The following is a 113,936-nucleotide window of genomic DNA, read 5'->3' as shown; positions in this document are numbered from 1 at the left end:
GCAGACGTTTCGACTGGCTGTGGCACGCAAGCGAAGGCCTTGGTTTGAGGGGCTTTGGGCCAATGCCGGTGAGCCTTTGGCATTCGCAGATTCGGCTAAAAAATCCTAATGAACAATCTCGGATAAAGGCATATTTCTTATAAATTTTCTGAATCCATGCGTCTTTTGAGCGGATGCATCGTCTTCACTGTTATGAGCACCATCACCGCATCCCACAACCCCTGGCGCAAACGCCAGCCCATCCTGTTCCTGATCCTGGCCGCCTTGGTCTGGCTTGGGCTTTACAACACGCTGGTCCCCGCGTCTGAAGCCTTGGTGGCAGCCATGCCGGTCGACCGCGCCAGCCATTTGGGCGGTGCGCTGCAGTTTTTCTTTTATGACACGCCCAAGGTGCTGATGCTGCTGACTGCCGTGGTGTTTGTCATGGGCATGGTCAACAGTTATTTCACCCCTGAGCGCACCCGCGCCCTGCTGGCCGGGCGCAGTGAGGGCGCCGCCAACGTGATGGCCGCCAGTTTGGGCATCGTGACGCCGTTTTGCTCCTGCTCTGCGGTGCCGCTGTTCATTGGTTTTGTGCAAGCTGGCGTGCCGCTGGGCGTGACGTTTTCGTTTTTGATCTCGGCGCCCATGGTCAATGAGGTGGCGCTCACCTTGCTGTTTGGCATGTTTGGCTGGAAAGTGGCGCTGCTGTATTTGGGCCTGGGGTTGACGGTGGCCATCGTGGCGGGCTGGGTCATTGGCCGCTTGCGCATGGAGGCTTATCTGGAAGACTGGGTGCGTGACATGCCCAAAATGTCGGCTGACTTTGAAGCTGCTGACCAGACACTGGGCGACCGCATTGACGGTGGTTTTGCCGCGGTGAAAGAAATAGTGGGCAAGGTCTGGCCCTACATTTTGGGCGGCATTGCGCTGGGCGCGCTGATTCACGGCTACGTTCCCGAAGATTTCATGGCCAGTTTCATGGGAAAAGACGCCTGGTGGAGCGTGCCGCTGGCGGTGCTGATGGGTGTACCGATGTACACCAACGCGGCAGGCGTGATTCCGATCGTGCAAGCCCTGCTGGCCAAGGGTGCGGCGCTGGGCACGGTGTTGGCGTTCATGATGAGCGTGATTGCGCTGTCACTGCCTGAGATGATTATTCTGCGCAAAGTGCTCAAAATGCGGCTGATTGCCACGTTTGTGGCGGTGGTGGCCAGCGGCATTTTGCTGGTGGGCTTTGTGTTCAACGCGGTGCTGTAACCGCAAGCTTTCGCAATGAAATTATTTTTATAACCAGGAGACCCCATGACAAAACGCTTGTTCACCCTTACCGCCACCTTGGCCGCCAGCCTGATCGCCCTGCCCACCTGGGCTGTTGAGGTCACATTCAAACCCGTGGCTGACGGCGTGTACGCCTACATTGGCGACATTGAGGGTCGCAGTTATGACAACGAAGGCCTGAACGCCAACATTGGCTTGGTCGTCACCCCGGCTGGTGCGGTGCTGATTGACAGTGGCTCCAGCTACCAAGTGGCGGCCAAAATCGACGCGGCTGCGAAAAAAGTCACCACCCAGCCCATCAAATGGGTCATCAACACCGGCGGGCAAGACCACCGCTGGCTGGGCAATGGCTACTTCAAAGCCCAAGGCATCGAGACCATTGCCCACATCGATGCCCAAGCAGACATGACGGCGCGCTCAGGCATGCACATGGAGGGCCTGAAAGTGCTGAAAGAGCGCCTGGACGGCACCAGCCCCACCCTGCCCACACGCTTTGTCACAGGGCCAGACACCCGCCTGGAACTGGGCGGCACGGTGATCGAGCTGAAACACCAGCACGGTGGCCACACGCCGGGCGACACCTTGGTCTGGCTGCCGCAAAAAAACCTGATGTTCACGGGTGATGTGGTGTACGTGGACCGCACACTGGGGCTGATTGACGTGAGTTCAGGCAAAACCTGGCTGGAATCATTTGCCGTGATTGACGCGCTCAAGCCCGCCGTCATCGTGCCCGGACACGGTAAGGTCACCAACTTGGCCACGGCCCAGGCGCACACCCGCGACCTGCTGCTGGCCTTGCGCGCCCACATGAAAAAGGCCATTGATGACGGTGTGGACATCAGCGCCGCTGTCAAAAGCTTTGACGGCAAACCGTTTGCCCACCTGAAGCATGCCGATGTGTGGATTCCACAACTGGCCAACCAGACGTATCTGGAGATGGAGCGCGAATAATTTAAGCAAAATCAGGCTCTAGCCCTTATGGTTAAAGCGCAAGAAGCTATCATTTTTTTAGGAGATCCTCATGGACATCAAAGTACTCGGCACGGGTTGTGCCAACTGCAAAAACACCATCGCGTTGATTGGCGACGTGGCCAAAGCCAAAGGCGTTAACGTGACACTGAGCAAGGTTGAAGAGCTTCGCGACATCATGGCTTATGGCGTGATGAGCACACCCGGCGTGGTGATCAACGGTAAAGTAGTGCATGCGGGTGGTGTACCCAGCCGCGACAAAATCGAGGGCTGGCTAGCCAGCGCCTAAAGCCGCATCCATTTACCCGCCCCATCAGGGGCACAGCAAAGACCGCATGGCCCACGACCACGACCACACACCCGCCAACTTCAACCGCGCCTTTGCCATCGGTATCGTGCTCAACCTGGCCTTTGTCGGCATTGAGGCGTTTTATGGCTGGCAAGTCAACTCGCTGGCCCTGCTGGCCGATGCCGTGCACAACTTGAGCGACGTGGCTGGCCTGGTGTTGGCCTGGGGTGGCGCACTGGCAGTCAAGCTGGTACCCAACGCGCGCCATACCTACGGCTGGAAGCGCGCCACTATTCTGGCGGCATTCGCCAACGCCTTGCTGCTTCTGGTGGCCATGGGTGGCCTGGCCTGGGAGGCTGTGGGGCGGCTGATATCAGATAAGGTGTCGTTGCAGGAACAAGGCGTCACCATCATGGTGGTGGCCGGCATTGGCATTGCGGTCAACACCGCCACAGCGCTGCTTTTCATGCGTGGCCGCAACAGCGACCTGAACATTCGCGGCGCCTTCCTGCACATGGCGGCCGACGCACTGGTGTCAGCCGGTGTGGTGATTGCCGGCGCCTTGACGCTCTGGCAGGGCTGGACCTGGCTTGACCCAGTGGTGAGCTTAGGCATTGCCGCCGTGATTTTGTGGGGCACCTGGGATTTGTTCAAACAGTCTTTGCACCTGCTGTTTGACGGTGTTCCGGAAAGCATTGACCCGGTGGCCGTGCAACACTATCTGGCCTCACTGCCGGGTGTGGTGCAGGTGCATGACCTGCACATCTGGGCCATGGGAACCTCACAGGTGGCGCTCACCGCGCAACTGGTGATGCCGCAGGGCAACGCTGAAGATGCCTTTCTTGCACAGGCCACCGAGCAGCTTCATGACCGCTTTGAGATCACCCATGTGACCCTGCAAGTGGTCAAGGCGCCGTTCACCGTCAGCTGTGTGCCAACGTACGGCAAGGCGATGCCGAGTGAGGCAGAATCCACGCATGTTCACTGCGAACAACCCAGCCACAAAGGCCATCACCACGCTCATTAACCGCGACACATGACTTGTGGACAGTTTTTGCACCCTGACAAGCCTTTATGAACCCAAGTCCTACCACTGAGCCGTCCCTGACCACTGCCGAATCGCTCAACCGCGACTGCTTTTGTCGCACACTGAACATGGAGCGCCTGCGCGAGCAGCTGGAAAGCGACCCCAGCTTGAAGGGGATGATGGAAAACATCTTCCAATCGCGGCCCAATTTGTTTTCATCCACCGTGGTGTTTGTGTCGCACGACGTACAGCGTCAAATTGAGGCCACCGTGCTGGCCATCGAGCGTGTGGCGGCCTTGCCCGGTTACCAGGCTCAAGCCTTGTCAAGGGCGGATGCCAGCGCACAGCACAACTTTGGCCCGCTGGGGGTCTGTATGGGCTACGACTTTCACCTCAGTGCCCAGGGCCCGCAACTCATTGAAATCAACACCAATGCAGGTGGCTTGCTGCTGAACGTGGCGCTGGCACGGGCGCAAGACGCCTGTTGTAAGGAGTTGGACTGGGCGTTTCCGTCCAACGCGCGACGCGACACCCTGAAAAAAAGTGTGTTCGACATGTTCGCCGCCGAGTGGCAATTGCAGCGCGGGGCTGCGCCCTGGCGCTCGGTGGTGATCGTCGACCATGCGCCGCTTGAGCAATACCTGGCCCCGGAGTTCGAGTTGTTTCGCCAGTTGTTTGCCCAGCGCGGCGTCACCGCCGCCATTGCCGACCCGTCAGAACTGTCATGGCAAAACGGCAAGTTATGGCATCAGGGCGCACCGGTGGACATGGTCTACAACCGCCTGACCGACTTTTACCTGACTGAGACCCCTCACCTGGCGCTGCGCCAAGCGCATGAGGCCAACGCCGTGGTGCTCACGCCGCACCCGCGCGCCCACGCGCTGCTGGCTGACAAGCGCAACCTGATTGCGCTGAGCCAAAATGAGCTGCTGCTGGCCTGGGGCGCCAACGCTGCCGATCGCAAATTGCTCGCTGCCAGCGTGCCCGCCACCCGCTTGGTGACGGCCGAGCGTGCTGATGAGCTTTGGGCGCAGCGCCGCCAATTGTTTTTCAAGCCGGTGGCCGGTTTTGGTGCCAAGGCGGCCTACCGGGGCGACAAGCTTACCAAACGCGTTTGGAGCGAGATTCTGGAGGGCGACTTTGTCGCCCAGGCCTTGGTGCCACCCAGCGGCCGAAAAATTGAAGTCGATGGCGTGCAGACCGACCTGAAATTTGACATCCGCGCCTACACCTATGCCGGCCAGGTGCAACTGCTGGCAGCTCGCATGTACGCCGGGCAAACCACCAACTTTCGCACCCAAGGGGGCGGTTTTGCACCGGTGATTGTGGTGCCTTTGCCCGCTTCAGCACATGCTGAAGGAGCGCACTGATGTGCGGCATTTGCGGTGAATTGCGCTTTGATGGCGCGGCACCTGACATCGCGGCCATCTCGCGCATGTCAGACAAGCTGGCGCGTCGAGGCCCCGACCACGCGGGTATTTACCAGGATGGCCCGCTGGCGTTTGGGCATCGGCGGTTGTCCATCATTGACTTGTCTGCCCACGCGAACCAGCCCATGGTGGACGCCGCGCTGCAGCTCACGCTGGTTTTCAACGGTACCATTTACAACTATCGTGAGTTGCGCACTGAGCTGCAAACCAAGGGTTACCAGTTTTTCTCGGAAGGCGACAGCGAGGTCATCCTCAAAAGTTACCACGCCTGGGGCGAGCAATGCGTGACCCGCTTCAAGGGCATGTTTGCTTTTGCCATCTGGGACCAGCACCGCAAGCAGTTGTTTCTGGCGCGTGACCGTTTTGGCATCAAGCCGCTGTACCTCACGCAAGACAGCCACCGCCTGCGTTTTGCCTCCAGCCTGCCGGCATTGCTGGCCGGTGGAGGCGTGGACACCACCATCGACGCCGTGGCGCTACACCACCACTTCACCCTGCACACCGTGGTGCCAGCACCACGCACCGTGCTCAAGGGCGTGCGCAAACTCCTCCCTGCATCGACCATGCGGCTGGACCCGGACGGCAGCATCAGTGAACAGGTTTACTGGACACTGGACGCCACGCGACCAGACACACCTTTGTCTGAAGCCGAGTGGCTGGCCGCCACCCGCGAGCGACTGGCAGAAAGCGTCAAGCGCCGCCTGCTGGCCGCTGACGTGCCGGTGGGCGTGCTGCTGTCTGGTGGGCTTGATTCCAGCCTGCTGGTCGGTTTGCTGGCAGATCAGGTCAAAGACCTGCGCACCTTCTCGATCGGTTTTGAAGACCTGGGCGGCGGCGCAGAAAAGGCCGACGAGTTTGAATTTTCTGACCAAGTCGCCCAGCACTTTCACACCCGGCACCGCCAGTTCAGCATTCCCAACCATGAGGTGATGCAACGCCTGCCCGAAGCCGTGGCACAAATGACCGAGCCGATGGTCAGCCACGACGTGATTGCGTTCTATTTGCTGGCCGAGCGCGTCTCCAAAGACGTCAAGGTGGTCATGTCCGGCCAAGGTGCCGACGAGGTGTTTGGCGGCTACTTTTGGTACCCCAAGATGGATGCCGCCACCGGCACACCACTGGAGCGCTTCAGCCAGCATTACTTTGACCGCGACCATGCCGAATATCTGCAGATGATCACGCCGACCTTTCAGGTCGGCGACGTAACCTCAGAGTTGATTGCGAGCGAACTCGCCAAGCCGCAAGCCGACACCTTTCTGGACCAAGTCTGGCGGCTCGATGCCACCACGCTGATCGTCGACGACCCGGTCAAACGCGTCGACAACATGCCGATGGCCTGGGGGCTGGAGGTGCGCACCCCGTTTCTGGACCATGAACTGGTGGAGTTGGCGGCGCACATGCCACCCGAGCTCAAGCTGAAAGAAGGTGGCAAGTTTCCACTCAAGGCCATCTCACGCGGGTTGATTCCGGATTCCGTCATTGACCGCCCCAAGGGCTACTTTCCGGTGCCGGCGCTGAAATACGTGCGCGGCCCTTTCCTGGAGATGATGCGGGGTATTTTGATGTCGGATGCCTGCATCGGCCGCGGCCTGTACCAGCGCAGCTATGTGGACAAACTGCTGGCCAACCCGGAGGCGCCCGAGCACTTCACCCGCATCAATGGCAGCAAGCTGTGGCATCTGGCGCTGCTGGAGTGGTGGCTCCAGGTGCATGTAGACGGCATATCGCCCAATTAATTGGCATAAGTTCCGGTTTGTCCCGCAGCGTCAAGCTTTGCACAACGTGTTGCCCTTAGAATTCTTAACCATAAGAGCAAAAATACGCCGGCAGCGTTGGGTCGGAATTGTTTGACATTCCTCGCCATCCATCGGCAATGAAATAGATGCACCTAGCGGGCACGCGTTGGTGCATAGCCGCTCGCTCATGCCAGATACTGAAAACTCCCTGTTGATTCGACTGTCGATGGCGATGCTCATCGTCAGTGCAGGCGTGGCCTTCATTGCGCTGCCCTTTGTCACGCCAGATCTTGCCATAACGCTTGCGGGCGCGTTGTTGCTGGTTGCCGTTCTGCTGGTGGTCTTTTTTCGCCATATTTATCAAAGCCGCTTGCGTGAGTTGCGCGCCCTCAGTAGCAGCCTTGCCGAGCGAACCCAGGCGCTCGAATTGCGCACGGGCGAGCTCAAACGGGCACAAGTTGTGGCCAACATTGGTAGCTGGGTGTCAAACCTTGCAGCCAACAAAATCACCATGTCACTGCAGACCTGCCACATTCTGGGGCTGGAGCCCTGTCAGCCCGTTACTCATGAGGAGTACCTGGCAATGGTGCACCCGGACGACCGCGCTGGCGTCAAACACGCTTGGCAACTGGCCCTGAACCGGCAGGATTTTGACGACGAGCATCGGCTGATGGTGCACAACCGGGTCCGCTGGATTCGGCAAATTGCGGAGCTTGACTTTGACGACTCAAACCACGCCGTGAGTGCCGTCGGCACCACGCAGGACATCACCGAACTCAAGTTGACGCAACTGGCCCTGAAGGCCAGTGAGGAGCGCTACCGAACCCTGATTGAGTGGTCTCCCGAGGCTATTCTGGTGCATCGGGCCGGCAAAATTCTTTACGTCAACCCGGCGGCCATCCGGCTTTTTGGCGCATCTTATGCGCAAATATTGCTCGATACCCCCACCGCTGCGCTGATTCACCCAGCTGCGCTGGCCGAGCAGTTAGACCGCATGAAGAGCCTCTACAACCATGAAACGATTCAGCCCATGGTGGAATCGCAGTTTTTACGCCTTGACGGCAGCGTGATCGACGTGGAAGTTCAGGGCACCGCCATTGACTACGACGATGAGCTGGCCATTCATGTGGTCGTACACGACATCACGCAACGCAAGAAAATGGAAAGCCAGGTGCGCCGGTTGGCTTTTTATGACGCCCTGACACAGCTGCCCAACCGTCGCCTGCTGACCGAGCGCCTGAACCACGCCCTGGCGACATGCCGTCGCAGCGGCAATTTTGGCGCTGTGATGTTTCTGGACCTGGACAATTTCAAACCACTGAATGACCACTTTGGGCACTCCATGGGCGACCTGCTTTTGGTGGAAGCCGCCCGCAGACTCAAAGCCTGCATGCGAGAAATGGACACTGTGGCGCGCTTTGGCGGAGACGAATTTGTGGTGGTGGTTGAGGAGCTTGCTGCCGAACGCAGTAACGCCGAGCGCCTGGCGCTTCAACTGGCAGAAAAAGTGCGCACGGCGCTGTCCGAGCCTTACGTCCTGAAGAAACCCAACGCCGCGGGGCTAACCCAGAGCGTCACCCACCGCTGCACCACCAGCATTGGCGTGGCCATGATCGCGCGCAACGAGGACTCACCTGACGACTTGGTCAAGTGGGCAGATGCCGCCATGTACCAGGCCAAAAACAGTGGCCGCAACCGCGCCAAGTTTTTCAGCGAACGAAACCCACTCACTGCGCAATTCAGCGAATAACTGGCCGATCTGCTTTCTTTACCAGCCTGAGGTGCGCCAGCAAAAGTGCCTTACAGCGCCCTGCTAAGGCGTGCAATACCTTCTTCAATTTTGCTCACATCGGCAGTGGCAAAACTCAGGCGTAGCGTGGCAGGGTCGGGGTCATGGGCATAAAACGGTGCGCCGGGCACAAAGGCCACGCCTTGGTCAATGGCGCGCTTGGCGAATTCAGCCGCGTTGGCCAGCTGACCCCCGTTGCCAGTGAGCCGAGCCCAAAAGAACATCCCGCCTTGCGGCTGATTAAATTCAATCGCATCGCCCAAGGCCCGGCGCAGGGCATCAGCCATGACCCGCGCCCGCTCGGCGTAGGTGCTGCGCACCACAGCCAGCGCGTCGTTCAAGCGATTTTGCGTGAGGTAATGGGCGCAAATGGCCTGGGTGAGGTTGCTGGTGTGGGCGTCGCTGAACTGCTTGCACATGGTGGCTTTGGCCAACAACTCGGGCGGTGCAATCATCCAGCCCACGCGCAGGCCTGGGCTCAAAATTTTGCTGAAACTGCCGCAATGCGCCAGCCAGTCGCGGCTACCGGGCACACCATCGCTCAAGGCCAGCAGGCTGGGCGGCGGTGGCGCATCAAAATACAGCTCGCCATAGGGGTCATCTTCCACCACCAGTGTTTGGGTACGCACGGCAATGTCCAGAATGCGCTTGCGCCGCTCCAGGCTCAGCGTGGCGCCGCTGGGGTTGCCAAAGGTGGGAATCAGATAGACCAGCTTCGGGCGGTGTTCTTCAATCAAGGCCTCAAGCTTGTCCACGTCTACGCCGTTGGCATCAATCGGCGCGCCAATGATGTGCGCACCATACAGCCGAAAACATTGGATGGTGGCCAAAAACGTGGGTGCTTCCACAATCACCTTGTCGCCTGGTGAGATCATGGTTTTTCCGATCAAATCAAGCGCTTGCTGGCTGCCCGTGGTGACGATCAGGCCGTCAGCCGCCACACTCGCCCCCTTGTTGGCCATAAAGGTGCTGATGCCCTCGCGCAGCGGCTGGTAGCCTTCGGTGGCGCCGTATTGCAAAACCGGGCCGGGATTGTTGGCCAACACGGCCGCGCTGGCCTGCGCAATGCCCTGAACATCAAACAGTGCTGGGTCAGGAAAGCCCCCCGCAAAACTGATGATGCCGGGCTTGCCCAGCAACTTGAACAGCTCACGGATGGCAGAGGTTTCTACGTTTTGAAGGCGTTGGGCAAATTGCATGTATCGACTCGCGGGTTGCAGCTAAAAAAAACAGGTTGGATGAGCAAACCAAGGCTTCTACTTGGCCGTGACCCACCTGTAAATGAGTTAAATTGTGACCGATTGCACAAACACCTCAAACAGGAATGCCAGATGTCCAGCCTTGACTCATTTTTTGCCACTGTCAAATTGCCAACCATGTCAGAGGTAGCGCATGAGCTCATCAAGACACTCAACGACGAAGAGGTTTCCATCAAGGAAGTGCGCGACATCATTGCCAAAGACCCTGCCCTCACCGCCAAGCTTTTGCGTCTGGCCAACAGCGCCCAGTTTGGACTGCCACGTGGCGTCAATTCACTTGACGACGCCATTCACATGGTCGGTATGGCCAAGGTGCGTACCTTGTCAGTGGGGGCTTGCATGAATGACTCTTTTCCCGCCTTGCCGGGGTTGAACCAACACGAGTTCTGGAAGACCAGCATGGCCTGCGCCGGTTATTCGCAATGGTTGGCCAGCGCACTGAGCATGGACACCCAACAAGCCTGGTTGACCGGCATGATGCTGCGCCTGGGCGAGTTGCTGATTGGGCAGGCTGACCCCAAAGCGCTCGCCGAGATCGAGGCGCTGCCCCATTCGCCGGGCGGTCGCTGGGAACGGGAAAAGCGCCTGATTGGTTTTTCTGAAGGCCAGATCACTGCCGAATTGGCACGCCGCTGGAACTTTCCCGTGCAAATGGTCCAAGCGCTTGAGCGCAGCTATGACCCGCTGGTCGAACAAGCCTATTCCCGTCTGGGTGCCGTCATCAATCTGGCGGGCACCTTGGCCGATGTGCCCAACGCAACGGCAGACGCCATCGACAATTTGCCGCTGGATGTGATTTCCAGGCTGGAACTTGATGGGTCGCGGCTAAAGGCCACACTGCCAGCGGCCGACTCTTTTGTCAGCATGGCCTGAAACCCATGACGCGCGCCGACATTGAGGCCTTTTTTGCCACGCTGGCAGCCGCCAACCCACACCCAAAAACCGAGCTCGAATACACCAATGTGTTTGAGCTGCTGTGTGCCGTGCTGCTGTCTGCGCAGGCCACCGATGTCAGTGTGAACAAAGCCACCCGCCAGTTGTTTTTGGTGGCCAACACGCCACAAAAAATGCTTGATTTGGGGTTGGACGCTCTGGAGGCCCACATCAAAACCATTGGCCTGTACCACAGCAAAGCGCGCCACTTGCTAGCCACCTGCAAGATTTTGATCGAACAATTTGATGGCGAAGTGCCTCGCACCCGTGAAGCCCTGCAAACCCTCCCCGGTGTTGGCCGCAAGACCGCCAACGTGGTGCTGAACGTGGCTTTTGGCGAGCCCACCATGGCCGTTGACACCCACATCTTCCGCGTGGCCAACCGCACCGGCCTGGCCCCTGGCAAGACACCGCTTGAGGTGGAGCAAAAGCTGCTCAAGCGCATCCCGGCGCGCTACCTGGTGCATGCCCACCACTGGCTGATCTTGCATGGCCGTTACATTTGTCAGGCGCGCACCCCTTTGTGCTGGCAGTGTGCCGTCGCATCGCACTGTGATTTCCAACCTAAAACCAACAAAAAATCATCATGAACGAGCCTGCGCGCACACCCTTCACCAACATGTCTGAATTTCTGCGGTCTGTGAAATGGCCTGTGATGCCTGAAGTGGGAAAAGCGCTGGTCAGCACCCTCAACAACGAAGACGCGGACACGTTCACGGTGTGCCGCATCATCGGCAAAGACCCGGCCCTCACGGCCACCCTGCTGCGCATGGCCAACAGCGCCATGTTTGGCTTGTCGGGCACAGTAGACACGCTTGAGCGGGCGGTTAACGTGGTGGGCATGTCGCAGGTACGTGCCCGTGCCTTGTCGATTTGCATTGTGCAAAGCTGTGCGCTGCCAGTGGGCATTGACCGCATGGAATTTTGGCGCTACTGCATGCTGTGCGCCGGTTATGCGCAGTGGCTGGCCGATCTGTGCGAGGTCGATGACCAGGAAGCCTGGCTCTGCGGCATGATGCTGCGCCTGGGTGAAGTCAACCTGGGACAAGCGCGGCCTTTTGCCTTGCCGCAGATCGAAGCCAAACCCATTCTGCCGGGCGAACGCTGGGTGCGCCAGCGCCAGCTGATAGGTTTTGACGAAGGCGAAATCACCGCTGAACTGGCTAAAAACTGGGATTTTCCTGAGGCCCTGGTCACCGGTTTGCGCCACACCGCTCAGCCCTTGAACCCCAAAGATTTTCGCAAACTGGCGGTGGTGCTGCACCTGGCCGGCCGCTTGGCCGAAAGCGGCCCCATTACCCCAAAAATCATCGACGACTTGCCGGTGATCCTGCTGCAAATGCTGCAACTTGACCCACAGACCTTGTTCATCGACGCCCCGGATGCCGACGCTCTGGCTGACGTGTCAATGTTTTCAAACTGAACCCCCTTAACGTGCCGCAACGGCCATCAACTCGCAGCTGTCGTCGGCTTGATGCACCACACCTCACCAAAAGCAGGTGCATCGGCCGGCCACTGCTTGGCATCACACACCACCCGGACGCCCTTCGAGATCAGGCTTGCGGCACGAATCACCCCGGCGTGGGTGACCCAGACCTGCAGTTTTTCAGTACCAGCAGACAAGGCCTCATCCCACACCAGCGCCACCCGCGCCATGAATTCGGCCACGCTCTCCACCCCGCCAAAACGGTGCTGCCAGAAGTCAGCCGTCCAATTGTCATAGGCCTGCGCGCTGATGCTGTCCCAGCGTTTGCCTTCAAATTCGCCAAAGTTCATCTCGGCCAAGCGAGCATCGGTTTTATAAGACAAATCGGGTCGTAGCTCATACAGGGTATGCGCGAGTAGCTCACATCTTTGTAGTGGCGACGAGACCACCATGGCGTTTTTAGGCAAACATTCAGCCAAAGCCTGAGCCGCAACACGGGTCGCATCCGGGTCTGCAGCCACGTCCAACGCGCCGTAACAAATGCCGGGCGCGATCAGGGGTTGCGCATGGCGCACCAGCCAAATCACAGGCTCAAGGCCAAGCCGAGGTAAAAGGCCAGTTCGCACACCTGTTGTGTGGCCCCCAGGCAGTCACCGGTAAAGCCGCCCAGGCGTTGCCAGAACCAGCGCGTCATCACCCCCCAAGCCACCAGCGAGGCCAACAAGGCGTTGAGCAAGGCGTGCAGCAAGCCATCATCAGACAAATTGACAGCTATAAAATTAGTAGCTGTTTGCGCATACAAAACAAGGGCTAGAGTTAATAAAAGCCAAACAATCCCAGTCAGCAACGCTTTTTTACTGATCTGATCAGCCAAGGGCTTGGACTTGGAGCCTGCCGCGTCGCCCACATGCGGCAGCAGCCCAATGGTGAGCAGCGGCCAGGTGCGCGATGCCACATGCGCGGTGAACAGTGCCAGCACCATCAGCGGCCCACTCACGTCACCCAGCAGCGCCAGCAGTGCCACCTTGCACAGCAACGCCAACACGATGGCAATGGCACCAAAAGCGCCCACGCGCGAGTCTTTCATGATGGTCAGGGCGCGGTCGCGCTCGTGGCTGCCGCCCAAGCCATCCACCACATCGGCCAGGCCGTCTTCATGAAATGCGCCTGTGATCAGCACCCCCAGCGCCGTGCCCAGCGCAGCGGCCACCAGCGTAGCTGAGGCGGTCGGTGGTAGTGCCATCATCAGCAGTGCCGTGAATCCCGCCACAAGCAAACCCACCAGCACACCTACGCCTGGAAAGTGCCCGGCACTGGCCCGCAGCATGGCAGGGCTGTACCCAACCCAATCGGCCAGACGCCCAGTGACGGGGATGCGGGTGAAAAACTGCAGGCTCAGCAGGTAGTGGCGGATAAATTGGGTCATGGTGAAGTCGGTGGTGACTCGAAAGCGTGAATTGTCGGCCAGCACAAGTTGGCTTTTGGCTTTGAAATAGACCGTGAGCCACACCGCCCAGGGTTGTGGGAGACGGTCAAACTTTCGCTGCTTCTGCTTTTTCAGACACGCCCGCCGACTCAAAACTGGCCATGTCTCGCAGCATGGCGCATGCCGCCGTTAGCAGCGGCCAAGCCAGCGCACCGCCTGAGCCTTCACCCAATCGCAGACCCAAGTCGAGCAGCGCTTGCACGCCAAGATGCTGCAACATGAACTCGTGCCCGCGCTCACCCGAGCGGTGCGCAAACACGCAACGCTGCAACACCAGCGGCTGCAATGCGTGCGCTACCAGTACAGCAGACGAAGCGATGAAACCGTCCACAACAATGACACGGCGCTCATGCGCGGCCTGCATCACCGCGCCCATCATGGTGGCAATCTCAAAGCCTCCCAGCGCAGCCAAGGCATCCAGCGGCGCCTTTGCGTCCGGATGGCGCGCCAGCACCTCGCGTAACACAGCGGTTTTCCGCTGCACCGCGGGGGCATCCAAACCCGTGCCGGCACCAGTGCAGACCTCAATGTCCAGCCCGGCCAGGCGTGACAGCAGCAAGGACGCTGCCGAGGTGTTGCCAATGCCCATCTCGCCCAGCAACAGCGCGTTGCCTGGCAAGGTCTTGACCAAACTCATGCCATTTTGAATCGCCTGCTGGCATTGCGCGGCGGTCATGGCGGGCTGTTCGCTTGAATCGGCAGTGCCATGTTCACCGCCAGCCACCTTGCACACCTGCAAGCCTGGGCGCTGGCTGCCTGCAGGCAAGCCGACCAAAAAGTCGTGGTTGACGCCACAGTCCACCACCGTGAGCGCAATGCCATTCAGGCGAGAAAACACGCTGACCGCCGCACCACCGGCCAAAAAGTTTTCCACCATCTGCCAACTCACATCTTGCGGAAAGGCCGACACGCCGCGCGCCACCAAGCCGTGGTCACCCGCAAAAACCACCATCTGCGGGTCTTGCAACACGGGCCTGTCGGTGCCCAGAATTTCGCCAATTTGCAGCGCCAAAGATTCCAGCCGCCCCAGTGAGCCCAGCGGCTTGGTCTTGTTGTTCAGCTTGTGTTGCAGCGCCTGGGTGAAGGCTGCGCTACGAAGGTTGGTGAGTTGAGGCAAAAAAGTGTTCATGGGACTCCTTGTGAATGGCGTTGGATCGACGGGTTTGTTATGAAAAAATGAGCTGCTTACGCTTGTTCTATAAGACCTAGAGCCTGATTTACGTATTATTTTTTGCCATAGACTGAGGCTGGGTCAGCAAGGCATCAAGCGCGCCGGGCTCGAAGTGGGTTTCAATGAAGTCGGCCAAGCGATCAAACACCGTCTCCAGCGTGGGCACCGGGCCGCTTAAGCGTGCGCCAAACAGGGCTTGCAGCGCTGCCGAGTCTTCAAACAGGCCGTGCAGGTAAATACCCAGCACATTGCCAGAGGCGTTTTGCCAGCACAGGCCATCGGGCAACACAGCGCGTGCGACGTCGCCCGCCTTGGCCATCGCGGGGTGTTGCGCAGTTTGGCCCGTGTGAATTTCGTAGCCACTGACTGGCACACCAGCCAGCAAAGTCCAGGGGTTTTCAGACTTGACCATGTCTGCCGCAAACCGCGCTTGGGTGTGGCGCACGGTTTTGTCCGTCTCAAACACCGTCACCAGTGGCAACAAGCCCAAGCCTGGGGCGTTGCCTTCAATGTCGCTCGGGTCAATCAGCGCCTCGCCCAGCATTTGCAGGCCACCACACACGCCCAGCACTGCGCCGCCCTGCCCTGCGTGGCGCGCCACCGCCGCATCCAGACCCTGCGCGCGCAGCCAGGCCAGGTCGGCCGTGGTGGCTTTGGAGCCGGGCAGAATGACCCAGTCCGTGGGCTTGAGCCCAGCCAACTCTGACGGGGAACGCACCCACATCAAGCGCACGCCAGGGATGTTTTTCAGAGGCTGGAACTCATCCAGGTTGCTGATGCGCGGGTAGGCAACCACCGCCACTGTGAGCGTGACCACGCCTTTGGCGGTGCTTCGGTCATCAAAAACCCCGTCCTCTTCCGGCAAACCGTGCTGCCACCACATGGGCAAGGTGGCCACCGTGGGAATGCCGGTGAGGTCTTGCAGCATCTGCGGTGCCGGGGCCAGCAGACTGGCGTCACCGCGAAACTTATTTAAAACAAAGCCTTTGATCAACACGCGCTCGTTTTCTGGCAGAAGCGCCCAGGTGCCATACAGGTGGGCAAATGCGCCGCCACGGTCGATGTCGGTCACCAGCAGGCAGGCAGCGTTGCAGTGCAAGGCCACGCGCATGTTGACGATGTCGCAGCTGTGCAGGTTGATCTCGGCCGGGGAGCCCGCGCCCTCAATCACCACCACGTCGTTCTCAGCCCTGAGCTGGTCCAGCGCCACAGCAATTTGCGGCCAGACATGGTTGCTGCGCTCACGCCAGGGCATGGCGGTGAGTTCGGCGCTGACCTGGCCCATCAGCACCACTTGGCTGTGCGTGTCTGCCTCGGGCTTCAAGAGCAGGGGGTTCATGCGAACCTCTGGAATCGCCTTGGCGGCCAGCGCCTGGAAGTACTGGGCTGATCCGATTTCGCCTTGCCCGCTGTCGCTGGCGACCGCCCCGCCGCCGGGCCACTCCAAGGGGGCAACAACTCTGGCGTTGTTGCTCATGTTTTGAGCTTTGAACGGCGCAACCTTCAGGCCTTGGCGCGCGTAATGGCGACACAGCGCGGTGGTCAGCCAGCTTTTGCCGGCACCACTGGTGGTGCCCAGAACCATGATGCAACGGGCCGTCATGGGCAAACCTTCAAGGCGCTTAAAACTATTAAATTTATAGCTACTTGCGCTTTTTTTATATGGGCTAGAGGCTTATTTTCTTTAAATTTCATGTGGACTCAGATTCAGATTTGCTTGCCAAGAAACTCGGTGGCGTTGGTGGCAATGCCGCCAACACCGCGCGCACCCAGTCAAACCCAATGCGCTCCTGTTCCAGGCGCACAGCGCTTTCTGGCGCTTTGTTGGTCGGTAAATTGGCATGCAACCGCTTGCAGCGCAACTCATCAAACAGCGCGGACTCAACAGCATCCAGGCGCGGCAGGTCATGTTGCACGGGCTGCGGCTCATTGCCCCACTGGCTTTGGTGGGCGCACAAGGTAGCACGATCCATCAGCAGCGATTGCGCTGACGGAAACCGGGCACGCAACTGGTCCAGGATGGCAAAGCCATGCGTGTCAATATCGCCCCAGTAATACAAGCTGCACCGATGCAGCCAATGGGCATCGGCCAGCACCTCAAAACCATAGCCTGCACCAAAGATCACCAGGCTGTCCGGCAGCGACGGAAATGCCAGAAAGTTGACCTCGTTTTCGGTGATAAAGACCCGGCTGACCGGTAGCTGCAAACGGGCAAAGTCGGCCTGCGTCAGGGCGATGTCCTGGTCCGCCCCAGCGGTCAGCAAGCCTTGCAGCATTGACTGGCTTTGGGATCTTGGCTGGCCTTGGCGCACTGACAAACCTTGGGTCGGCCGTCGGCCGGGTTGCTGTGGGGCGAGCAGCGAAGCGTCCAGCAAGCGAAAGCGGATGCGCAGCGGCTTATCCTTAAAGCCGTAGCGTCTGCAAAACTGGCTAACCCCGCTGGTGCTGGCATCAATGGCCTGCTCGGGCAAGGCCAGGTCCAGCAGTTCAGACAGAACACCCCGGTTGGCCTCGATGAATTTGCTGTCGACGCCGGGCAAATCGACTTGACGCAGGTAAATGCCGGGGCACGGGTGGGCTTGCAACCAGGAGACAACATTGAGCAAACGCGGCCAAGCATCGGCCAAGTCCAGCGCGTTCAAGGTGCGCTTTTCCAGCCACGGCAGCAAAACCGGGTGCTGCGCACGGGTCAACTGCACCACGCTGGCAAAGCGCCTGGCGTCTTTTTGCTTGCCGATCAACGCCAGCAGGTCCTCGAGGGTGTCGAGCCAGACCTCATCCGGCACGGCGTTGCTGCCCAACACGCGATGGCGAAACTCGCGCATGACGATGCGCCAGCGCGGCGCACTGTCCGCAGGCGCATTGCAGCCCAGCGCCTTCATCCAGGCCCGCACGTCGTCAAAACGCTCGGTCAGTTCGGTCGAACTCGGCCCGATAAGCCGCAAGCGCCGGGGCGGCACCTGTGCGCCCCGCACGCAAGGGCGCAGCAAGTCGCCTTTGTCCCAGAGTTTTTGAACTTGGGCGCGCAGGTCGGCGGGAGTGGTCCAGGTCATACGGACAAATCGCTGAAGCACGGCGTCAAATTTGATAGCCCAAGTCTACGGCTGTTCGTCGCACGCCATTCACAAACATCTGAAAGCTGCTTGACATGTTTCCGGCTTCACGCAAACAGGGTGCCATAGCCCGTGCCCCGCTGCCCTTTTGGAAAGTGGGCTCCAAGCGGCTCAGTTCAACAGACGGTTTTTGCCAGTCGTCTGGTACTGCGAAACGCTTGCGCAATGCCGGTGTATCCAATTTCGGGTTATCAAAGGCCTGTGCCGAGGCTTGTAGATCACCCACGTACCAGCTTTCCAATTCTTGACAGACAAGGCGGATCAAAGTGTCCGGTCGGCCATTCGCTTCGCAAATAGCCTTGAACCTCGCTTTGAGCTTGATGCAATCGGCATTATCGTTATCACGCACGATAACAAACCGGTCACCGGGAATGCGCCATGCGCTGAGTTTGCGGGGAATGCTGCGGTCCAAGTCGCTTTTGCCATCATGCTTGATGCACTGAAAATGCTCGCCCTCGACCCAACCGGGCAACAGTCGGGGCAACAGCCCATCAAGCAAAATTTTCATGGAGGGTTCTTCGAGCATGAAAATAACGCGACCATTCATCGATTCAAACCCTCAAACAGTCCCTGCTTCCACAGGTAACCCGGCAGGTCACCCGCCTCGAAGAGCGAACGCAGGTTTTCAGAGTCGCTTGCCTGAGTCGCCGTGGTGAAGCCCGCGACTTTACGCAGACAGTAAATTTCATTGAGCGTCAGTGCATTTAGAAAGTCAGGAGAATGGGTCGAAATGAACACTTGCCCGCCGCGCCGGGCATAGTCACGGAACTCTTCAGCCAATTCGGGCAATAGCTCGGGGTAAAGCTGGTTTTCGGGTTCTTCCACGGCCAGCAACGGGTAAGGCTTGGGGTCGTTGAGCAACACAAGGTAGGCAAACATCTTGATGGTGCCGTCCGAAACGTGGCGTGCGATGAAGGGGTCTTTGAAGCTGCCGTCCTGAAAACGGAGCACAAGACGGCCATCAATAGTCTGCTCGGGCTGAACCAAGCTGATCCCGGGCACGCGACGTTTCATGGATTCAAGCACACGGTTAAAGCGATCTTGATGGTTTTCGTAGAGAAAATTAGCCACCAGCGGTAGGTTGTCGCCACGGGTGGAAAGATGCTCGGCAAAGCCGTCTTCCTGGCTCGGACGTGCTTCGGACACATGAAAGTCGGAGATGTGCCAGTTCTCAATCATCAACCGGAAGGCGCTTGCAGCCTTGAACCGCTCAAACTGACCTAGGCCCTTGATGGCAAGGATATCGGGGGCATCAAGCTCCTGATCTTCTCGTCTCAAAGCCTCTTCGGCCTTGGAGAAATCTTCCTCATTGGTGATGGAGTAACCTTTTCCATAGGTGAAGTCCAAAAAATGGTACGGCTTGCCATTGGCGCCGCGCTTATAGCGCAAGATTTCACGGGCCACGACAGCGCGCCCCGTCTTGTCGGGTTCAATTTTCAGGACATAGGTCACCAGACGTTCATAGCCCGTGATTTCCAGCCGAAATTGCAGCGTGAGTTCAATCGGCTCGTCTGTAAACCCCCTGCTCGCCAGTTCCTTGTAGCCACCCCGTTTGGCAACAGCCTTACCCACATTCATCTCCAAAGCGTCCTTGAGAAAGGAAAACACATCGAATAATGTGGACTTGCCCGTGCCGTTGGCGCCGACCAGCACACACAGGCGCGGGATGTTCTCCAGCTTGGTGTCGCGGAACAGTCGGTAGTTTTTGACTTCTATGGATTCAATCTGCATATACAAACCTCAGGGCGATGGCCCGGTGATGGATGATCGAAGCGATGCGCTTCCAAGGGCGAGTGTGATGTACGCGGCAAGTAGTTTCCATTTCACCTCGCATTCTTTTCAGAAGATGCCGCCTTGGACTTCTCCTCCCGATATTCTTCAATACTCAAATTGCGCAGCCGCGAATCCCTTCCCTCGGCGTTGTGCACAAAGCCAACGCTGGAGACAAAGGGCTCGATGATGTGGATTTTTTGCAGCGGGGTGACAATGAGCAGCTGCAGGTTGAGTTTCTCAAACAGCTGCAATCCGTATTGCGCCGACTCATCTGAGCCACGGCCAAAGGCCTCGTCAATCACCACAAACCTGAAGCTTTTTGAACGTGTTTCGCCCCAGGCCAGGCCAAACTGATAGGCTAGGCTGGCTGCCAGAATGGTGTAGGCCAGCTTCTCCTTTTGCCCGCCGGATTTGCCGCCCGAGTCCGAGTAATGCTCATGCTCGCGCTTGTCCTCGCGCCAGCGCTCGCTGGCAGCAAACACAAACCAGTTGCGCACATCGGTCACCTTGGCGGTCCAGCGGCGGTCTTGGTCGGTTTGGCCATCGCGGCCGCGCAAGCGTTCAATGATGTGTTTGACCTGCAAAAACTTGGCCTCGGAATACTGGCTGTCTTGGCCACTGCCAGCAGAATCTCCACTCAGGGCCCCGTCCAGGCAAGTGCGCAGCTCGGTCTGAAAATCACGCACTTCGGCATCGGTGGCGGTTTGAAACTCCAACGTGATGAAGCGGCCGGGGTTGTAGTCGATCTGCGTCAACGACTTGTTGATGCGCTCAATGCGCTCCTTGATGGTTTCGCGCTCTTTACTCAGCTGCGAGCTGAAATTGGCCACCTCACGGATCGTATTCTCGTTGAGCGAGCGTTTGAAGTCGGCCTCAAAACGCGGCAAATCGTCGGCCACCAGACGCTGCAGCAGGCTGCGGTATTCACCCGCAGAGCCCACCGACACATCGACCTCTTGCGTCTCGACGGGAAAGCGGTTGCTGAAAGATCGCATGGCATCAATGACCTTCTCCAGCACGTACTTGGCGCGGCCATCTTCGGCATCGATGGCGCTTTGCAGGGCATCGCGCATCTCGCGTTCGCGGCTGTCGCAGGATTCGACTGTGAGTGGGGTAGCGCCTTTCGCCTCGCCTTTCGCCTCGCCTTTCGCATCTTTTTTTGCCTCGCCCTGCATCTCTTGCTGAAAGGCTTCCAGGCGCTGTACCTGCTGTGCAAACCCTTCTGGCGCCTGTGCCATCAAGCCATCGGCCTCGCGGCGCAAGGTTTGCGCATCGGTAATTTTTTGCTCAGTTTTGGAACGCTTGTCACGCTGTTCAATGAGTTGGTCTTCGGTTTTCTTCAACTCGTCTTCCAACGCTTTGAGTTGCTGCATCAACGCGGCCAATACGTCAGAGGCGGCCTCCAACGCAGCCCGCTCGTCTGTCAGGCGCGATATTTCGCGGGCGTTGGCGGGCCAGTCCAGGTCGCTAAAGTCCTGAAACTCGACCAGCTTGGCCAGGGTCTCCAGGCGCTGGCGAATGGTGGCTTGCTCTTGCTGCACGTCGCCTATTTTTTTGCCAAGCTCCCCAAGGCGCGCCTCCAGCACGCGCAGCTTGCCCTCTAACACACCCAGCTTGGCGGCGTTGCTCCAGCCCAGCACATAGCGGCTGCGGTCGTCCAGGCGGTGGCGGTCGTCTTTCTCGTGGCGCTCGCCGCCCGCCTTGATTTGTCCGGCGCGGGTAATGGCGCGGGGCTCGGCACGGAACTGCTCTTGCGTGGTGCAGCATGCGATGTCAAAACGGCGTGCCACCTCATGCTCCAGCCAGCTGTAGCACATTGAGTCCGGCTTGACGGCAATCTTTTTCGCCAGCGACTGCGCGTGCAATGGCGGCCGTTCCAGACGGCCGCCTTCGCGCACCCGAAAGTACACCAGCCGCCCTTTTAGGTGCGTGTCGTCCACCCACTGCGCCACCCGGGCGTAATGCGCATCTGGAACCAGCAAGGACAGCGCAAAGCTGTGCAGCACGCGCTCGGCAGCGCCCTCCCAGTCGCGCGCATCGTCATGCACTTGCAGCAGCTCGCCGGCAAACGGCATGCTGTCTTCAAGCAGGCCCAGCGCCTGGCACAACGCGGCGCGCATGGCAATTTGCTGCGCATCGATGTTGCTGCGCCGTGCGCGCAGGCTCTTGACTTCGTCTGCCAGGCCTTTGTGCTCAAAGCGCCCCTGGGCCAGATCAACACCGCGCTCGGTTAGTTCGTTTTGCAGCGCTACCTCGCGCTCGGCGTCCATCGCGCGGCGCTGGGCACAGCCTTGCTGCTGGGTTTGAAGCTCTTCGCGGTTGGCCACCTGTAAAAGGCCCAGGCTCAAACGCAGCTCGTCGTAACGCTGGGCGTTTTTCTGGCGTTTGTACAGCTCGGTTTGCTGGCGTCGGATGTCGGCCTCAATTTGCGCAATGCGGTCACCGCCGCTCTGGGCAATAGTCAGGCGCAAGTCGCGCTCTTTGGCTTGGCAGCCCTGCTTGTGGGTTTGCAGGCGCTCGACCTTGGCCGACTCGTTGGCCAGATTAACGCCCAGGTTTTCCAGCCGCTGATCCAGCAGAACCTGTTTACGGCTGGCAAACCAGGGTTTGAGGGACTCGCGGCACAGGCGCAACTCAGCCACGCTGGCCACCAAGGCGGCATGTTTGTCGCAGTTAGCCACCAAGGGCGTGAGCAAGTCGACCTGCTCCTTGGCCCTGAGCACGGCGGCGTGGGCGCGGCTCAGGTCGTCAAAATGCGCCAGCAGCCCGGCAATGCGCGGGGCCACGTCAAAGGGCTCCAGCATGTGGTGGCGCACAAAGTCGGTCAGGTTGCCCACCGATTTCATCGAAACCGTTTGGTGAAACAGGTCCAGCGCCTGCTCGCCCATGTTGCCAAAGCGGCGGCGAAAGTGCGCGCTGTAAGGCGGAAAACTGTCAAACAAGCTCACACCACTTTTACGCAGGCGCGCGCGCAGGGCCGGCACGGCAGTGCCAAAGTCAGAAAAGTCTGCCTTGAGCGACAGCGCCCTATCGGCCACCGCGTAAAACCGCTCGGGCTGGCCAAACGTGTCTTTCATCCAAAACACCTGGGCCAGCGTGACCGTTTGGTCAAACCCCGTGTTGTGGAACACGCCCAAAATCACCGAATAGTCGCTGGCGCTGCGCAGCGCCACGGGTTTGGCGTTGCCACTGGTTTCATTGCGCTCAGATTTGTAATGCCCCAGCACATAAGAGCGCAGCGAGCGCTCCCGCGCGTCGGCACCGGCGGCCTTGTTGTAGGCCACGCGGTTGGCAGGCACCAGCAGTGTGGTGATTGCATCCACCAGCGTCGATTTGCCCGAACCGATGTCACCGGTCAGCAGCCCATTGCGGCCATCCAACGCCAGCGTCCACACCCGCTTATCGAACGTGCCCCAATTGAAGACTTCCAGGCTCGTGATGCGAAAACCGGCCAGAGTGCGAACAGCACCAAGATCAAGCGATGGCCCACTTGCAAATAGGTCTGGTGTCGCGGTGTCGTCACTCATCATCTGGCTCCAGGGTGAGGGGCGCCACCAGTTGCGCCTGGTAAGCGGTCAGGCGCTCATCAAAATCGGCCAGCCATTGGGCATCCACAAAGGCCTTGAGGATGCGGCGCACTTCATACACCGGTTCTTGCGAGGCACGGCTTGATGCACTGTCTGCCTGGGCTTTCAGGCGGCGCACAAAGCCCAACTCAATCACCTTATTGAGTTGGGTCTCGATCTGGTCGATCAGGCGCGATTCGTTGGAACCTGCGGGCAAAAAGACGCGCACCAGTTCCACCACCGCACTGCGCGTCAAGATCAGCCGGGTGTCGCCACCGCTGGCATCAAATTCGGCCAGCTTTTTACGCAACAGAGCCAACAGCAAACTCACAGAGAAGCTCAAGGGTTGGCGGCGCACCAGGCGCGGCAGCTTCGGGCTTGTGTCGTCACTTTGCGGCTGCGAGCGCAAAAAGGCGTAGCCCTCGGCCTCGTCCACCACCAGCTCCAGCGCTAACACTGCCACGTAATCGCGCACTCTGGGCAACAACTGCAACAGGGCAGCCCATTGGGCAGCGTCATCTTCGCGGTACAGCACGCCTTTTAATAAGGGCACAACCAGGCTGGTCAGGTCGGGTTGCATCACCGTAGCCTTAGCTGCAACGGCGTCGGACGCGGGCTCCTGCATGTTTATATCGAGGTCTTGCATGCTCAACTCCTGACAAAAATAACGCGCGGCAAGGTGGCGCGGCGCAGGGTGGGTTCGGTCAAAGCGGGCGGCGGGGTCTGCATTGAGGGCGCAGTTTGCGGGATTTGTGCGGCCTGCGTGGTTTCTGCCATTTGCAGATGGTCTGGCACCTGCCACATGACGGTGTCCTGCGTGGTCTCATCCACCACCGAGTTTGCTGATTCGCTTGCCAGTTGCAGATAGGCCACCAACTCACCGAGGCCTTGTTCCAGTGGCCGGGTATGCAGCAGTTCCGCCAGCGTGACCTGCGCGCGGGTCTGCAACGACTTGCGGATGTGCCCGGCGAGCGCCGCCTTGTCTACCCGCACCTGAGAAAACAGGGCGTTGGCATCCACATCTTGATCGCCCGCCTGTAGGGCCACGCTGGTGAGTGCGGTTTGCAGCGGCGGCTGGTACAGCGGGCGCTCCAGCGGCAAATCGACACCCGCGCCAATCTCATCGATCTGCATGAAATCGGGGGTGCGCAAGGCAGCCGGTGCGGTGTCGCGTAGCGCCAAGGCCTTGCCCTCGATGCCGCGCAAGATGTCCATGATGCGGCGGTTTTCCAGCCAGGCCTTGTCGTCCAGAAAGCGGCGCAACTGTTGCGAGAGCTGCGCCACGGTCCGCTGGGCATATTCACCTGCCTCCAACCAGTCGTAATGCACACGTTTCAAGCGTACATCGGGCGCCAATGCCGACACTGGCGGCAAGTCCAGCACGCGGGCCAGCAATTCAGTGAATTCTTCCTGGCGCGACTGCGACATCAAAAAATCCCAAAATGCCCGAAAGCTCTTGCCCTGGTCAGACTCGGCAATGGCATCACGCTCGCCCATAATCTCTTGCAGCAGGGTGCCCTTGGCGCCATCCCACAAGGCAATGCGTTCGCGCACGGTGCGGTCGAGCGCGCGAAAGTTGTGCTCTACCTCCCGAAAATCTGCCAGCAGCTCACGCGCCAGGCCGGTAAATTGCTGAAAGCGGTCTTTGAGCGCGGTGTCGTCCAGCAAGGCCATGTTGCCATCCACCACGCGAGCGATTTCCGCGTCAATGGCATCGCGCTGCTTGTGAAGCTCGGCCAGGCGGGTTTGTGGGTTGGTCTCGGCACCAAAACTCATTTGCTTGAGCAGACCAAACAGCGTGAGCAGGCGTGATTCGGTGCCAACAAAGGACCGGTCCGACAAGCTGCCCAGCCAGGCCAGGGCGCGCTCGGTGGGCGGGGTCAGGTCGAAATGCGGCTCGTCCGAGCCAGCCGGGTAAAACTTACGCAGCCAGCCTTTGTCATTGGCGGCCCAGTCGTTCAAATACTCTTGCGCTGATTTAGGGAACGCCTTGGCGCCCTTACTTTCCCCCAATAACTCGCGCAGACCATACAGCGTGTCTTCGAGCGCCTCGGCCAAGTTGGACTGCGCCATCACCCGCACATTCGGCACCACAAACACACGGTGCAAAAAACTTGCCACTAGCGGCGCCGAGTCCGCCGCGAGCAAACGCCAGGCCGGATGCTGGCGGCGCTGCATGTCGAGGGTGGTGTAGTCGAGGTTCATTTTTATAGGGCACTTGTGCTTGTCAGCGGTTTGCGCGTATCAACCGCGCCAGCAGGCCATCAAGCACCATCATTGCGGCTCGCTTGCAGGTGGCGTGGCGATCTCCTTCAGTTTCAAGCATCAATAGTAGCGCCATGTAATGCCATTTATCGTGCCTTAAAGGCTTCAATCGCCTTGCAAGGCTTGCGCCAAAGCGTCCTGGGCCTGCGGTGGCAAAACGCCAACGCGCACATGCCCTGGCAGTCCAAACGAGGCACAGTCGCGCAGCTTGATGCCGTGGTCCGCGCGCAAGGCGGTCAGGTCTAGGGGCTTAGGCGGTTTGGCACAAAAAAAGTTGGCCTCGCTGGGCTGAACCGTCCATTCCAAACTTTCCAACATCATCACTTGGCGGGCCTTCCAGCCGCGTAGCACGGGCACACAAACAGCCAGCCACGCCTGCACTGCCGGGCTGGCCCAAGCCTGCAGCATGGCCACACCGTGCGCGCCCACGGGCCAGGACGGGGCGAGCTGATTCAGTTCTAAAACTGTTGCGTCTATTTGCCCTTGAACGCTTACATTCATTGCGCAAGGCGCTATCACATAGGCAGCACGCACTCCGGTCAGGCCGAGCGCTTTGTTGGGGGTAAAAAGCTGCCAAAGCTGGTTGCGCTGCGCCGCGCTCAAACTGCTCACACCGCTCAGGCGCAGTGGGGCATAGGCGCAGTCGAGCACGCAGATTGGCAAACCATGCGGCACACTGATTGGCACACACGCCGCCATGCTGTCCGGCCCGCTGACCTCGGACGATGGCCCATCAGGCCACTCGGCAGATGTGCTGGGCTTGGTGGCCGACAGCCAAGCGGGCCACTCAACGTGGGCTTGCCCCAAGGGGCTGGACGGCTCGCAGGCCCAGACCAGAGCGGCTTCTGCGCTTAGCGCCACCCGTGGCAAACCCCAGGCCTGCGCAGCCTGGGCATAGTCACCGTAGGCATGGGGTGGCAGTTGCACCGCTGGCCGCAGGAGCGGGTCAGGCCAATGCAACGCGCCGCTGCCTTCTGCCCTGCCCACACCACGCGCCACGCAAGCGGTGATGCGAAAGATGAATTCGCTGGCACTGCCTGCCAGCACAATGCGCCCGGCGTCCACCTGGTGGAACGCGGCCAATTGCGCACGCAGCTCGGTGTAACTGGCATCCGGGTAGTGGCTGGCATCGGCTTGCTGCACCGCCAACAAGGCTTGCGGGCATGGGCCACAGGCGTTGCTGTTGGTTGAAAAGTCATGCTGCGGCACGCCCAAAGCGTCTGTTCCTCCATGAATACGTGGCTGGGTCATGCTTGTCCAGCGCCAAAATATGCTATCACATAGATAGCTACTAGCGCAATTATTACAAGGGTTACAAGCACTTTTGATGCATATTCTGTAGCACGCTGCGTGTCTGCCCGCTGAGGCGCACTACCCGCAGGGTTCAGCGTGTAAACACCCGGCTTGCCCAGGCGAATGTTCAGTGCCAGCGCCATCGCCGCCATCGGCCAGCCACTGTTGGGTGACGGGGTTTTGCGGGCTTCGCGGCGCAACTGGCACGCACTGAATCGCGGCCCCCATCCCAATCGGCCCTTATTGTCCGATGAGGTCACAGCCAAATGGGCATTGGCATCCGAGCGGACAGACCGCACCGCAAGGCTCACCCACCACAGCAGCAAGCCGGTAAGCCGCGCAGGTAGCCAGCTCAGCACGTCATCGGCACGCGCCGCCCATTTGCCGGCCCATTCCCAGTTGTGGCCCTTGTAAACGCCCTTGTAGCCCCACATGGCATCGGCCGTGTTGGCAAAACGGTACAGCGCCGCGCCAGGCAGACCGAGCAAAACGAACCAAAAAATGGGGGCCACCACCGAGTCATTCAGGTTTTCGGCAAGCGACTCGATGGCGCTTTCACGCACCTGCGCTTGTGTCAGCGCGGTGGTGTCACGGCTCACCAGCCAGCTCAGGCGCGCGCGGCCCGCAGTCAACGATTCGTCCAGCGCGGCATCGACCGCCAGCACCTCGTGTTTCAACATCGCCCAGGCCAGCAGTGGTTTGAGCAGCAGCGCCAGCATCACGGCGCCAAGCAATTGCCCGGCCAGCCGCCATGGCGCGCTGAGATTGCCCGCAGTCATGCTGGTCTCGTAGATGTTGGGTGCTGCGATGATGGCTGCGGTCATGTTGGCAGGGCTGCTACTGACCGCGCTGACCCAATTGACCAGCGCTTCTGGCAGCCTCAACACGGCGGCTTCAAGTTGCCACGCCGCTACAGTTAACAGAGCTGCTCCCGCAATCCAATAAAGGGCTGCAAGCCAAAATGCCTTGTAATCTTTGGGGCACGCTGCCACATCGCCCGTAGCCGGGGCAAGCGGCTGCCAAGCCACGCGCTGCACCCTGCGCCCTGCCCAGCCCAGGTAGTTGCCCATCCATACCACCGGGTGCAGGCGCGCAGGCGGCTCACCCCACAGGTGATCGATGAGCAGCGCGCCCACCAAAGCGGTCATAAAAAGCCAGCCGGAATAATGAAAGTACATCGTCATTTAAAGGCCTACCGCACTGCGGCAACCCATGCTCCCGGCGTCATGGGTTGCCACGCTTTACTTGCAATGCCGATGTTGCTTGCCGCGCTGCACCCGAAATGACAAGGTTCTTTCACGTTAATCTTCAATGCCCCGCTGCGCCGGAATCCCGGCTTTGAACGCGTGTTTGACCATCTGCATCTCGGTCACGGTATCGGCCAACTCAATGATCTCTGCCGGGCAACGCCTGCCGGTCAGCACCACATGCACGTGGCTGGGGCGCGCTTTCAATGTGGTCAACACGTCGTCAATCGGCATCCACCCGTAGATCAACGGGTAAGTGATTTCGTCTAGCGTCACCATGAAGTAGTCGCCGCTCAGAATGGCAGCCCGGGCTTTTTGCCAGCCATCTCGGGCCAACTGGGCCGAGTGCTCCAGGTCCTGGCTTTTCCAACTGAAGCCGTCGCCCAGCCCTTCAATGGGAATGCCGATCTGCTCGAACATGCGGTGCTCGCCAAAACGCGCCGTGGGCACTTTCATGAACTGGAAAATCTTGACCTTCTTGCCACGACCATGTGCACGCAGCGCCAGTCCAAACGCGGCCGTGCTCTTGCCTTTGCCGTCACCGGTGTTGACGATGACGATGCCGCGGCGCTCTCCCTCGGGCTTGTCATAAGGTTTGTCGGTGGGAGGGGTTTCGATGTGCATGGTGTTCAGAATTCAATTGAAATTAATTTGGCAACGCGACCCACTGGCCGGCCAAGGGGTGGATGGTGATGCGGTGGTCAAACACGGCTTGCAGTGCGCGGTGGGTGGCGGGGTCGCTGCTGGCCCCTTGGTGGGTGATGCGGCCAGCAGCCATGATGAGCATGTCGTCCGAGTGCAAGGCCATCGAAATCTCATGCAGCACACTCACCACGGTGACACCGGCTTCCAGCAGGCAACGCACCATGCCTAGCCAGTCGGCCTGGTGCGGTGGGTCCAGATTGGCCAGGGGTTCGTCCATCAGCAGCACCTGCGCCTGCACGGCCAGAGCGCGCGCCAACAGCACACGCTGGCGCTCACCGCCTGACAGCTGCCCCAAAGCGCGCATGCGCCAGTCCCACGCGCCGGTGGTTTTCAGGGCCATTTCCACCGCCTTGCGATCTGCTTCGCTGGGAGCGGCCAGCCAGGCCTGGTGCGGCAAGCGGCCCAGCATGACCACGTCCCACACCGCCAAATCATCCGCCGCCGATTCGTTTTGCCCCAGCCAGGCCAATTGGCGCGCCCGCAGCTTGGGTGCAATGGTGCTCAGCGGCTGGCCCAGTAGCTCAACCCGCCCCTGGTGCGGCAGCAAGCCGGCCAACACTTTCAGCAGCGTGGACTTGCCCGCGCCATTGGGGCCGACGATGCTGGTCCAACGCCCGGCAGGCAAGGCCAGCGACACATCGTGCAATATCTCGGAATTTCCGAGTCTGGCCCTTATGGAATGTGCACTAACAGCTATTGAAGTCATAGCGACAACCCACTGCCACGCGTGCCGCGGTGCATCAGCCACAGCAGATAGCCGCCACCCAACACGGCGGTGAGCACGCCCACTGGCAATTCTTGCGGCGCAATCAGCCAGCGCGCCAGCGTGTCGGCGGCCATCAACAACACGCCGCCCATCAGGCTCGACAGCAGCAGCAAGCGCCCATGTGTGGTTTTGACCACCGAGCGCACCAAGTGCGGCGCGGCCAAGCCCACAAAGGCGATCAACCCGGTTTGCGCCACCGCCGCACCGGTGGCCAGCGCCAGCACCGCCACCAGTGCCAAGCGCATCGATGCCAGCGGCAAGCCCAAGCTGTGCGCCGTGGCTTCGCCCAAACTCAGTGCATCAAGCAACCGCGCAAGGAGCGAACCCGCCACGCTGGCCAGCAGCCACACGCCCGCCATCACCGCGCAGGCTGTCCAGCCGACAAACGCGGTCGAGCCCAGCATGAACGCCTGCATGGCCTGCAAAGATTCTGGTGTCCACAGCAGCACCAAATGCGTCATGGCACCCAGCACCACACCCACCACCACACCTGCCAGCAGCAGACGCAAGGTGTGTTGCACGCCCCTGGAGAGCGCCAGTGTGAGCAACACCGCCAGCACTGCGCCGCCAAACGCCGCCCCAGTGAGGCCCAGGCGCGTCAGCCACCCGGTGCCAAAGACGGAAAAAGCCAAGCCGTCACTCATCATGCCGCCGACATTGCCAGCGCCCAACATGCCCCCAGCCCCACCCATGGCAGCCAGCGCCAAGGCCACACCCAGCGACGCACCCGAGGCACTGCCCAGCAAAAACGGGTCGGCCAGCGGATTGCGGAAAAGCCCCTGTGCCAGCGCACCCGCCAGCCCCAGCAAAGCGCCCGCAGCCCAGGCACCGAGCGTCCGGGGCAAACGGATGTCCCAGACAATTTGCTGCGCCATGGCGGTTTGGTCTGGGTCTATCAAGGGATTGAGCAGCGGTTGCAGCAGGTTTTCAAAACCGGCGCTGCCTACACAAATGCCTAGCGCCGTCAATGCCAAGGCCAGAGCCAGCAACACCCAGGCCAGTGAGGTGGCGCGACGCAGGTTCATGCGTTACTGCCCCTTGCTATCATCATTTGCAGCCCACATCCCAGCTTTCGCCCAGTCACGGAAAGTTGCAGTGCCCGGTCGTTCATCGCGCTAACCCTGCCTTGTCAATCAGGCACTTTGCCATCAGCCGTGCACCCTCGGCCATGCGCGGGCCGGGTCTCACCAGCACGTCGGACTGCGCCGTGGTGAACACGCACACACGTTGCTCACGCACGGCGCGCATGCCCGCCCAGCCGGGACGCTGGCCCATGCTGTCCAAGCTGCGCTGGCCGATCATGATCAGGTCCGGGTTGGCGCGCACGATGAATTCGGGGTTGAGCTTGGGGAACGGCCCCAAGTTGGCCGGAATGATGTTTTTGACGCCCAGGCGGGTCAGCGTTTCGCCAATGAAGGACACCTCGCCCGCGCCGTAGGGGCCGGGGTTGACCTCAAAGTAGACCCTGGTGTTGCTGGAGTTTTTGGGCAATGACTGCGCCGCTGCCTGCGTGGCCGCGTCGATCACCCGCCAGACGCGCGCGGCGTCCGGCACACCCAGCGCCTGCCCCACTTTTTCCAGCACACGCTTCACGTCTGCATGGGTTTTGGGCTCCAAAGCCAGCACTTTCACACCCAGCGACTGCAAACGGTCACCCACACGCGAGGACGTGGCCATCAGCACCAGATCGGGTTTGAGGGCCACGATAGCCTCGATATTGGGGTCCAGCCCGCCACCCACTTGCGGCAATTTCTTCACGCTGTCGGGAAAGTTGGAATACCTGTCCACCCCAACCAGCCGCGCGCACTGGCCCAGTTCACACACAGTTTCGGTCAGTGACGGCAGCAGGCTGACGATGCGCATGGGTGGTTGGGCGAAGCTGACGGTGACGCCGCGGTCGTCGGTGACTTCGACGGCGTGGGCAGCACCGCCGCAGATCAGGACACCAGCAACCAGGATTCGGCGCAAACGCGCCATCGCCGCAGCGCCGGCGGGGCGTGCCCCAAGGATTGCCGTGCAGCGCTCGACATGACGGACCATGGTATGTGTCACGTCGCATCCTTCAAAGTTAATGGCAAACCCGCCGCCATCAGCGTCACTCGCTGGCAAACCTGCGCCACGCTTTGGTTCAGTAGGCCCAGCGCATCAACAAAGGCGCGCACCTCGCGCCCCATCGGGATGACGCCCAGGCCAATCTCGTTGCCGACCAGCACCACGGGGCCAGAGGCATTTTTGATTGCTTCCAAAAAAATAGCTGCTTGCGCTTTATCCATAAGGGCTAGAGGCTCATTTTTCATAAATTTTTCGACAGAAGCGTCCACGCCTTCAAGTAGGCTTGGAGAGTCAACTGCGTCAGCCAGCGGCGCGTTAGCGGGCATCAGCCAGTTGGTGAGCCACAGGGTCAGGCAATCGACCACGATCAGGGTGTCCGGGCGGCTGTGCGCGGTAATGGCCTGCGCCAGGTGCAACGGCTCTTCTACCGTGACCATGCCTGGCACACGTTCGGCCCGATCCAACTGATGCCGCGCAATGCGCTGGCGCATCTCATCGTCCCAGGCTTGCGCGGTGGCGATCAGCACCGCCCGGTGCTGCGGCGACTGCGCCAACCACTGCTGCGCCAATGCTTCTGCCCGGCGTGATTTGCCGCTTTTCTGGCCGCCCAAAATGAGTTCGCTACGGGCCATGGCCTGTTGGTTCATGTGCGCCCCCGCTCGTTGCTTGAAGCGTTGGTGGCATCGATCACGGGCAGTGCGCCAAACTGACGCGCCCAATCCATGACGATGCGGTGCAATTGCGCCACACCATCTGTCAATGCTGCCGGGCCGGGTTGCAGAATGTCGGCGGACTTGATCTCGAAGATTTGCCCGGTTTTGACGGCCGCGACCTCACCCCAGCCAGGCCGCGCCGCTACCGACTCAGGCCGAAATTTTTTACCGCACCACGAGCCAATGATGATGTCAGGGTTGCGCCGCACAATTTCTTGTGGATCGGCAATGATGCGGTGCTTGCCCAGGCTTTGCACCGCCAACTCGGGAAAGATGTCGTCCCCGCCCGCGATGCCAATCAAGTCTGAAACCCAGCGGATGGCACTGATGGGCGGCGTGTCCCATTCTTCAAAGTAGATTTTGGGTCTACGCGTTAAATTGGCCGCCAGCGTTTGAATAGCTTGCATGGACTGCTGCATTTGTTGCAGCAATACCAAACCTTGCTCACCCTGCCCCACCATCGCTGCCACTTGGTACAAAACACTGAATATCTCAGCCACGCTGCGCTGGTTGAACACCGTGACCTGCACCCCAGCGCGAATCAGGCTGCTTGCAATGTCAGCCTGCATGTCAGAAAAGCCCAGCACGCAGTCAGGCTCTAACGCCAGAATTTTGTCGATCTTGGCGCTGGTGAAGGCACTCACCCGAGGCTTTTCGTCACGCGCTCGGCGCGGCCGCACGGTGTAACCCGAAATGCCCACAATGCGGTGTTCCTGCCCCAGCAAGTAAAGCCACTCGGTGGTTTCCTCGGTGAGGCAGACGATGCGCTGCGGGCCAGGGGCGAAGCTGAATGCGTGATCAGCGGCCATGGTCGGTGTCCTAGAAACTCACCCGCATGGCGGCGGTCACAGCCCGCCCGGCTTCTGGATAGATGCCGTTGGTGACCCCGACTGCGCAACTGAAGGCCTGGGTGTAGTACTTGGCGTCGAGCAAGTTGCTAAATCCCAGCGACAACTCCACATTGCGACGCTGGTAGGCATAACGTGCGTCGACCGTGGCGTAGCTTGGCACGGTACAGGCGTTGTTGAAGTCGACGTTTTGTGAGGACACCCAGACCACCCCGGCATTGACCGAGTGAGTTGGCGCGGGCCGCCAATCGGCACGCACCGAAAGCGTCGTACCCGCCACCAGCGGCACAGTCAGGCCGTTATGGGCGCCTTGGGTGAACTTGGCTTCTCGCACGCCCAGGTTAAGCTGAACGCCCACAGTTTTACTCAAGTCATGTTGGGCTTCAAGCTCCAGGCCCTGGCGCAATGTGGGGTCAAAGTTGACATTAGCGCCAAACCCGTTCCACGAATTGGCATTGGCCACAGTGGGGTCGTAGCCCAACTCGTTGGCTAAGCTGCTGCGGTAGATGCGCAATTCAACCCGGCCACCGGTGTATTTCCAACGGCTGCCCAACTCGAGGTCGCGCGAGGTCTGTGGCTGGAGCACTGCACCCGGGAGGGTGAAACCCAGCTCGTCCATATTGGCCAGGCGAAAGCTGTTGCCCACACGGCCAAACACCGACCAGGCGCTGGAGATCGGTTGCGTCAAGCCCAGTTCCCAGGCGGCTTGATCCTGGTCAGTGCCTGCCGTAAACGTGTCGGTTTGTTTGATGTTCTCAGACCGATACCCCGCTGACAGGCGCGTGCCAGATGCATAAGTGACCTCGTCCTGAACATAAAAGGCGCTGCTTTTTTGCTGCGACACCGACCCATACGCACCGGGCGTGGTGCGCTTCCAGTCTGCCTGATCGTGCCCCAGCGTCAACGCATTGCGCGTTTGCCCCAGCGTTAACCCATGTTTGGCGCGAACCGCTAGTGTGCTGGCATCAATGTCATAACGGTAGGTCGATACACCCTTGTTAAGACTGTCAAGGCTCTTCGTTCTCTGACCCGCGTCCAGGCCCAATTGCCAGGCACCCAATTCGGCATTGGCAAACAAAGTGTCGCGGGTGTTCTCGATGCTGCCCGTTTTGTTGGCATTGGCGGCTGTGGTCTGGCTCGGGTTAGTCTCGTACTGCACAGCAGTCAGCGAGCCCGGCAAACCGGTGTCCAACGTGTCATTGGCGTGGCTGGCGCCCACACGCAGCCAATCGTTGCTCCATTGCGCCTGAACAGACTGGCCGTCAACCGTCGACTTGAAGTTGTCGCGGTGGTTGTCCGTCTGGCGCTTGTTGCCAGCCACATCCAACGAGAAGCCACCAGAGGCCAAGGTTGCGTTGGCGCGTAGCTCGTTTAGCCCATAGCTGCCGGTTGCCGCATAAAGGTCGACCGAGTTCTGGCGCGCGACACCGCGACCCGCCTTGGTGGTGATCACAATCACACCTCCGGTAGCCCCGGCGCCATACAACACCGAGCCACTGCCCCGCATCACTTCAATGCGCTCAACCGTATTGATCGCAATTCCCGCCAGACGGGTGCCGCTCAGGTCAGCCTCATTCACCTTGATGCCATCGACGATGACCACCTGGTTGCTGCCCGCCGTCGTGCCAAAGCCGCGCAAATCCAGTCCGTAATCACCACCGCCATAAAAGTCCGCACGGCCCGGCACGCCCAGTAACTTGACCACGGCTTCATTTACGGTGGACACACCAGCACGTGCAATGTCGTCCTTGGTGATCACGCTGACACCAAACGGCAGGCTTGCGGCGTCAGAGTCAAAACGTGTGGCACTTACAACCACCTCCTTGAGGGTGGCACTCTGCCCTTGCGCCAAAACCGGAAATGCGGCGAAAACGGCCAGCACAGACGCGCCAAAACGCACGGGAGCGCGACCGCGCTTGTAAGTAACAAAAGTTTTCATGAGTAGAAATGAACCATCAAAAGCCCTCACCGTCGTCCCCGACAGTGCATGAGCGTCACGGTTGTGCGTTTTCAGGCGCACAGCCACCGTGTTGGCCGGTATCCGGGCTGGTGGAATCAACCTCCATCGCCTTCCCAAGCGCGTGTTCAAAAACGCTCAGTGGCTGTGATGGAAGCGGCACCTTGCGGTGCGTCCACTTACCGTTGCGGGGGCAGCGCAGGTTAGGTTTGACATGAATGCCGCGCCCTCCTGCTTCCCGTTGAACTGCGGCATGCGAACCACACCGCGAGCACCAACGGAGCAGATTCTAGCCGGGCCAGCTTTGCCAAACCCTACAATGCAGGGCTATGTCGGAACTCACCCAAATCGACCAAATCTCCGAGCGCGTTGAGCGCTTGCTGGTGCGCTATGAAGAACTCACGCGCACCAATGCCCTGCTCCACCAGCAAATTGACACCCTCACACAAGAGCGAGATTCGCTCAAAAGCCGCCTGAGCGCGGCGCGTGCGCGGGTTGATGCACTGCTGGAGCGACTGCCAGAAATGGCCGCCGCCAGCCAATCCAGCGCCAGTTCACAGGGGCCAACATGAAGCAACTTGACGTACAAATCATGGGCCAGAGCTACCTGCTTGGCTGCCCCGATGGTGGCGACGCGCGCCTGCTCGATGCCGTGGAAAAAGTGGACACCGCCATGTGCAAAATTCGGGAAGCTGGCAAAGTGCGCGCACGAGACCGCATTGCGGTGCTGGCGGCCTTGAATCTGGCCTTTGACCTGGCCGACCACACGGCCCAACAAGGCGAACCCAGTGCCGGTGCCCCGGTGGCCTCTGGCGAAGCGACACAACGGCTCAGCGCCTTGCTGGCCCGCCTGGACGATGCGCTCGCCCGCGACGAACAACTGATTTAAGCAGCGTTGCCGCTGACAGAGTGGCAGACCACTAAGACAGCTGCACTACGCTCGCGGTAACGAACTGTTGGCGTTACTGCACCGCGGCACTTGTCGGCGGCAACTCGTCGGGCTGGCGAAAAATCTGGGCGACGTCCACTGTGTCAAAGCGGTATTGTGTGCCACAAAAATCGCAACCCACTTCCACCTGGCCCAGCTCTTGCAAGATGCTGTGCGCTTCATCGGCGCCCAGGCCCTTGATCATTCTGGTGACCCGATCGCGGTTGCAGGTGCATGAAAAATGCGGGCCTGCCTCACCCTGCAACGGCTCAAAACGCAGCAGTGACTCGTCCCAGAAGAGCCGGTGCAAAATCGTTTCCACATCCAGCGTCAACAATTCTTCGCGCTTCAGGCTTGAGGCCAGCACGGCAATGCGGTTGTAGTGCTCGTTGATGCCAATCTGGTCTTCGTCGGCGCTGTGCGTGTTGCCTGCCAGGTTGCCCGTGCCAGACATGGGCAAGCGCTGAATCAGCAGGCCAGCGGCCACCTTGTCGTCAGCAGCCAGCACCAGCGTGGTGTCAAGCTGCTCACTTTGCAGCATGTAGTGCTGCAGCACATCGCTGAATTTTTCCAGCTTTTCTTTGTCGTCGCCAAACAGCGGCACCACGCCTTGGTACGGCTGCTGGCCGGGCTGGCGGTCCTGCGGATCAAGCGTGATGGCGCAGCGGCCTTCATTGCCCACGTTCACCATCTGGCTCAGCGTGGCATCTGCAGACACTTCACCATTCACGGTGGCCGTGGCCCGCACGGCAAAGTCGCTTTGCACCTCCACCACGGCGAGCTTGACCGGGCCGTCTCCAAACACCTGCAAGATCAGCGACCCATTGAACTTGATGTTGGACTGCATCAGTACCGCAGCGGCCGTCATCTCACCCAACAGCGCCTGCACTGGCAGCGGGTAAGCGCCATGTGTGGTGTTGCTGGCGCGGCGACGCAATATTTCTACCCAAGCGTCCGTCAAACGCACCACGGCGCCGCGCACGGGCAGGCCTTCAAAGATAAATTTATGGATTTCAGACACGTGGTGTTTCCGGATTAAATTGAACTGGCCCGACCATCAGGCAATTTTGTGCAAGCTGGTCTTGAAGCGCTTGGCGTTGGCCACGTAATGGTCGGCACTGGTGCGCAGGCCTTGCAACTGCTCAGGTGACAACGGCATCACCACCCGCGCCGGGCTGCCAAGAATCATGCAGCCATCGGGAAACTCTTTGCCTTCGGTGACCAGGGCGCCGGCGCCTACCAGGCAGCCTTTGCCAATTTTGGCGCCGTTGAGCACGATCGCGCCAATACCGATCAGGCTGTCGTCGCCCACCGTGCAGCCGTGCAATATCGCGTTGTGGCCCACCGTGACGCCTGAGCCAATCGTCAAAGGCATACCCACATCAGAGTGCAACACGCTCAAATCCTGAATGTTGGTGCGCGCGCCCACACGTATTGGCGAGGTGTCGCCGCGCACCACCACGCCAAACCAAATGCCCACCTCGTCCCCAAGCACCACGTCTCCCATCACCTCAGCGCTGCCAGCCACCCAGGCGGTATCTGCGATCTGCGGCGACACGCCATCCACTTCATAAATTGCCATTGCTGTCCTTCTGTGTCAAGTTACCTAGAATTGTAGGGAACCTCCAAACCCCATGAAACCCACGCCACCAAGCCCACACAACAGCCCGACCGATCCTCATCCATCAAGCTCGTTGCGTGCTGAGGCATTGCGATTGCTGCTGATCGACTCTACCCAGGACAAAGCCTCGCAAGTGCGCGCGCTAGGTGCCACCCCATGGCATCTGGACGTGCTTGAGGCCTTACCGGAACCGCCCAATTTGCCGGGTCGGCCGCAGCGGCCGCTGCTGGTACAACCCTCACAACTCAAAGCCCGGGCAGTGGGCACACTGGAAGGCCGCGCCGTCCTGATTCATGCCCTGACACACATCGAGGCCAACGCCATCAACCTGGCGCTCGACGTGCTGTGGCGTTTTGCTGGCATGCCCGCCGCCTTTTACCAAGACTGGTGGCAGGTGGCCCAGGAGGAAGCCCTGCACTTTGAGCTGCTGCAGGCGCACCTCAACGGCATGGGTTTTGCCTATGGCGACTTCCCGGCCCATGACGGCCTGTGGGACATGGCCGAGCGCACCAAAGGCGACGTGTTGGCGCGCCTGGCCTTGGTGCCGCGCACACTGGAAGCGCGTGGCCTGGATGCCACCCCGGCGGTGCGCAACCGGCTGATCTCGGTGCGTGACACGGCCGCAGCCAGCATTCTCGACATTATTCTGCGCGACGAAATTGGCCACGTGGCCATTGGGAACTGCTGGTACCGCTACCTGTGCGAGCAACAAGGCCTGGAGCCGGTTGCCACATATGCCGACCTGGCAAAGCGTTACCAGGCACCTGTGCTCAAAGGCCCGTTTAATATCGATGCCCGACGTGCCGCCGGATTCACCGAAGCTGAACTAGCTGCCTTGGCCCCGGCCCAGACCAGCCACGTGTAATTAACACCCAAGAAGCCCATGAGCAAACCACCTGAATCCACAGTCCACGCGGCGGCACCCGAACTTGGCGTGATGGCCATTGCGAGGCAGCCCATCCTGGACGTCAAACGCAGCATTTTTGGCTACGAGCTGTTTGACCGATCGCAAAACAGCCTACCCTACAGCGCGGCCAGTGATGCGGCGCTGTTATTCAACCTGCTGTCAAACGCTGACAGCGAGGTACTTAACGGGCGTGTCGTGATCTTCATCAATTGCACGCACCAGACCCTGACCGGCGGGCATCTGACACTGATTCAGCCCGAACATGTGGTGCTGGAAGTGCCACCCATGCTTGACCATCAGGCAGACCCTGAAGACATTGACACCTACCGTCAGACGCTGGCCGATGTACAAAAGCGTGGATTTCGGCTGGCCTTCACTGAAACCGTGCTGGCACCGGCCTATGCCAATTGGCTGTCATTTGCATCCTTCATCAAGCTTGACTTGACCCGAGTGAACCCGCAACAACTCGCGGCAATCGTCGCGCACGCCAAAAAGGTCACGTCAGCGCAATTGGTGGCAGAAAAAGTTGAAACGGCCGAGCAGTTTGAGCTAACCAAGAGTCTGGGCTTCAACCTGTTTCAGGGCTACTGGTTTGCCAAGCCGGTACTGATTCACGGCCAGGCCATTCGGCCCACGCAGGCCGCAGTCATTCAATTGATCAACTTGGTGCGCAAACAAGCCAGCACGGCCGAAATTGAAGACATCTTCAAGCGCGACGCCACCCTGTCTTACAACTTGCTGCGTTTCATCAACTCGGCGGGGTTTGGACTGAGCTGTGAGGTCACCTCGTTTCGCCATGCGGTGATGTTGTTGGGGTTGAAAAAGCTGTTTCGCTGGGCCGCGCTGCTGATGACCACATCGCAGGCGTCGGGGGGGTCGCCAGCGGTTGGTCATGCGGCCATCGTGCGCGGGCGCCTGATGGAGTTGCTAGCGGCTGAACTGTTACCCCAGGAAGAATGTGACAACGCTTTTGTGGTGGGTATTTTTTCACTGCTCGACACCATGGTCGGGTTGCCTCTGAAACAAGTGCTCGACAGCATTTCGCTGCCGCAAACCGTGACCGATGCGCTCTTGAACGGCACCGGGCTGCTCGCCCCTTTCCTGAAGCTCACTCTGGCCTGCGAAAACGTCGACGATGTGGCCTTTGCCGAACACACCAACGCCCTGCAACTGACTGACCACCAGGTCAACTGGGCACACCTGCAGGCACTGGCTTGGTCTGAAAGCCTGACGACGGCTGAGTAGCCGCAGGCGCCAGCTTCAGCCCCTGGGGTGATGCTGGGCGTGCAAGGTTTTCAGGCGCTCACGCGCCACATGGGTGTAGATGGTAGTTGTAGAAATGTCCACATGCCCGAGCAGCATCTGCACCGCGCGCAGATCGGCACCGTGGTTCAGCAAATGTGTGGCAAAGGCGTGGCGCAAGGTGTGCGGTGACATGGGCGCGGTGATGCCGGCCAGTAGCGCATATTTTTTCACCAGCATCCAGAACATCACCCGGCTCATGGCCGTGCCCGGCGTACTGCCGCGGTGGGTGACAAAGAGCGCGTCGCTCTGGTGCCCGGCCAGCAGCTCGGTTCTGGGCTGTGCCAGGTAGCGCTTGAGCCACAGGCTGGCCACCTCGCCAAACGGGACCAGACGCTCTTTGTTTCCCTTGCCAAACACGCGCAACACGTTGTCAGACAGGCTGACGTTGAGCACTTTCAGGCCCACCAGCTCGCTCACGCGCAAGCCACTGGCATACATCAGTTCCAGCATGGTGCGGTCGCGCACGCCCAACGCTTCATTGGTGTCCGGTGCGTTCAGCAGGGCTTCTACCTGCGGCTCGGTCAGCGTTTTTGGCATGCGCAGCGGCTGTTTGGCAGCCTGCAACTTGAGCGTTGGATCAACCAACACCAGGCGCTCGCGTAAGCCCCAGCGAAAAAACCGTTTAAACACCGTCAGGCGGCGGTTGGCGGTGGTGGCTTTGGTGGTGGCATGCGCTTGGGCAAAAAAGCCGTTGAGTTCAAGCTCGGTGACAGCCAGTAAGCTGTGGCCTTGTGTGGCCAACCAGGCGCAAAACAGCGTCAGGTCTCGCCGGTAGGCTGAGAGCGTGTTTTTGGACAAGCCTTCTTCGAGCCACAGGGCGTCAATGAAGGTGTCAATCACCGGGTCGTGCAAAGGTGTGGGTACTGCCATGTCTTGAGTTTAGTGGGCGCGCACATCGGCATTGCGAGCAAAGCGTGGCAGTCTACGCAACCCTGAGTCATGGATGGCTTCACTTGCGTCGCCGTGGCGTGTGGTGTTCATGCACGGTGCAGTGAAGCCCGTCGTGCCGCCTGCTATTCTCACCGCGTGAACTTTGCTCAACTCCTCTTCCCCGACTTCTCGCTGATTTTGCTTGGCTACCTGATCTGCCGCTTCACACCTTTGAGGCGCCCGGTGTGGACGCAGGTGGAGCAACTGGTTTACTTTCTATTCTTCCCGGTGCTGCTTTTTCACTCTATCCTGAAAAGCCCGCTGGACATCGGCGCAGCGGGCAACATGGTGGCTGCTGGCTGGGCACTGGGCTTAAGCGGCATTGCCCTGGCGTATTCGGTGCCTTACTGGCCCGGCCTTAAAAACCATGTGACGGCACGCCAGCACGCCGCCAGCGCACAAATCGGCTTCAGGTTCAACTCATTCATCGGGCTGGCGCTGGCAGATCGGCTGGCCGGGCCAGAGGGCCTGCTGGTGATTGCGCTGCTGATTGGCGTGAGCGTGCCGCTAATGAACATAGGCGCCGTGTGGCCGATGGCGCGCCACGGTGAGCGCGGGTTTTTGGGCGAACTGGTGCGCAATCCACTCATCATCGGCACTGCCGGTGGGCTGGCCGCCAACCTGGCTGGCTTGTCGATCCCAGCCTGGTTGGAGCCCACGGTGTCGCGCATTGGCGGTGCGTCCCTCACGTTGGGGCTGATGGCCGCCGGTGCCGGCATGCAGCTCAGCGCGCTCAACCACGCCAAGTTGCTGGGTGTGGTGGTGCTGCTGATTCGGCATTTGCTGATGCCGCTGCTGGCCTTGGGTTGGTGTGTTGTGTTTGGTCTGAATAGTGTGCAGTCCACTGTTTTGCTGCTGTTTTCTGCGCTGCCAACGGCGTCGAGTTGTTATGTGCTGGCGGCGCGGATGGGATACGACGGGGCTTATGTGGCGGCGTTGGTGACGGTGTCGACCGTGCTGGGGATGGTGAGCTTGCCGCTGGCGCTGGGGCTGCTTCGGGGGTTTTTATAGGTTTTAAGACCCTAGATCTTATGATTAATGCGTAGGTAGCTACATTATTTATAGCTTTTTGTAGGTTTTGTTGGGGCTAAGGTTGAATTTTTTATCGTTGCCCCCCCCTCACCCCCAACCCCTCTCCACCCCCGCCGGGGCGGAAAGGGGGGCCAACAGCCATATTTGGGCGTGTGTTTTTACAGACCGAGTTCTATTCGATGGGCAACGCAGTATTGCCGTTGCCGCTCGGTTATTTGCGTCGGGCAAATAGTTGAGCGCTGGCAAGCGGTCTACCAGCGCGGGTATTCGCGTGTCCCGCACCGCTCAATTAGCACAGACATCCGTGGGCCACAAGCCGCCCACAGTTGGCAGATGCCGTGTACGTCTTCAATAAAAAAACATGGCCAAATACGGTTGTTAAGCCCCCCTTTCGCCCGGCGGGGCGAGAGGGGTTGGGGGTGAGTGGGGGATCAACGATAAAAATCTCAACCTTAGCCCCGTAAATACTACAAATAAAATAGCTAACAGCGCTTATTCAAAAAGGTCTGCAGCCTGAAAACACTAACATTTTTCAGCCAAAGCCAAAGCCAAAGCCCAAGCCACATGCTCACGCACCACCTCACTGGGGTGATCCACCCGGCTGCGCAACGCAGCCAACACCTGGGCCACATCGACCTCGCCGGCAGCGGCAATGGCCCCGGCACGGTTCACATCACCATCGCCACGCAACCGCAGCGCATTCCCCATCGCCACTGCAATGTTGCGCAACCAGCGCTCATGCCCAATGCGCCGAATCGGGCTGCCCTCGGTCAGGCGTAAAAACTCGTCTTCAGTCCAGGCAAACAAGGTGACTAGTTGGCTGCCCGCCAAGCCCGCGCGCGCATCAAAGTCGGGCAAGCTGCTGACTTTGGCGAACTTATTCCAGGGACAAACCAGCTGGCAATCGTCACAGCCATAAATTCGATTGCCCAGCAATGGGCGCATTTCAAGCGGGATTGGCCCGGCGTGCTCAATCGTCAGGTATGAAATACAGCGACGGGCGTCCAACCGGTGCGGGGCAATGATGGCCTGCGTCGGACAAATGTCGATGCAGGCACTGCAACTGCCGCAATGCTCGCTGACAGGCACAGACACGGGCAGCGCCATGTCGACAAAAATCTCACCCAGAAAAAACATCGAGCCCGCCTCACGGCTCAGCAGCAGCGTGTGTTTGCCGCGCCAACCCTGACCGCTGCGGCTGGCCAGCTCGGCTTCCAGCACCGGTGCTGAATCAGTGAACACGCGGTAACCCAACGGACCCAGCTCGGCCGCGATCTGGTCGCTGAGTTTTTGCAGGCGGCTGCGCATCACCTTGTGGTAGTCCCGGCCCCGAGCGTAAACCGACACAATGCCTTCAGACGGGTGCTGGAGCCGATCAAATTCAATGGCCTGCCAACCCAGTGGCGTGTTGGCAGGCAAATAGTCCATGCGCGCGGTGATCACGCTCACTGTGCCGGGCACCAGTTCGGCCGGGCGGGCACGCTTCAAGCCGTGTGCGGCCATGTAATGCATGTCGCCATGAAAACCTGCCGCCAGCCACGCCGATAATCCGGTCTCTGCAGAACTCAAATCGACCCCCGTCACACCAATTTGTGAAAATCCAAGCTCCTGCCCCCATGCCTGAATTCTGGAGACCCATTGACTGCCGCTGATTTGACTGGTGCTGTTCACCTGCCCATTGTAAAAACCCTGCACTGGCCGGACGAAGCCGCCACAGCGCGCTTTGCGCTTGCCTTGGCCGCGCAGCCGCAAGTGCGCTTGGCCTATATCGAACTTCAAGGCGATCTGGGCGCCGGCAAGACCACGCTGGTACGCCACTTGCTGCGCGCACTTGGGGTGCAAGGGCGCATCAAAAGCCCGACCTACGCCGTAGTTGAGCCCTATGAGTTGCATGATCTCAACATCTGGCATTTTGACTTTTACCGTTTCTCCGACCCGCGCGAGTGGATTGAGGCCGGCTTTCGCGACATCTTTGCCAGCCCCGGCCTCAAACTGGCCGAGTGGCCAGAAAACGTCGCTGGCTGCGTGCCAAAGGCTGATCTGGTGGTGCAACTGGGCGTAACTGAAGATGAGTCCCGCCAAGTTACCCTGACCGCCCACACCGCTGTGGGCGCTGCGCTGCTGAGCGGCTTGGGTATCACCAGCGAGCACAACGCACCATGAAACGCCGCCAGCTGCTGCAATCGGGCGCCGTCGTGCTGCTGCTGGGTATGCAACACCTGGCGCGTGGTGCAACAATTTTGGCGGTGCGGGTGTGGCCAGCACCTGACTACTCACGCGTCACGATCGAATCCGACACGCTGCTTAGCTTCAGTCAGACCTTCATACCCAACCCGCCGCGTTTGGCGGTGGATGTGCGCGGCATTGACCTGAACCCGGCCTTGAAGGAACTGGTGGCCAAGGTAGGTGCCGGTGACCCGACCATCAACGGCATTCGCGTCGGGCAGTTTGGCCCCAGCGTGGTGCGCCTAGTGGTGGACCTGAAACAAATGGTGACACCACAGGTGTTTAACCTGTCCCCGGTGGCCGCTTACCAGCACCGGCTGGTGTTTGACCTGTACCCGACCCAGGTGGCCGACCCACTGGAAGCCCTGATTGCCGAGCGGCTGAAAGAAGCATCGGGCGCACCGACCAGCGCACTGGCACTCGACCCGCTGGGCGAGTTGATGGCCCAAAGGGCAAGGCCCACGTCCCCGGCAGCACCTGCTCCAGTCGCAGGCACAATGCATTCAAACACTACACCTTTAATAGCTGATAGCGCAACATCGACGAGGTCTAGAGGTCAAAAAGACTTAAAAAAACCACTGCCACAAAGCATGAGCGTGCCCTCCCCTGCGGCCACTGACCGGCTCATCATCATTGCGCTGGACGCTGGCCACGGTGGCGAAGACCCGGGCGCCATTGGCCCGGGCGGAACGCGTGAAAAAGACGTGGTGCTGCGGCTGGCGCACCGCATGCGCGAACGCATCAATGCGGCTTCAGTCAACGGCAACGCCATGCGGGCTTTTTTAACGCGTGATGCTGACTTCTTTGTACCCTTGCACATCCGCGTGGCCAAAGCGCGCAGGGTGCAGGCCGACCTGTTCATCAGCCTTCACGCCGATGCGTTTTTTACCCCGAACCCGCAAGGTGCCAGCGTGTTTGTCCTGAGCCAGGGCGGCGCGTCCAGCACCGCAGCGCGCTGGATGGCAGCCAAAGAAAACAAGGCCGACCAAGTCGGCGGGCTGAACGTCAAGGCCAAAGACATGCAGGTCAAACGCGCCCTGCTCGACATGAGCACCACCGCACAAATCAAGGACAGCCTGCTGTTGGGCGGTGCCATGTTGGGCGAGATTGGCCGGGTTGGCAAGCTGCACAAGCCGCGCGTTGAGCAAGCCGGGTTTGCCGTGCTGAAAGCCCCCGACATTCCCAGCGTGCTGGTCGAAGCCGCCTTCATTAGCAACCCCGATGAAGAAGCCAAACTCAACAGCGACGCCTACCAGGACCAACTGGCCGATGCACTGATGCGCGGCATTGAGCGCTATTTCTCCAGGAACCCACCGCTGGCACGGAATCGCACGGTGTGACCTGCCACCGACCCTGTCTGTAAGAATTTCAGGTCTCGGCTCGACCGATTCAATTTAAACCGCCCTCCCGGAGTTCCCCGCATGAAATTCACCGCTCTTACGCCGCTTGCTGTGCTCACCCTGAGCCTAGCCTTGCCGCACGTGGCCCACGCCGATTGGTCACAAATTCAGACCGAGGCCAAAGGGCAAACCGTGTACTTCAACGCCTGGGGCGGCGGTGAAGCCATCAACGCCTACATCGCCTGGGCTACCAAAGAAGTGAAGGCACGTTACGGTGTCGAGGTGAAACATGTGAAAGTGACCGATGCCGCAGACGTGGTCAAACGCGTGCAAACCGAACTGGCGGCGGGCCGCAAGACAGACGGCTCGGTTGACCTGATGTGGGTCAACGGCGAGAACTTCCGCAACCTGAAAACCAACAATCTGCTGTTTGGCCCCTGGGCCGAGAGCCTGCCCAACTGGGGCCTGGTTGACCTGAACAAGCCGGTGCGCAGCGATTTTTCCATCCCCACCCAAGGCTTTGAAGCACCCTGGGGCACGGCGCAACTCACCTTCATTGCCGACCGCGCCAAAACACCCACGCCACCACGCTCGGCGGCTGAGTGGCTGAGCTTTGCCCAAGCCAACCCGGGCCGGGTCAGTTACCCCAAGCCGCCCGACTTTCATGGCACCACGTTTGTCAAGCAACTGCTGCTGGATCTGAGCCCTGAGCGTGCCGCACTGCAACAACCCGTGAACCCGCAAGCATTTGCCACAGCAACCCAGCCGCTGTGGGCCTATCTGGACAAGCTGCACCCCAACCTGTGGCGCGACGGCAAAACCTTTCCGTCCAGCGCGGCTGAAATGCACCGCATGCTGGCTGATGGCGAATTAAAGCTGTCCCTCACCTTCAACCCCAACGAAGCCGCCAACCTGATCGCCAGCAAACAGCTGCCCGCCAGCGCCTACAGCTTTGGGTTTACCAATGGCACCATCGGCAACGTGCATTTCATCGCCATACCGGTTAATGCCAAGGCCAAAGCCGGGGCGCAGGTGTTTGCCAACTTTCTCTTGTCAACCGAGGCCCAGGCGCACAAGGCCGACACCCGCGTGTGGGGCGATGGCACGGTGTTGGACGTGACCAAAATTCCGGTGGCCCTGCAAACAGCCATGCGCGCCAAGCCGCCAGGCGCCTTGACCGAACCCGTGCCCACGCTGGCCGAGCCCCACGCCAGCTGGGTCGAGTCGCTGGAAGCCGAATGGCTCAAACGCTACGGCGCGCGTTGATGTGTGATGCCTGCGTGACATGCCTGCTGATTTTGGCGTAGACCGCAGCGCACGTCGGGTGTCCGACGCTGCGGATGTCCCCCAGCTTGGGGCTGGCCCGAGCCTCCTCCTTGATTTGGCAAAACCCCAAGTCCACGCTTCGGCAGACACCCGACGCACGCTGCTCGCCGCTTTGCCGGTTTTGTTGATCTTTGGCCCGGTGTTACCCGGCTTGGTGTGGGCCATGGCACCCACACTGGACACCGCCGTCTGGCTGGCGCTTTGGCAAAACGCCGAATGGCCCCAGGCCTTGCGCGCCACCCTGGTGTCATCCCTGTTGGGCAGCGGGCTGGCGTTTGCGCTGGCTGTTGCCTTGGTCACCCTGCACTACCCTGGCGCTATGTGGCTGAGATTGCAGCGGCGTTTGCCACTGCTGCTGGCCGTGCCACACGCCGCCTTTGCCGTGGGCTTGTTTTTTTTGATAGCGCCTTCCGGTTGGTTGGCAAGGGCTACAGCCCAGTTTCTTCAATGGACATCACCGCCGGACTGGGTCACCGTGCAAGACCCATACGGGTTGAGCCTGGCGCTGGCGCTGGCCATCAAAGAAAGCTGGTTTTTACTCTGGGTGTTGGCGGCGCTGCTGGGCGAACAACAGTTACGTCGTCGAATGGTGGCGGCGCGCGCGCTGGGCTACGGCAGGCTGCAAGTCTGGCGGCTGATTTTGTGGCCGCAACTGCTGCCGCGACTGGCCTGGCCGCTGGTGGCAGTGCTGGCCTATGGCTTGTCGGTGGTTGACATGGCCATCATCCTGGGACCCAACACACCACCCACGCTGGCCGTACTGATCTGGCGCTGGCTGAGCAACCCAGACCCCGCTTTTCAAGCCATGGGCAGCGCTGCATCCGTGGTTTTGTTGCTGATTCTGTTGCTGGTAGCCGCTGCGGTGCACAGCTTTTGGCAATGGCGGCAAGCCCACCGGGCTTACCCCAGCGGCATGCGCCACCCAACGCGTGCCCTGCGCTGGCTTAACCTGCACACACCGCTGTATGCCACGGGCTATTTGGTGGTGGCGGTGCTGCTGGTCTGGTCGTTTGCCGAAACCTGGTTTTTTCCGGCCCTGTGGCCTGACAGCCTGTCTTGGCATAGTTGGCTGAGCGCCGACTGGGCACCGTTCTGGACCACGCTGTGGCTGGCCAGCGCGGCCAGCTTGTTGTGCCTGCCTGCCGCGCTGGTCTGGCTCGAATGGGGCCCCCGGCAACTCAACGCCGCGCTTTACCTGCCACTGATCATCCCCAGCCTGCCCCTGGTGGCGGGCCAATATGCATCGCTGCTGCACCTGAACCTGGACGGCACCGTGGCAGGTCTGGTGTGGAGCCATTTGTTGTGGGTGCTGCCCTACATGGTGCTGACCCTGGTGGGCGCTTATCGGGCGTTTGATGCCCGCCTACTAACCAGTGCCCGCGCTTTAGGCTGCAGCCGCTCTCAATCTTGCCTGCGCGTGAAATGGCCGCTGCTGTTGCGGCCCATTCTGGCCACGCTGGCCGTGGGTTTTACGGTAAGTGTGGCGCAGTATTTACCCACATTGTTTGCTGGCGGTGGCCGGTTTGTCACCGTCACCACCGAAGCCGTGGCCTTGAGCGCTGGCGGCAACCGGCGCGTGCTGGCGGTGCAAGCCCTGCTGCAAATTGCCTTGCCCTTGGCCGCTTTTGGCCTGGCAGCCCTGTTGCCCTATTGGGCAGGCCAACACCGAAAAGGATGGCGCTGACATGCTGCACATCAAGCATTTGACCCTGACACGTGGCCCCCACCCGCTGCTGACAGACCTGAACCTGTCGGTGCAAGCCGGTGAAATCGTCACCCTAGCGGGCGTGTCCGGCTCGGGCAAATCGACGCTGTTGAACTGGATGATTGGCGACCTTGACCCCGCGTTTACCGCCACCGGCGAGCTGTGGCTGAACGAACAACGCCTTGATGGCCTGCCAATTGAGCAGCGCCGCCTGGGCCTGCTGTTTCAGGACGACCTGCTGTTTGCCCATCTAAGCGTGGGGCAAAACCTGGCCTTTGCGCTGCCCTCAGCATTCTCAAAAAAGCAGGAGCGCCGCGGCCACATCGAGCAAACGCTCTCCGACATGGGTTTGGCCGGTTTTCATGACCGCGACCCGGCCACGCTGTCAGGCGGCCAGCGCGCGCGCGTCAGCCTGATGCGCACACTGCTGTCCCAACCCCAGGCGCTGCTGCTGGACGAGCCATTTTCCAAGCTCGACGCGGCGTTGCGCACCCAGTTTCGCGCCCTGGTGTTTGAGCAAATTGAGCGTCAACGCATTCCCACCCTGCTGGTCACACACGACCCGGCCGATGTGCCGCCAGGCGGGCGAGTAATTGAGATAAGCGATTGGCAAGACAACCCTGTTTGATCCTGGGCAGGTGATGGGCTTGCGACGCTGAATGCCGACTCCGCATGCGCCACCGAGGACTGGCAAGACCCTAAGCTGACACCCAACTTTTCAAAATGATCGCTCTCATGCCGTCATTCAGCGGCGGTTAAACAGCGGTTCACAAACGCCTCAAACGCTTCCAGTGGGAGTGGTCGACTGAACAGGTAACCCTGATAATCATGACACCCCATCTCCGCTAGTACATCGCGCTGACCAACAGTCTCCACCCCCTCCGCAATAACCGCTAGGTTCATGCTTTCTGCCAGTGCAATAACCATCTTGGCAATGGCCGCGTCATTGGGGTCAACCAGAATGTCGCGTACAAATCCCTGATCGATCTTGAGTTGATCCAGCGGCAAGCGTTTAAGGTAGACCAGGGACGAATAGCCGGTGCCAAAATCATCGAGCGAAAAACCTACCCCGTTGGTCTTGAGGGCAGTCATTTTTCCAATGATGGCCTCCACATCGTTTACCAGCATACTTTCAGTGAGTTCGAGCTTGAGTCGCTCAGGTCTGGCACCAGTGCGTTGAATAGTTTCAAGCACCTGCTCGACAAAGTCATTCTGGTGCAACTGGCGCGCACTGACATTGACCGCCACCTTGAGATAGGCGAAAGCTGGATGGTCGGCCCAAATTGCCAATTGGGTGCAGGCCGTTTCCAGTACCCAGTGACCAATTGGCAGAATTAATCCGGTATCTTCGGCCATAGGAATAAATTCGGCCGGTGACACCATGCCACGTACAGGATGTTTCCACCGAAGCAACACCTCTGCGCCCGTCAGTTGTCCGGCGCCAGTCACCTGTGCCTGGTAATACAGAACAAACTGTTCTTTCAGAATGGCTTCTCGCATATCTGCTTCGAGCATGGCGCGTGTTGTCACCACGGCTTGCATCTTGGGGTCGAAAAAGCGCAGGGTGTTGCGCCCTGCAGCTTTGGACTGGTACATGGCCAACTCGGCCTGCGTTAACAATTCATCAACGGCCACCTTCTGATTTCCAAACAAGGTGACCCCGATACTTGGTGTGCTGACATGCGAATAATTGGCCAGTTGGTAAGGCTGGTTGAGCGCAGCAAGGATTTTCTCGCCCACCATTTTTGCTTGGGCTGCCGCGTCCTGCGGGTTTTCGTTTAGATCTTCCAAAATCATCAGGAATTCATCACCGCCGGGGCGCGCCACGGTATCACCTTCGCGGATGCAACTGATTAATCGCTGGGTCACCTGCTGCAGTAACAAATCGCCAATGTCATGGCCAAGGGTGTCGTTGATGGTTTTGAAATTATCCAGATCAATCAACAACAAAGCGCCGTTTCTTTGCGTGCGGCTACTCGAAGCCAATGCATGTTGCAGGCGGTCCAGTAGGAGGCGACGGTTTGGCAGCTTGGTCAATGCATCGTAGAAGGCAAGTGTGTAGATCTTGTCCTCAGCAGCCTTTCGGTCGGTGATGTCAGATTTCACTGCCACATAGTGAGTCATCAAGCCGTCGTTCTGACGGATCGGCGAGATGACCGCCAATTCGGTAAATTGGCTACCGTCCTTGCGCTTGTTATTGAACTCGCCGCTCCAGGATTGGCCTTCGGTCACGGCCTTCCACAAGGCAGCATAGGTCTCCTTGGGGGTGTTACCTGATTGCAGAACGCGTGGATTCTGGCCGATCGCCTCTTCCCGGCTGTACCCGGTATTTCGGACAAAGGCTTCATTGACGTATTCGATCTTCGCCTCAAGGTTGGTGATAACAATACTTTCCGAACTTTGTTCCACAGCCTGCGACAGCTTTCGCAGTTGGACTTCGGCAGCTTTGCGCTCGGTGATGTCTTCGTAAATACCGAGTACGCCGATCACATCGTTGGTTTCATTGTGGAGGGGCACTTTGGACGTGCGCAGCCAGATTTGCTCCCCACTGCTTCGTGTCTGCGGCTCTTCAAAGCCGAGTTTGGGAAGATCGGCTTGCATGACCTGGTGGTCGTCAGCACGATAAAACTCGGCTTGCTCGCGCCAAGCCATTTGGTAGTCGTCTTTGCCGATCACGTTTTTTGGGGTGCCTTTTCCGGCATCAGAAGCAAAAAGCGTGTTGCAACCCAGATAGCGTTGTTCGAGGTCTTTCCAAAAAACGCGCACGGGAATCGCGTCAATCACGGTCTGTAGCAAGTTCTTGGATTCATACAGCCGCTGATAAGGCGTCCTGATGCTGTCGATAAAAATGCTGTTGTAAATAAAGCCATAGGCAATGACTTTATACATATGACCGAGTAGATTGAATACATCGGTGACGTCGGCATAGAGGGTGAAAAAGATCTCACTTAACGCCATCACGCTAACGGCGGCAAACAAGCCTGTCACGTCATAAGGCTGGGGCAGGCGCATTTGCTGCAGGAACCTTAAGGCAGCAATGATGTAGATGGCACAAAGAATGTATTCGCTGTTGACCTTGAAGGCGGTCAATCCGCGTCCGGGGATAAAGGTCGAGGGTGTCCAATCCGGTTGCAGCAAGCCGATCCAGCCCACAGTGGCCACCAGCAACAGCATTCCAGCCAGCACCACCCAGCGTGTAAGGGCGGATCGCGTCTGCCGCCATGGCAAAAACGCGATAGCCAGCAAGCCCAACGCACAAAGTGCTCGCGCCGCAAGCCAAAAATCAATCGCTTTTTCTGTCCCACTGGGCGTCACAAAATCGGGCATACCCGGGTACGACAGCGCGTGCAGCAGATCGAGTATTGCCACGCCGCCAAAGGTGCAGGCAAGCAACATGAAGTTGCTCGGACGCTCCTTATCGTAGGCGCCCCATCCCACTGCAAACACCAGAACGGCTATAACGATGGCGATGAATTCGAGCAGGGTATGAAGAGGGGCGTAGTTGGCTATTCCCTTGGCCGAAAAAAGTGGTGGGGCCAACCAGACAAAGATCTGAATTGCCGCTAAAACCAACAATATCCAGAAGATCGGCCGTAGTGCGATTCGATATTTTTGATAAAGCAGCACCACGTTGTCCTCATTGAAGTCGGGAAAATATGAAAATCTTGCACTCTGTATGCGATATTAATCCCGCGATCAGCAAGCTTATCCTGTTTCCAGTCGGTTTTTTCCGAGCAAGTCGGAGGAGATTTGAACGGGCAGTTCATTGGTGACAAGTCAGTGGTGGCGTTTTTGAATCGTGGGACACATACTGGCCCGCTTCATTCCAGCCTCGGTTGGCGCTTTCGCACTCATGGGACGGGGTGTGGACGTGCGGTACTGAAGCGTTTGCGTATGGATTGGGGCAAAGTGGTTAAAGATCGCGCTTATGACGATTCGCCCGCGCCGGGGAACAGGGTCGTGATTTTGCGGTGGTCGCAAGCGAAGTGCGTTCATTGGCCGGCCGGTCGGCTGAAGCAGCCAAAGAGATCAAAGTCTTGATCAACACCAGTGTGGAACGTGTGGAGCAGGGCACTGTGTTGGCGGATCAGGCTGGAGCCACCATGAATGAAGTCGTGAGCAGTATCCAGCGCCTGACCGACATTGTTGGAGAAATCACGGCCGCCAGTCGTGAACAGGCCTCTGAGGTGTCGCAGGTCGGTGATGCCATCACCAGCATCGACCAGACCACCCAGCAAAATGCCGCACTGGTGGAGGAAATGGCGGCAGCCGCCAGCAGCTTGAAGAGTCAATCGCAGGATTTGGTGCAGACGGTGGTGGTGTTCAATCTGGGAGGCATTAACAGTCAACACAGTGCCGCCCTGCGCCCCAGCGCAGTTCGCGCCCCGGCAGCCATGGACAAAGCCTACAAGAGCCCGGAGCGGCGCACGCTGGGCGAAATTCGAGATTCCTAGGTAATGATTTCATTGGCATTGAAGGACGCAATGACTGAGATCCCGTCCGCTGCGAGAGACGAAGTCCGGACTGAGGTGGATCGCTATTTGTACCGACTTCGTGAGGCCAAGCGGAGAAGTTTTGATTGAGCAAAAGCAGCCGAGCTGTGATTCGATTCGCACTTTGACTTCCACATTGCGGGTATTCGCGGGTGACGGGTAACACTGCACTGCTGACAACCAGTCACTGTCATAGGCATCAAAACCACCCAATCAAAACTCAACGAGTGATGAAGAAAAGCATCGACTGATTGGTCTGCAAACTACATCAACGGCTGATGCTTCAATGCCACGGCATACACAAGCTGGCGTGCTTGCGAGTTTGCGCAATTCGCACCGCGTTGGGCTCATCCGTGCTGGCGATCCAGTCCAGCGCTTGCTGCTCACTTCGGCCAAATTGCATGTGACGCGCCAGTAGCCGGGCTTGGCGCAACTCATCGGGCACCTCCAGAAACCAGGAATCGTCCACCACCTCACGTACCTGACACCATGGGGCATCGTCCATCAACAGGTAATTGCCCTCGATGATGACCAGCGGCGTGCTGGCCCGCACCGCAATGGCACCGGCAATGGCTTCTTCAATGTCACGTCGGAACTCAGGGGCGTACACCGCGCCATCACCCGGCTTTTGGTGCTTGATGCGTTGCAGCAGGTTGACAAACCCAGCGGAATCAAAGGTGTCTGGCGCACCTTTTCGGCTGCGCCGACCCAGGCGCTCAAGCTCGCTGTTAGCCAGATGAAAGCCGTCCATGGGCACCACTTGAACCGCGTCTCCATAGTGCGCCAGCAGCGCCTGGGCCAGAGTCGATTTGCCGGCACCCGGCTGCGCGACGATGGCAAGTATTTGGCGTGTGCCGCTTGAAAGCAAGTGCGCGACTCGCTGTTGACATAGGGCGGGAGGCGTCAGAAGAGCAGCTTGGGTCATGGTGTCAGTGAAATAGGGGGTTGCGCATCGCCTTGCGGCAACACACGTCCGATGATGGCGGCGTGGTCATAGCCCAAGCCCTGCAAGGCGGCCAGGCACGCCTTGGCGTTTTCAGCGGGCACACTGGCGAGCAGGCCGCCGGCTGTTTGCGGGTCAAAAATCAGCGGGTAACGCGGGTGACTGACGAACGCATCCTGGTTGCGCAACGCCCGCCGCAGGCGCACATTGGCCGCTTGCAATGAGCTCACTATGCCCGCCGCCACAGTGTCCTGCGCACCGTCCAGCAAAGGCAAGGCCGACAACACAATCTCTGCATCCACGCCCGACGGTTGGGTCATTTCCACCAGATGGCCGAGCAGGCCAAAGCCGGTCACATCGGTGCAGGCGGTGGCACCAAATTCACGCAGGCACTGGGCACCCTGGCGGTTGGACTGCAGCATGGACTGCAGTGCGGCATCAATCCAGCGGCCCTTGGCAGCCACTTGCGCGTGCGCAGCAAACAACGTGCCGGTGCCAAGGGGCTTGGTCAATACCAGCACATCGCCCGGCTGCATGCCACCCTTGCGCGTGACGTTGACCAAACATTCGTCAATCAGCCCGTTCACAGCAAAACCCAGCGCCAGCTCACTGCCCTCGCCGGTGTGGCCGCCCACCAGCGCGCAGCCCGCCTCGTTGAGCACCGCCACAGCGCCGCTCATCATTTGAAACAGCAGGTCCTCCACTTTGGTTTCCATCCCGGGCGGCAACGTGGCGATGGCGGTGGCGGTTTGCGGCTGCGCGCCCATGGCAAAAATATCGCCCAAAGCATGGTTGGCCGCGACTTTGCCAAACAGGTAGGGGTCGTCAATAAAGGCGCGGAAAAAGTCCACCGAATGCACCAGCGCCTGGCCCGGCGGCACGCGCACCACAGCGGCGTCGTCCGGGTCATGCAGGCCAATCAGCACATCGCCGCGTGGCACCACGGGCAGCTGGCTCAGCGCCCGTGACAGCACCGTGGCCCCCACTTTGGCGCCGCAGCCGCCACAGCGCATGGCCACGGCCGAAATGGCTTGCAAGGCTTCGTCCGGCTTCAGGGCCAGCAGCATCTGGGAGCTGCCGGGCGTGGCAGCGACCTTGGCCGGCATGGCCGGAAATTCGGAGAAATTGCGCATGAAACGCTGGTCAATCCAGTCTTTCCAGCGCCACACCCAATCGCCCCAAAAACCCAGGGCACCACGCGAGGCCACGGCGTAGCGGTTACCGGTGCTGATCAAGGCCAGCCAGCGCGATTGCGGACGGTAGGTTTGCAGCGCACGCCCCTGCACACTCAGGCGCAAGTTGTCTGCCAGCGGCCGGCCCATGCGCACGGCGAACACACCGGCTTTTTCCAGCGGGTAGTTTTGCATGTCGGCGATGTCACCTGCGGCAAAGATGGCCGGGTCAGTGAGTGTTTGCAGCTGGTTATTCACCTGTACAAACCCGCCTTCGTTCAAGGCCAAGCCGGTCCCTTGCAACCACGCAGCACCGCACGCTTGCGTGACCCACATGACCTCATCAGCCTCAAGCGCCAGGCCGTTGGCGCAGAGCAGCTGCGCCGCCTCAACTCGGGTCACCTCAGCGTTAATGTGCACCTGCACACCACGCTCGGCCAGCACGCTGACAAACTTTTGGCGCACCCGGGCGTTGTGCGTCGGCATGATGCTGTCGGCCGCACTGAGCAGGTGAAACTGCAGCAGTTCAGGATCACGCCCGCGCGATGTCAGCTCTTGACGCAAGCGGTATTGCATGGACAAAAGCAGCTCCACACCACCCGCCCCGGCCCCCACCACGGCAATGCGCAACAGGCCTTCTCTGTGCTGCTGAACCCGTGCCAGCAGCGCCAGCCAACGCTGGTTGAAACGGGTGATGGGTTTCACCGGTGTGGCAAATTCATTGGCGCCGGGCACGCTCAGGCGCGGGGTCGATCCAATGTTGATCGACAAACAGTCATAGGCCACCGGCGGGCGGTTGCGACACAACACTTTTTGCGCTACCCGGTCAATGCCCACCACCTCGTCGTGGTACAACCGGGCGCCGGCAAACACGGCCAGACGCGCCAGGTCAATGTGCACGTCGTCATAGCTGTAGTGGCCCGACACATAGCCGGGCAGCATGCCCGAATACGGGGTGTGGACATCGGTGCAGATGACCGTCAGGCGCACACCCGGCTCGGGCTGCATGCCAAAACGCTTGAGCACGACCACATGGCTGTGGCCACCGCCAATCAGCACAATGTCTCTGGCGATGGGTTGGTTGGGGTGTTGCATCAGAAATGGTTCCGTTTCCAGTCATGGTAGCGGCGCGCCCAAGCCAACAGCTTGTGCGGCTGGTGCGCCCGCTTCCACTCGCCCGCGGCGTATTTGCTGGCCTCTGACAGCGTGGGGTAGGTGTGGATGGTGCCCAGGATTTTGCTCAGGCCCAGGCCGTGTTTCATGGCCAGCACGTACTCGGCCAGCAGGTCGGCAGCGTGGGTGCCCACAAGTGTCACGCCCAGAATGCGGTCTTTGCCAGGCACCGTCAGCACCTTGACGAAGCCACGGGTTTGGCTGTTCGGCCCTTCATCACAGATTTGCCGATCCAGGTCGTCGATGTCATACCGGGTCACTTCAAACGCCACGCTTTGCGCCAGGGCCTCTTGCTCATTCAAGCCCACGCGGGCCACCTCGGGGTCAGTAAAAGTGGCCCATGGGATGACCGAATAGTCGGCCTTGAATTTTTTGAAGTCACCAAACAGTGCGTTCACCGCCGCGTACCAGGCCTGATGGGCGGCGGTGTGGGTGAACTGAAACGGCCCGGCCACGTCACCCACGGCATAAATGTTGGGGTAGATGGTTTGCAGGTAGTCGTTGATCTCAACCGTGCGCTGGGTCGGGATGCCAAGTTCTTCAAGCCCGTAACCATCAAGACGCGCCACCCGGCCCACGGCGCATAACAACTGGTCAAATTCAATGCGCAGCTCAATGCCCTGATGCACCACCACCAGCACACCGCCAGGCAAACTTGCCGCGCTGGTCGCCTCGACGCGCAAAGCCTTGTGGCCGGTCAGCACCGTCACCCCGTCTGCTCGCAGGGCGTCCGCCACCAGCGCGGACACCTCCACGTCTTCGCGCAGCATCAGTCGCGGCGCCATCTCGACCTGAGTCACCTGCGAGCCCAGACGGGCAAAACTTTGCGCCAGCTCGCAGCCTATCGGCCCGCCGCCCAGCACCACCAAGCGTTTTGGTGCGTCATCGAGCGTGGCAAAGACGTCCCACAAGGTGTCGCTGGTGACATAAGCCACGTCACTCAAACCCGGCAGCGGCGGCACCAACGGGCGTGCGCCGGCTGCAATGACGATGTTGCGGGTGGTCAGCAGCCGCTTGCCGCCATCGTTCAACGCAATCTCGACCGTCCAGGGGTTGATGATTTTGGCGTGGCCTTGCAGCACCTCCACGCCCAGGCTGGTGTAACGCTCAATGCTGTCATGCGGCGCAATGGAGGCAACAACCGCCTGGACACGCGCCATCACTTTTTTAAATAAAACTGGCTTGTAGCCCTTATCTTTATTGCGTGAGCAGCTATTTAACCCATAGCGTTCTGCATGTGCCATCTGGTGTGACAAGCGGGCGCTTTTGATCAGGGCCTTGCTCGGCACACAACCATAATTCAAGCAGTCGCCGCCCATCTTGTGCGCTTCAACCAGCGTCACCTTCGCTTTGACGGCCGCCGCAATGTAGGCCGACACCAAGCCGCCTGCGCCCGCACCAATCACCACCAGATTGCGCTCGAACGTCTTGGGCCGCACCGCCTTCCAGCGGGCATAAACCTGGCGCTTTTTGACGGCGTCCACGCCCTTGCGCGCCAGCAGCGGAAACACGCCCAGCAGCGCCAGCGAACCAATCAGGGTTGGGCTCAAAATGCCTTGCAACGACGTGATCTGTGACAGTTGCGTGCCCGCATTCACAAACACCGCCGTGCCCGCCAGCATGCCCAGCTGGCTCACCGCATAAAACACCCAAGCGCGCATCTTGGTCAGGCCCATCACCAGGTTGATGACAAAAAACGGCACCAATGGCACCAGGCGTAAGGTGAACAGGTAAAACGCACCGTCTTTCTCGATGCCCTGATTGATGTCGGCCAGGCGTTTGGCAAACCTGGCCTCGATGCTGTCGCGCAGTACAAAACGTGCGGTTAAAAATGCCAGCGTAGCCCCCAGGCTGGAGGCAAACGACACGATCAGCAGGCCCCAGCCCAGACCAAAAATCGCCCCGCCCGCCAGGGTGATGATGGTCGCCCCTGGAAAAGACAGCGCCGTGGCCAGCACATACACGCCGAAATACACCGCAGCCACGGTGAAAGGCTGGCGGGCGTACAGGTCCAAGAAATCCGACTGACTCTGCTTGAGGTAGTCCAGGCTCAGGTAACTACCCAGGTCCAGCGCCACAAAAGCCGCGATGGCGGCGGCAAAAAGCCCCAGGAGCGCAAATTTTTTGATGTTCATAGAAGAAAAGTATGGTCGCCGTTTTGTCTGAAAAGGCGCCCTTTTCTTACATCCAGATGGTCGCTATGACCCCCCATCAAGCGCTTTTTTTGCGAGCCCGCCAAGCCCCTGCCAGCACCATCAGACCGGGGATCAGAATCATCGCCCAGATGATTTTGTCCAGGTTCGCCTTGACCCAGGGAATACTGCCAAAAAAGTAACCTGCGGTGCAAATACCCAGCACCCAGAGCAGTGCACCCGCCACGTTGTATAGCGTGAACTTGAGGCGCGACATCTCCGCCACGCCTGCCACAAACGGCGCGAAGGTGCGCAAAAAAGGCATAAAACGTGCTGCCATGATGGTGATGCCACCGTATTTTTCATAAAACATGTGCGCACTGTCAAAGGCCGCTTTATTGAACCAGCGGGAGTTTTCCCACTTGAACACCTTGGGCCCGAAATAGCGGCCAATGCTGTAGTTGCACTGGTCGCCCAAAATGGCCGCCACGATCAGCAAGCTGCACGCCACCGGGTAACTCATCAGCCCGACACCGCACATGGCACCCACCACGAACAGCAAAGAGTCGCCCGGCAAAAAAGGCATGACAACCACGCCGGTCTCGACAAAAATGATCAAAAACAGCAGCGCGTAAGCCCACGCGCCATAGGTTTGCACAAACACCTCAAGGTGTTTGTCCACGTGCAAGATGAAGTCGAGAAGAAAAGTAATGAGTTCCATGGGTTGGGATTATCCCCGGCGCGAGGGATCGAACCCAGGCAGGCATAAGCCAGTCGCAAAGTCAAACATTAAAAATTAATTACAGAATGTGAAGTCCGCTTGATTTACATCAACCAATCGAATGATCAAAACCAAGGGTTTACCCTGATTCGCATTAAAGTCGAATCTTCTTTGAAGGAGTTGGACATGGACATTTTTCTGCAACTGACGGTCATCCTGATCTGTCTTTTTTACGGTGCCCGCAAAGGCGGTGTGGCTCTCGGGCTGCTGGGCGGCATTGGCATCGTCATCATGACCTTTGTGTTTGGTCTGAAACCCGGCAAACCGCCGGTGGACGTGATGCTGACCATCATCGCGGTGGTGGCGGCATCGGCCACGCTGCAAGCCTCGGGCGGGTTAGAGGTGATGCTCAAAGGGGCCGAGAAACTACTGCGCCGCAACCCCAAATACGTCTCCATCCTGGCCCCTTTCACCACCTGCGCACTGACCATCATGTGCGGCACCGGCCATGTGGTCTACACCATGCTGCCGATCATTTACGACATCGCCATCAAGAATGGCATCCGGCCCGAGCGGCCCATGGCAGCGTCATCGATTGCCAGCCAGATGGGCATTCTGGCCAGCCCGGTGTCGGTGGCCGTGGTGTCACTGGTGGCGTTTCTGGCCAAAGCGCCGGTGGACGGCCACGTGATTGATTTCATCGGCGTGCTGTCAATCACCATCCCATCGACACTGGCTGGTGTGCTGATGATTGGCATTTTCAGCTGGTTCCGCGGCAAAGAACTCGACCAGGACCCAGAGTTTCAAAAACGCATTGCCGACCCCGAACAACGCAAAGTCATCTACGGCGAAAGCGCCACACTGATGGGCAAAACCCTCACCAGCAGCCAATGGACGGCCATGTGGATCTTTCTGGGCGCGATTGCGTTGGTAGCCTTCCTCGGCGCCTTCCCCAGCCTGCGCCCCGTATTTGAAGGCAAGCCGCTGTCCATGGTGCTGAGCATTCAGATGTTCATGTTGCTGGCCGGTGCGCTGATCATTTTGTTCACCAAGACTGACCCGTCCACCATTGGAAAAACCGAGGTGTTTCGCGCCGGCATGATCGCCGTGGTCGCGGTGTTTGGTATCGCCTGGATGGCCGACACGGTGTTTGAAGCGCACTTGCCCGAACTCAAGGCTGCTTTGACAGAACTGGTCAAGACCCAACCCTGGACTTATGCCATTGCCCTGCTGCTGGTATCCAAGCTGGTGAATTCCCAAGCCGCTGCCATCAGCGCCATGGTTCCCGTGGGTCTGGCCATTGGCGTGCCACCGGGCTATGTGGTGGCGTTTGCCGCAGCCTCTTATGGTTACTACATCCTGCCAACCTACCCCAGTGACCTGGCCGCCATCCAGTTTGACCGCTCGGGCACCACCCACATTGGCAAATACGTGATCAATCACAGCTTTATCCTGCCGGGGCTGATTGGGGTCAGCACCTCTTGTCTGATTGGCTTCTTGCTGGCGGACGCCTACGGGTTGATCTGATCTGTGGCGTCGTTGGTGGCCCTGGCCAAAACCGACACAAACAACCTGTCCTCGACCATGGAAGCGCTGTTGGCCGAGTTCGTGGCCCAACAAGCGCGAGCCCAGCGTGATCGATAGCCACTGGCCAACACTTTCATGGCCAACTGGACTTGGGGATAGAACCGCCCTGCCCGCCGAGCCTCGCGCCCGCTTAATCAATACGCATCGGTATAATTTTTTCCCATTTACGCGGTCGATTTTGATCACCCTATGAACGACCCACAGCCCCTCCGCCGCCCTATCCGTGAACTGCCCGATGAGCTGATCAGCCAGATCGCTGCGGGCGAAGTGGTCGAGCGCCCCGCCTCGGTGGTGCGCGAGTTGGTCGATAACGCGCTTGATGCCGGAGCCACCCAGGTCACCGTGCGCTTGGCCGCAGGCGGTGTGCGCCTGATCAGCGTGGAAGACGATGGTGGCGGCATCTTGCCCGAAGAACTGCCGATTGCCCTGAAGCGCCACGCCACCAGCAAGATTGGCAGCCTGGCCGACCTGGAGTCCGTGGGCACCATGGGTTTTCGGGGTGAAGCGCTGGCTGCTATTAATTCGATTGCTGACTGCGCAATATTGTCGAGGGTTGCAAGTCAAAATCATGCTTTTCTTCTTGAAGGACAAACCGGTGAGATCAAGCCCGTGGCGCGAAGCATGGGCACCACGGTTGAGGTCAAAGAACTTTTTTTCTCAACACCTGCGCGGCGCAAGTTCCTCAAAACCGACGCCACCGAGCTGGCGCACTGCGTCGAAGCCGTGCGGCGGCACGCCCTGGCCCGCCCCGACGTGGGGTTTGCCATCTGGCATGAGGGCAAGTTGGTGGTGCAATGGCGGCGCTGCGGCGAAGCCGGCAGCCTTCCCGCGCTGGAGCAGCGTCTGGCAGATGTGCTGGGCAGCGACTTTGTAGCGCGATCGGTGTGGGTCGATTTCTCCAGCAGTGCCACACCGGGGCGCCCGGACTACGCGCCGATCATCAAGGTCTGGGGCCGCGCCGGCATTCCAGATGCCGCCCGGGCGCGCGCCGACCAGCAGTTTTGCTACGTGAACGGCCGCTTTGTGCGTGACAAGGTCATCACCCATGCTGCCCGCAGCGCCTATGAGGATGTGCTGCACGGCCAGCGCCAGCCCATCTATGCGCTGTATGTGGCGATTGACCCGACGCGGGTTGACGTGAACGTGCACCCGACCAAGATCGAGGTGCGCTTTCGCGACAGCCGTGAAGTGCATCAGGCGGTGCGCCGTGCCGTGGAAAGCGCCCTGGCCGCACCGCGCGCAGGCCAGGTGGCAGCAGACGCCACTGAACTGGCCACCACGTCGCCCGTGCGACCCGGCCAGGCCACCGATGTGACTCAGGCACTGCCGCCTGACACTTATATGCAAAATCGGCCTCTAGCCCCCGTTAAATATGCGCAGGCAGCTATGCATTTTGAAACACCCATAGGCCACCGTGTCAGTGACCTGAGGGCGCTGTGGTCGACAAACTCTACTGCTTCAGAGACGTCAGGCGGTCCAACCAATTCAAACAATCAAACATGGCCCAACAGTGCCAGCCTGCGCGACGCACCCCAACGCGGCAATTACGAATTCGGTACAGATCAAACGCAGCGCGGGGCAAGCGCCGCTGCAACGCCTGATCAAAGCAACGCAGCAGCCACGCCCCTGCCCACCGGCAACTGGCCGCTGGGCCGCGCGCTGGCGCAGCTCAAGGGCGTCTACATTCTGGCTGAAAACGCGCAGGGCCTGGTGATTGTGGACATGCACGCGGCGCATGAGCGCATTGTTTATGAGCGCCTGAAAACGCAGTGGGCTGCAGCCCCGCACCTGAGCAGCCAGCCGCTGTTGATTCCGTCCACTTTTGCCGCCACCCCACTGGAAGTTGCCACCGCCGAAGCCCAAGCCGACACGCTGCAATTGCTTGGGCTGGACATCACGCCGTTTTCAGACAAAACCCTGGCGGTGCGATCGGTGCCCACCTCGTTGGCGCAGGGCGATGCCGTTGAGTTGGCGCGTAGTGTGTTGGCAGAACTTGCCCAACACGAGGCCAGCACGGTCATCCAGCGCGCCCACAACGAGCTGCTGGGCACCATGGCCTGCCATGGCGCAGTGCGTGCCAACCGCCATTTGACGCTGGAAGAAATGAACGCCCTACTACGCCAGATGGAAGCCACCGAGCGCTCTGACCAGTGCAACCACGGCCGCCCCACTTGGCGCCAGATTAGCCTGCGCGAGCTGGACGCTCTGTTCATGCGCGGGCGCTGAACAGCCCCACCGCCTCACGGCGCCAGGCGCGAAGGCCAATTGCATTTTCTGGAATGAATCAACCTGCGTGAGTCGCGCCCCAAAAAAAACCGGCCAGAAGGCCGGTTTTTTCAACTGAGGTGCAGATTTCAGTAACGGTTGTTGCCGCCACCGTAACCACCACCGCCGCCGCCTTCGCGACGAGCGCCACCACCAAAACCACCGGTACGTGGTTCCATTGGGCGGGCTTCATTGACCACCATGTCGCGGCCGTCAACTGCCTTGCCGTTCATGCCGCCGATGGCCGCTTGGGCTTCTGCGTCACTTGACATTTCCACGAAGCCGAAGCCTTTGGAGCGGCCGCTGTCGCGGTCCATCATGACCTTGGCAGACGACACGGTGCCAAATTCAGAAAAGCTTTCGTTCAGAGATTGGTCATCCACTGAGTAGGAGAGGTTGCCGCAGTAAAGTTTCTTACCCATTTTGGGATCTTTCAATAAAGCGTGCGCAGTTTCAATGAACCACGCGACGCGGGGGGAATGACGGTCCGGGTTAAAAAACCATCAATGGAACTGACGCTTGGCCATAGCCAGGCATACAGCAGAACTGGGGGGCCAAGAACCAAACACGAATCGGATTCTTGGGTTGGGTCAGAAAGGGGTAGGTTCAGACCGGAGGTAAAGCTCGCCGCTAGAGGGAGTTGACAACCGGCAGGGCCAGAACAAACGGCCAAAAAGGTGTGGAGGCGGCGTGTGAGGTGCCGCAGACCATGTCAGACTACAGCTGCTGCAAAGGTAAGCAAATTGCAACAACACGTATATTTTACGCTTGATAAAGAATCCCCTCTGGTGACCGGACTGCTTGCACGGCAGCCCGCATCTGCGCCCCGCCCCCCTGACAAACTTGCCTTCGCATTCCACCTAAAATCCTACGCTCAACCCCGCACCCAAAAGCGCAATACGCTGTCACTTTGATAAGCCCTCTCCAACACCTTTTTCACCACCCCGCCGCACGCTACCGTCTGGTCACCGAGTTGCGTGGCCTATGGCGCCTGGCCTGGCCAATTCTGGTGGGGCAACTGGCCACGGTGGGCATGGCCGTGGTCGATGTGGCCATGGCTGGACACGCCTCGGCACAAGACTTGGCCGGAGTGTCGCTGGGGGTGTCGATCTGGAACATGCTGATGCTCACCCTGATTGGCGTGGTCATGGCCATCAACCCGGTCGTGTCGCATCTGGTGGGCGCAGGCGAGTTGCGTCAAGTGCCCCACATCGTGCGTCAGGCGTTGTGGAAAGCTCTGGCGCTCGGCCTGATCGGCTGCGTGCTGGCCAACCTGGCCGCGCTGCTGTTTGATCACATGACACTCGAGCCCAGAGTGCATGAGCTGGCCAAAGACTTTGTCTGGATCACCAGCCTGGCCCTGCCCCTGTTTGCCTGCTACCGTGTACTGTACGGCTACAGCACCAGCCTGAACCAGACCAAGCCCCTGATGGTGATTGCGCTGCTGTCTTTACTGCTCAATATCGTGGTCAACTGGCTGCTGGTGTTTGGCAACCTAGGCTTTCCAAGACTGGGCGGCGCGGGCTGCGCCTGGGCCACGCTGTCAACCGTTGCCTTCAACCTGATCGCCCTGGTGTGGTGGATGCACCGCTCACCGGTCTACCGAGCCACTTGGCCTTTTTCACATTTCGAAGCGCCCCACTGGCCCCAAATTCGCAGCCTGCTGAAACTCGGGCTTCCCATTGGCATCACTTATTTTGCCGAGACCAGCGCCTTCAGCCTGATTGCCCTGTTGATTGCCAAATTTGGCAGCACACAAATGGCGGCGCATCAGATTGCGCTGAACTTCACGTCGCTGGCGTTCATGGTGCCACTTAGTCTGGGGCTGGCGTTGCTAACGCGCGTGGGCCAGTCGCTCGGCGCGGGCGACCCGGTGCTGGCGCGTTATCAGGCCTGGGTGGGCGTGGGGGTTGGCTTGGGATTTGCCGTGTTATCGGCCGCGCTGATGGCGCTCTTCAGCCAGGAAATTGCCAGGGCTTACACCAGCGATCCGGCCGTGATTGCCTTGACGGTGCAACTGCTGTTTCTGGCGGCCGTCTTCCAGCTCTCGGATGCCACACAGGTGGTCAGCGCTTGCGCCATTCGCGGCTACAAAGTCACGCGTTCACCCATGGTGATTCAGCTGACCGCTTTCTGGGTGTTCTCGCTGCCTGTGGGTTATTGCCTGGGGCTTGCACCCAGTTGGATGCCTTGGGCGCCAGCGCAACCCATGGCCGCACAGGGCTTTTGGGTTGCGTTGGTGTTGGGCCTGACGATTGCCGCGCTGGGCTTGGCCGCACTGCTGCGGCAAGTGGCGCGAAACCGGTTACCTGGCAACCATCCCGCCCACCGATAAATCAGTCCAACTCAGTGCAGGGGCACGCCAGTCTTTGCCTGCAACTCTTCCATGGTGACGCCAGGTGCGCGCGCCACCACCTTAAGCCCGTGCGGCGTGATGTCCATCACGGCCAGGTCGGTGATGATGCGGTCAACCACACCCACGCCGGTCAAGGGCAAGGTGCAGCTGGGCAAAATCTTCAGGTCAATCGTTCCGTCTTTTTTCTTGGCCACGTGCTCCATCAGCACCACCACACTTTTCACGCCACCGACCAGATCCATGGCGCCGCCCATGCCCTTGACCATCTTGCCTGGAATCATCCAGTTGGCCAGATCGCCTTTTTCGCTGACCTGCATGGCCCCCAAAATGCTCAGGTTGATCTTGCCGCCCCGAATCATGGCAAAACTGTCGTGGCTGCCAAAAATGCTGGAGCCAGGGATGGTGGTCACGGTTTGTTTGCCCGCGTTGATCAGGTCAGCGTCCACCTCGTCTTCCGTGGGAAACGGGCCAATGCCGAGCATGCCGTTTTCGCTTTGCAGCCAGACCTCAATGTCGGGGCTCACAAAGTTGGCCACCAGCGTGGGCAGACCAATGCCTAAGTTCACATAAAAACCGTCTTGCAATTCTTTGGCGGCCAAAGCGGCCATTTCGTCGTGTGTCCAAGCCATGATCAAACTCCTGTCTTAACGGTTTTTTCGGTGAGGGTGCGTTTTTCAATGCGTTTTTCAGGCGTGGCATTGAGTACGATGCGATTCACATAGATGCCAGGCAAATGCACACTGTCTGGGTCAAACGTGCCGGTTTCCACAATCTCTTCAACTTCCACGACCGTGATTTTGCCGGCCATGGCCACCGCCGGGTTGAAGTTGCGCGCCGTGCGACGAAACAGCAAATTGCCGCTTTTGTCGGCCTTCCAGGCTTTCACCAGCGACACCTCAGGCACCAGCGCGTGCTCCAGGATGTAGACATGGCCGTCAAACACGCGGTTTTCCTTGCCCTCAGCCACCAGCGTACCCACACCTGTGCGCACATAAAACGCCGGAATGCCGGCGCCACCAGCCCGCAGTTTTTCGGCCAACGTGCCTTGCGGTGTGAACTCCAGCTGCAATTCACCCGCCAGGTATTGGCGCTCAAACTCCTTGTTTTCACCTACATAGCTTGAAATCATCTTGCTGATCTGGCGCGTTTCCAGCAGCTTGCCCAGGCCAAAACCGTCCACGCCAGCGTTGTTGCTAATGACCGTGAGGTCTTTGACACCTGTGTCGCGCAGCGCATCAATCAGTGCCTCCGGAATCCCGCACAGGCCAAAGCCGCCAACCGCCAGCAACTGGCCGTCTTCGACAATGCCATCCAGCGCAGCGGCGGCAGAAGGGTAAATTTTGTTCACGTGGAAATCTCCATAAAAAAACTAAAAACCTTGCGGGACAGACCAAAGTCACGCGCAGCGAACCAGCGCGGTCCATCAACCAGCCAAATGGACGATACTACTTATTCCCATACGTAGTTTTCCGTAAGGTACAAACCCTAACCCAGCGTAACGACACCCATGGAAATAGATTACCGCCTGGCCTTCGAGATGGCACCCGTTGGGCTGGCCTTATCAAGCAACCGCACCATGCGCGACTGTAATCGCCACCTGTGCGAGATGTTTGGCGCCAGCCCTGAGCAGCTCATCGACCAGTCTTTTCAAGTGCTGTACCCCAGCGCAGATGAGTTCGAACGCACCGGAGAACGCATCACACCGATCCTGAACCGCCACGGCACCTATGCCGATGACCGCATCATGAAGCGGCTGGACGGCCGCTTCAAGGGCGAAACCTTCTGGTGCCACGTGACCGGCCGCGCCATGAACCAGGCCGCGCCGCACGAGGCAGGCATCTGGACCTTCGAAGACCTGAGCGCAAACCGCCCAGTGAAAGCCGAGCTGACTGCGCGCGAGCGTGAGGTGGCGGCGCTGCTGATGGACGGCCTGACCAGCAAGGAAATTGGCCGGGCTCTGGTCATTAGCCACCGCACCGTCGAAATTTACCGCGCGCGGCTGATGCGCAAATACAAGGCGTCCAACACTGGCGATCTGGTACACAAATTAATGGCTGGATGAGCCAAACTGGCGGTGGCAGCGACGCAGCCAGGGTCGTTTCATGACAAAGATCAAATTCCAGGGCCTTGCGGCGAACGACAATCCAGACTCATTTTTTACCTGCAAGGAGCACACCATGGTCACCGCCAAAAAAGTCAGTACACCCAAAGCCGTCGCCGTCGCCCCTGTGGCCGCCACAAAACCAGTGGTTGCAAAAAAATCCGCCGTGAAAAAAACGGTCAGCCCGGCTGCGTTAGTTACACCCGCCCCAGTTACCGCGGTGTCAGAAAAGCCCATGGATAAGCCCAAGGCCAAAGCCGTAAAAACAACAAAAGCAAGCCAAACCACGCCGCAAACGGCGGCAAAGGCAGCCCTTAGCGCAGAGCAGCGCAACAACTATGTTGAAGTTGCCGCTTTCTACATTGCCGAACGCCGTGGATTTGCACCCGGCAACCCGGCAGATGACTGGCTTGCAGCCGAGCAGGAAGTTGACCGCTTGCTGGCCAGCGGTCAATTCAACGCCTGAAACACACCCTCTTCAATGCCCGCTCAGTTGCCCGCAGCCGAGGCGATGGCTTCCTGTGGCGTTTCATAAATGTGAGCAGATAAGCCTCGTTTTTCAAGGGCTTCACCCAGTTTTAGGCGCATGAATGCACTCGTGGTGTAACGTGACACGTTGGTGTAAAACTGGTCAGTGAGCTGCCTGACCATGGCCGAGTAATCGTCCACCACGGCCTCGTCTATCTGGAAGTCGTCGTAGTTCACCACCACCGCAATTTTGTGCCCAATGGGGCGGCACAAGGTTTCGGTGGCGTGGCGAATGTCTTCCACGTCTTTTTTGCTGCGCACACACAGGCCCTGGAAGTTGTAAAAGGCAATGCCTTTGGCGGCCTCGTACTGCATGCGATCCACCAGGCTGATCGACAGCAACAAGTCTTTGAGCTGCATGGGTTCGGGCAAAAACAGGCGCGCATCCATCAACTTCGGGTTGTTGATGATAGGCTTGAAAGCCATGTGCGCCAAAATGTCGCGGTCAATGTCAATGCCCGGCGCCACTTCGATCAGTTCCAGGCCTTGCGGTGTCAGCGCAAAGACGCAGCGCTCCGTTACATACAGCACGTTTTGCCCGTTGCGCGCGGCATACGGGCCGCTGAAGGTGACTTGCTCAATTTTGTTGACGAATTTTTTAGCCCGCCCCTCCTGCAGAATTTTCAGTGCACCGTTTTCCACCGCAATTTTCAAACCGCCCGCGGTAAAGGTGCCGACAAACACCACAGTGCGGCTGTTTTGGGTAATGTTGATGAAACCTCCGGCGCCGGCCAGTTTGGGGCCAAAGCGGCTCACGTTAATGCTGCCCAAGGGGTCGCATTCGGCTAGCCCCAGGCACGCTAAATCCAGCCCGCCGCCATCGTAAAAATCAAACTGCTGGTTCATGTCAATGACCGCATCGGGGTTGGTTGCCGCACCAAAATTCATGCCTGAGGCGGGCATGCCGCCAATCAAGCCGGGCTCGGCCGTGAGCGTCATGTATTTCAGGATTTTTTCCTCGTTGGCCACAGCCGCCACGCCCTCAGGCATGCCAATGCCCAGGTTCACCACAGAATTTGGCAGCAGCTCAAACGCCGCGCGGCGCGCGATCACTTTGCGTTCATCCAGCGGCATGGGCTCCAGGGCATCCAGCGGCACGCGCACCTCGGCTGAAAAAGCCGGGTTGTAGGCGCCGCCCAGATTTTGCGGATGATTCTCAGGCTGCGCCACCACCACGCAGTCCACCAAAATTCCGGGCACTTTGACACGGCGCGGGTTCAAGGTGCCGCGCTCGGCAATCCGCTCTACCTGAGCAATCACCAGACCGCCACTGTTGCGGGTGGCCGTGGCAATGGCCAGCGTGTCTTGTGTGAGGGTTTCGCGCTCCATGGTGAGGTTGCCTTCGGCATCGGCTGTGGTAGCGCGGATGAAGCACACCGAAATCGGCAGGGTTTTGTAATACAGCAGCTCCTGGCCACCAAGCTTAATCACTTCAACGATGTTTTCGGTGGTTTTGCTGCCTATCTTGCCGCCCTCAAGGCGCGGATCAACAAAGGTCCCCAGGCCCACCTTGGAGGCGGTGCCTGGCAGGCCGCAGGCAATGTCGCGGTACATGTGCGAGATCACGCCCAAGGGCAGGTTGTATGCCTCAATCTTGCTTTGCATCGCCAATTGGCCCACTTTCGGCACCAACCCGTAGTGGCCGCCAATCACCCGCTTGAGCATGCCCTCGTGGCCCAAATGGTTGACACCACCGCCTGCCCCGTCACCGGGGCCACCGCCAAACAGCAGGGTCAGGTCTTTTGGCGAACCGGTTTCCAGAAAGCGCTGCTCCAGCGCCAGGATCAGTTCCACGGGCACGCCGTTGCTGCCAAATCCCGAGCAACACAAGGTATCGCCATCACGCAAAATGGCAATGGCCTCCGCGGCTGACACAACTTTCTTACGCATAAAAACTCCTTGTTTGTAAACCTGTTGAATGCCTGAAACCCAGGCACATGACTGACATGACTTAACTGACGATGGCCCGCATCCATTCGGGCAGGTCAATCGCCTTCTGCTTCGGAAAATCAACCCAGATGGTGGTCGCCCCGCCAGCGGCGTAAATCACGCCAGACTGGTCAGTCATTTCCATGGTGCCCCAGGTCTCAAACGTGGTGCGGCCAGGGTCGCTGGCGTACATCTTGACCAGCACATCGCCCGGGTATTCCAGTTGCTTGTAGAAGTTGCAGAACGCATTCACGATCACCGGGCCCTCTCCCAGCGGGTTGGGCATGCAGCCCGCCGCACGCATCCAGTCAATGCGGCAGGTCTCCAGGTAACGAAAGTAGGTGGTGTTGTTGACGTGCCCCATGGCGTCCATGTCGCCCCAGCGGATGGGAATCACCACCTCATAGACAAGTTTTTTTTGTTCTGGAATGTCAAATTTCATGTGGATCTCTTTCGTTTTAAACGGCTCGAACCGACTTCTTCAGGCCAGCGCCAGTGCGCCGGCGTTGCAGCAAATACTTCCATAACCAACAAGGCAGCACCATGGCGCGTGAATATGGAACGACGCGCTACCAGCGCCGCGCCAGACATCGGCTGATCTGAAGCCGCCTGCCACGACCTGATCACATGGCGGCGCAACGGCCCCTGCGGTTTCAGTTGAGCAAAGGCCAACGGCTGCCGGGTGATACCCGATCGCCGAAACAACACATCCGCCAAAGGCCGGCTGCCCAGACCGCGCACTGATCGCCAAGCCCCCACCGAGTCGCTGTGATTTGTAACGCTACGCGCAAACACCATCGGTTTGCTGTCGACATACAGGAGCACTTCGCGCACATAACCGGTACGCAGGGCACTTTGGCCCAAGGCCCGGGCTTCATCAAGTGTTAGTGGCTGGCGACCTTGACGCAGCACCCGCACGCTGAAATGCTCACCCGTTGCCGCCAGCCGAGCACTAAGCGAGCCGGTGGCCTGCAGCCAGCGCCGCAAGCCGCCAAGTGCCGGAATGGTGGTGCGCCAGACCATCACCGATGTGCCCTGATGGACGCAAATATGCCCAGCGTGAAAAGCACCGCCGCCAACCACTGCACCACGGCAGGCCAGGCACCGTCCCATACAAATGAGTAAAACAAGGCAAACAAGGTCTCGCTCACAATCAGTTGACCGCACAAACTAACGCTCAAGCGCTGGCTGGCCACGTTCCACAAGATGCTGGCCAACCACGCCGATCCAACACCTGTCGCTATGCAAACTGTAGCTAGTTGCGCTTTATTATCAAGGGCTAGAAGCTCATTTGAATCAGAACCTGCAACCAACCACAAAAGCAATGCACCCACACCGGTGGCGACACCAATCCAGTTGGCCCACTCGGTGGCGCTGACCTCAGGGTGGCGTTTCAGCCAGGCCGCGTTGACCAGGGCGAACACCGTCCAGCACAGCATGGCGACCAGCGCCAACAACACCCCTAGCCAAAACTGCCCACCACCAGCAGGCAACCGGGCCGCATGGCTGAGCGACGACTGCATCATCAACGCCAACCCGCCCAGGGTCAGCAACAGTCCGGGCAACAAACCAGCCCACTTCAAGTGCATGGGTTTGCCCAGCAACATGACCCAGATTGGAATGGTGCCAATGATCAGCGTGGGCACTTCAGTGCCGGAAAATACCACCGCTTGCGCCAGCAGCAGGTAATAGCCCGTGGCGCCCAACAGGCTCATGCCCAAAGCAGTGGTGGCTTGACGGGGCGTAGGCCAGGTGTGCTTGCGCCAAGTCAGCAACATGGCGAGCACCGCCATGCCCCCGAAACTGATGAACCGTCCCGCGGTCAAGTCAACCGAAGTCAGCCCTGGTGTCATGCGTGGCACCACAAACACCAGTCCCCACAAGGCACCCGCAGCCAAACCCGCCAGGATTCCGGTCAGCATGCGGTGTTAAACGCCGAACCCATCGTCAGCAGAAATCACGGCACCGTTGATGAAATGGCTTTGGTCTGAACATAACATCAGCAACAGCGCATCAAGGTCTTGTGGCTGGCCGATGCGTTTGCGCGGCAGCATTTGGATGAGCTTTTGGCCCTGCTCGGTTTGCCAATGAGCATGGTTGATTTCGGTGTCGATGTAGCCCGGGCACATGGCGTTCACATTGATGCCAAACTTGCCCCACTCAAGCGCCATGGCCTTGGTCATCTGGATGACTGCCGCCTTGCTCATGCAGTACACGCCAATTTTTGGCAGCACCTTCAGGCCCGCCATGCTCGCCACGTTGACGATGCGCCCACCGGTAAAGCTGCCTGGCGCAGAACCTTGCGCACGGGCCAGCATGCGCTTACCGACCTCTTGCGCAACAAAAAATGCACCTTTCACGTTGGCATCAAACACATAGTCAAAGTCTTCGCTGGTCACGTCCTGAATGCGCTGCGTGGTGCTGACGCCTGAGTTGTTAACCAAAATGTCAATCGAGCCGACCTCGGTCTCAGCGTGCGCCACGGCCGACCGGATGGAATCCTGGTCAGTTACGTCCAACTCAATCACGTGTGCGTCGCCGCCCTCGCCGTCAATCTGCGCCCGTAATTCCTTGAGTTTTTCTACCCGGCGACTAGCCAGCACCACAGCGGCACCCGCAGCCGACAAGGTCCGGGCAAACTGGGCGCCCAAACCGCCAGAGGCGCCGGTGATGAAAGCCACCCGGCCAGATAGGTCAATGCTGTATGTCATGTTCAGGTCTCCAGTAACAATAGAACGATCGTTCTATTATGAGCAATCTCTTGTCTAAAATCTGGGTTTGTCGAAGACAATTCACTGCAGTTTTAGCCAACGTCACCCTGGGTTCCAAGTTTAATCAGTTGAGGGCAGCGCAAGCTCATCCGCCAGCAATTTGATTGCACGGGACGGTCTGAAATACCCCGCCATTTTTTATATAGAAAAGAAAGAGTCGCACCATGACGCCACAAGAAATATTGACCCAGCACGGCCCGCGAGAATCGATGGACTACGACGTGGTTGTGGTCGGCGGCGGCCCCGCCGGCCTGTCCGCTGCCATTCGCCTGAAACAACTCGCTGCCGAAAAAAACAAGGAAATTTCGGTCGTAGTGCTTGAAAAAGGCTCCGAGCCCGGTGCCCACATCCTCTCCGGTGCAGTGCTTGACCCCAAATCCCTCACCGAACTGTTTCCCAACTGGAAAACCATGGGTGCCCCGCTGAACCAGCCGGTAACCGATGAAGCCATGATGTTTCTGAGCGAGAGCACCGGCTACCGCACCCCCAACATGTTCTTGCCCGAATGCAGCCAGAACCACGGCAACTACATCATCAGCCTGGGCGCCTTGACCAAATGGCTGGGCGAACAAGCTGAAACGCTGGGCGTAGAAATCTTCCCCGGCTTTGCCGCTGCGGAAGTGCTGTACGACGAACAAGGTGCAGTCATTGGTGTCGCCACCGGCAACATGGGTGTCGAAAAGAATGGCGAACCCGGCCCCAACTTCCAAATCGGCATGGAGTTGCTGGGCAAATACACCGTGTTTGCCGAAGGCTCACGCGGGCACCTGGGCAAACAAGTCATTGAAAAATACAAGCTCGACGAAGGTTGCGACCCGCAAAGCTACGCCATCGGCATCAAGGAACTGTGGGAGGCCGAACCCAGCCGCCACCAGCCTGGCCTGGTGGTGCACACTGCTGGCTGGCCGATGGAAAACGACACCTACGGAGGCTCGTTTCTGTACCACATGGATGACAACAAGATTGCCCTGGGCTTCATCACTGGCCTGAACTACAGCAACACCTACCTGAGCCCGTTTGAAGAATTCCAGCGCTGGAAAACCCACCCCAACATCCGCTGGTACCTGGAAAATGACCAAGGCGAGGTCACCGGCAAACGCCTGGCTTATGGCGCGCGTGCCATCACCGCCGGTGGTTTGTTGTCATTGCCGAAAACCGTGTTCCCCGGTGGTGCGCTGGTGGGGTGTGATGCCGGCTTTTTGAACGTAAGCCGCATCAAGGGCAGCCACGCCGCCATCAAGTCCGGCATGTTGGCCGCTGAGGCCGCATTTGACGCGGTAGCTGCTGGCCGTGCGCAGGATGAACTCTCCGCCTACCCAGAAGCCTTTGAGGCCAGCTGGCTCTACACCGAACTCAACAAATCGCGCAACTTCAAGGCCTGGTTCAAACACGGCCTGACGGTGGGCACGCTGATGAATGGACTGGAGCAGTTTGGCCTCAAAGGCAACATGCCCTGGACCATTCGCCGCGACAAGCCCGACCACGCTTACCTGAAACCCGCCTCGCAATGCCAACCCATCGATTACCCCAAACCCGATGGCAAGCTGACCTTTGACCGCTTGAGCAGTGTCTTCATCAGCAGCGCCAACCATGAAGAAAACCAGCCTTCGCACTTGACTTTGAGAGAGGCCTCTGTGCCGGTCAATGTCAACCTGGCCAAGTATGCTGGCCCTGAGGCGCGTTATTGCCCGGCTGGTGTTTATGAGTTTGTCAAGAACGATGACAACACCGACCGGTTGCAGATCAATGCCGCGAATTGTGTGCACTGCAAGACCTGTGACATCAAGGACCCGACGCAGAACATCGTGTGGGTCACGCCCGAAGGCGGTGGGGGACCTAATTATTCGGGCATGTAAGCCCTCAGCAGCAACCCACCAAGCCCGCCCTCAAACGCCCCAGACCACATCTTTGCCTGCTGCAGCGCTGTGCCGCAGCAGGTCAATGAATGGGGCGGCGCGTTGGCGCAGCATGACGCTGTCGCCTTCGATCTCAACACCCTGAGGTGGGCTGCTGGCGCGCAGTGATTGCACGGCTTCGTGTGCAACCACCGCCGCTTCTAGCGCAGCGATGGCAGCAGGAATTTGCGCCACCGTGATGATGCCCTGCGGGGACGCTTCTTTGCCGATGATGGCGAGCATCTGTTCCGCGTTGAATTTCATCATGATGACGTCTCCGGCAGCTTGTGATTTGAACTTGTAGATCATGATGTGATGCTCCTTAAAAGCAGGGAATGAGTTGCGGTTAACGATATGGCAGCAGGATACCCCGCGCTTGTGGCACAGGTGAATGACATAAATCAGTCAAACCAAACAAATCAGGGAGAACCTCACATTAGGTGCGTTGACAATTTCAGTCTGTTCGGCGAGCAACATAGCGCTTTGCAGCGCCTGCTCAGCGACTGCGGGTGGCGTAGGCCGTCGTCGCCGTCGAAATCTCAATTCTCAGGCAAGCGCCCTTGTTGATATTGACTGCCTCCAGACGACCATTCAGGTAGCTTTCGACAATCATCTTTGACATATACAGGCCGATGCCCGTCCCTTTGCCTTCGTCCTTGGTGCTGAAATAGGGCTCGAAAACCTTGTCCAGAATCCCCGCCGCAATACCACCACCGTTGTCCTCGACCTCAATACACACAAGATCTTCCTGGCGGTTTGCGCGCATCTGAATGTGGGGTGCAATTTGCCGGGTTTCGATCACTGCGTCGCGTGCATTACTGACGAGATTGAGCAAAACCTGCGACAGTTCACCGGCAATGCCAAAAAGCCGGATGCCTTGCTCGCACTCAATCGTGAGCTTGATGCCGCTGTTCTTGAACGTTGCCTCCATGATGTCACTCACGGCCGACATCGATTTGCGTAAATCAAACCATTCTTGGTGCTTGCTGGGCTTGAAGAAGTTGCGGAACTCGTCAATGGTCGAGGACATGCGTTCCATCAATCGTTCCGCTTTTTCGTCCAGCCGGGTCATGGACTCCTCGGTCAGACGCCCTCCCCGGTGCTGTATGCGGATATTCTGAAAAACGAGACCCAGCGCGTTCAGCGGCTGGCGCCACTGATGGGCAATAGCGCCAATCATCTCACCCATGGCGGCCAAGCGCGACTGTTGAATCAGCAGCATCTCCTGCCTTTTTCCCTTTGCAATCTCTTCGCGCACGCGTTGGTCGAGTGTGCGGTTCAGCTCATCGAGTTCACGGGTGCGCTCGGTCACCCGCAGTTCCAACGCCTCGTTGTAGTGGCGCATCAACTCGCGATTTTGCAACAGCGCCTCGGCCATCAGATTAAAGGTATCAGCGAGTTGGCCAATTTCGTCGTCCCTGCCAATTTTGACCTTGACATCAAGCTCACCCTTGCCCAGACGCGCAGCCGCTGCACTGATGAGGTTTATGGGGCTAACCAGCCAGCGGGCAAAGAAAAACCCAAGAATCAGGTTGATCAACAGAGCAAAGACGGAAATTCCGGCCAACTGGCGGTACATCTCGCTGATGTTGGCTTCATACTCACGGGTTTCGAAGTTGATCTGGATGACCCCCCATTTCACTCCGCTGAACTGGATCGGCATCGTGAAACGGTAATGGGGCGATCCATCCGGATCGGTCACCAGTTGCGCAGACTCCACTGACACCCCGGCGAGCGCCATTTTGTCGTCTTGGTCCGTGCTCCAACCCTGCCCAGTGATGTGTATCGAACTGCCACGAGCGGGCACGATCCAGACCGACTCAATGCTTTTGTTGTTGGCTAACACCTGCAAAATGTGTTCAACCACAAAGCCATAGTCATTGGTCAGCATGGCGTCTGAGCAAGCCTGGATCACGGAGCGCGACACGGTGGCCGCCTGCGAATACAAGACCTTGAGCAAAGAGTCTTTTTGCAGCGGAATGATCAGCAAGCCATAGAGCACTGTCATTGCCAACAACAAGCCACCAAACACACCGAACACGCGCAGAAAAATACGGTTGCTCAATTTCGGCCACAACGCCCCATCAGCAAGCATTATTTTTCTCGGTCAATCAAGGCCGCCGATGCCAGCCTGGCCAACAATACTGTGCAAGGCTTCACCGCACAGCCTTCTTGACTGGCTTGGCTGCGGCATTGAGGGTGTTGTAGGTCTGCAGCAATTCGTAATAAGGTTTGAGGTCTTGAACCCGCGTGCGTTCCATCACATCCGAGTGGTAGATCTGAAACATCTGACGAACACGCGGCGAATCACTAAGACTCAGGCTGCTGGCAGTCATCTGCTCGCGGTGCTGCGGACTGACCCGTGATGAAAACAGCGAAATATAAGGTGAACGGGTCTTGAATGTGAAACGATCCAGCACTTCCAGACGTTGACCGATTTGCGGATTCAGCGCCAGCGAAATTTCATAGGTGTTGCGATAGACCAGCGCGGCATCAGCGTTGCCAAAGAACAGGCTGTGCACTTGCTTAGGGGTCGTCGCCTCCCGGGTCACCGAACCAAGTTGACTCAAGTCACCTCGTTGCCCGGCTTGCATCAGCAAGATCGGCAGGTACACGTTGGTGAGTTCGTCGCCCTCCAGCAAGGACAAACGCTTACCCGTCAGATCAGCCGGCGTGTGAATCCCGGCATCGCGGCGAACCAGTAGCATAAGGTCATCAGGCTTGGCCTTGTAGCCCGAAAATCCGTCGGCCAGGTCCTCTGCGCGAAAGCTCTGTGCCAGTCCCATCGCCGTGGCCACAACAAAGTTGATTTTTCCACTGTCCAGATCACGCCGCATATCGGCCAGCCGCTCATACATCTGGACCGGTTTGGAGGTCAGTTTGACGTCCTTCACGAGTTCTTCGATCCAGAATCGCATGGAGATTTCCACATCTTTTCGTGGCACATCGCGAATCACCGGCAAATAAAAGCCCATGGAAAAGGCTGGCAGATCCTCTGCCGCCCTCGCCCCCAGGCTCATCAGCAACAGGGCCAGCATCAACCCCTGCAAAAATGACAAGTGCCGCAACATGGTTACGGCCTCGCCTTTTGGGCTGCCTTGCCGACCTGAAAGTCCAGGTCAGTCAGCGCGTCACGCAGATCATGGTGCGCCCGGTAGAGGCTGGCTGTGGCAAAGCTCTCCAACAGTTGCGCCTCGATCACGTCCTTGGTCTCCACCATTTCCTCCTGGTAGGCACGCACATTGAGTTTGCGGTTTTCTTCCGCAAAGCCTTGTGCCTTGGCGCTGTCATCGACCTGGGTCAGCGAACGCTGGATGCGCATCACATCGTCTTTGATCTGAAGTGCCAGGCCCTCGTCAAGCAACCCGCGCTGGGCTTCGAGTTTGGCTTTGCCAGCCAGCGCCTCATTGACATTGGCGCGGGTCAAGCCACCATCAAAGAGGCTCCATTTGAGTCCCACGCCAATTGTCCAGCCAGTGCGATTGGCATCATTGAATAGGCCACTCTTGTAGCCATTCCAGACTTGGTAGATCGATGCGTCCAGACCAACCATGGGCAGGTAGGCACTTTTGGCATCGGCAATTTTGTGCTGCATGACCTCAATGGCGAGTTCCAGGCGCTGCTTGTCAGGGTTAAAGGTCATGGCGTCGCTGATCAGACTCTCCAGCTGGCCGTCAAAACCCGGCGCGGCCAGCGCCGGTGCCAGGCTCAACTGGCTGTTGGGCGGCAAACCCATGGCATTGGCCAGTGCGTCCCTGGTGAGAGTGCTGCCATAGTTGGCCTCCTGCACCGTGGAGCGGACCAGCGCGGTGGTCGTCTTGCTGCGCAGGAAGTCGGTCTTTTTGACCTTGAGTGAGGCATTTTGGTAAAGCTGCCCGGTCAGCTCATCAAGGACCTGAAAACGCGCCAGCGTGTCACTGGCCAACTGGGCCATTTGCTGCGCAAACTGGGCGCCGTGGTAATACTTGGTGACGTCACGCACCACTTCGAGCTCGGTCTTGCGGCTGTCCTGGCGAGCCAGTTCCACGCCTTTTTGCGCCATGGCCGTGACGGCCTCTTTTTTGCCTCCGGTGTAGATCGGGTAACTCAGATTGACGGCCGCCTTGGTGACATCGCGGTCGAACATTTTGACCTCAACGTTCATGGGGATCGTTTGGCCCGGGATGGTGGCGCCTCCTTGGGCAAAGGCCATGCCAAATTGTTGTTGCGTGGCCGGTGGCAACCCCGCAATCACCGGACCCAGCACACCGCCCAGGGCGCTGCTGATGTCCATGGCTGGCGTTTGAATGGCCCCCGCGAAAGTGAACGTACGGTCCTGGTCAGCCCGTTGAAACCCTGCCTCCAAATTAACATGCGGGCGAAATGCAGCCATCGCCTGCTGGTACTGGGCCACGGCCATATCCAGACTGGCTTGCGACACCCGCAAGGCGCGGTGGTTTTGCAGCGCCAACTTGGTGGCTTGCTCCAAGGTCAATTGATCAAGTCGTTCGACCGCGCTGGCAGACGCCGTTACTGAAAGACAGCAAATAAGCGCCAGGTATTTCATTAAAAACCTCCAGTGATTCGATTAAAAAGGGTGGCTATTGCGCAGGCACCTGATGGTGTCCCAGTGGGTCACGAGCAAATCAACCAGCGTGGGGTCAAACTGCAAACCGCGTTGTGCACCAAAGTAATCGAGCACCCGCGGTTCTGCCCAAGCCGGCTTGTAGACGCGCTGCGCGAACAGCGCATCCAGCGTATCGGCAATCGCCACGATCCGAGCGGCAATGCTGATTTGCTCACCAACCAAGCCATTGGGGTACCCGGTGCCGTCCCATCGTTCGTGGTGTTGCAACGCAATGGTGGCGGCAAGCCTGATCAAAGGGCGGTTGACCTTACCCAAAATAGATTGACCAATAAGGGTGTGGTGCTTCATTTCTTCGTACTCATGCGCCTCATACTTACCCGGCTTGTTCAGGATCGCATCGCGGATACCCACCTTGCCAACATCATGCATGGGGGCTGCCGTTTCGATCATGTCCGCCATGTCTGGATCCAGTCCTGCTTTCAATGCAAGGAAGCGGGAGACGATGGCAACGCGCTTGACATGTTGCCCGGTCTCTTCGCTGCGACTCTCAATCACATCGCCCATCATGTAGAGCAACTCCCGCTGCGTCTCCACAATGTCTTGACTTAGCCGCAAAAACTCGGTGATGTCGTGGCAGATCAAAATGATGGATTCAATCTCACCAGACAGACTGTGCACCGCCACACAGCCAACACTGAATTGCATTTCCCGGCCATCGCGCCCTCGAAAACGCACAATGCGATTGGTATTGCCAACCGAGTCTGCATGCGCGATGTCATCAAGACAGTCACCCCTGGAGATGTTGGTGGCTATCTGGCAGAGTGATTTGCCTTTGAGCTCCAGGGCAGAATACCCAAGCAAACGTTCAAACTGCCTGTTTATGCTGATGATGGCCATGCGGGCATCTGTCACACAAACGCAGGCCCCCAGCTCCAATGCGTGCTTGTATTCCGCCAGAAAGTGGCGCTGCTCAAGCAGTGAAAAGTTGCTGCTGTCAAGTGCGGCGGCAAGTTTCGCGTGGTCCTCGTAGATGCCCGTGATGTCCACATCCAGGCAAATGATCTCGACAACTTCAGCGTTCTCATTGAGGATCGGCACCAAGCTGCTTTCGACCACATACGGCTTGCCCTGGCAGCTCCGGTTGCGAACGATACCCGTCCATTTCCGGCCGGCCCGTGCCACATCCCACCCCTCACCGCGCAATTGATTGTGGCGCAGCACCGCAAGGTCCCGGCCGATCAGGTCGCTCGATGTGAAGCCGCTGATGTCACACAGCTTGTCATTGACGTAGGTGATCAAACCGGTGTTATCAAGTTTGCAGATGATGGCACTTTGGTCTACCAGGTGCTTGTATTGCTCAAGCAGGATGCGGTTGCGCTCACGCTCCTTCAAGGTCAGCTGCACCTGGGCTGTATGGGCCAGTTTGGCGAGCATCCGTTTGACGTTGACCGGCTTCGGTATGTACTGGTCAATGCCCAACTCGATCGCCCGAAACAAATACTCCGCGTCATTGAAGGCACTGATCAAAATGATGGGTTGATCCAGCGCCAGCCGTCTGATTTCAGCACTCAAGGCCAGCCCGCTCATGCGAGGCATCTGGATGTCGGTGATGACGAGGTCCGGGCGTTTGTCCTTGAACAAGTCAAGCCCGGCTTGACCGTCAGCCGCCAAATGAAGTGTGCCAACCCAGGGCTCGAGCATCATCGCCAGTTCTTCACGAGTTTCAGCGTCATCCTCAACATAAAGCAGGCTCAGCTGCTTCAGCGCCTCAAAGCCTTGGGTGTCCATGGTGGGTCATTCCTGGTGATTGGTTAGTTGAATTTTTCAGGCAAAGCAAAATCGATTCTTGCAGGATGCGATCACCTGTGCCATGCCCGAGCTGATCGTTCACCTGCTTGCAACCATCGAGGTCAATGAACAATATTGAGGGCAAAGTAATGCTGCCTTGCCCTTCGAGCGCGGTCACCTCATCCATGCGAGCCAGAAGCAAATTGCGGTTGGCGAGCCCGGTCAGCGCATCGGTATCGGCGAGCCAGCGCAGTCGGTGCTCGCGCAAAATGAGATGGGTAATGTCGGACAGGCAGAAGACTTTCAGGGCGCGCAGTTCTGATTCGTCGCCCTGGATCTGCTGGGCCTGCAGCCAAAACGCCTGTGTCTGCCCGGCAGACTGGGCGCACATGCACTTCGCCTTGCCAGGCACCGTCGGCTGCAAGCTTTTGCAGCACCCAAGCGGTGGCAATGTTCAGGCGCAGTGCGGCGAAAACCTCACCGAGGGAGCGATTCCGCAACGCCTGGTTGTCGAGATTCGCCAGCAGTGAAGTTGCATCATTGGTGTAAACCACTTGGCGACGGGCATCGGTGATGATGACCGGGTAGGGCAAATGGTCGAGCAGCCGTTGCGTGTGGTGACCAACATTGCGCTCAATTTGCAGGTGGTTGGGTACGTGCCAGTAGATTTCATCCGCATCAGGTGCGATGGGCAAGATGCTCAGCGCCCCAAGCTGTAAATAGTCGCTGTGCTTGTCGCCCTCAGCATGACCGTCATCCATGCAAAGAATGAAAGGGACAGGGAGCACGAACGCGTGTTTGAGCGTCAGGCACAGCGCCATTGCATCGATACCTGGCAGCCTTGCATCGACCAACGCCAGCGCATACCGCCGGACAGACGCAGCTTGCAGGACCTGAACGCTGCCTTGAACACAGACAACGGTCATGCCGTCTGCCTCTGGACGGCGCCGAAGGGCATTCAACTGTTCTGGTTCAAGAACCGCCGCAATCAGCACCCAGGGTGCAAGTCCGCCGACTGCGTGAATCGCAGGCTCAAACGCATCCAAAACGCCACCGTGCACCTGGTCAATCACCGTTTGCAGCGAGCGACCCCGCCCTCCTCCAAGGGCCACTATTGTTTCTTTGAAAAGCATAGTATTTAACGGTCAATAAACCATCATCACCCTTGCAGATTTTTGCTATTCGTTTTGTCAAGCCCATGCTAGTGGAAGCCGTAGACTTCAGCTGTAGGGAGATATCAACTATCTGCGTAGTCAAATAGCAACAATTTGGGTGATTGCTTTCCGCCTGTAGAATTCCCACCGTTCAGGAGAGAGCCAGCCCGTTGAGGCAGCCGCCGAAGGCGCAGAGTTGCTGATTGCAGCAGTTTGAACGCTCAGGCAAAAGGACTGACAACCGTCATGAAGTCGCACGATTTTTTGACGATTCCTCACTGGAGAGAGGTCACTGCTGGCGCCATGCGTCAAGTGCTGATCCACCGAAGGAGCAACCCAAGGCCGGCGCACATGCTGCTGGCTTGGCGAATCTCTCAGGTAAAGTGGACAGAGGGGGCAACACCTGGCTTTGACACCGGTCAGGCCATGGAATTTGATTTGCCCCCCAACTCTATTGGAGTCCCGATGTCCACGCCTGACAACCTTCTTACCGTTCCCCTGAACGACCTGCACATTGCCATGGGCGCCCGCATGGTGCCCTTTGCGGGTTACAGCATGCCGGTGCAATACCCAATGGGCCTGATGGCCGAGCACAAACACACACGCGCAGTCGCTGGTTTGTTTGACGTGTCGCACATGGGCCAATTGCGCCTGGTTGGGCCCGATGCCGCGGCAGCTTTGGAAAGTCTGATTCCGGTCGATGTGATTGACCTGGCTGTTGGCAAACAGCGCTACGGCCTGCTGCTCAACGATGAGGGCGGCATCATTGACGATCTGATGTTCTTCAAACAAAGCGCAAATGAGTTGTTTGTCATTGTCAACGGCGCTTGCAAGGCCGGCGACATGGCGCACATTCAGGCCAAAATTGGCGCGCGTTGCCAGGTCATTCCAATGCCCGAATACGCCCTGCTGGCGCTGCAAGGCCCACAAGCCGTGACCGCGTTGTCGCGCTTGGCGCCCGGCGTGGAAAAGCTGGTGTTCATGACCGGGGGCAACTTTTCCGTCAGCACCGGCACAGAAAAGATCGATGTGTTTCTGACCCGCAGTGGCTACACCGGCGAGGATGGGTTTGAGATCTCTGTTCACCAGTCGCAAGCCCTGACCTTGGCCACTGCCCTGCTGGCGCAACCCGAGGTGAAACCGATTGGCCTGGGGGCACGCAATTCGTTGCGCCTTGAAGCCGGCCTGCCACTTTATGGCAACGACATTGATGCCAGCACCACACCGGTTGAGGCGGGTTTGCAGTGGGCCATACAAAAAGTGCGCCGAACCGGTGGTGCCCGTGCAGGCAGCTTTCCTGGCGCTACAAAAATTCTAGCACAACTCGCAGGCGATACAGGGGCTACAGGCCGAAAACGTGTAGGACTTAAAGCGCTTGAGCGAATTCCTGTGCGCGAGCACACCGAGCTGCAGGATTTGAATGGCCTGCCCATTGGCGAGGTCACCAGCGGCTTGCTTGGCCCCACCATTGACCAGCCCATTGCCATGGGTTATGTGCCCCCCGCATTTGCCACGTTGGGCTCACACGTTAACGCCATCGTGCGTGGCAAGCCAGTCAAAATGGAAGTGGTGGCCATGCCGTTTGTGCCCACCAACTATTTCCGTGGTTAAGCCCTTTTTATTACTTCTCTCCCTTATTAAAGAACCCATCATGACGATCAAATACACCCCCGACCACGAATGGCTCAACGTTGACGGCGACATCGCCACCGTTGGTATTACCCACCACGCACAAGATGCCCTGGGAGACGTGGTGTTTGTTGATCTGCCAGAAATCGGCAAAAGCTACGCCGCCAAAGACGCTGCAGCCGTGGTCGAATCGGTCAAGGCCGCCGCCGACGTTTACATGCCCGCCAATGGCGAGGTATTGGAGGTAAACGAAGCGCTGCGCGCCGACCCATCGCTGGCCAACACCGACCCGCTGGGCGCAGGCTGGTTCTTCAAGATCAAGCTGAGCAACCCGGCCGAGCTCGATGCCTTCATGGACGAGACCAGCTACACCAGTTTCGCTGCTGACGCCCACTGAACAGGCTTGCACACCATGTCCGTAACCGCAATTTCGCCTTTTGGTGAACTGGAAAATTCGTCTGAATTTATTGCCCGCCACATTGGCATTGACGCAGCCGACGAGGCCATCATGCTGCGCACCCTGGGTGCCACAACACGGCGCGAGCTGATCGACGCCATCGTGCCGCAATCCATTGCCCGCAGCCAGCCGATGGACATCCCCGCACCCGTGACCGAAGCCGCTGCCTTGGCCGAGCTCAAAGCCATGGCCGCCAAAAACAAGGTGTTCAAAAGCTACATTGGCCAAGGCTATTACGGCACCCACACGCCCGGCGTGATTCTGCGCAACATCCTGGAAAACCCCGCCTGGTACACCGCCTACACGCCCTACCAAGCCGAGATCAGCCAGGGTCGCATGGAAGCACTGATCAATTTCCAGACCATGGTGATGGACCTGACCGGCATGCCCATGGCCAACGCCTCGATGCTGGACGAGGCCACCGCTGCCGCCGAGGCCATGACGATGGCGCTGCGTGCCAGCAAGTCCAAGTCGAACACATTTTTTGTCGACTCTGAGGTGCTGCCACAGACCCTGGCTGTGATCCAGACCCGGGCCGAGCCTCTAGGTATTGAGGTCAAGGTGTGCAACGGTGACGAAGCCTTGGCTCAAGACAGCTTTGCCGTGCTGCTGCAGTACCCAGGCGTGAGCGGTGTGGTGCGTGACGACCGCGAATGGATCAAGGCCTACAAAGCCCGGGGCGGCCTAGTCATCATGGCCGCCGACCTGCTGGCACTGACCCTGCTTGTCGCCCCCGGCGAGCTCGGCGCGGACATTGCCATTGGCACCACGCAACGCTTTGGCATGCCTATGGGCAATGGCGGCCCGCACGCGGGCTACATGGCCTGCCGCGATGAACACAAACGCACCATGCCCGGCCGACTGGTGGGGGTCAGCAAGGATGCGCATGGCAACCCGGCTTACCGACTGGCGCTGCAAACGCGCGAGCAACACATTCGCCGCGAAAAGGCCACCAGCAACATCTGCACGGCGCAGGTGTTGCCGGCTGTAATTGCCAGCATGTACGCTGTGTACCACGGCCCGGCCGGTCTTAAGCGCATTGCCCAGCGCGTGGCCACCTTCACCGCGTTGCTGGCAACTGGCTTGAAGACTTTGGGCTATGACGTTGCCAACGCCAGCGCCTTTGACACACTCACCATCGACACGTCAGGCGCTACTGATTCAATAGCTTTTTGCGCAATAAATACGAGGGCTAACCTTCGATTTGTTTCAAAAAATGCTTTGGGCGTCTCACTGGATGAAACCACGACCCGCTTTGACATCGAACAGCTCTGGGGCTTTTTTTCCAAACCCGGCCAAGTCGTGCCCAAGCTTGCAGACTTTGAACAAACGGCGTCTACTCTTCTGCCCCCTGCCCTGCTACGCACCAGCAGCTACCTGACGCACCCGGTGTTCAACACGCACCACTCCGAGACTGGCATGCTGCGCTACATCCGCCGTTTGTCTGACTTTGATTTGGCGCTCGACCGCAGCATGATCCCGCTGGGCAGTTGCACCATGAAGCTCAATGCCACCAGCGAGATGATTCCCATCACCTGGCCCGAGTTTGCCGACATTCACCCGTTCTGCCCAGCAAACCAGCGCGCAGGCTACGCCGAACTGGACGAACAATTGCGCGCCTGGTTGTGCCAGGCCACCGGCTACGCCGGCATCAGCCTGCAGCCTAACGCCGGCAGCCAGGGCGAATACGCCGGCATGATGGCCATCCGCGGTTTTCATGCGGCGCGTGGCGAAAGCCACCGCAACATCTGCCTGATCCCCAGCAGCGCGCACGGCACCAACCCGGCCAGCGCCGCCATGGCGGGCATGAAAGTGGTGGTGACCGCCTGCGACGCCCAGGGCAATGTGGACATGGCCGATCTGGCTGCCAAATGCGCCCAACACAGCGCCAACCTGGCCGCCATGATGATCACCTACCCGAGCACACACGGCGTGTTCGAGACCAACGTGAAGGAGTTGTCCGCCCTGATTCACAGCCACGGTGGCCGCGTCTATGTGGACGGCGCCAACATGAACGCCTTGGTGGGCCTGGCCGCGCCGGGCGAATTTGGCGGTGATGTGAGCCACCTGAACCTGCACAAAACCTTCTGCATTCCACACGGCGGCGGCGGCCCCGGTGTCGGGCCGGTGTGTGTGGTGGCTGACCTGGTGCCGTATTTGCCCGGCGCTGGTGTCGGTGCCGTGTCAGCCGCGCCACTTGGCAACGCAGCCGTGTTGCCGATCAGCTGGATGTATTGCCGCATGATGGGTGCGCAGGGCCTGAAAGCCGCCACCGAGGTGGCCATTCTGAGTGCCAACTACATCAGCGTACGACTCTCAAGCCACTACCCCACGCTCTACACCAGTGTTCCGGAGGGAGGCAAACCCGGCCGTGTGGCGCACGAGTGCATTCTGGATTTGCGCCCCCTGAAGGAAAGCAGTGGTGGCGTCAACGGCGTCTCGGCTGAAGACGTGAGCAAACGCCTGATGGACTACGGCTTTCATGCCCCCACGCTGAGTTTTCCGGTGCCCGGCACGCTGATGGTGGAGCCCACCGAAAGCGAAACGCTGGCCGAGCTGGACCGCTTCATCGATGCCATGATCGCCATCCGCGGCGAGATTGCCAAGGTGGAAAAAGGCATTTGGCCGAAAGACAATAACCCCTTGCACAACGCGCCACACACGGCTGCGGCGCTCTTGGGCGAGGTCTGGGACAAGCCCTACAGCCGCGAATTGGCAGCGTTTCCGGTGCCGGGGCTTAAAACATCCAAATACTGGGTGCCGGTTGGCCGCATTGACAATGTTTACGGCGACCGCAATTTGTTCTGCGCGTGTGTGCCCGTGAGCGCCTACCAAGAGGCATGACCCCGTGAACGAGGAAGCCACGCCAGACAAAGCCGTTGACAGCGAGGCCTCTGGCGCGGTTTCTTCGGACACTGCGCGCCCCTTTCTCCGGTACACGATATTTGCGCTGTTGACCGGGTCACTGCTTTTCCTGGTGGTTCTCTTTTTAACCGTGCCCGACCAGACCAAACGCATGATCGGGCCAGCAGCAGTGGCAGTGATAGCGGCAGCAGGCTGGTTTTTTTTGGTGCGCGGCAAGACACGCACAGTCATTTACATCCTGACTTATGGCAGCTGGCTGGCCATTACCGGTATTGCAACCCTGAATGGCGGTGTGCGCACCCCGGCCGTCATCATTTACCCGTTCGTCATCATGATGGTGGGCTGGCTGATTGGGCCGCGCGCCGGACTGCGCATTGCAGCCCTGACGATCCTGGTCACAGGCCTCTTTGTCTGGGCCGAGTCCGTGGGAATTTTGCCAACCCAGCCCGCCACACCGCCCGGCCTGCACGGGGCCGTACAAACCGTCACCTTCATCATCTCAGCCGTGATGGTCGCGTCTCTGGTTCGCTCGTACACCGACAAGCTTGCCCAATTGCGCAACGTAAGCGCCACATTGACGCAACAAACACTTGAGCTTGAATCAAGCAGAGCCGACCTGCAGCGTGCTCAAGCGGTTGCATCAGTAGGCAGCTGGGTCTATGACATCAGCACCGACACCATGCACCTGTCACCCGAGACTTGCCGTATTTTCGGCCTGCCTAAGGGCACCATCGGAAGCCGAAAAAGTTACCTGACAAGGGTCCATGCGACAGACCGGGCCGCGTTGGACCAGTCCTGGCAATTGACCCTGCAAGCAGGCAGCTTTGATCACGAACACCGCATCGTGGTGGGCAAACAAGTTCGCTGGGTACGCCAAAAAGCTGACGTTGAATTTGCACCAGACCACACGGCGCTCAGAGCGGTCGGCATCACACAGGACATCACCGAACGGAAAAATGCCGAAGAAGCCCTGCGCATTGCGGCCACGGCGTTTGAGTCACACCAGTGCATGTTCATCACCGACGCCCGGCGGGTCATCCTGCGCGTCAACAAAGCCTTCACCCAAACCACGGGCTACAGCGCAGATGAAGCCATTGGGCAGAGCCCGCATCTCTTGTCGTCGGGTCGCCATGATCGGGTCTTTTTTGCCGACATGGATCACAGCCTGGCGAGCCTGGGCACCTGGCAAGGAGAAATCCAGAACCGGCGCAAGAATGGGGCGGTTTTCCCCGAACGACTCAGCATCAGCGCCGTCAAGGACGGTGCGGGCCTGGTCACCCATTACGTAGCCATCTTCACCGACATCACCGACCACAAAACAGCGCAAGCCCAAATAGAAAACCTGGCCTTCTACGACCCGCTGACCAGCCTGCCCAACCGCCGACTGCTGATGGACCGGCTCGACCAGGCCTTGAATGCCAGCACCCGCCACGCCCGCAAAAGTGCCCTGCTGTTTGTCGACCTGGACAATTTCAAGACCCTCAACGACACCCTGGGGCACCACCAGGGTGATCTTCTGCTGGCGCAGGTCGCACAGCGCCTGAAAACCTGCATTCGCGAGGGCGACACTGTGGCCCGCTTGGGCAGCGACGAATTTGTGGTGATGCTTGAAGACTTGAGCGAGAACGCGCTGGATGCCGCCAACCAGTCGGAGGCCGTAGGCGACAAAATACTGGCTGAGCTGGGGTTTGACTACCCACTTGCCAATGGGGCGCATCACAGCACGCCCAGCATAGGGGTAACCCTGTTTGGGGCTGAGCTCCAGGAAACCAGCGAAGGGCCATTGCGGCGTGCCGAATTGGCCATGTTCAAGGCCAAGGCCGCCGGGCGCAACACCCTGCGCTTTTTTGATGCCCAAATGCAAGCTGAGGTATCCATCCATGCTGCGCTGGAGGCCGACCTGCGCGATGCGGTGCTCAATCAACAATTCTTGCTGTACTACCAACCACAGGTGGTGGGTGATGGTCGACTCACCGGTGTAGAGGCGCTGCTGCGTTGGCAGCACCCACGACGCGGCATGGTGTCGCCAGCAGAATTTATCCCATTGGCCGAGGCCACAGGCCTGATTCTGCCAATCGGCCAGTGGGTGCTGGAAACAGCCTGCACCCAACTCGCAGCGTGGGCGAATCAGCCAAACCGGGCGCACCTGACGATTGCGGTCAATGTCAGCGCCCGCCAGTTCCATCAAGCCGACTTTGTTGAACAGGTGCTGGCCACACTGACGCGCACCCATGCGAAGCCCAAGCGGCTCAAACTGGAACTCACCGAGAGCATGCTGGTAGACGATGTCGAAGGCATCATTGCAAAAATGGGCGCACTCAAAGGCAGAGGGGTCGGCTTCTCACTGGATGACTTCGGCACCGGCTACTCATCGCTGGCCTACCTCAAGCAGCTGCCGCTGGACCAGCTCAAGATTGACCAGGGTTTTGTGCGAAATATCGTCACTGATGCCAACGACGCGGCCATCGCCAAAATGGTGGTGGCGCTGGCCGAGAGCATGGGGCTGTCCGTCATTGCCGAAGGGGTAGAGATACAGGCCCAGGTCGACTTTCTGGCGCATTTGGGCTGCCATGCCTATCAAGGCTATTTGTTCAGTCGACCGCTGCCCATTGCCGCCCTGGAGGCATTTGCTGATGGCATTCCGAACACCTGATTTCCAAAAACTGCACGGATGCCAGCGCGACTTGGCTTGGCTCAAACAACCCATTCACCCGTGGGTGCCTCATGGCTTGGGTACGGTGAACGTCAGCGCACCACCATCACACATGCCGTCAGACAACACCAGCAACTTGTAGGACTTGGGGCTTTCTTCTAGCACGGTCAGCGCCTCAGGTTTCAGAGCCCCATCGCATGAACGCATCTTGACCTGCCTGAGTTCCAGTGCGGCCAATAGCCTGGGTTGCGCCACGGTCGTCACCGGCTTGCCATCCCACCAAAAAACCGCCCAGCCTGTTGCAAGGCTGGCGGCATCGTCATCGGGGCCAGCCAGCAGCAAAAATCCGCCCGATACCGCCACCATGTCGCGAATGCCACGGTGTGCGCCCAGTTCCAATCGGGTCAAGTTGGTGTGGGGGTCACTGCCATTGAACAAGGCGTCTGCATCCACCGCCAGCACCAGGGCTTCGCCCTTCACCACCGGCCCGCGAAAGCCAAAATACAGCCGCCCGTTCTGCACGGCCAGCCCTTCGATGTTGATGCCCTGCTGACCAGCCAATTTGGGCGCTTTGGGTGGTGGCTCAGACCCCAGGCATTTGCGCTCACCTACATAGGCTTGCAGCGCGCTCTGTGCCTGCATCAACGGCCAAAGCCGCCCGGTGTCGGCCTGCCCGCCCTGCACCACCCGACCCGTGGCCGGGTCCAGCAACAGGCGAATGACGTGGCGGCTGCTCGGGTTGCTGCTGCAATCGGAGCGCTTGGCAGAGTGGGAGCCCGTGACGTAAACGTAACGCCCATCGGTCGCCGCACCCTCGGCATCGAGCTCACCGTGAATGCCAGCAAACTGAACGATTTCAGCATCTACTGCGAGCCGACCGTCTTGCGGATAGGCATAACGTGCCTGTGAGCCCTCATCAAATGCCAGCAGACAGATGCGCTTGCCCTGTGCGTCAAGGTTGCAGGCCACGCCACTCACCGACTGGCGAATCTTCAGTGTCTTCTTTTTACCCTGGTTAAACACAAACCCGGCACCGCTGTCCCAGCGGCTACTGCTTGGTTTGACGCTTTGAACTGAGGGTACCGTAACCTGTGCACGTGCTGAAAAAGTGCTCAGGGTCAACATCGCGCACAAAGCTACGAACACACTTCTGAATGGGGCAAGTTGGCAAATCATCGCGCACTGTAACCAATTCAGGCCAGCGGCTGTGCGTCCAAGTGACTTGGCACATCAGCCCATGGACAAGCCGCCGCTGCGCAAAATGCGTGACGCCGCGGCCTGGCGCAGCACCCCGACCTGAGGCACCACCAGGGTCAAACACTTTTTGGCCCGGGTGATGCCGGTGTAGAGCAGTTCACGCGTCAGCACTGGCGCGATGCGATCGGGCAACAGTAGCGCGACATGGTCAAACTCTGAGCCTTGGGATTTATGCACTGTCATGGCAAACACGGTCTCCACCGCGTCCAGCCGCGACGGCAAAACCCAGCGCAATGCGGTGCCCTGGGCAAAGGCCACGCGTAATCCTTGGGCCGTGGGCAGGCACAGACCCACATCACCGTTCATCAAATTCAGGTGGTAATCGTTGCGCGTGACCATGACCGGGCGGCCGGCATACCAGCCTTCCGGCACAAAGCCTAAAGCGCGGGCAATGGCACGGTTCAGCGCCGTCACACCCCAAGGGCCCTCACGCAAAGCACACAACACTTGAAATTTGCCAAAAGCAGCCAAGAGCGCCAGTGCCTGGGCATCGCTGAATTGGCCTGGTTGGGCGGACTTTATGGGGTCGACTTGCGACGACCTGGCCGATTGAAGTCGGCCCAACAGGGGCTCAGCCGACAGCGCACTGCCAATGGACACCAAATCTGCCAGCCAATCGTGCCAACCGACACGCACCAGCCTGGCCAGTGGGGCATCAAAGCCGTGTGAAGGCTCCAGTCGGGTGACGCTGGCGGCTTGAGCCGGTGACCAGCGTGGTGTGGCCGACCACAACTCAGCCACTTGCTGACGCTCGCCCGCATTCACCGCGCTGGCCCACTGGCCAATCACACTGTCGGCAGCAAAACGGCGACTCAGGCGCAGCATGACGGTGTGCTGCGCCAGGCTTGAGCCACGGCCAGCCACGCCGCTGACCCCTTCACGCAACTCGGCACCCACGCCAAGCCAGTGACCGCCTGGGCCATTGCCTGACCAGGCGCTGATGTCTTCGCCGCTATGGGTCTGTACCCATTGCACGGTATCTAAGGTGTAGCCGCCCCGCTCTGCCCCATCGCACAGTTGCCCCATCACCGCACCGGCTTCAACCGAAGCCAGTTGGTCTTTGTCGCCCAACAAGATCAGACTGGCGCTTATGGGCACGGCGGCCAACAGGCGCGCCATCGTTTCCAGGTCAATCATCGAGGCCTCGTCCACCACCACCAAATCCAGCGCCAGGGCGGGCGGTGGACTTGCCCGAAGGCTTGATCGCACCTGCAACAGCTTGTGCAGGGTTTGCGCCTGCGTGGGAATGTTTGCCTGCATGTGGGCGGGCAACTGTTGAATGGCCACGGAGATGGACTCACCCAGACGCGCCGCCGCCTTGCCGGTGGGCGCAGCCAGCGCAATCCGCAAGGGCTTGCCGATTCGAGTCGCCTGCGACTGCAGCAGACCCAGCAAGCGCACCACAGTGGTGGTTTTGCCGGTACCGGGGCCGCCAGTGATCAGGGTGAAGCGGCCGTGTGCGGCCACCGCGCAGACCACCTTTTGCCAGTCAGGGGAAGCTGTACCGCCTGATGGGGCTGCAAATAAACTGTCCAGCGCGGCTTTCAAGGTGTCTGGCACCGCGCAAGGCTGCGCCAGACGCGCCAAGATGGACCTGCGAATGGCTTGTTCAGCGGCCCAATTGCGGCGCAAGTACAGGCGCGTGCCGTCCAACACCAGCGGGCTGCCTGGGCCTTGAACCCAAGGTAATCCAGACGCAGCAGCAGCCAGACCGGCCGGCAACAAGTCTTGCAGCCGGGTGTCCCAACCAAGTGCTACTACGCCAAATTCGGTCAGTAACTGCAGATCCAGGCAGGCGTGGCCACGGCCGTATTGGTGGCTGACCAATGCCGCCAGTAGACTGTGACGAGGGTCGTCAGTTGACTGTGATTCGCTCAAGAATTGGGCAAATGCACTATCCAATGCGGTCAACGGCAGGGTCTCAGCCAAAACTGCCTGCGTCTCAGGCGACGTGAGCGACAGTGGACGTTGCACCTGACTCATGACGGCTCTCCAGCCAGGGCGGCATCCAGTGCCTCAATCAGTCCGCGCGACGGGTTCAAGGCCAGCATGCCGATGCCAGGCTGATCGACCCCACGCACAAACCAATACAGTGCGCCACCCATGTGCTGGTCAAAGTCATAGTCTGGCAGGCGGCTTTTCAGCAGGCGGTCCAAGGCCAGCACATAAAGCACGGCTTGCACGTCGTAGCGGTGGTCCAGCATGGCGGCTTTCAGGGTGGCCGGCGCGTAATTGGGCAGGCGGTTTGACTTGTAATCCAGCACGTAGTAGCGGCCATGTGCCTGGAATACAAGGTCCATGAAGCCAGTCAGCAGGCCTTCAAGCAGGCGCGCTTGCAGGGCGGTTCGGGGCAAATCCGGCCACACGGCTTGGCTGATCTTTTGGTCCAGCCAGACACTTTGCAGGCGCTTCACCGGCAGGGTAAAACCCATTTCTGGCCAGTAATCCGGCGTCTTTAATTCCCCTAAAGTCATCTCTCTCAAATTAATAGCTGCTCGCGCATGTTTTATAAGGGCTAGAGGCCAATTAGCCTTAATAATTTGAGAAACCCACGCCGCTAACAAGCCGCCCTGCGCACCGTCGAGCCCAGCACGCTGGCAGGCCCGCGCCAGTTGCGTGGCCCAGGCGCAGCTCCCGTCATCAGGTGCCACATGAGCTGCCAGCCAGCCGTGCTCTGCCTGCCACTGCAGCAGGTCATGCAAAAGTGTGCCGTAGCTGGCACCGGCGGGAAAAGCATTGAAGGTGAGGTCGGGCACAAACAGCTCAGTGGCGGTGGCGTCGTCGGGCGACAGGACATCAATTTCGGTGCTGTCCAGCTGGGCGTCGGTCACCAAATCGTCACGCTCGCTGCCCAACGACGTGGCTTGGGCGCTGGCCGCATCCAAGTCACGTGTCAGGGCGCTGAAACTGGCACTCCACCAGTTGCGCCGCAGCACCCGTTTGGCCACGCGCGCGCCCTGAGGCTCAACAGTGGTCGACACCGGCTCGAACATCACATCAGCGGCTTGCGGTGCGGTTTGCACCAAGATGTCCGGGCCAGCCCATGTGGCCAGCCGCTGCGCCTGGTCATCCGGCGCGCTGCGGCCCAGCAACACCGACAGCGCGCTTTTGGGCACGGGTTTCTTGCCATCCACATCACCGCTGACCTGCGCCACGCCCAGCCACAGGGCGCATTGGGCGCGGGTCACGGCCACGTAAAACAAGCGAATGTCTTCCGCCAGGCGCTCTGCATCGTCGCGGCCACTGCTCTTTTTCTCGGCACGGTAGTTGGACATGAAGGGCAGAAACACCAGCGGGTATTCCAGCCCCTTGGATTTGTGCAGGGTGACCACTTGCACCAGATGCGCATCACTTTCCAGGCGCAGCGGCGCGGTCTCGGCACTGGCACTGGGGCGGCGCAACTGGGCCTCCAGATGCCGCAGCAGTGCGCCTTCGCCTTGCAGTGAGGTGCTGGCGGCTTGCAGTAGTTCACCCAGATGCAACACGTTGGTCAGGGCGCGTTCGCCCGGCGCGCCTTGTTGCAGCAGCCGCTGCGCCAGGGCCTGATCGTGCAGCAAACGGTGCAGCATGGGCAACACACCCTGGTTGCGCCAGATTTGCTGCCACTGTAAAAATTGCTCCACCTGTGCGTCCCAGGCGGCTTCAATGCTCATCATGGCATCGAGTTCGGGCCAGCTCAAACCCCACAAATGGGTGAGCAAGGCCGCGCGCAGCAAACGCGTGTCACCGGGTTTGGCCACGGCCCGCAGCACGCGCCACAGGTCTTGCGCCTGGGCAGACGCAAACACGCTGTCGCGCTCTGACAAATACACGCTGCGCACGCCGCGCGCCGCCAGCGCGTCGCGGATTTTGGCGGCCTCAAAACGGTCACGCACCAGCACCGCCATGTCGCCCGGCTGGGCAGCGCTTGATTGCAGCAGGCTCACCATCTGCGTGGCAAAAACAGCAGACATGTCCGCCATGAAGTCGCCCTTGCTCGGGGTTTTGTCATACGGCAGGTGCCACACCGTCATGGCCACTTGAGACTGGCCCGCCACCTGCAGCGGCTTGATGCCGGGGTTGCAGGCCACCACGGGCGCAAACGGCACATCGCCAAACGGCGCGTTGGCGCTTTTAAACACATGGTTCACGGCGCCAACCAAACCCTGAATGGCGCGAAAGTTACCCGCCAAGGTGTAGATGCCCTGGGCTTGGTTGCGGGCCTGCAAGTAGGTCGCCAGATCGGCCCCACGAAAGCTGTAGATGGCCTGTTTTGGGTCACCAATCATGATCAAGCCCCCATCAATTAAGCGTGAGCCACTATAAATTTTGATAAGGCTACCAAACTGCCAAGGGTCGGTGTCTTGGAACTCGTCCACCAGCGCCACCGGGTATTGCGTGCCAATAGCCTGCGCCAGACGGCCGTCCGGGGCTTGTAGCGCACGGTACAGGTTTTGCAGCAGGTCAGAAAAGTCAAATTGCGCAGCTTGCTGTTTGGCGCGCTGGTAGGCCGCACTCACCGCCACAGCGGCGTGGCTCAAAAGCATTTCGGCGATGTCGGGCGCTTGCGCCAGGCAGTCGTAAAGGGTTTGCAGCGCATCGAACGCGGGAAAGTTTGCCGCTTGCGTCCAGCCTTTGCTGACCACGTAACTGCACGTGAAGCGCTCCAGCACGTCCAGCGCAATCTCGTCGCCCTGCGCCCAGGCGGCCATTTTTTCCAGCCAACCCGGTAAATGGTTGGACGCATAACCCTTGAGGATTTTGCCCGCCACAACCTCGCGCAATTGCGCCACCACCTCATCGGTCCAGGCAGCACGCGCCGGGGCTTCAAGGGCCTGGCGTTGCTGCAGCCAGCGCGACCACTCTGCCAGCGCCACATCGGGTGCGGTCAAGGTGGGCGCGTCGGCGGCCGGGGCGCGCTCGGCCACGCGCCAGCGGTCTTTGAGCTTGCCTAGCAAGGTTTGTGGCGTGTCGGCCACACCATCGAGCGCGGCCAGGTTGTCGGCATCGAGCCGGTAAAACCAGGTGCGCCAATAGTCTTGCACCGCCGTGAGCTTGAGCTGCTCGCTGTCTTCCACGCGGGTCTGGGTGAACAGGCTGGCGCTGTCAAACGCATGGGTCTTGAGCATGCGGCTGCTCCAGCCGTGAATGGTGAAGATGGCGGCCTCGTCCATCCACTGCGCGGCCAGATCCAGCCGGGCGGCGCATGCCAGCCAAGCGGCTGGATCAAGCTCAGCGCGCAGAGTGCGCAAGAAATCATCAGCCTGCGTGTCGTCACCTTTTTGAAAATACTTGGCCGCCTGTGCCAGCCGGGCCCGAATACGCGCCCGCAATTCGGCCGTTGCGGCATCGGTGAAGGTCATCACCAGAATTTGCGGCGGGTAAAGCCCAGCGCCAGGCTGATTGGATGCAGGTGTGTGACCCAGCACCAAGCGAACATAAAGGGCGGCCAGCGTCCAGGTTTTGCCGGTGCCGGCTGAAGCCTCAATGAGCTGCAGGCCAGAGAGCGGCAGCGTCAGGGGGTTGAGGGGCTGGCTAGGTGACTGGACAGATGGCATCAGCACGGGTTGCAGCTCGCTCAAGGTAACACCTCCGCCGTCGATTGCGTCACATCCACACGCGCAGCCAATTCGCCATAGAGCACTTGCGCCCAATGCGGCAAGCCCTCACGCACATCGTCATAACTGGCAAAGGCGCGTTGCAAGTAGGCGGATTGCGCCCACTCGCCCGGAAATCGCGCGCCGGGCTGGGTGTCAAACACCAGCCGTGCCGCCTCATGCGGGTCTTTGGGCGGCTTGTCTGGCGGCAGCTGCGCATTGGCGGCTTGTGTTTGCAGGTAGGCAAACGCGGTCTTGCAAGCCACAGGCAGCGGCTGGCCCCAGGCTTGGGTATAGGCCTGCACCAGCTTTGACAGTGCCGTGTGAGCGGCATCCGCAGACATCGGTGGCAACACCACCTGGCCGTCCACTCCGACCACAACACTGGTCAAGTGCAGCCCGCTGGCACATCCGGCCAAATGCCGCACCCACAAAGCCACCAGCACATGGCCGCGCGCTTGTTGCGCACCTGGTTTGCCTTGCAGCACGGCACCGGGGCGGGCGGCCAGTTGCAGACAGGCACTTGCCGGCGGGTTCACCGGATTGTTTGCAGGCATCTGACCATACTGATCACGTTGGCTGCCCGAGCTGGCCGTCTGAGTCCCTGCTTGGGCGAAAAGGCCATCCAGCGCACCGCTCAAACTGGTGCCGTGGTCAAAACTCAAATCCACTGGCTGCGCCGCCAGCGCCAACGGGTACCGGGCCAGCCACGGGTCGCGCCGCGCACGCACCTGGGTGGCCACGTCCAGCAAAACCTCAGATGTGTGCTGGCCAAAGGCGGCCAGCGGCAACTGGCCCGCGCCTTGCAAACGCGCCAGGCTTTGACTGCTGGCAAAGCTTTGCAACAAATCTGCGCCAGCCTGGTGTTGCTGCAACGCGTTCAGAGCGAAGGGCTCATCAGGCTCGGCCAGGTCGCTTAACTGGTCCAGCGTGGTTTGCAGACGGTTCCTGAAAAACACCTCCACCGGAGCCCGCAACAAGCGTTGCAGGTCGTCCAGCGTGAGGCTTGTTGGGCAGACGATATCGGGGTTTGATACTACATTTTCAATAGCTACTTGCGCTTTATTTATATGGGCTACAGCCCAATCTTTATCAAAAGTACAGAAACCCGATGCAGCCTCAAAATAGACCTTTGAGAACGGCTGCAGTGGCTGAACCTGCGCGCTGTGGGACGGAGTCCACAGGGCGTTGATGTGGTCCAGCAGCTGCGCCACCAGCACCGACGGCGGGCGCTTGCTGTTGTCGGTGGCGCTGTGGCCCTGCCAGCTCACATAGAGCTTTTGGCGCGCAGACAAAATGGCTTCCAGAAACAGATAACGGTCATCTTCTCGGCGCGAGCGGTCACCAGCGCGCCAGCTGCTGGCCATCAAATCAAAATCACGCGCGGCTTGCGCGCGCGGGTAAGCGCCATCGTTCATACCCAACAGGCCAATCACGGCAAATGGAATGGAGCGCATCGGCATCAGGGTGCCAAACTGCACACCCCCGCCAAAAAAGCGCTGCTGCAGGCCGCCCACCTCGATTTGCGAGAGCCAATGCTCGCGCACTACCTCCAGCGGGAATGGGGTGTCAAGGCCCGCGGCGTCACAGGCGTCAAGCCAACTTTGCAGCGGCTCCAGTACGCGGGCCAGGGCGCGTTCTTCCGAGTCATCCGCCGGGGCAAAAAAGCGCTGCAGCAGCTGGTTCAGGGTGACACCCCACTCGGCCGGGGTGTGGTCTTGCGAGAGCGCGGCCAAAGTGTCGGTGATGCTTTGCAGCCAGTCCAGCAACGAGCCCATCAGCGCAGCACTCAGGCCGCTCAGGGCGGGTTGCGCCAGCGTGTCGTGCCAAAGGCCGCCCGCGCCAGGCGCCTCCCCCGCATCTGCGACATCACCATCGTCATTTCCACCCCCATCGCCACGACCAGTGGCCGAGCCCAAATCCGCGCCCACCGCATAGCCCAACAACAAACGGCGCAGGCCAAAGGCCCAGGTGTTTTGTGCCAGGCCTTGGGTGCCTGTAGGCAAACCCCACACTTGCCGGTGGGCCGCGTCCAGTCCCCAGCGCACGCCTGCGGTGGCCAGCCAGTCTTGCAGCAGCTGCACATCGGCCTCAGACACTTTGAAGCGTTTGCGCACGGCCGCCACCTCAAACAGACTGGCCCACTCAAACAGCGTCAGGCGCGCCTGCGGCAGGCTCAACAGCTGCTCAAGGGCCTGCACCAGTGGCGTGCTGCGCGTGGTGGTGTCGGCCACCGCATACGGAATAAACCCTGGCTGGCCTGGCGCAAAACGGCCAAACACGGCTTGAATATGGGGCGCAAAGGCTTCCATGTCGGGCACCATCACCATCACATCGCGTGGTTTCAGGGTTGCGTCGTCTTCAAACCAGGCCAGCAGGCGGTCGTGCAGCACCTCAAGCTCACGCTGGGCGCTGTGGGCGCTGACAAATTCCAATGAACCATCATCAGACAATGGCTGCGGCGCGTCGGGCTCGGGGTTCAGGTTGAGCATGGCCGACTGCAGCAGCGCCAGTTGGCTGGCGGGGCGCTCTGGCGCAGCCGTGGTGGGGTCCACAAACACATCCACCCGCGTCCAGTGCTGGCGGTACTGCTCGGGCGCATCGAATCCATCAAGCAAATGCAGGTAGTCGCGACCCTGTTTGCCCCACGAAGCCAGCAGCGGGTGCGTGGCAGCCCGTGACGCATCCAGGGCCAGTGGCGCAGATGCCGGCTCGGCCGATGCCTTGGGGCTTTGGCGGCGGCGCACCTGGGCGCGCAGCGCAGCATGGCCTTCGACGATGTCACCCCAAAAATATTGACAAGGGTTTTGAACCAGCATCAGCACCTGGCTCACTTGGCCTAACGCAGCCAGCGCCTGCACCAGTTGCATCGGGAGTGACGACACGCCAAACACCACCAACCGCGCCGGCAAACCTGGCGGGCGCTGTCCCGTGGCGTCCACCTGGCGCTTGACTGCGGTCATGGCAACCAAAAAGCGTTCATGCACGGCGGCGCGGGAACTGTCCTCAAAATCTGCACCCACGTCAGCCCGAATGTCACGCCACAGTTGGGCTTGCCAGGCGTGTTCGGGCGGCAGAGCAGCCACATCCGCAGCACCCTGGCCCGCCCCCTTGGCGTCACGCAACACATCTCGGCCAGCGGCCCAATCCGCCAGCCAGTCGGCGCGGTAGCTTTGGTAGCCGTCCAGCACGTCCGCCAGTTGCAGTGCCAATTGGTACAGCTTGCGCGGCTGCAGCGGCTCGCCCAGATAACGTTTGAGCGGCGCGTAGACCGCATGGCGCTCACATAAGTCGGGCAACAAACGCACCAGCCGCCAGACCAGGCTATTTTTGTCGAACGGCATGGCGGCGGGCACGGCCTCAGGGCCCAGCACCGCGCGGTACACCTGCCACAGGTAAGCGCCGGGCAGCGCCATGCGGGTGGCAGCGCAAACGCCCAAGGCATCGTCACTGGCCAGCGCCATTTCCAGCCAGTGTTTCATGCCGTTGCTTTGCAGCAAGATCACTTCGGGCTCAAGCACCGCCAGCGGCTGGGCTTGAAGCACCTGCAACAACAGGTCGCGTAGGTCTTCCAGACGGTTGCCGTGCAGCACCATGAAGCCTGCAGGAAGATCAGAGGTCGTCATGACCGTCCCAACAGCCAGCCTGCCAGGAGGCAGACCTTCAAATCATTTATAAGCAAAATAGGCCTCTAGCCCTTGTATTCATTGCGCAAGTCACTATCAAATATATTTAGCGGCCATCACCACGGCCAACACCACCGTGAGCACACCAATCATCAGCATGCGCTTGCGGTTGAGCTCTACACGCTGCACCAACTGGGTGTTTTGCTCGGCCAGAGACTGGATCAGTGCGCTGGACTCCAGCATTTGCTGGTGCAGCTCGGAAGTAGCCACTTGCAGTGCTGCCACTTGCGCCTGTAGCGCGGCCACGGCGCCGTCTTGCCCGCTCAAGGCGCCCTGCCCGCTTTGGACTGGCGTGATGACGTCAGCCGCACCTGGCACAGGTTTTTTGCCTACTGTGCTCCAGAGTTTTTTGGCTCCCTGAGCCACCTTGGGTGCGTTTTCGATCACATCGCCCCAGGGAACAAGTTTCAGAACCGTGAGCCAGCCAATTGCCATAAAAACCCTTTGTTGTCGTCAACTTTGAACAAACTTGCACTTGAGTTTAAACGCCGCAGCTCAGGAACGTGGTGCTCAAGATACCAGGTGAATCTGTGGCGGCAGGACGCCAACCACAGGTCGGAACTTGACCGAAAAATCAACTGTATTGAAGACTAAATAGGCTCTAGGCCATGTGGATATTGCGTAAGCAGCTATTAAATAAATACCTATGCACGCATCCAGTCAAATCGACAAATCAAATTCGCTTAACAGCTCAACCGTTTCAAACAGAGGCAAACCAAACAAGGCGGAATGGCTGCCCTCGATGCGCGACACAAACGCGCCGCCGAGACCTTCGACGGCGTAGGCACCTGCCCGGTCCCGCCCTTCGTTGGCCATCACGTAGCGGCGAATTCTTTCGTCGGTCAGTGTCGCAAAGGAGATGTTGGTGGTGGTCAATCGACATGCCACGCGCGCCTGAAACGCGACAGCCACCGCACTGGTCAACAGGTGTTGGCGGCCAGACAAGGCACGCAACATGTCTGCCGACGCCTTTTGATCATGAGGCTTGCCAACGGCCGAGCCGTCGGTTTCAAGAATGGCGTCTGCCGCAAGCACCGGATAGGCACGCAAACTGCGCGACACCAAGGCGTGCTGCCCTGCTACTACCGTCGCACAACAAATGCGTTCGAGGTAGTGCTGAACCGTCTCATCAGCCTCTTGAACGTCATTGATGGCCAACTCTCGCCTTGGGTCGGTGCGCAGCAAAAGCATTTCAAAACCGACACCTATTTGCGCGAGTGACTCGCGATAACGTGGGTTTTGTGACGCAAGATAAATTCGGGAATTGAGCGGGTTCATAACACCGCATAGTTTAGTAATTTTGATCGCACCGTGGGTGCGTCATGGTCGACTTTGGCGAGCACTTCTGGCTGAAGCGTCATGTGGATGCAAGACTTGCCCGATTCGGCGTTACCTGCATGATTTGACGTCAGTGCGGCCTAGATCGCCACTCAAGGGCAGCGGCACATTTTCTTAACGCCGCAGACTCAGCAGACTTGGCCAGCGTCAAATAGCGGGCGGCATACAAAGGGTCACGGGTGAACTGCGCCATGTCAACCCACCAACCCAGGCCCGCCATCAGCCATTTGAAGTTCACCTCTTCAAGCAGCAGGCTGCGCTCATCAAGCACATCAACCGCTTCAACCCCATCGTTGGAGAAGGTGCATTGCTCTGTCTGACTTTGTTGCATGGCAGGACCAAGGTGTGGTGCTTAAAGCTTGAACGCGGTTCCCAAACGATTTGGGCATAAAAACAACAACGGCACCCAAAAGTGCCGTGTGTCTTATTTCTGCGAAATCAATGGATGATCAAGCAGACTTTGTTGCCTTCTTGACGGCTTCAGTGGCTTGCGCTGCAACATTTGTGAAGTTGGCTTGAGCGGCTTCAACAGCTTGCTTGGCCGAGCTTTGGGCTGTAGCGAAAGCGTTTTGACCAGCGCTGATGGCGTTGTTGAAAAAAGCGACGGCTGACTCAGAGCCTGCTGGTGCGTTTTTAGTGGCGCTTTCGATCAAGGCTGCGAAGCCTTTTTGCACTTCGGCCACATTGGCTTGGGCTGCCTTGGTGAACTCTTCGCTGGCACCGGCAACAATTTTCTGGAAATTCTGAGCGTAAGCGGCAGATTTTTCGGCCAGGGGCTTAGCCAAGCCAGCTTGCAAGGCGGCCAATTCTTGAGCGTCTTTTGCACCCAGCACCGCTTTGGCGTGTGCGAATGACTCGCCCAACACGGTTTTGCTGGTTGCCAGATTCAAATCAACCAACTTTTCAAGGCCGTCTTGACCCTTGGCAGCGAGCGCTTGCGCTGCTTCAAGAGTTGCTTTGGAGTTGGCGGCGAATTGTTCAGCAGTGTTGGTCATTTCAGTTTCCTTGGGTTAAAGACGGCCACATTAAGGAGTAGCCTGGACGATCATCAATGCTGCAGTGCAGCATTTGCGTCATTGTAGACAGAAAGTTAGTGAGCGCAATAAATTTCTGTCACAACCCAATCACAGGCGCCCGCTGCCAACCAGCCCAATCAGTCCGATCGCAATCAGGTAGATCGCCACAATGAAATTCAAAAGTTTAGGCATGACCAAAATGAGAATCCCTGCCAGCAGGGAAATCAAAGGCGTAAGGCTGAGGTGAAGGTTCATGGGTTATCCGATGCAGTTGAATAAATTAAAAACCCATGGTGCAACTGACACCCTGCGGTGGTCTGTGCGCTGCCGTACTAAATTCAACCAAAACACCCCTGGCAGGCCAATGCCATTGCGTCGCCAGACGGTTTGCTTGCGAACCTTCAGCAGGTGTTGGCAACGGGTGCACTGGGCACCGTTGCAAGTCGCTCAGGCTGTCATGCCTCGCTTGGCCATGCGCTCACCCACCAGCGCGAAAGCATAGGTGAGGGCCTCGGTCAGCGACTCATCAATGGCGTGACGCTCTTGCTCGGTCAGGTAAAACATCATGTCGACATCGTGGCGCACATAGCGCGCTGGCAAACGGTTAAGCGCCACACAAGCGACATCGGCGAGCATGTCGGCACTGTAGGTGGCATAAGCCTCTGACAACCGGGCGATGTCCTCAAAGACCAGTCGCTCGTAATAGTTGTGAACTTGTTCAAAATTGATGATCATAAATATCAATAAATAGGTTTAAAAGCACTGAATATGTGGAAACCATAGCATTTCGGCCGATGGCTGGCAAGTACCCAAGTGGGCTGTTTTCAGCATGCGGCCGATATTTTTTAGCTATGAAACATGTAGCACAGGATCAATCTGGTGATATAGTTTGACGTACCCGCCGGAGTGCTGGAAATGTCTCCAGGCGAGCCATTCACGCCTCAAGGAGACCAAGATAATGAGTAACAAAGAAAACGCGGCCATTGGCCCATTGTTGAGCCTGCTGGAGTCCCGCTATGCCATTCGTGTCATGTGGGCCCTCAAAGACGGACACCCACAGACGTTTCGTCTGCTGCAAGACAGCGTGGGCACCATCACCCCCAACACGCTGAACACCCGGATCAAGGAATTGCGCGAAGCCGGCTTGCTCACGCATGGCAGTGACGGATATATCGTGACCACACTGGGTGCCGATCTTCTCAAGCGCATGGGCGATTTGTCGGCATTTGCCACCAAGTGGGCTGCCAGCCAAGCCAAAAAGAGCGTCTGACAGCGTTTTATTTCAGCCTAACCTAACAAGAAACTTCTCATGACAACAACTGCCTCAGGTCTCGAATTTGATGACACAGTGATTGGCGAGGGCGATTTGGCCAGCAAAGGCCAGAGCGTCACCGTCCATTACACGGGTTGGCTCTACCAGGACGGCCAACAAGGCGCCAAATTTGATTCCAGCAAAGACCGCCGCGACCCGTTTGTGTTCAGCCTCGGGGCTGGCATGGTGATTCGCGGGTGGGACGAAGGCGTGGCCGGCATGCGCGTGGGTGGTACCCGTGTGCTGATCATTCCGGCCGCCTTAGGTTATGGCGCGCGTGGCGCTGGCGGCGTGATCCCGCCCAACGCCACCCTGAAGTTTGAAGTCGAGTTGCTGGGTGTGAAATGACATCAGTGTGGTGTTGATGAACCGTTGGTAAAAATTCTCACACCAACCCAAGCGGGCCTGATCAGCGCCCGCTTTTTTATGTCCAAATGGGTCGCGATAAGGCAGTTTTTTCAAAAAACTCTTGAAATTCCCCCGGACACCCCAAACTTGGATCATCGTCATTTTAAAAATCCAGAAAATCGAATGTCTGACCCTACCTCTACACCGCCCCATCCAAATCAGTCTTCAGCAGCAAGCAACAGCCCGCAAGATGTGAGCGACATCAGCGCTGCCATGGCCAATTTTGAAGCCGAGGCATTGGCCAAGTGCCAGGCTGACCTGGCCGAGTTACAGGCCAAAAGCGCCGAGTTGGCTGACCAGTATTTGCGCGCCAAAGCTGAGGCTGAAAACGCCCGTCGCCGTGCGGAAGACGAAATCTCCAAAGCCCGAAAATTTGCAGTTGAAGGGTTTGCCGACAGCTTGCTGCCGGTGTTGGACAGCCTGGAAGCCGGCCTGAACACCAAAGACGCCACGCTTGAGCACATCCGCGAAGGCGCGCAAGCCACCTTGCGTCAACTGGTCAGCGCCCTTGAGCGAAACAAAGTCGTGGCCATCAACCCGGTGGCTGGCGCCAAATTTGACCCTCATTTGCATCAAGCCATCAGCATGGTGCCAGCCGACCAGGAAGCCAACACCGTGGTCTCGGTGCTGCAAAAAGGCTACCTGATTGCCGACCGCATCTTGCGACCCGCGTTGGTGACGGTGGCAGCCACCAAATAAGTTGTTTGACTGGCTTGAAAAATAGCCCGTCATCCACAGATTAGACACATCCGAATTTCAAAAACCTCGTGGGATCTGGCTCAAGCCATGGCATCCCCACCCCTCTAAGGAAACATCATGGGAAGAATCATTGGTATCGATCTGGGCACCACCAACAGCTGCGTTGCCATCATGGAAGGCAATGTGCCAAAAGTGATTGAAAACTCTGAAGGCGCCCGTACCACACCGTCCATCATTGCGTATCAGGAAGACGGCGAAGTCTTGGTTGGCGCATCGGCCAAGCGCCAAGCGGTTACCAATCCCAAGAACACCATTTACGCCGTCAAGCGCCTGATTGGTCGCAAGTTCGCAGAAAAAGAAGTGCAGAAAGACATCGATCTGATGCCTTACAAAATTGCGGCTGCCGACAATGGCGATGCGTGGGTTGACGTGCGCGGCAACCGCATGGCGCCCCAGCAGATCAGTGCTGATGTGCTGCGCAAGATGAAAAAGACAGCAGAAGATTACTTGGGCGAAGCCGTCACCGAGGCCGTCATCACTGTACCCGCCTATTTCAACGACGCACAGCGCCAAGCGACCAAAGACGCGGGCCGTATTGCTGGCTTGGATGTCAAACGCATCATCAACGAGCCCACCGCTGCGGCCTTGGCGTTCGGCATGGACAAAAACGAAAAGGGCGACCGCAAGATTGCCGTGTATGACTTGGGTGGCGGCACATTTGACGTGTCCATCATCGAAATTGCCGATGTCGATGGCGAGAAGCAGTTTGAGGTGCTCTCCACCAATGGCGACACCTTCCTTGGTGGCGAAGACTTTGACCAACGCATCATTGACTTCATCATTGCCGAATTCAAAAAAGACCAGGGTGTTGACCTGAGCAAAGACGTGCTGGCTCTGCAGCGCCTGAAAGAAGCCGCTGAAAAAGCCAAGATCGAGCTCTCCAGCAGCGCCCAGACCGACATCAACCTGCCTTATGTCACCGCCGATGCCAGCGGCCCAAAACACCTGAACATCAAGTTGACCCGGGCCAAACTCGAGTCTTTGGTGGAAGAACTGATCGAGCGCACCATTGCCCCTTGCCGCACGGCTTTGAAAGACGCCGGCGTCACGGCTGCCGATATCAACGATGTGATTTTGGTCGGCGGCATGTCGCGCATGCCCAAGGTTCAGGAGAAGGTCAAGGAATTGTTTGGCAAAGAGCCACGCAAAGACGTGAACCCTGATGAAGCTGTCGCCGTTGGCGCGGCCATTCAAGGCCAGGTATTGGGCGGTGACCGCAAAGACGTGTTGTTGCTTGATGTAACACCGCTGTCCCTGGGCATTGAAACCCTGGGCGGTGTCATGACCAAGATGATCACCAAGAACACCACCATTCCAACCAAGTTTGCACAAACCTTCTCGACCGCTGACGACAACCAGCCTGCTGTGACCATCAAGGTGTTCCAGGGCGAGCGCGAAATTGCGGCTGGCAACAAGATGCTGGGCGAATTCAATCTGGAAGGCATTCCACCCGCTTCGCGTGGCACGCCTCAAATTGAAGTCTCGTTTGACATTGACGCCAACGGCATCTTGCATGTGGGTGCCAAAGACAAAGGCACCGGCAAAGAAAACAAGATCACGATCAAGGCCAACTCTGGCTTGACCGAAGCTGAAATCCAGCAAATGGTGAAAGATGCTGAATTGAACTCTGCGGACGACAAGAAAAAGCTTGAACTGGTGCAATCCAAAAACACGGCCGATGCCAATCTGCACAGCGTCAAGAAGAGCTTGGCCGAATACGGCGACAAGATTGACGCCCCTGAGAAAGAAAAGATCGAAGAAGCCATCAAGCACCTCGAAGATGCGCTCAAGACCGAGGACAAGGCAGCCATTGACGAAAAGAGCGCGGCCCTGATGACCGTGAGCCAGAAACTGGGCGAGAAGATGTACGCTGACATGCAAGCCAAGCAGGCGGCTGAGGGCGGCCAAGCTGGCGATGCATCACAGGCGGGACCGCAAGGCGGCGCAGCACCACAAGACGACAATGTGGTTGACGCAGAAGTGAAAGAAGTCAAGAAGCCATAAGCGCTTGCATCACCACAGCTCGTCAAACAGCTGACTCGCGCCGCGTTGAACCGAATACGTTCAATGCGGCGTTTGCATTGAAACCAGGCACACACTCACCATGGCAAAAAGAGACTACTACGAAGTTTTAGGCGTTCCTAAAAACGCTTCCGACGAAGAAATCAAGAAGGCTTATCGCAAACATGCGATGAAGCACCACCCTGACCGCAATCAGGGCGAGGCCTCCAAGGCTGCAGAGGAAAAATTCAAGGAATCCAAGGAAGCCTACGAGATGCTGTCAGACCCGCAAAAGCGTGCGGCCTACGACCAGCATGGCTTCGCCGGTGTAGACCCCAACATGCGCGGTGGCCCGGGCGGCGCCGAGGCTTACGGTGGGTTTGCTGAGGCGTTTGGCGATATTTTTGGCGACATGTTTGGCCAACAGCGCGGCGGACGTGCCGGTGGTGGGCGCCAAGTGTTCCGTGGTAGCGACCTGAGCTATGCCATGGAAGTGACCCTGGAAGAAGCCGCCAAGGGCAAAGACGCTCAAATTCGCATTCCCAGCTGGGACAGCTGCGATGTCTGCCACGGCAGCGGCGCCAAGCCAGGTACCCAGGCCAAGACCTGCGGCACCTGCGGCGGCTCGGGCTCGGTGCAAATGCGCCAGGGCTTTTTCAGCGTGCAGCAAACCTGCCCCACCTGCCGCGGCACGGGCAAGGTGATTCCTGAACCTTGCACGGCATGTCACGGGCAAGGCAAGCTCAAAAAGCAAAAAACCCTTGAGGTCAAGATCCCAGCGGGTATTGACGGTGGCATGCGCATTCGCAGTGCCGGCAATGGCGAGCCTGGCACCAATGGCGGTCCGGCAGGAGATCTCTACATCGAGATCCGTCTGAAAAAGCACGACATTTTTGAGCGTGATGGCGACGATTTGCACTGTTCAGTACCCATCAGCATCGTGACCGCCACGCTGGGTGGTGAAATTGATGTACCCACACTGGCAGGTAAAGCCGCCATTGACATCCCTGAAGGCACACAAACCGGCAAACAATTCCGGTTGCGCGGCAAGGGCATCAAGGGCGTGCGTTCCAGCTACCCTGGCGACCTTTATTGCCACATTTTGGTGGAGACACCCGTCAAGCTCACCGAGCATCAACGCAAGCTGCTGCGAGAACTTGATGAGTCGTTGAGAAAAGGCGGTGGCAAGCATTCCCCCACTGGCGACAGCTGGACAGATCGCCTGAAGAGCTTTTTCAGTTGATCCAAATCACGGATTGACCTGAAATTTCACCCAAAAAAGCCACGCTGTCTGAAAATAACAGCGTGGCTTTTTTTCATGCCACGCACAAGGGGGCGACAACATGAGCGTGACCATCACCTTTCTGGGCGGCTCGGGCACCGTCACCGGCTCCAAATACCTGGTGCGCTTTGAGGGCAAAAGCCTGCTGATTGACTGTGGCTTGTTCCAGGGCTACAAACAATTGCGTCTGCGCAACTGGACGCCACTGCCAATCGCCCCCAACCAGATCGACGCCGTGGTGTTGACCCACGCGCATCTGGACCACAGCGGCTACCTGCCCTTGCTGGCCAAAGAGGGCTTTGAAGGCCATGTGTATGCCAGCCGTGGCACACGCGACTTGTGCAAAATTTTGCTGCCCGACAGCGGTCATATCCAAGAGGAAGATGCTGCGTTCGCCAATCGGCATGGGTTCTCCAAACATGCCCCTGCCCTGCCCTTGTACACCCGGCAAGACGCGCTGGATGCCTTGCCGATGATCAAGGCCGTGGAGTTTGACAAAACCATCGCTCCGCTGCCCGGCTGGAAAATCACCTTCAGCCCGGCTGGCCACATCTTGGGCGCCGCCAGTATTTTGCTGGCCGTGGCTGGCCGACGCATCTTGTTCTCGGGCGATCTGGGCCGGCCTGACGACCTGATCATGAGCCCGCCTGATGCCGCACCACAAGCCGACACCGTGCTGATTGAATCCACCTACGGTGACCGCACCCACCCCAAGGAAGACGTGCTGGCTGAGTTGGCCCCAGCCCTGCAGCGCGTGGCCAAACGCGGCGGAGTGGCCGTGGTACCGGTGTTTGCCGTGGGCCGCGCCCAGGCACTGCTGCACGCCATTCACCTGCTCAAGATGAAAGGCGAACTACCTTCTTCACTGCCCGTTTTTCTGGACAGCCCAATGGCCGTGCACACCACCCATTTGTTTGAAGATCATCTGGGCGAGCACCGCTTGAGCCGCCAGGACACCCATGCCTTGACGCACAGCGCCACCATGGTCAACAGCACCGATGAATCCAAAGCCCTGGCCAGCCGCCATGGCCCGATGGTGATTTTGTCTGCCAGCGGCATGGCCACGGGCGGGCGCGTGCTGCACCACATTGCACACTACGCGGGTGACCACCGCAACATGATCATCTTGACCGGCTACCAGGCGCCCGGCACTCGGGGTGCCACGCTGGCCAGCGGTGCCAAGTCGGTACGCATTCACGGCCGCGATGTGGACGTGAATGCCGAGGTTGTGCAACTGGAATCAGCCTCAGCGCACGCCGACGCCAACCAGTTGCTGGCCTGGCTGCGCACCATGCCGCAGGCGCCTGATCAGGTCTATGTGGTGCACGGTGAACCCGGCCCGGCCGACACACTGCGCAGCCGAATCAAACACGAACTCGGCTGGCGCGCCATCGTGCCCGAACATGGCTCAACCTGGCCCACCTGATAATCTGGGCATGACGCAATTCCTGACCGCCGCCTTTTACAAATTTGTTGAACTACCAGACTACGCCTCGCTGAAAGAGCCCTTGCTCGCATTTTGCGAGCAACAGTGCGTCAAAGGCATGATCTTGCTGGCCACGGAGGGCATCAACAGCACAATTGCTGGTACCCCCGAAGGGGTTCACGCCGTGTTGGCTTATCTGCGCCAAGACCCGCGGCTGGCCGATTTGCAACACAAGGAAGCCTGGTCCGACAAAGCCCCGTTTTACCGCATGAAGGTTCGGCTCAAGCGTGAAATTGTCACCTTGGGTGTGCCTGAAGCCAACCCTTCAACACTGGCAGGCACCTACGTCAAACCTGCCGACTGGAATGCCTTGATCTCAGACCCTGACGTGGTCGTGGTGGATACCCGCAACGACTACGAAGTTGGCATTGGCACCTTCCAGGGCGCGCTCGACCCGAACATCCACAGTTTTTCCCAGCTGCCGCAGTGGGTGAGCCAGGCCGCCGTATTGAACCCGGTGACAGGCAAGAAACCCAAGGTGGCAATGTTTTGCACCGGTGGCATTCGCTGCGAAAAATCCACCGCGTTGCTGCGCACACAAGGGTTCGATGAGGTCTATCACCTGGAAGGCGGCATCTTGAAATACCTTGAAACCGTGCCGCCAGAACAAAGCCTGTGGCAAGGGGTTTGTTTTGTCTTTGACGAACGCGTGTCGGTGGGCCATGGCCTTGAGGTTGGCGAGTATGGTTTGTGTCGGGCCTGCCGCATGCCGATCAGCGATGCTGACAAGCTGTCAACGCTGTTTGAAGACGGTGTCAGCTGCGCGCGCTGCCACGCGGTCACCAGCGACACCCAGAAAGCCGGTGCCCGCGAACGCAAACGCCAGTGGGACCTGGCCAAAGCGCGCGGCCTCGACTGGGTCGGCGCCAGCAAGTGACCCAGCACCCGGTTCTCTACTCGTTTCGGCGCTGCCCCTATGCCATGCGGGCCCGCCTGGCACTGGCAGCGGCAGAACAAACCTGTGAGTTGCGCGAAGTGGTGCTGAGCCGAAAACCAGATGAACTGCGGCAGGTGTCTGCCAAGGCCACGGTACCGGTGCTGGTCGACATTAACGGTCAGGTCGTCGAGGAGAGCTTCGACATCATGCTGTGGGCACTGCATCGCCATGACCCCATGAAGTGGCTTCCTGGCGATGGCGCGATGGCGGGTGCGCTGCAGTGGGTCAGGCGTTGTGATGGCGAGTTCAAGCACCAGTTGGACCGCTACAAATACCCCAGCCGGTTTGATATCGGTGACCGTTGCGAACCGCGCCAGTTGGCCTCGTCCTTTCTGGCAGACTTGAACCAGCACCTGGGCCAATCCCCCTGTCTGACAGGTGGCCACTGGGGCATGGTTGATGCCGCGCTGGCGCCCTTTGTGCGCCAATTTGCGCATACCGACAGTGGCTGGTTTGCCAGCCAGTCATGGCCTGAATTGCAGGCTTGGCTGAGCGCATTTGAGGCCTCTGACCTTTTCAAAAGCATCATGACTCATCATGCACCATGGCACGCTGGTCAACAGAAAATACTACTTTTTACATAGCGCTTCACGCTTACCTAACAAGGGCTACAAGCCAAAATAATCTAAATATCAGGCACAGAGCCTTGCCCTTGCCACCGCGTATTCGCGCTTGAGTTGAGCAACAAAATCGGCCACGCTTTGCACCTGCTTCACGGCCCCAATGCCTTGCCCGCAGCCCCAAATGTCTTTCCAAGCCTTGCTCTTGTCGCCACCAAAATCCATCTTGCTCGGGTCACTTTCTGGCAAATGCTCTGGGTCTAGCTGTGCGCCGCGGCATTGATGTCCTCGCGCGCGCCCAACGACGTGATGATGATCGGCACCTTGTATTTCACACACAGCGCCATGTCATGCGCCAGCCGCCCATTGCTTTTGTGCACGATCTGGTTAATGGCAAAGGGCGCCGCTTTTTTGTCAGGATGTGCCAGGTTGTGCGCGGCCAAGGCCTCGGTGATCTCAATCAACCAATCTTCCAATTGCTCGGCCGGGCGTGCATTGAGCGCCAGCATGGCACCCACCACACCGGCAATGCACTGGGCAATCACCAGCTTGGGGTTGCTGATGATGAACAGCGGCGAGCCGCTGACAGGAAATGGCAGCGCATTCAAAGGCGCAGGCAGCGTGGACATGGCATCCTCCTCATTTTTATATATAAAAATAGCTGCTAGTGCTTATAAATAAAGCGCTAACAGCTATTTATTAAATAGCAAACAATGCCACCACAGGGTGGCAAATATTTAAAACGCGTCTAACGCCAGCGCCGTCACGCAGCCTGCACCTTCCACAATGCTGTCACGCAAGCCCGGCACTTTGGTCAGCAGATGATCTGCATAGAAACGAGCGGTGGTGATTTTGGCTTGCATGAACGCCACGTCGTCACCTTGGGCGATTTGCGCCTGCGCGGCCAGCAGGGCACGGCCCATTTGCCAGCCAGCCATCAGGTTGCCTGCCAGCATCAGGTAGGGCACGCTGCCGGCAAACACATCATTCGGATGCGCTTTGGTGTTGGCTGCCACAAATTCCACCACGTCGATGAAAGCCAGACGGGCCGCTTTCAGGCGTTTGGCCATGGCCATTGCATCAGTGCTGCCGCTTTGCGTCAGTTCAGCTTCAGTGGCCTCGATCTGGCCAGCCAACGCCTTGGCGGTTTGACCACCGTCACGCGCCGTCTTGCGGCCCACCAAATCGTTGGACTGAATGGCCGTGGTGCCTTCGTAAATCGTCAAAATCTTGGCGTCGCGGTAATACTGTGCGCATCCGGTTTCTTCAATAAAACCCATGCCGCCATGCACTTGCACGCCCAAGGAGGTGACTTCCAGGCTCATCTCGGTGCTGTAGCCTTTGATTAGCGGCACCATGAACTCGTAAAACGCCTGGTTTTGCTTGCGCGTGTCGGCGTCTGCATGGTGGTGCGCCGCGTCATAGGCGGCAGCCGCCACGCTTGACAGTGCACGGCAGCCCTCCACGTAGGCGCGCATGGTCATCAGCATGCGTTTCACATCGGGGTGGTGAATGATCGGGCCAGCGGCCGGCAGCGAACCATCAACCGGGCGGCTCTGAATGCGGTCTTTGGAGAATTGCACCGCTGTCTGGTAGGCCATCTCGGCAATGGCAATGCCCTGCACGCCCACGCCGTAACGTGCGGCGTTCATCATGATGAACATGTATTCCAGGCCACGGTTTTCCTGACCCACCAGGTAACCGACCGCGCCGCCGTGGTCGCCAAACTGCAAAACCGCCGTCGGGCTGGCCTTGATGCCCATCTTGTGCTCGATGCTCACGCAATGCACGTCGTTGCGCGCACCCAAGCTGCCATCGGTGTTGACCATGAACTTCGGGCAAACGAACAGGCTGATGCCCTTGACGCCCTCAGGCGCACCAGCCACGCGGGCCAGCACCAGGTGGATGATGTTCTCCGCCATGTCATGCTCACCCCAAGTGATGAAGATCTTGGTCCCTGCGATTTTGTACGTGCCATCGCCCTGTGGGTCGGCTTTGGTGCGCACCGCGGCCAAGTCGCTGCCAGCTTGTGGCTCGGTCAGGTTCATGGTGCCGGTCCATTGGCCACTCACCAACTTTTCGAGGTAGGTGGCATTGAGCTCCGGGCTGCCTGCGGTCAGCAGGGCTTCAATGGCGCCGTCGGTCAGCAGCGGACACAGGGCAAAACTCAGGTTGGCAGAGTTTTGCATTTCACCCACGGCAGAGCCAATGGTTTTGGGCAGGCCCTGGCCACCAAAGTCCACCGGGTGCTGCAGGCCTTGCCAGCCGGCCTCAGTGAACTGCTTGAAGGCTTCCTTGAAACCTGGGGTAGCGGTGACTGCGCCTTCCTTAAAGCTGGTGGGGTTTTGGTCACCGACCCAGTTCAGTGGGCTGAGCACGCCCTCGCAAAACTTGGCAGCTTCTTCCAGTACGGCTTGTGCGGTATCAAAACCGGCATCTTCCATGCCTGGCAGTTGGGCGATCTGGTCAATGTTGGCCAGGTGCTTCATGTTGAACAACATGTCATTGACAGGGGCTTTGTAAGTCATGGCGAATCTCCGTTAAGTAAAACAGGCCTGATGGCACAGGCATCAGGCGAAAAAAAAGGGCACCACATTGGATGCCCTGGTGTGAGCAGGCTTAAAGCGCCGCCACCAATTCCGGCACAGCCACAAACAAGTCAGCCTCCAGCCCGTAGTCAGCCACACTGAAGATCGGCGCCTCAGGGTCTTTGTTGATCGCCACGATGACCTTGCTGTCCTTCATG

95 protein-coding genes, 4 pseudogenes and 3 riboswitches are annotated in these 113,936 nt (G+C 59.1%); of the genes and pseudogenes, 42 read left to right on the top strand and 57 right to left on the bottom strand.

Annotated features, from left to right (window positions below; all coding sequences use genetic code 11):
- Positions 1-192 precede the first annotated feature (192 nt).
- The 7 genes from PHQ58_RS13435 (at position 193) to PHQ58_RS13405 (ending at position 8,461) form a co-directional block, all read left to right on the top strand.
- Complete coding sequence (locus PHQ58_RS13435; protein ID WP_300111743.1) at positions 193-1,239, top strand: permease; 1,047 nt, start codon at positions 193-195, stop codon at positions 1,237-1,239.
- A 45-nt stretch (positions 1,240-1,284) separates the two neighbouring features.
- A complete protein-coding gene (locus PHQ58_RS13430; protein WP_300111742.1) occupies positions 1,285-2,211 on the top strand; it encodes an MBL fold metallo-hydrolase in 927 nt (308 codons plus the stop codon).
- 70 nt (positions 2,212-2,281) lie between these two features.
- Positions 2,282-2,518 (top strand): thioredoxin family protein, encoded by a 237-nt coding sequence (locus PHQ58_RS13425; RefSeq protein WP_300111741.1) that lies wholly within the window; start codon positions 2,282-2,284, stop codon positions 2,516-2,518.
- A gap of 46 nt (positions 2,519-2,564) precedes the next feature.
- Positions 2,565-3,545 (top strand): cation diffusion facilitator family transporter, encoded by a 981-nt coding sequence (locus PHQ58_RS13420; protein WP_300111739.1) that lies wholly within the window; start codon positions 2,565-2,567, stop codon positions 3,543-3,545.
- 47 nt (positions 3,546-3,592) lie between these two features.
- Positions 3,593-4,915 carry a hypothetical protein gene (locus PHQ58_RS13415; protein ID WP_300111737.1) on the top strand — a complete coding sequence of 441 codons (1,323 nt, stop codon included), beginning with the start codon at positions 3,593-3,595 and terminating at the stop codon, positions 4,913-4,915.
- On the top strand, positions 4,915-6,711 hold the full coding sequence (locus PHQ58_RS13410) for an N-acetylglutaminylglutamine amidotransferase (protein WP_300111736.1): 1,797 nt from the start codon (positions 4,915-4,917) through the stop codon (positions 6,709-6,711). Before PHQ58_RS13415 ends, PHQ58_RS13410 begins: the two co-directional genes overlap by 1 nt.
- Before the next feature lie 187 nt (positions 6,712-6,898).
- A complete protein-coding gene (locus PHQ58_RS13405) occupies positions 6,899-8,461 on the top strand; it encodes a sensor domain-containing diguanylate cyclase (protein ID WP_300111735.1) in 1,563 nt (520 codons plus the stop codon).
- A 50-nt stretch (positions 8,462-8,511) separates the two neighbouring features.
- On the opposite strand, the gene PHQ58_RS13400 is transcribed toward PHQ58_RS13405, so the two are convergent.
- The gene (locus PHQ58_RS13400) at positions 8,512-9,699 is read right to left on the bottom strand and encodes a PLP-dependent aminotransferase family protein (protein WP_300111733.1); all 1,188 of its coding nucleotides are present in this window, start codon (positions 9,697-9,699) and stop codon (positions 8,512-8,514) included.
- Positions 9,700-9,831: 132 nt separating this feature from the next.
- Between PHQ58_RS13400 and PHQ58_RS13395 the strand changes: the two genes are divergently transcribed.
- Genes PHQ58_RS13395 through PHQ58_RS13385 form a run of 3 tightly spaced genes read left to right on the top strand, consistent with a single transcriptional unit; the run spans position 9,832 to position 12,115 of the window.
- Positions 9,832-10,632, top strand: a complete 801-nt coding sequence (locus PHQ58_RS13395; RefSeq protein WP_300111731.1) for an HDOD domain-containing protein — start codon at positions 9,832-9,834, stop codon at positions 10,630-10,632.
- Between the two features lie 5 nt (positions 10,633-10,637).
- Positions 10,638-11,282: an endonuclease III gene (gene nth / locus PHQ58_RS13390; protein WP_300111729.1), complete on the top strand. Its 645-nt coding sequence runs from the start codon at positions 10,638-10,640 to the stop codon at positions 11,280-11,282.
- Positions 11,279-12,115, top strand: a complete 837-nt coding sequence (locus tag PHQ58_RS13385) for an HDOD domain-containing protein (protein ID WP_300111728.1) — start codon at positions 11,279-11,281, stop codon at positions 12,113-12,115. The genes nth and PHQ58_RS13385 overlap by 4 nt, the downstream gene beginning before the upstream one ends.
- Before the next feature lie 26 nt (positions 12,116-12,141).
- Here the strand turns inward: PHQ58_RS13385 and PHQ58_RS13380 are convergent, their stop codons facing one another.
- The 19 genes from PHQ58_RS13380 to PHQ58_RS13290 form a co-directional block, all read right to left on the bottom strand.
- On the bottom strand, positions 12,142-12,705 hold the full coding sequence (locus PHQ58_RS13380) for a histidine phosphatase family protein (protein ID WP_300111727.1): 564 nt from the start codon (positions 12,703-12,705) through the stop codon (positions 12,142-12,144).
- The gene (locus PHQ58_RS13375; protein WP_300111725.1) at positions 12,702-13,544 is read right to left on the bottom strand and encodes an adenosylcobinamide-GDP ribazoletransferase; all 843 of its coding nucleotides are present in this window, start codon (positions 13,542-13,544) and stop codon (positions 12,702-12,704) included. The genes PHQ58_RS13380 and PHQ58_RS13375 overlap by 4 nt, the downstream gene beginning before the upstream one ends.
- A 106-nt stretch (positions 13,545-13,650) precedes the next feature.
- The gene (gene cobT, locus PHQ58_RS13370; RefSeq protein ID WP_300111723.1) at positions 13,651-14,733 is read right to left on the bottom strand and encodes a nicotinate-nucleotide--dimethylbenzimidazole phosphoribosyltransferase; all 1,083 of its coding nucleotides are present in this window, start codon (positions 14,731-14,733) and stop codon (positions 13,651-13,653) included.
- Positions 14,734-14,821: 88 nt separating this feature from the next.
- Positions 14,822-16,378, bottom strand: a complete 1,557-nt coding sequence (locus tag PHQ58_RS13365) for a cobyric acid synthase (protein WP_300111721.1) — start codon at positions 16,376-16,378, stop codon at positions 14,822-14,824.
- An 88-nt stretch (positions 16,379-16,466) separates the two neighbouring features.
- Positions 16,467-17,828: a DUF3322 domain-containing protein gene (locus PHQ58_RS13360; RefSeq protein ID WP_300111719.1), complete on the bottom strand. Its 1,362-nt coding sequence runs from the start codon at positions 17,826-17,828 to the stop codon at positions 16,467-16,469.
- Between the two features lie 25 nt (positions 17,829-17,853).
- Positions 17,854-18,396, bottom strand: a complete 543-nt coding sequence (locus tag PHQ58_RS13355) for a cytoplasmic protein (protein ID WP_300111717.1) — start codon at positions 18,394-18,396, stop codon at positions 17,854-17,856.
- A 35-nt stretch (positions 18,397-18,431) separates the two neighbouring features.
- Entirely contained in the window at positions 18,432-19,619 is a 1,188-nt protein-coding gene (locus PHQ58_RS13350) for an AAA family ATPase (protein WP_300111715.1), read from the bottom strand.
- Positions 19,620-19,711: 92 nt separating this feature from the next.
- Positions 19,712-23,188 carry an ATP-binding protein gene (locus tag PHQ58_RS13345; RefSeq protein ID WP_300111714.1) on the bottom strand — a complete coding sequence of 1,159 codons (3,477 nt, stop codon included), beginning with the start codon at positions 23,186-23,188 and terminating at the stop codon, positions 19,712-19,714.
- Positions 23,181-23,852: a DUF4194 domain-containing protein gene (locus PHQ58_RS13340; RefSeq protein WP_300111748.1), complete on the bottom strand. Its 672-nt coding sequence runs from the start codon at positions 23,850-23,852 to the stop codon at positions 23,181-23,183. The genes PHQ58_RS13345 and PHQ58_RS13340 overlap by 8 nt, the downstream gene beginning before the upstream one ends.
- A gap of 23 nt (positions 23,853-23,875) precedes the next feature.
- Positions 23,876-25,432, bottom strand: coding sequence for a DUF3375 domain-containing protein (locus PHQ58_RS13335; protein ID WP_300111712.1), 1,557 nt, complete (start codon positions 25,430-25,432; stop codon positions 23,876-23,878).
- Between the two features lie 165 nt (positions 25,433-25,597).
- Positions 25,598-26,743: an aminotransferase class I/II-fold pyridoxal phosphate-dependent enzyme gene (locus PHQ58_RS13330; protein ID WP_300111710.1), complete on the bottom strand. Its 1,146-nt coding sequence runs from the start codon at positions 26,741-26,743 to the stop codon at positions 25,598-25,600.
- Complete coding sequence (gene cbiB / locus PHQ58_RS13325) at positions 26,740-27,969, bottom strand: adenosylcobinamide-phosphate synthase CbiB (RefSeq protein WP_300111708.1); 1,230 nt, start codon at positions 27,967-27,969, stop codon at positions 26,740-26,742. The genes PHQ58_RS13330 and cbiB overlap by 4 nt, the downstream gene beginning before the upstream one ends.
- Positions 27,970-28,086: 117 nt before the next feature.
- A complete protein-coding gene (gene cobO / locus PHQ58_RS13320; RefSeq protein WP_300111706.1) occupies positions 28,087-28,656 on the bottom strand; it encodes a cob(I)yrinic acid a,c-diamide adenosyltransferase in 570 nt (189 codons plus the stop codon).
- Between the two features lie 22 nt (positions 28,657-28,678).
- Positions 28,679-29,443 carry an ABC transporter ATP-binding protein gene (locus PHQ58_RS13315; protein WP_300111704.1) on the bottom strand — a complete coding sequence of 255 codons (765 nt, stop codon included), beginning with the start codon at positions 29,441-29,443 and terminating at the stop codon, positions 28,679-28,681.
- Complete coding sequence (locus PHQ58_RS13310) at positions 29,440-30,528, bottom strand: iron ABC transporter permease (RefSeq protein WP_300111702.1); 1,089 nt, start codon at positions 30,526-30,528, stop codon at positions 29,440-29,442. The genes PHQ58_RS13315 and PHQ58_RS13310 overlap by 4 nt, the downstream gene beginning before the upstream one ends.
- A gap of 82 nt (positions 30,529-30,610) precedes the next feature.
- On the bottom strand, positions 30,611-31,480 hold the full coding sequence (locus tag PHQ58_RS13305) for an ABC transporter substrate-binding protein (RefSeq protein ID WP_300111747.1): 870 nt from the start codon (positions 31,478-31,480) through the stop codon (positions 30,611-30,613).
- 71 nt (positions 31,481-31,551) lie between these two features.
- Complete coding sequence (locus tag PHQ58_RS13300; protein ID WP_300111700.1) at positions 31,552-32,202, bottom strand: bifunctional adenosylcobinamide kinase/adenosylcobinamide-phosphate guanylyltransferase; 651 nt, start codon at positions 32,200-32,202, stop codon at positions 31,552-31,554.
- Positions 32,199-33,077 (bottom strand): ABC transporter substrate-binding protein, encoded by an 879-nt coding sequence (locus PHQ58_RS13295; protein WP_300111699.1) that lies wholly within the window; start codon positions 33,075-33,077, stop codon positions 32,199-32,201. Before PHQ58_RS13295 ends, PHQ58_RS13300 begins: the two co-directional genes overlap by 4 nt.
- Before the next feature lie 10 nt (positions 33,078-33,087).
- Entirely contained in the window at positions 33,088-35,055 is a 1,968-nt protein-coding gene (locus PHQ58_RS13290) for a TonB-dependent receptor (protein WP_300111697.1), read from the bottom strand.
- Positions 35,056-35,130: 75 nt separating this feature from the next.
- Positions 35,131-35,367, bottom strand: a riboswitch (cobalamin riboswitch).
- 35 nt (positions 35,368-35,402) lie between these two features.
- On the opposite strand from PHQ58_RS13290, the gene PHQ58_RS13285 reads away from it, so the two are divergent.
- Both PHQ58_RS13285 and PHQ58_RS13280 read left to right on the top strand, forming a co-directional pair.
- The gene (locus PHQ58_RS13285; RefSeq protein WP_300111696.1) at positions 35,403-35,645 is read left to right on the top strand and encodes a DUF904 domain-containing protein; all 243 of its coding nucleotides are present in this window, start codon (positions 35,403-35,405) and stop codon (positions 35,643-35,645) included.
- Complete coding sequence (locus tag PHQ58_RS13280) at positions 35,642-35,962, top strand: cell division protein ZapA (RefSeq protein WP_300111694.1); 321 nt, start codon at positions 35,642-35,644, stop codon at positions 35,960-35,962. Before PHQ58_RS13285 ends, PHQ58_RS13280 begins: the two co-directional genes overlap by 4 nt.
- 73 nt (positions 35,963-36,035) lie before the next feature.
- Here the strand turns inward: PHQ58_RS13280 and PHQ58_RS13275 are convergent, their stop codons facing one another.
- Both PHQ58_RS13275 and PHQ58_RS13270 read right to left on the bottom strand, forming a co-directional pair.
- Positions 36,036-37,022, bottom strand: coding sequence for an Hsp33 family molecular chaperone HslO (locus PHQ58_RS13275; protein ID WP_300111692.1), 987 nt, complete (start codon positions 37,020-37,022; stop codon positions 36,036-36,038).
- Positions 37,023-37,058: 36 nt separating this feature from the next.
- Positions 37,059-37,583, bottom strand: a complete 525-nt coding sequence (locus tag PHQ58_RS13270) for a gamma carbonic anhydrase family protein (protein ID WP_300111690.1) — start codon at positions 37,581-37,583, stop codon at positions 37,059-37,061.
- 52 nt (positions 37,584-37,635) lie between these two features.
- Between PHQ58_RS13270 and PHQ58_RS13265 the strand changes: the two genes are divergently transcribed.
- Positions 37,636-38,487 (top strand): ferritin-like domain-containing protein, encoded by an 852-nt coding sequence (locus PHQ58_RS13265; protein ID WP_300111688.1) that lies wholly within the window; start codon positions 37,636-37,638, stop codon positions 38,485-38,487.
- 18 nt (positions 38,488-38,505) lie between these two features.
- A complete protein-coding gene (locus PHQ58_RS13260; RefSeq protein ID WP_300111687.1) occupies positions 38,506-39,774 on the top strand; it encodes an EAL and HDOD domain-containing protein in 1,269 nt (422 codons plus the stop codon).
- 15 nt (positions 39,775-39,789) lie between these two features.
- Here PHQ58_RS13260 and xerD read toward each other — a convergent pair whose 3' ends face one another.
- Entirely contained in the window at positions 39,790-40,704 is a 915-nt protein-coding gene (gene xerD / locus PHQ58_RS13255; protein WP_300111685.1) for a site-specific tyrosine recombinase XerD, read from the bottom strand.
- Between the two features lie 156 nt (positions 40,705-40,860).
- Here xerD and PHQ58_RS13250 point away from each other — a divergent pair, with 156 nt between their 5' ends.
- The gene (locus tag PHQ58_RS13250) at positions 40,861-41,775 is read left to right on the top strand and encodes an AEC family transporter (RefSeq protein WP_300111683.1); all 915 of its coding nucleotides are present in this window, start codon (positions 40,861-40,863) and stop codon (positions 41,773-41,775) included.
- Between the two features lie 543 nt (positions 41,776-42,318).
- Here the strand turns inward: PHQ58_RS13250 and queG are convergent.
- On the bottom strand, positions 42,319-43,422 hold the full coding sequence (gene queG / locus PHQ58_RS13245; protein WP_300111746.1) for a tRNA epoxyqueuosine(34) reductase QueG: 1,104 nt from the start codon (positions 43,420-43,422) through the stop codon (positions 42,319-42,321).
- Positions 43,423-43,449: 27 nt separating this feature from the next.
- Here queG and tsaE point away from each other — a divergent pair, with 27 nt between their 5' ends.
- The 5 genes from tsaE to PHQ58_RS13220 all read left to right on the top strand — a co-directional run bounded on the left by tsaE (position 43,450) and on the right by PHQ58_RS13220 (position 49,021).
- On the top strand, positions 43,450-43,959 hold the full coding sequence (gene tsaE, locus PHQ58_RS13240) for a tRNA (adenosine(37)-N6)-threonylcarbamoyltransferase complex ATPase subunit type 1 TsaE (RefSeq protein ID WP_300111744.1): 510 nt from the start codon (positions 43,450-43,452) through the stop codon (positions 43,957-43,959).
- The gene (locus PHQ58_RS13235; protein ID WP_300111681.1) at positions 43,956-45,362 is read left to right on the top strand and encodes an N-acetylmuramoyl-L-alanine amidase; all 1,407 of its coding nucleotides are present in this window, start codon (positions 43,956-43,958) and stop codon (positions 45,360-45,362) included. Before tsaE ends, PHQ58_RS13235 begins: the two co-directional genes overlap by 4 nt.
- Before the next feature lie 81 nt (positions 45,363-45,443).
- Positions 45,444-46,628, top strand: a complete 1,185-nt coding sequence (locus PHQ58_RS13230) for an ABC transporter substrate-binding protein (protein ID WP_300111679.1) — start codon at positions 45,444-45,446, stop codon at positions 46,626-46,628.
- Positions 46,629-46,647: 19 nt separating this feature from the next.
- On the top strand, positions 46,648-48,372 hold the full coding sequence (locus PHQ58_RS13225) for an ABC transporter permease (RefSeq protein ID WP_300111677.1): 1,725 nt from the start codon (positions 46,648-46,650) through the stop codon (positions 48,370-48,372).
- A 1-nt stretch (position 48,373) separates the two neighbouring features.
- Positions 48,374-49,021 carry an ATP-binding cassette domain-containing protein gene (locus PHQ58_RS13220; RefSeq protein WP_300111675.1) on the top strand — a complete coding sequence of 216 codons (648 nt, stop codon included), beginning with the start codon at positions 48,374-48,376 and terminating at the stop codon, positions 49,019-49,021.
- Positions 49,022-49,134: 113 nt separating this feature from the next.
- On the opposite strand, the gene PHQ58_RS13215 is transcribed toward PHQ58_RS13220, so the two are convergent.
- A complete protein-coding gene (locus PHQ58_RS13215) occupies positions 49,135-52,023 on the bottom strand; it encodes an EAL domain-containing protein (protein ID WP_300111673.1) in 2,889 nt (962 codons plus the stop codon).
- Between the two features lie 308 nt (positions 52,024-52,331).
- Here PHQ58_RS13215 and PHQ58_RS13210 point away from each other — a divergent pair.
- Positions 52,332-52,847 (top strand): annotated as a pseudogene (locus PHQ58_RS13210) (methyl-accepting chemotaxis protein); the annotation flags it as partial.
- A 322-nt stretch (positions 52,848-53,169) separates the two neighbouring features.
- Here the strand turns inward: PHQ58_RS13210 and PHQ58_RS13205 are convergent.
- The 4 genes from PHQ58_RS13205 to PHQ58_RS13190 all read right to left on the bottom strand — a co-directional run bounded on the left by PHQ58_RS13205 (position 53,170) and on the right by PHQ58_RS13190 (position 59,027).
- The gene (locus PHQ58_RS13205) at positions 53,170-53,811 is read right to left on the bottom strand and encodes a nucleoside/nucleotide kinase family protein (protein ID WP_300111671.1); all 642 of its coding nucleotides are present in this window, start codon (positions 53,809-53,811) and stop codon (positions 53,170-53,172) included.
- Entirely contained in the window at positions 53,808-56,096 is a 2,289-nt protein-coding gene (gene selD, locus PHQ58_RS13200; protein WP_300111669.1) for a selenide, water dikinase SelD, read from the bottom strand. The genes PHQ58_RS13205 and selD overlap by 4 nt, the downstream gene beginning before the upstream one ends.
- The gene (locus PHQ58_RS13195; protein WP_300111667.1) at positions 56,096-58,309 is read right to left on the bottom strand and encodes an FAD-dependent oxidoreductase; all 2,214 of its coding nucleotides are present in this window, start codon (positions 58,307-58,309) and stop codon (positions 56,096-56,098) included. The genes selD and PHQ58_RS13195 overlap by 1 nt, the downstream gene beginning before the upstream one ends.
- Before the next feature lie 76 nt (positions 58,310-58,385).
- Positions 58,386-59,027 (bottom strand): DedA family protein, encoded by a 642-nt coding sequence (locus PHQ58_RS13190; RefSeq protein ID WP_300111665.1) that lies wholly within the window; start codon positions 59,025-59,027, stop codon positions 58,386-58,388.
- Between the two features lie 186 nt (positions 59,028-59,213).
- Here PHQ58_RS13190 and PHQ58_RS13185 point away from each other — a divergent pair, with 186 nt between their 5' ends.
- Together PHQ58_RS13185 and mutL are read left to right on the top strand one after the other, a co-directional pair.
- Positions 59,214-60,554, top strand: a complete 1,341-nt coding sequence (locus tag PHQ58_RS13185) for an anaerobic C4-dicarboxylate transporter (protein WP_300111663.1) — start codon at positions 59,214-59,216, stop codon at positions 60,552-60,554.
- A 249-nt stretch (positions 60,555-60,803) separates the two neighbouring features.
- Positions 60,804-62,840 (top strand): DNA mismatch repair endonuclease MutL, encoded by a 2,037-nt coding sequence (gene mutL, locus PHQ58_RS13180; RefSeq protein ID WP_300111661.1) that lies wholly within the window; start codon positions 60,804-60,806, stop codon positions 62,838-62,840.
- A gap of 128 nt (positions 62,841-62,968) precedes the next feature.
- On the opposite strand, the gene PHQ58_RS13175 is transcribed toward mutL, so the two are convergent.
- Complete coding sequence (locus tag PHQ58_RS13175) at positions 62,969-63,301, bottom strand: RNA-binding protein (protein WP_300111659.1); 333 nt, start codon at positions 63,299-63,301, stop codon at positions 62,969-62,971.
- A gap of 488 nt (positions 63,302-63,789) precedes the next feature.
- Between PHQ58_RS13175 and PHQ58_RS13170 the strand changes: the two genes are divergently transcribed.
- Positions 63,790-65,214 carry an MATE family efflux transporter gene (locus PHQ58_RS13170; protein ID WP_300111657.1) on the top strand — a complete coding sequence of 475 codons (1,425 nt, stop codon included), beginning with the start codon at positions 63,790-63,792 and terminating at the stop codon, positions 65,212-65,214.
- Between the two features lie 11 nt (positions 65,215-65,225).
- Here PHQ58_RS13170 and PHQ58_RS13165 read toward each other — a convergent pair whose 3' ends face one another.
- Together PHQ58_RS13165 and PHQ58_RS13160 are read right to left on the bottom strand one after the other, a co-directional pair.
- Positions 65,226-65,864 carry a 3-oxoacid CoA-transferase subunit B gene (locus PHQ58_RS13165; RefSeq protein ID WP_300111655.1) on the bottom strand — a complete coding sequence of 213 codons (639 nt, stop codon included), beginning with the start codon at positions 65,862-65,864 and terminating at the stop codon, positions 65,226-65,228.
- Positions 65,865-65,866: 2 nt separating this feature from the next.
- Positions 65,867-66,583, bottom strand: coding sequence for a CoA transferase subunit A (locus tag PHQ58_RS13160; RefSeq protein ID WP_300111653.1), 717 nt, complete (start codon positions 66,581-66,583; stop codon positions 65,867-65,869).
- Between the two features lie 159 nt (positions 66,584-66,742).
- On the opposite strand from PHQ58_RS13160, the gene PHQ58_RS13155 reads away from it, so the two are divergent.
- Positions 66,743-67,297, top strand: a complete 555-nt coding sequence (locus PHQ58_RS13155; protein ID WP_300111651.1) for a PAS and helix-turn-helix domain-containing protein — start codon at positions 66,743-66,745, stop codon at positions 67,295-67,297.
- A 115-nt stretch (positions 67,298-67,412) separates the two neighbouring features.
- Positions 67,413-67,802: a DUF2934 domain-containing protein gene (locus PHQ58_RS13150; RefSeq protein WP_300111649.1), complete on the top strand. Its 390-nt coding sequence runs from the start codon at positions 67,413-67,415 to the stop codon at positions 67,800-67,802.
- A 23-nt stretch (positions 67,803-67,825) separates the two neighbouring features.
- Here the strand turns inward: PHQ58_RS13150 and PHQ58_RS13145 are convergent, their stop codons facing one another.
- From PHQ58_RS13145 to PHQ58_RS13125, 5 genes are all read right to left on the bottom strand, one after another.
- A complete protein-coding gene (locus PHQ58_RS13145) occupies positions 67,826-69,754 on the bottom strand; it encodes an acyl CoA:acetate/3-ketoacid CoA transferase (RefSeq protein WP_300111647.1) in 1,929 nt (642 codons plus the stop codon).
- 61 nt (positions 69,755-69,815) lie between these two features.
- Entirely contained in the window at positions 69,816-70,235 is a 420-nt protein-coding gene (locus tag PHQ58_RS13140; protein WP_300111646.1) for a thioesterase family protein, read from the bottom strand.
- A complete protein-coding gene (locus PHQ58_RS13135; protein ID WP_300111644.1) occupies positions 70,232-70,816 on the bottom strand; it encodes a chorismate lyase in 585 nt (194 codons plus the stop codon). Before PHQ58_RS13135 ends, PHQ58_RS13140 begins: the two co-directional genes overlap by 4 nt.
- A complete protein-coding gene (locus PHQ58_RS13130; RefSeq protein WP_300111643.1) occupies positions 70,816-71,715 on the bottom strand; it encodes a DMT family transporter in 900 nt (299 codons plus the stop codon). Before PHQ58_RS13130 ends, PHQ58_RS13135 begins: the two co-directional genes overlap by 1 nt.
- A 6-nt stretch (positions 71,716-71,721) precedes the next feature.
- Complete coding sequence (locus tag PHQ58_RS13125; RefSeq protein WP_300111641.1) at positions 71,722-72,504, bottom strand: SDR family oxidoreductase; 783 nt, start codon at positions 72,502-72,504, stop codon at positions 71,722-71,724.
- Between the two features lie 224 nt (positions 72,505-72,728).
- On the opposite strand from PHQ58_RS13125, the gene PHQ58_RS13120 reads away from it, so the two are divergent.
- Complete coding sequence (locus PHQ58_RS13120) at positions 72,729-74,420, top strand: electron transfer flavoprotein-ubiquinone oxidoreductase (RefSeq protein ID WP_300111639.1); 1,692 nt, start codon at positions 72,729-72,731, stop codon at positions 74,418-74,420.
- A 30-nt stretch (positions 74,421-74,450) separates the two neighbouring features.
- Here the strand turns inward: PHQ58_RS13120 and PHQ58_RS13115 are convergent, their stop codons facing one another.
- The 6 genes from PHQ58_RS13115 to PHQ58_RS13090 form a co-directional block, all read right to left on the bottom strand.
- Entirely contained in the window at positions 74,451-74,768 is a 318-nt protein-coding gene (locus PHQ58_RS13115; RefSeq protein ID WP_300111637.1) for a DUF1840 domain-containing protein, read from the bottom strand.
- A gap of 187 nt (positions 74,769-74,955) precedes the next feature.
- Positions 74,956-76,554: an ATP-binding protein gene (locus PHQ58_RS13110; protein ID WP_300111635.1), complete on the bottom strand. Its 1,599-nt coding sequence runs from the start codon at positions 76,552-76,554 to the stop codon at positions 74,956-74,958.
- A gap of 61 nt (positions 76,555-76,615) precedes the next feature.
- On the bottom strand, positions 76,616-77,530 hold the full coding sequence (locus PHQ58_RS13105; protein ID WP_300111633.1) for a PhnD/SsuA/transferrin family substrate-binding protein: 915 nt from the start codon (positions 77,528-77,530) through the stop codon (positions 76,616-76,618).
- A 2-nt stretch (positions 77,531-77,532) separates the two neighbouring features.
- Positions 77,533-79,005 (bottom strand): TolC family protein, encoded by a 1,473-nt coding sequence (locus PHQ58_RS13100; RefSeq protein ID WP_300111631.1) that lies wholly within the window; start codon positions 79,003-79,005, stop codon positions 77,533-77,535.
- Positions 79,006-79,026: 21 nt separating this feature from the next.
- On the bottom strand, positions 79,027-80,814 hold the full coding sequence (locus PHQ58_RS13095; RefSeq protein WP_300111629.1) for an HD domain-containing phosphohydrolase: 1,788 nt from the start codon (positions 80,812-80,814) through the stop codon (positions 79,027-79,029).
- Positions 80,795-81,205: a diguanylate cyclase gene (locus PHQ58_RS13090; protein WP_300111628.1), complete on the bottom strand. Its 411-nt coding sequence runs from the start codon at positions 81,203-81,205 to the stop codon at positions 80,795-80,797. Before PHQ58_RS13090 ends, PHQ58_RS13095 begins: the two co-directional genes overlap by 20 nt.
- Here PHQ58_RS13090 and PHQ58_RS13085 point away from each other — a divergent pair.
- A complete protein-coding gene (locus PHQ58_RS13085; RefSeq protein ID WP_300111627.1) occupies positions 81,204-81,344 on the top strand; it encodes a hypothetical protein in 141 nt (46 codons plus the stop codon). The genes PHQ58_RS13090 and PHQ58_RS13085 overlap by 2 nt on opposite strands.
- Here the strand turns inward: PHQ58_RS13085 and PHQ58_RS23640 are convergent.
- A pseudogene (locus PHQ58_RS23640) lies at positions 81,345-81,389 on the bottom strand (hypothetical protein); the annotation flags it as partial.
- On the opposite strand from PHQ58_RS23640, the gene PHQ58_RS13080 reads away from it, so the two are divergent.
- From PHQ58_RS13080 to PHQ58_RS13055, 6 genes are all read left to right on the top strand, one after another.
- Complete coding sequence (locus PHQ58_RS13080; protein ID WP_300111625.1) at positions 81,369-81,533, top strand: hypothetical protein; 165 nt, start codon at positions 81,369-81,371, stop codon at positions 81,531-81,533. The pseudogene PHQ58_RS23640 and the gene PHQ58_RS13080 overlap by 21 nt on opposite strands.
- A gap of 27 nt (positions 81,534-81,560) precedes the next feature.
- Positions 81,561-81,956: a hypothetical protein gene (locus PHQ58_RS13075; RefSeq protein WP_300111623.1), complete on the top strand. Its 396-nt coding sequence runs from the start codon at positions 81,561-81,563 to the stop codon at positions 81,954-81,956.
- 156 nt (positions 81,957-82,112) lie between these two features.
- Positions 82,113-82,215: riboswitch (glycine riboswitch) on the top strand.
- A 21-nt stretch (positions 82,216-82,236) separates the two neighbouring features.
- Positions 82,237-82,369, top strand: a riboswitch (glycine riboswitch).
- A gap of 64 nt (positions 82,370-82,433) precedes the next feature.
- A complete protein-coding gene (gene gcvT, locus PHQ58_RS13070; protein ID WP_300111622.1) occupies positions 82,434-83,579 on the top strand; it encodes a glycine cleavage system aminomethyltransferase GcvT in 1,146 nt (381 codons plus the stop codon).
- A 40-nt stretch (positions 83,580-83,619) separates the two neighbouring features.
- Positions 83,620-83,994: a glycine cleavage system protein GcvH gene (gene gcvH / locus PHQ58_RS13065; RefSeq protein ID WP_300111620.1), complete on the top strand. Its 375-nt coding sequence runs from the start codon at positions 83,620-83,622 to the stop codon at positions 83,992-83,994.
- A gap of 15 nt (positions 83,995-84,009) precedes the next feature.
- Positions 84,010-86,898: an aminomethyl-transferring glycine dehydrogenase gene (gene gcvP, locus PHQ58_RS13060; protein WP_300111618.1), complete on the top strand. Its 2,889-nt coding sequence runs from the start codon at positions 84,010-84,012 to the stop codon at positions 86,896-86,898.
- Positions 86,899-86,902: 4 nt separating this feature from the next.
- Complete coding sequence (locus tag PHQ58_RS13055) at positions 86,903-89,572, top strand: bifunctional diguanylate cyclase/phosphodiesterase (protein ID WP_300111616.1); 2,670 nt, start codon at positions 86,903-86,905, stop codon at positions 89,570-89,572.
- A gap of 69 nt (positions 89,573-89,641) precedes the next feature.
- On the opposite strand, the gene PHQ58_RS13050 is transcribed toward PHQ58_RS13055, so the two are convergent.
- The 10 genes from PHQ58_RS13050 to PHQ58_RS13005 all read right to left on the bottom strand — a co-directional run bounded on the left by PHQ58_RS13050 (position 89,642) and on the right by PHQ58_RS13005 (position 103,180).
- Entirely contained in the window at positions 89,642-90,697 is a 1,056-nt protein-coding gene (locus PHQ58_RS13050) for a DUF3616 domain-containing protein (protein WP_300111614.1), read from the bottom strand.
- Between the two features lie 105 nt (positions 90,698-90,802).
- Positions 90,803-92,812, bottom strand: a complete 2,010-nt coding sequence (gene recD / locus PHQ58_RS13045; protein ID WP_300111613.1) for an exodeoxyribonuclease V subunit alpha — start codon at positions 92,810-92,812, stop codon at positions 90,803-90,805.
- A complete protein-coding gene (gene recB, locus PHQ58_RS13040) occupies positions 92,809-96,390 on the bottom strand; it encodes an exodeoxyribonuclease V subunit beta (RefSeq protein WP_300111611.1) in 3,582 nt (1,193 codons plus the stop codon). The genes recD and recB overlap by 4 nt, the downstream gene beginning before the upstream one ends.
- On the bottom strand, positions 96,387-100,031 hold the full coding sequence (gene recC, locus PHQ58_RS13035; RefSeq protein ID WP_300111608.1) for an exodeoxyribonuclease V subunit gamma: 3,645 nt from the start codon (positions 100,029-100,031) through the stop codon (positions 96,387-96,389). The genes recB and recC overlap by 4 nt, the downstream gene beginning before the upstream one ends.
- A gap of 96 nt (positions 100,032-100,127) precedes the next feature.
- A complete protein-coding gene (locus PHQ58_RS13030; protein ID WP_300111606.1) occupies positions 100,128-100,526 on the bottom strand; it encodes a hypothetical protein in 399 nt (132 codons plus the stop codon).
- A 225-nt stretch (positions 100,527-100,751) separates the two neighbouring features.
- Positions 100,752-101,369: a Maf family protein gene (locus PHQ58_RS13025; protein ID WP_300111604.1), complete on the bottom strand. Its 618-nt coding sequence runs from the start codon at positions 101,367-101,369 to the stop codon at positions 100,752-100,754.
- Positions 101,370-101,499: 130 nt separating this feature from the next.
- Positions 101,500-101,760, bottom strand: coding sequence for a hypothetical protein (locus PHQ58_RS13020; RefSeq protein ID WP_300111602.1), 261 nt, complete (start codon positions 101,758-101,760; stop codon positions 101,500-101,502).
- A 118-nt stretch (positions 101,761-101,878) separates the two neighbouring features.
- Complete coding sequence (locus PHQ58_RS13015) at positions 101,879-102,424, bottom strand: phasin family protein (RefSeq protein WP_300111600.1); 546 nt, start codon at positions 102,422-102,424, stop codon at positions 101,879-101,881.
- Positions 102,425-102,553: 129 nt separating this feature from the next.
- Complete coding sequence (locus PHQ58_RS13010; RefSeq protein WP_300111598.1) at positions 102,554-102,700, bottom strand: DUF3096 domain-containing protein; 147 nt, start codon at positions 102,698-102,700, stop codon at positions 102,554-102,556.
- 192 nt (positions 102,701-102,892) lie between these two features.
- Positions 102,893-103,180 carry a late competence development ComFB family protein gene (locus PHQ58_RS13005; protein ID WP_300111596.1) on the bottom strand — a complete coding sequence of 96 codons (288 nt, stop codon included), beginning with the start codon at positions 103,178-103,180 and terminating at the stop codon, positions 102,893-102,895.
- A gap of 223 nt (positions 103,181-103,403) precedes the next feature.
- Here PHQ58_RS13005 and PHQ58_RS13000 point away from each other — a divergent pair, with 223 nt between their 5' ends.
- The 8 genes from PHQ58_RS13000 to PHQ58_RS12965 all read left to right on the top strand — a co-directional run bounded on the left by PHQ58_RS13000 (position 103,404) and on the right by PHQ58_RS12965 (position 111,214).
- The gene (locus tag PHQ58_RS13000) at positions 103,404-103,715 is read left to right on the top strand and encodes a helix-turn-helix domain-containing protein (protein ID WP_300111595.1); all 312 of its coding nucleotides are present in this window, start codon (positions 103,404-103,406) and stop codon (positions 103,713-103,715) included.
- 39 nt (positions 103,716-103,754) lie between these two features.
- Positions 103,755-104,105 (top strand): FKBP-type peptidyl-prolyl cis-trans isomerase, encoded by a 351-nt coding sequence (locus PHQ58_RS12995; RefSeq protein ID WP_300111593.1) that lies wholly within the window; start codon positions 103,755-103,757, stop codon positions 104,103-104,105.
- 183 nt (positions 104,106-104,288) lie between these two features.
- Positions 104,289-104,864, top strand: a complete 576-nt coding sequence (grpE, locus tag PHQ58_RS12990; RefSeq protein ID WP_300111590.1) for a nucleotide exchange factor GrpE — start codon at positions 104,289-104,291, stop codon at positions 104,862-104,864.
- A gap of 117 nt (positions 104,865-104,981) precedes the next feature.
- Complete coding sequence (gene dnaK / locus PHQ58_RS12985) at positions 104,982-106,928, top strand: molecular chaperone DnaK (RefSeq protein WP_300111589.1); 1,947 nt, start codon at positions 104,982-104,984, stop codon at positions 106,926-106,928.
- A 100-nt stretch (positions 106,929-107,028) separates the two neighbouring features.
- Positions 107,029-108,168 (top strand): molecular chaperone DnaJ, encoded by a 1,140-nt coding sequence (gene dnaJ / locus PHQ58_RS12980; RefSeq protein ID WP_300111588.1) that lies wholly within the window; start codon positions 107,029-107,031, stop codon positions 108,166-108,168.
- A gap of 100 nt (positions 108,169-108,268) precedes the next feature.
- Positions 108,269-109,633 carry an MBL fold metallo-hydrolase gene (locus tag PHQ58_RS12975; RefSeq protein WP_300111587.1) on the top strand — a complete coding sequence of 455 codons (1,365 nt, stop codon included), beginning with the start codon at positions 108,269-108,271 and terminating at the stop codon, positions 109,631-109,633.
- Positions 109,634-109,643: 10 nt separating this feature from the next.
- On the top strand, positions 109,644-110,570 hold the full coding sequence (locus PHQ58_RS12970) for a rhodanese-related sulfurtransferase (RefSeq protein WP_300111586.1): 927 nt from the start codon (positions 109,644-109,646) through the stop codon (positions 110,568-110,570).
- Positions 110,567-111,214 (top strand): glutathione S-transferase, encoded by a 648-nt coding sequence (locus tag PHQ58_RS12965; protein ID WP_300111585.1) that lies wholly within the window; start codon positions 110,567-110,569, stop codon positions 111,212-111,214. Before PHQ58_RS12970 ends, PHQ58_RS12965 begins: the two co-directional genes overlap by 4 nt.
- A gap of 48 nt (positions 111,215-111,262) precedes the next feature.
- Here PHQ58_RS12965 and PHQ58_RS12960 read toward each other — a convergent pair.
- The 3 genes and pseudogenes from PHQ58_RS12960 to PHQ58_RS12950 all read right to left on the bottom strand — a co-directional run.
- Positions 111,263-111,819: pseudogene (locus PHQ58_RS12960) on the bottom strand (hypothetical protein).
- Positions 111,820-111,927: 108 nt separating this feature from the next.
- On the bottom strand, positions 111,928-113,718 hold the full coding sequence (locus PHQ58_RS12955) for an acyl-CoA dehydrogenase (protein WP_300111584.1): 1,791 nt from the start codon (positions 113,716-113,718) through the stop codon (positions 111,928-111,930).
- 91 nt (positions 113,719-113,809) lie between these two features.
- Positions 113,810-113,936: pseudogene (locus PHQ58_RS12950) on the bottom strand (electron transfer flavoprotein subunit alpha/FixB family protein); the annotation flags it as partial.

Origin of the sequence: Rhodoferax sp. (assembly GCF_028688795.1) — a bacterium.
Classification (GTDB): domain Bacteria; phylum Pseudomonadota; class Gammaproteobacteria; order Burkholderiales; family Burkholderiaceae_C; genus Rhodoferax.
This window is presented reverse-complemented; position numbering and strand designations above follow the sequence as displayed.

What these genes read in the sequence shown, in the direction of transcription:
- PHQ58_RS13435 (WP_300111743.1), top strand. Translation starts at nt 193, where the DNA reads ATGAGCACCATCACCGCATCCCACAACCCCTGGCGCAAACGCCAGCCC.
- PHQ58_RS13430 (WP_300111742.1), top strand. Translation starts at nt 1,285, where the DNA reads ATGACAAAACGCTTGTTCACCCTTACCGCCACCTTGGCCGCCAGCCTG.
- PHQ58_RS13425 (WP_300111741.1), top strand. Translation starts at nt 2,282, where the DNA reads ATGGACATCAAAGTACTCGGCACGGGTTGTGCCAACTGCAAAAACACC.
- PHQ58_RS13420 (WP_300111739.1), top strand. Translation starts at nt 2,565, where the DNA reads ATGGCCCACGACCACGACCACACACCCGCCAACTTCAACCGCGCCTTT.
- PHQ58_RS13415 (WP_300111737.1), top strand. Translation starts at nt 3,593, where the DNA reads ATGAACCCAAGTCCTACCACTGAGCCGTCCCTGACCACTGCCGAATCG.
- PHQ58_RS13410 (WP_300111736.1), top strand. Translation starts at nt 4,915, where the DNA reads ATGTGCGGCATTTGCGGTGAATTGCGCTTTGATGGCGCGGCACCTGAC.
- PHQ58_RS13405 (WP_300111735.1), top strand. Translation starts at nt 6,899, where the DNA reads ATGCCAGATACTGAAAACTCCCTGTTGATTCGACTGTCGATGGCGATG.
- PHQ58_RS13400 (WP_300111733.1), bottom strand. Translation starts at nt 9,699, where the DNA reads ATGCAATTTGCCCAACGCCTTCAAAACGTAGAAACCTCTGCCATCCGT.
- PHQ58_RS13395 (WP_300111731.1), top strand. Translation starts at nt 9,832, where the DNA reads ATGTCCAGCCTTGACTCATTTTTTGCCACTGTCAAATTGCCAACCATG.
- nth (WP_300111729.1), top strand. Translation starts at nt 10,638, where the DNA reads ATGACGCGCGCCGACATTGAGGCCTTTTTTGCCACGCTGGCAGCCGCC.
- PHQ58_RS13385 (WP_300111728.1), top strand. Translation starts at nt 11,279, where the DNA reads ATGAACGAGCCTGCGCGCACACCCTTCACCAACATGTCTGAATTTCTG.
- PHQ58_RS13375 (WP_300111725.1), bottom strand. Translation starts at nt 13,544, where the DNA reads ATGACCCAATTTATCCGCCACTACCTGCTGAGCCTGCAGTTTTTCACC.
- cobT (WP_300111723.1), bottom strand. Translation starts at nt 14,733, where the DNA reads ATGAACACTTTTTTGCCTCAACTCACCAACCTTCGTAGCGCAGCCTTC.
- PHQ58_RS13365 (WP_300111721.1), bottom strand. Translation starts at nt 16,378, where the DNA reads ATGACGGCCCGTTGCATCATGGTTCTGGGCACCACCAGTGGTGCCGGC.
- PHQ58_RS13360 (WP_300111719.1), bottom strand. Translation starts at nt 17,828, where the DNA reads ATGACCTGGACCACTCCCGCCGACCTGCGCGCCCAAGTTCAAAAACTC.
- PHQ58_RS13355 (WP_300111717.1), bottom strand. Translation starts at nt 18,396, where the DNA reads ATGAAAATTTTGCTTGATGGGCTGTTGCCCCGACTGTTGCCCGGTTGG.
- PHQ58_RS13350 (WP_300111715.1), bottom strand. Translation starts at nt 19,619, where the DNA reads ATGCAGATTGAATCCATAGAAGTCAAAAACTACCGACTGTTCCGCGAC.
- PHQ58_RS13345 (WP_300111714.1), bottom strand. Translation starts at nt 23,188, where the DNA reads ATGAGTGACGACACCGCGACACCAGACCTATTTGCAAGTGGGCCATCG.
- PHQ58_RS13340 (WP_300111748.1), bottom strand. Translation starts at nt 23,852, where the DNA reads ATGCAGGAGCCCGCGTCCGACGCCGTTGCAGCTAAGGCTACGGTGATG.
- PHQ58_RS13335 (WP_300111712.1), bottom strand. Translation starts at nt 25,432, where the DNA reads ATGAACCTCGACTACACCACCCTCGACATGCAGCGCCGCCAGCATCCG.
- PHQ58_RS13330 (WP_300111710.1), bottom strand. Translation starts at nt 26,743, where the DNA reads ATGACCCAGCCACGTATTCATGGAGGAACAGACGCTTTGGGCGTGCCG.
- cbiB (WP_300111708.1), bottom strand. Translation starts at nt 27,969, where the DNA reads ATGACGATGTACTTTCATTATTCCGGCTGGCTTTTTATGACCGCTTTG.
- cobO (WP_300111706.1), bottom strand. Translation starts at nt 28,656, where the DNA reads ATGCACATCGAAACCCCTCCCACCGACAAACCTTATGACAAGCCCGAG.
- PHQ58_RS13315 (WP_300111704.1), bottom strand. Translation starts at nt 29,443, where the DNA reads ATGACTTCAATAGCTGTTAGTGCACATTCCATAAGGGCCAGACTCGGA.
- PHQ58_RS13310 (WP_300111702.1), bottom strand. Translation starts at nt 30,528, where the DNA reads ATGAACCTGCGTCGCGCCACCTCACTGGCCTGGGTGTTGCTGGCTCTG.
- PHQ58_RS13305 (WP_300111747.1), bottom strand. Translation starts at nt 31,480, where the DNA reads ATGGCGCGTTTGCGCCGAATCCTGGTTGCTGGTGTCCTGATCTGCGGC.
- PHQ58_RS13300 (WP_300111700.1), bottom strand. Translation starts at nt 32,202, where the DNA reads ATGAACCAACAGGCCATGGCCCGTAGCGAACTCATTTTGGGCGGCCAG.
- PHQ58_RS13295 (WP_300111699.1), bottom strand. Translation starts at nt 33,077, where the DNA reads ATGGCCGCTGATCACGCATTCAGCTTCGCCCCTGGCCCGCAGCGCATC.
- PHQ58_RS13290 (WP_300111697.1), bottom strand. Translation starts at nt 35,055, where the DNA reads ATGAAAACTTTTGTTACTTACAAGCGCGGTCGCGCTCCCGTGCGTTTT.
- PHQ58_RS13285 (WP_300111696.1), top strand. Translation starts at nt 35,403, where the DNA reads ATGTCGGAACTCACCCAAATCGACCAAATCTCCGAGCGCGTTGAGCGC.
- PHQ58_RS13280 (WP_300111694.1), top strand. Translation starts at nt 35,642, where the DNA reads ATGAAGCAACTTGACGTACAAATCATGGGCCAGAGCTACCTGCTTGGC.
- PHQ58_RS13270 (WP_300111690.1), bottom strand. Translation starts at nt 37,583, where the DNA reads ATGGCAATTTATGAAGTGGATGGCGTGTCGCCGCAGATCGCAGATACC.
- PHQ58_RS13265 (WP_300111688.1), top strand. Translation starts at nt 37,636, where the DNA reads ATGAAACCCACGCCACCAAGCCCACACAACAGCCCGACCGATCCTCAT.
- PHQ58_RS13260 (WP_300111687.1), top strand. Translation starts at nt 38,506, where the DNA reads ATGAGCAAACCACCTGAATCCACAGTCCACGCGGCGGCACCCGAACTT.
- xerD (WP_300111685.1), bottom strand. Translation starts at nt 40,704, where the DNA reads ATGGCAGTACCCACACCTTTGCACGACCCGGTGATTGACACCTTCATT.
- PHQ58_RS13235 (WP_300111681.1), top strand. Translation starts at nt 43,956, where the DNA reads ATGAAACGCCGCCAGCTGCTGCAATCGGGCGCCGTCGTGCTGCTGCTG.
- PHQ58_RS13230 (WP_300111679.1), top strand. Translation starts at nt 45,444, where the DNA reads ATGAAATTCACCGCTCTTACGCCGCTTGCTGTGCTCACCCTGAGCCTA.
- PHQ58_RS13225 (WP_300111677.1), top strand. Translation starts at nt 46,648, where the DNA reads ATGCCTGCTGATTTTGGCGTAGACCGCAGCGCACGTCGGGTGTCCGAC.
- PHQ58_RS13220 (WP_300111675.1), top strand. Translation starts at nt 48,374, where the DNA reads ATGCTGCACATCAAGCATTTGACCCTGACACGTGGCCCCCACCCGCTG.
- PHQ58_RS13205 (WP_300111671.1), bottom strand. Translation starts at nt 53,811, where the DNA reads ATGACCCAAGCTGCTCTTCTGACGCCTCCCGCCCTATGTCAACAGCGA.
- selD (WP_300111669.1), bottom strand. Translation starts at nt 56,096, where the DNA reads ATGCAACACCCCAACCAACCCATCGCCAGAGACATTGTGCTGATTGGC.
- PHQ58_RS13195 (WP_300111667.1), bottom strand. Translation starts at nt 58,309, where the DNA reads ATGAACATCAAAAAATTTGCGCTCCTGGGGCTTTTTGCCGCCGCCATC.
- PHQ58_RS13190 (WP_300111665.1), bottom strand. Translation starts at nt 59,027, where the DNA reads ATGGAACTCATTACTTTTCTTCTCGACTTCATCTTGCACGTGGACAAA.
- PHQ58_RS13185 (WP_300111663.1), top strand. Translation starts at nt 59,214, where the DNA reads ATGGACATTTTTCTGCAACTGACGGTCATCCTGATCTGTCTTTTTTAC.
- mutL (WP_300111661.1), top strand. Translation starts at nt 60,804, where the DNA reads ATGAACGACCCACAGCCCCTCCGCCGCCCTATCCGTGAACTGCCCGAT.
- PHQ58_RS13175 (WP_300111659.1), bottom strand. Translation starts at nt 63,301, where the DNA reads ATGGGTAAGAAACTTTACTGCGGCAACCTCTCCTACTCAGTGGATGAC.
- PHQ58_RS13165 (WP_300111655.1), bottom strand. Translation starts at nt 65,864, where the DNA reads ATGGCTTGGACACACGACGAAATGGCCGCTTTGGCCGCCAAAGAATTG.
- PHQ58_RS13155 (WP_300111651.1), top strand. Translation starts at nt 66,743, where the DNA reads ATGGAAATAGATTACCGCCTGGCCTTCGAGATGGCACCCGTTGGGCTG.
- PHQ58_RS13150 (WP_300111649.1), top strand. Translation starts at nt 67,413, where the DNA reads ATGGTCACCGCCAAAAAAGTCAGTACACCCAAAGCCGTCGCCGTCGCC.
- PHQ58_RS13145 (WP_300111647.1), bottom strand. Translation starts at nt 69,754, where the DNA reads ATGCGTAAGAAAGTTGTGTCAGCCGCGGAGGCCATTGCCATTTTGCGT.
- PHQ58_RS13140 (WP_300111646.1), bottom strand. Translation starts at nt 70,235, where the DNA reads ATGAAATTTGACATTCCAGAACAAAAAAAACTTGTCTATGAGGTGGTG.
- PHQ58_RS13135 (WP_300111644.1), bottom strand. Translation starts at nt 70,816, where the DNA reads ATGGTCTGGCGCACCACCATTCCGGCACTTGGCGGCTTGCGGCGCTGG.
- PHQ58_RS13130 (WP_300111643.1), bottom strand. Translation starts at nt 71,715, where the DNA reads ATGCTGACCGGAATCCTGGCGGGTTTGGCTGCGGGTGCCTTGTGGGGA.
- PHQ58_RS13125 (WP_300111641.1), bottom strand. Translation starts at nt 72,504, where the DNA reads ATGACATACAGCATTGACCTATCTGGCCGGGTGGCTTTCATCACCGGC.
- PHQ58_RS13120 (WP_300111639.1), top strand. Translation starts at nt 72,729, where the DNA reads ATGACGCCACAAGAAATATTGACCCAGCACGGCCCGCGAGAATCGATG.
- PHQ58_RS13115 (WP_300111637.1), bottom strand. Translation starts at nt 74,768, where the DNA reads ATGATCTACAAGTTCAAATCACAAGCTGCCGGAGACGTCATCATGATG.
- PHQ58_RS13110 (WP_300111635.1), bottom strand. Translation starts at nt 76,554, where the DNA reads ATGCTTGCTGATGGGGCGTTGTGGCCGAAATTGAGCAACCGTATTTTT.
- PHQ58_RS13105 (WP_300111633.1), bottom strand. Translation starts at nt 77,530, where the DNA reads ATGTTGCGGCACTTGTCATTTTTGCAGGGGTTGATGCTGGCCCTGTTG.
- PHQ58_RS13100 (WP_300111631.1), bottom strand. Translation starts at nt 79,005, where the DNA reads ATGAAATACCTGGCGCTTATTTGCTGTCTTTCAGTAACGGCGTCTGCC.
- PHQ58_RS13095 (WP_300111629.1), bottom strand. Translation starts at nt 80,814, where the DNA reads ATGGACACCCAAGGCTTTGAGGCGCTGAAGCAGCTGAGCCTGCTTTAT.
- PHQ58_RS13085 (WP_300111627.1), top strand. Translation starts at nt 81,204, where the DNA reads ATGCACTTCGCCTTGCCAGGCACCGTCGGCTGCAAGCTTTTGCAGCAC.
- PHQ58_RS13090 (WP_300111628.1), bottom strand. Translation starts at nt 81,205, where the DNA reads ATGTGCGCCCAGTCTGCCGGGCAGACACAGGCGTTTTGGCTGCAGGCC.
- PHQ58_RS13075 (WP_300111623.1), top strand. Translation starts at nt 81,561, where the DNA reads ATGACCGTCATCCATGCAAAGAATGAAAGGGACAGGGAGCACGAACGC.
- gcvT (WP_300111622.1), top strand. Translation starts at nt 82,434, where the DNA reads ATGTCCACGCCTGACAACCTTCTTACCGTTCCCCTGAACGACCTGCAC.
- gcvH (WP_300111620.1), top strand. Translation starts at nt 83,620, where the DNA reads ATGACGATCAAATACACCCCCGACCACGAATGGCTCAACGTTGACGGC.
- gcvP (WP_300111618.1), top strand. Translation starts at nt 84,010, where the DNA reads ATGTCCGTAACCGCAATTTCGCCTTTTGGTGAACTGGAAAATTCGTCT.
- PHQ58_RS13050 (WP_300111614.1), bottom strand. Translation starts at nt 90,697, where the DNA reads ATGTTGACCCTGAGCACTTTTTCAGCACGTGCACAGGTTACGGTACCC.
- recD (WP_300111613.1), bottom strand. Translation starts at nt 92,812, where the DNA reads ATGAGTCAGGTGCAACGTCCACTGTCGCTCACGTCGCCTGAGACGCAG.
- recC (WP_300111608.1), bottom strand. Translation starts at nt 100,031, where the DNA reads ATGACGACCTCTGATCTTCCTGCAGGCTTCATGGTGCTGCACGGCAAC.
- PHQ58_RS13030 (WP_300111606.1), bottom strand. Translation starts at nt 100,526, where the DNA reads ATGGCAATTGGCTGGCTCACGGTTCTGAAACTTGTTCCCTGGGGCGAT.
- PHQ58_RS13025 (WP_300111604.1), bottom strand. Translation starts at nt 101,369, where the DNA reads ATGAACCCGCTCAATTCCCGAATTTATCTTGCGTCACAAAACCCACGT.
- PHQ58_RS13020 (WP_300111602.1), bottom strand. Translation starts at nt 101,760, where the DNA reads ATGCAACAAAGTCAGACAGAGCAATGCACCTTCTCCAACGATGGGGTT.
- PHQ58_RS13015 (WP_300111600.1), bottom strand. Translation starts at nt 102,424, where the DNA reads ATGACCAACACTGCTGAACAATTCGCCGCCAACTCCAAAGCAACTCTT.
- PHQ58_RS13010 (WP_300111598.1), bottom strand. Translation starts at nt 102,700, where the DNA reads ATGAACCTTCACCTCAGCCTTACGCCTTTGATTTCCCTGCTGGCAGGG.
- PHQ58_RS13005 (WP_300111596.1), bottom strand. Translation starts at nt 103,180, where the DNA reads ATGATCATCAATTTTGAACAAGTTCACAACTATTACGAGCGACTGGTC.
- PHQ58_RS13000 (WP_300111595.1), top strand. Translation starts at nt 103,404, where the DNA reads ATGAGTAACAAAGAAAACGCGGCCATTGGCCCATTGTTGAGCCTGCTG.
- PHQ58_RS12995 (WP_300111593.1), top strand. Translation starts at nt 103,755, where the DNA reads ATGACAACAACTGCCTCAGGTCTCGAATTTGATGACACAGTGATTGGC.
- grpE (WP_300111590.1), top strand. Translation starts at nt 104,289, where the DNA reads ATGTCTGACCCTACCTCTACACCGCCCCATCCAAATCAGTCTTCAGCA.
- dnaK (WP_300111589.1), top strand. Translation starts at nt 104,982, where the DNA reads ATGGGAAGAATCATTGGTATCGATCTGGGCACCACCAACAGCTGCGTT.
- dnaJ (WP_300111588.1), top strand. Translation starts at nt 107,029, where the DNA reads ATGGCAAAAAGAGACTACTACGAAGTTTTAGGCGTTCCTAAAAACGCT.
- PHQ58_RS12975 (WP_300111587.1), top strand. Translation starts at nt 108,269, where the DNA reads ATGAGCGTGACCATCACCTTTCTGGGCGGCTCGGGCACCGTCACCGGC.
- PHQ58_RS12970 (WP_300111586.1), top strand. Translation starts at nt 109,644, where the DNA reads ATGACGCAATTCCTGACCGCCGCCTTTTACAAATTTGTTGAACTACCA.
- PHQ58_RS12955 (WP_300111584.1), bottom strand. Translation starts at nt 113,718, where the DNA reads ATGACTTACAAAGCCCCTGTCAATGACATGTTGTTCAACATGAAGCAC.